Genomic DNA, 115,343 nt, shown 5'->3' with positions numbered 1-115,343 from the left:
GCTACTGGCCTAATTAATGATTTATTTGGGCTTTGCTTTTTAACTTTATGATCATTAATAGTAAAAGCTTTGCGTGCCTGTGGCTCATTGTTAATGTTAACTAATATATACTCAACGTTGAGTGTCTAACTTGGTCATTTATTGATTAGCTCAATAAGTGAGGTGTTAAACATAAAATCCTATCTTTTTGTACAAGAAATACCTGGAACAAAGCGATTAGCAATCAAAGATGTGTCAGACACGTTTCTCACTGCCATTGCAAACCATGTAACCCTCATTTTGGGCATTCGGTTTATACCATTTCATGCGCTCAGGTTTATCATTTCCACCGGCAATAACGCTAAGATAGTCGCTTTTAAAACATTGGACATTCTTTAATGCCCAGCTCTCGCTCAGTAACAGAAGCAACACCTCACCCCAAACTCAAATCGAATGTTTATACATGTTATTTCCCGTTATTTTGTGCGATAACGAAAATAACTGGGACAAATGTAATTCAGATAAGGGAGGGCGATCTGTCGCCTTGCTGACAGTAGAGCATTATGCATAGCTTTGCATGAATGATTTTTGCAATAAAATAGGTCGTTTTACTGCTACTACAATAAGTTTGATTAATGCTAACTGATTGAAATTAAGTAATAAGTTAAATAGCAGTTTTGTTTTTTATAAAAAGAGGGCCTTTATACACTCAATTTAAACGAAATAAATACGAATTCGCATTTTTATGACATAGCGCACTATTAAACAATTTATTGGCCTGCAGAAAGCAACATATGATGTCGTGATGGTTTGTTATTTGTTTGGCATGGCGAATCATTTTATTGACCCGCATTGTTTAGCCAGACACTTTTGCTCTCTATTGCCTATTAGTATTTAGCTCTCAAAGTCATGGCGGGTGAGCCGTCAAATGGTATATATATATTCGTTTTATATTTGGAAGAGCAGCGTGCGAATTGATTCCTAGTCAAATTTGGTGTTAATTGCGGTGATAGAACTTATATTGACTTATTGGCTTTCAATCATAAAATTCTTAACCATATAATATAGAATTGATGGTCTTTGTGATACTTGCTTTGCGCAGTCGGTTACCATCAATAGTATTGTAGCGGCCAATTTTACTTGACCATTACACATCGTTAGCAAACAAATCGATGTATGATGAATCTAATGATGCTTGAAGTCGTGTTAAGGGTTGAATTTTAGGAGAAAAACCACGTTTAACATCTCAATCAATAGCCTTCTGAATTTTATTATCTTAAATTTCAACAATTTATTTGTTGAATAACGTCCTATAACTAATTAGTATTCAAATAATATCAATAAATTAACACTCACATGTAATATTAAAGAGATTACTTTTCTAATACATATCATCTCCGTTTCAAGGATAGAAATGGCATAAATCCTTGGAGCTATATTAATGAGAAATAATCAACCAATAACGCAAAAAGAATATGATTATCCCCAAGATTGGATTTTATTATCTATCACAGATACCAATAGCCATATTAAATATGCTAACCGTTCTTTTTGTACCGTGGCGGGGTTTAGCCAACAAGATTTAATTGGTCAACCACACAATATGGTACGTCACCCAGATATGCCTGCTGCGGCATTTAAAGACCTTTGGCAGCATATTCAGCAAGGAGATCCTTGGAAAGGTTTAGTGAAAAATCGTTGTGCCAATGGTGACTTTTATTGGGTTGATGCTTTTGTGACTCCCATTTCCTATAAGGGAAAGATTGTCGAATACCAATCGATTAGAACGAAACCAACTCGAGCCCAAATTGAACGGGCTGAAAAAATTTATACCCAATTAAAGCAAGACAAAACGCACTCAATAATACCGAAAAAAATCACCTTACCTATTAAAGTCTACTTAAGCTTTACGGCTGCCATGTTACCTATGGCTTATATTGCAAGCCAAGGCGATATGGTGAGTTTAGGGTTATTTGGTCTTTCCTATTGTGGTGGCTTATTCGTGCTAAAAACTGCATTTAAACGGTTTAATCAACTTGTTAAAAAGGCATCGGCCATTTATGACAATCCCATATCCTCAGCGGTTTACACTGGACATAATGATGATGTAGCTAAAATTGATTTAGCATTGCAAATGCAAGCATCCGAACTCAGGGCTGTGTTAGGTCGTACACTTGATTCTAGTGAGCAGGTCTCGGCTAGTGCAAGAGAGTCTGCGGATAAAGGCAATGAAATTAAACAAAACAGTCAATCACAACTGTCTGAAATCGAACAAGTTGCTACTGCCATGCAAGAGATGACAGCGACATTAACTGATATGGCTTCAAATTGCGCTGATGCTGCTCAATCGTCAAATAGTGCACTCTCTCAAACCACATTAGGTGACGATGTGGTTAAGCAAATGGTTTCTTCCATTCAAAAAATGTCAAATCAGCTCGGTACGATTTCTAATGTGATCACCGAGTTGGAGCAACACGGAAAAAATATTGGTTCTGTATTGGATGTTATTGAAGCCATTGCTGAACAAACTAATTTACTAGCATTAAATGCTGCAATTGAAGCCGCAAGAGCTGGAGAGCAAGGTCGTGGATTTGCTGTTGTGGCTGATGAAGTTCGATCATTAGCTCAGCGAACTCATACTTCAACGAAAGAAATACATGATATGATCAGTCGTTTGCAACAAGGTACAGGTACCGCCGTTTCAAGCATGGAACAAGGGCTTAATGATGCTAGCATTTGTGTTGAACAAGCGGAAAAAGCAGGTGTTGCCCTGAATGAAATTCGTCAAGCGGTAGAGCAAATCACAGACATGACTCATCATATTGCTAGTGCTGTAGAACAACAATCTCAGGTATCTAATGAAGTTAATAGAAGTGTCGAAGCAGTATCTAGATTAGTGAACAGTAGCAATGAGCTGGGTCAAGATATGGTTCACCTGGGCGGTGATGTTGTTAATAAAGTGGATTCGCAAATGGTATTAGTTGAGCAGTTTTTATCAAGAAATCTTAAAACCACTCACGATAATTAAGCAAATTGACTTATACATTTTAGTGGCCTCAAGCCAATGATTTTCTATGTATAAAACCTTTGGTATCGTGTCTCATAATGCAAACACTATTCGTCATTTACACAACATGACCACCGGGCTCAAATATTGACTGGGTTGCAGCATTGCCATGACATCAAACGGTAATGTACATCTTGTATTTGTTGTTATTGACATACGAATGTTGATTAATCAGTTAGCGCTAAGCGCCTTGACGTAATTAATATGCTCCTAGGTGCCAGCCATTGTTAACATTCTGTTTTGGGATACTAATGGCTTTTAGTTTTACTATCGTCACTTGAAAAAGGGATTTTCATCTGACGGTGCCAATAATCATGACGCTATTATATTCGTAAGCTACAATGGAATGGTAATTATTTAGAAAGTTGGCATGAATGCTTACTTTTCAACACTATGCTTGTCTGAGTACAAAGAACAGGAAGTCATTTTAACGCTGGAGATTTATCGGACTACGGAAGTTCGTTTAACGCCCACCTTTCTTTGAAAAATGTTCGCGATCTCATCCTACGATAGTTATCGAGACTCACCTTAGATAATCTTAAGGCGCATAGTTTGATTGATTAATTTAGACGTGATAACGAATATAGATCGCGCATTTTTACTTGAATGATTGTTTTTAGCTGTCAATATAAAGATGTTAATAGCAACTTAGCCTCATTAAGTTCCAATGCAAAGTGAAAATTAGCCGAAAAGGAATGAGTTTAAACCATAACCCTCACCGGAAACGAGTGCTAAAAGTGACTCTCTGCTATCTTGATGATGGCTAAAGCATTGATAAAAAGGTCACAGAAAGAGATATCCGAGTATTCATGACCGTCGTTGATTGATGATGTGGTATTTTTATTTTGAAGTTGTTGAAAAATAATGGTTTATTGGCCTTTTGCTATTGTGATTCATTGTGTACGAACAAAATATGGCCAGTATTATTTGGAAGCAATTAGATGAAAATGAAAAAGAAAGCTAATGTCATTTTATTAGTCGATGATGAACCGGCAAATATCAAATTGCTCAATAATGCTGTGTCTGCTTTAGGTAAAACATACTTTGCCAGTAACGGAAAAGAAGCCATCAAGATGGCTCACCAGGTTAAGCCTGATCTGATCTTACTTGATATACAAATGCCTGGCATAAGTGGTTATGAGGTATGTAATGCAATAATGAATGTTAGCGCATTGAAAGATACCGCAATCATTTTCGTCACCGCTCATGGTGATACTGAACATGAATTGAAAGCACTTCAATACGGTGCTGTCGATTTTTTACAAAAACCGCTTAATCCTCTGATTGTTGAAGCGAGAGCTAAAACTCACCTCGAATTGAAGAATAAGCAACATCAGCTCAATTTAACCCGTGGCACATTGGACAGTATTATTCATCATCTTCCCGTATTTGTGGCTTATTGGGATGAGGATTTAAACAATATATTTAGCAATGATATTAAAGGGAAATGGTTTGGGTTAACTGCAGAAGCGATGCTTCATCAGCGATTTAGTGATGTGATTAAACAAAATGAGACCTTAGATGGAACGGCCATCAGTGTGCTATTGACGGCTGCTGAACAAGTGAAGTTAGGCAAAAACATGGAGTTTGATCTAACCTTTAATGCATCTTGCAGTGATGCTGTTTTCGTTTCGGTATCTATGGTCCCCACCTTGTTGGAAGGCAAGTTTACTGGGTTTGTGATGCTACTCAATGACATTACCCCGATGAAAGTATTGCAACATGATTTACACCAAGATAAAGAGTTACTTAAAGTCACGCTTAATTCAATTGGTGATGCTGTGGTCACTACAGATGTCAATGGCATTGTAAATTTTATGAACCCGATAGCGTCAACATTAACGGGATGGAGTATTGAGGATGCGGTTGATAAACCGATTGAAGAGATTATGCCATTAACTGATTCAAGTGGGCACTTTCCAATGGTTAATCCAATACATATTGCCATTAAAGAACGCCGCATAGTGGGAATGGCTTTCAATACCTTATTGCATACTCGGCAGTGTAAAAAACTTGAAGTGGAAGATTCTGCAGCGCCTATTTTAGACGAGCAAGGCCAAACACAAGGGGCGATTATTGTTTTCCATGATGTCAGTGAAACAAGAGCAATGGCCCTGAAAATGTCACACTTAGCTAATCATGACTCTCTGACTAATTTACCGAACCGAATGTTACTGCAAGACCGTGCTGAACGTGCTATCAACACTGCAAAACGAAACAACGAAAAAGTTGCTATGTTCATGATAGATATAGATAACTTTAAGATTGTAAACGATTCAGTAGGCCATAAGTCGGGTGATATTTTACTCAAGAAAATTGCTAATCGTTTACTTGATAACTCAAGAAATATTGATACTGTCAGTCGTCAGGGAGGGGATGAGTTCATCATTCTACAGCCAGAAATTACTAAACTAGATCAAGTTGCGAGCTATGCTCAACGTATTTTGGCGCTTTTTGCGGAGCCCTTTTATGTCAATGAAAAACGCTTTGATTTGACTTGCAGTATTGGCTTAGCCGTTTATCCTGATGATTCGATGAGCATTGAGATGTTACATAAACATTCAGATTTAGCCATGTATCGTGCTAAGGAGCTTGGGCGTGGACGATGGCATTTTTATGCCAATGAAATTGGATCAAGTGTTTTAGCAAGGCACAAACTTGAACAATATTTACGTCATGCCTTACAAGAGCAGCTTTTTGAGGTTTATTATCAAGCTAAAATAGATATCAGAGATAATCAGCTTGTCGGTATGGAAGCATTGTTAAGACTGAGGTCAGCCGATGGGATGTTTATTTCGCCTGCTGAATTTATTCCACTAGCTGAAGAGTGTGGGCAAATTGTGCCCATAGGCAATTTTGTCATGCGAAAGGCATGCGAAGATGCAATTAGCTGGCAAAAAATGGGCCTTAAACGCCGCGTGAGCATTAATATTTCTCCTATGCAATTTGCGCAAGATGATTTCTATGACACGGTATATAAACTCGTTAAAGAGTTATCAATCGATACGGGGTTGATTGAGTTTGAGATCACCGAAGGGGTACTTGCGAAAGATATTGAGCGTACGCGAAATGTGCTTGAGTCATTACAAGAGCTTGGAATAAAAATCTCAATTGATGACTTTGGCACAGGCTACTCTAGTTTGCTTTATCTAAAGCGTTTTCCAATCGATATTCTTAAAATTGATAAAAGCTTTATTGATGACATGCTCGATGATGAAAGTGATGAGGCTATTGTCGATACAATAATTGGTTTGGCAAACTCGTTAAGAATGCAGTTAGTTGCAGAGGGTGTTGAAACCATCGAACAGGTCAAAGCCTTGTCTGCCAAAGGGTGTTTTGTTATGCAGGGCTACTATTATTGTAAGCCTATGCCGTATCTACAAATGTGTCATTATTTACAAGAGAATACTTAGGTAACTTTTTATATTTATTAGGTTAATTCAGTCATTGTCAGTATCAACCACTATAGGGAACACTTGTCTTTGAATGTAAAAAAATCTTTAGCGGCTATTATGTCACCTCAGTTTCGAATTTTCTTGGTCATTTGGCTCATCGGGTGCGTATTAACGGGTGGCAGTTATTTTATTACTGATAATTATTTTAAAAATATACTAACTGAGCGAACAGAAATACATATTGAGCAAGCGGTTGAGTTGGTTAAAACACGCTTTAAAAAATATGAGTATGGTTTACTCAATACTCGAAGCTCAATCCTTACTGCTGAAAACGGTGATATTAACCGACAACACTTTGAACGTTATATTGCATCGATGGATTTGGCGAAATACTTTACCGGTGCAAGAGGGTTTGGCTTTATCAGGCGGGTCTCGGTAGAACAAGAAGATGATTTTGTGATTGCTGCTCGTAATGACGGTGCTCCAGATTTTAAAGTGCATACACTCATGCCGCACAATAAAGACCGTTTTATTGTTCAATATATTTATCCACAACTCAGTAATGATGAATCAATCGGTTTAGATATTGCCTCAGAAAGTAACCGAAGAGCTGCTGCAATATCCGCCTCAATTAGCGGTGAGGCCACACTCAGTGCACCTATCACACTCGTTCAAGAAGAAGGTAAAGAGCGACGAGGTTTTTTAATCCTCTTACCTATTTACAATACCCCTTTAGTGGATAATATGGTTGAAAAAAGCTTGCAGTCGACTATTGGCTGGGCTTTTGCTCCACTCGTCGTCGATGATGTTTTATTTGATCTTGCCCCAGCGTTCTCTGAAATTGACCTCACTATCTCTGATAAAGCCGAAAATAATCATTTTTTTGAATCACTTCGTGGCCAAAATAAATTTGATCACGATTCAGAGTCCGTGATTAATCGTGAAATTGAATTTATGGGCAGGAGCTGGGTTATCTCAGCCAAAGCGGTTAAAAATGTTGAAGAAGGGCTCTATTCTTATTCGCCAATTTGGTTCCTATTTCTGTTTTTGTTGATGACGAGTTTGTCTTATTTTATTTCGGTTATATTGGCTGCGAAGTATATTGCTAAACGTCCAGAGGTGGTTCAAAACAATAACGTCTCTCCTAGAGAATTTTTTTCACGTCGCGGTTTTATCAATTCTTTAAAAGGCTACTTGTTCATTATGATAAGTATTCTGGCCTTTAGTGGTTATTTGTATGTTGAACAGGAGTTTAATTCCGTCTCAACGGTGTTAATCGATCATGCAGGGTATAGCAAGGAGTTGATCGATAATCATGAAAAAAGTTACAAAGAAGGACTGACCTTTATCAAGTCTACCCCCATGATCAAGGCTGTCACAAAGGTAGGGCAGACTTCATCCTTACCATTTGAACTGAGTGAGTGGAAAGCAGTAGTGGCAGATATCTTTAGAGCCTACATGCAATCTCAGGAAGAAATGTACCAGATACGACTTATTAGTGCACAGGGGCAAGGTAAAGAACTCGTTCGTGTGGAAAGAAAAGATGGAGAAATTTTTATTACTCCTAGCGATGATTTACAAAATAAAGGCAATAGGGACTATTTTGTTAATACGGTGAAGTTAAAAAATGGAGAAATATATACATCAAATATAGAGCCAAACATTGAAAATGGTGAAATCGAACTTCCTATTAGGTTAACTCGACGTTATTCAACTCCTCTTTTTTATCCCGATGGAACGATTTTTGGCATTATCGTTATTAATGTCGAAGCTGAACCTTTACTTCAAGAAATAAACAATTTATCGAAAGGTGTTGAAGTTATTTATATTCTTGATGAAGAACAGAGGTTTATACTATCAAATTATAGCGATATGGTTAATGATTCTTTTTTTGAGCAAGGCAATCATTGGGAAGATGTTTTTCATCGAACCGCAAATATTTTTAGCGCATTAAACAATAGTCTTAGCACTTGGGAAAGTCACAATGATGCATTATTAAGTGCTGAAACGCTTATCTCCCCTAATCAAGGTGATGTCACTGGCCAGTTAATGATTAGAGCCACATTTTCGACGACAGAAATTTATAAAAGTGCATTGATATTATTGTTGAAACAGATGCTGATTTTTCTCGCATTTTCAATTTTAGCTTTAATGTTGTTTTATTATTCGTGGGCAAATAATACTCGTATGATTATTGCTTCCCAGGTCAAAAAAGAGCTCGACGCTCAAAAACAAAAAGATAATATGTTTGAAAGCCTCACAGAGTTATCGCCTGAAGCTATGGTCATAATAGACACTGCAGGAGTGATTGTTTTAATTAACTCCCAAGCTGAAAAACTATTTGGTTATAGTCGTGAACAGCTAGTCGGTGAGAAAATAAATATGTTGGTGCCTGTATCGGTTGCAGGAAAGCATGATAGCTATGTAAATGGCTATGTTAATAAACCGCGTACGCGACCAATGGGAATGGCGAATGATCTCTTTAGTCGTCATGCCGACGGTTCTGAATTTCCGGTGGAAGTGAGTTTAAGTCCAATTCAGTTGGATGATAAGCTACTTATCGCTTCTTCTATCCGCAATATTTCGGAGCGGAAAAAAATTGAAAAAACATTAACCCATGCCATTGAAAAAGCCAAGAGTGCCAGTCAGGCTAAAACCGCATTTTTAGCAAACATGAGTCATGAAATTCGCACACCTTTAAATGCCGTTATTGGATTAACGCACCTTCTCAAGGGAAATGACTTAACTCCAGAGCAGTTAACTTTGGTGAGTAATATTCAACTTGCGGGGCGTTCGCTACTTGGCATTGTCAATGACATTTTAGACTTGAGTAAAATTGAAGCGAATGAGATGAAGGTTGTACTCGAACCTTGTAATCTGCAACATTTACTTGATGACATATACAATGTTTTTTCTAACCAAGCTCATCAAAAGAACATTACGCTTAGCTTACACATAGACTCAGATTTAACCCCTGTGGTGCTTACCGATAAAAAATTATTGCAACAGATCATCACTAATTTATTGAGTAACGCGATTAAATTTACCCGTGAAGGCAGTGTGACCCTAAACGTTACGCGTGAGACGTCTGACAATATATTACCCAATCAAGAGTTGGTGCGTTTTACTATTGAAGATACTGGTATCGGAATTTCTCCTAAGCAACAAAATAAAATATTCCACCCCTTTAATCAGGCTGACGATGGTATTAATCGTCGTTTTGATGGAACAGGGCTTGGCTTGTCGATTGTGAGTAACTTAAGTGAATTATTAGGTGGTGAAGTTGGTGTTTCTAGTGAGCAGGGCGTAGGTAGCCGATTCTGGTTTGAGGTGCCTTTTACCGAAACCAATCAGGATGATGGTTTTACGACGGATTCAATCATTGAAGCGCTCAATATATGGGTGCTTGGTGATACTGAGCAAGATAACTGCACCATGAAAAAGATTGGCACTTCATTGGGGTGGCGGGTATTTTGTGGCTCGACCGTGGAACAGTTTAAGCAGGAGTTTCAGCAACGGTTATACAACTCAAAAACATTGCCAGATGTTGTTGTGATTGACTGGGAACAATATCACCTAGATTGCTTACCGCTGGTGGACGAAATATTTAAGCTTCCTAGTTGGCCACAAGTCCCTGTTATTGCTGTGTGTGCTGCTGAACAACAGAAGCATGTTGAACAACTTGATAGTGAACGAATTAAAGGGATATTGCTTCATCCTGTGCAACCTGCAGAGTTATTTAGTTTGGTCAATAAAGTCCTCATTGAGCATACGGGCGACACAAGTCGCGTACTAGCGTCAACTAAAATGGAAGCGGTTAAAGCGAAGTGGTTACCTGGAGTCAGAATATTAGTCGTTGATGATAATCAAATGAACCTCGACGTGGTTGAGAAAATATTAGCAAATAATGGTGCCGCCGTGACAACGGCGAACAGTGGTACTAAAGCCATTGATGCGTTAAAAGATGCCAACAATGATTTTGATGTGGTGTTGATGGATGTGCAAATGCCCGAAATGGATGGCTTGGAAACGACCAGCGTTATACGCCAACAATTAAATATTAAGCAACTTCCCATCATTGCCTTAACGGCGGGGACGTTAACAGATGAAAAAAATCGAGCACTTAATATCGGAATGAATGCATTTCTGAGTAAACCTATCGAACCCGGAGAGTTGATTTTATGTCTACGTATGCAGATAGAGCATTACCGGGAAAAGCCTGTAATGATTGAACATATTGACTCTGCTGAGGCCTGCAAAAGTGTAGCTAACTGGCCCGAGATAGCGGGTATTACAAATAGCGTCGACTTATTTCAAGGCAACTTGGAATTATTCGAGTTTGCTCTAAGACGTTTGTTTGAAGAATATCGTGATTTTGAGGCGTTACGTCTTGAATCGTTCCCGTTTAATCATCGTGAAAAACGACTTACTTTAGCGGCTGAACTGCATAAGTTACGAGGCAGTACGGGCATGGTTGGAGCAAAGGCATTGTACAATTTGACGTCCCAAGCTGAAATCAGTTTGCGCAAAGGTGAACATGATGAACAACCAGATTTATTAATCAAAATTATTAAAGGTTTGAAAGAATTACGAGTCAATAGCCAGCACTTTCTAGAGCAGCAAGCGCAAATTAAATCGCAAAAAAATCTCACCGTCGATCCACTGGTTGATAAGATGGCTCAATCGGAGGTTGAAATGCTCATTGTGGCTTTAGAAACTAATGCTCTCTCAGCGAATGAAACCGTCGAAAATAACGCTGCAGGCATAATGTCATTGATTGGCAAAGAGGCATTTCTAACTTTTTATGATCAAGTACAAATGCTAAATTATGTGAAAGCGCTCGAAATATTAAAAAGCAATATGGTGTCAGGCAATGAGGGGTAAAAGGCTTTTCTAACGTCATCAATACCGTTTAGACAAGCTTGAAAGTGAGCTTGGTTAATATGCTGATTTAAAATAGTTAAGTATCGTTGCCTACCTAAGCTGTTGTCTGTATAAAGAATTGTACTAAGTTGACCAGGTCACGTTATTGCGATAACTAATTTGAATATCATAAAGCAGCTGATAATATGATAAAGCCTGAGCATGACATCATAGACTGGCCTAAATGAAAGCTTTTAATGGTGACTCGAGAACTTTGGGGCTCGGTTTGAATGTGATGTGTGACAAAAGGTCATTATTTGGTAAACCATAGGGATGTGGTAAGGAATGAATGGAATCATGATGACGCTTAATTGCGCTGAAAAAGATCTACTTGATCGTACTTTTCAATGGAAATGGAACATTGATGAAAAGCTATTTTACAGTGAAAACCTGTTAAAAATCATTTTTGGATCCGAAAACCCTGGGACGGTAAGGTTTAGGTTACTTATTGATTTATTAGATAAGAAACAAGCAGAGTATTTCAAGAAAAATATCGAGACCAGTATATCCTCTCAAGATATTGTCACATGCCATGTGGTGTTTTCTATCGCCAACGTTAAGTACCTTGTTGAAGTCACCATTTTTTCGAGTAATTTAAAGCTTGTTTCTGGCAGTATGTTTTTTAAGCGTGTATTACCATCAAAACAAGAAGAAGCCTCGATTTTAAAAACGTTGTTTTACAAGTCTTCACGATTGTTGCTTGTGTGTGATGTGCACAATCAAATATTGCTGATTAATCAAATGCTCGTCGAGTACCTTGGTTATGAGGAGTACGAAGTTGTTGGCCAAAACATTAGCGCTTTTATTCATGATAAAAACAATGTGTTTCAGGAGTATTTGTTTAATTGTGAAACGAATGGTACTTGGGATGGAGAACTATTTTTTTATCATAAAGATGGTTCTTATGTGGCCTTTAAAGCCAATATACTGCATTACTCCGAGCCTAATAAAAGTTCGCAATTAACTATATTTCAGTTAAATAAGCTTGATTTTATATTTTCAGATATCGTTGAGTTTTCACAACAAAAGTCGAATTGGGATTGGAATAATAAAGTCGATTTTTTTGATACATTAAACGGCATGCGAGCGCTGCGAAGCAATCAAGAAAGTTTGGTGGTTTTTGTGATTGACACTTATTTTCATTCATCAAAAAACTCAATTTCCCCTCGTTGGTTGTTTGACCAATCTATCCCTAAGCTTAAAGGCTTTAGGCATATCGTTAAATTAGGCGTCTTAAACGATGAACAAATCTGTGGTGCGTTTATTTCCTCAAAGTTGATAAAGACGATTCATCGTGATTTAGCTGAAATATTTGGCTTATTACTGGAAGAGAATCAGTTACAGTTAGAACATAAAATTCAATGTAACATTGGCGTGTCAATTGATGGTGTAGATGCAAAAAGTAATGAACAGGTTTTATTGAATGCGCTACAAGCGTTGACGACCTCTTCAGTGGGGTTTAGCTATGTTAATGAGCATAAGGTCAAGTACTTTAATCCCAAAATCAATATCATCAATAACCGTAAATTGAAGCTAGAATCCGCTTTACAAAGTTGCCTCGAGCATGATCAGATCTATGTCGTTTACCAACCTATTATTAACCTAAAAACATTAAAAATAGATAAGGTTGAAGCATTGGCTCGCTTCAATATAAACACTTCGGTGCATCATAATATTCAAGAACTTATTGAGTTGGCTGAAGAAAATGATTGGATTAATATCATTGACAAAAAAGTGCTGCTCACTGCTATAAACGAGTTACCTACGTTAGCTTCGATGTTAGGAAATGAACATTTAGGCTTATCAATTAATCGCTCAATGATTAATCGCTCTAAAAACCGTTTTACGTTAGATGACACTGTTAAATTGATTCATTCGACAGGCATTGATCCTAGTCGGATCACTATTGAGTTAACTGAGTCAGCAGTGTGTAACGATAACCTAAGTATTCTTGATGATATTAAACATATTACTGACAATGATATCGTGCTGGCTATCGATGATTTTGGTTCTGGTTATACCTCGTTTACAGACCTATCTGTATTGCCTCTCAATTTAATTAAAATTAATAAGCTCATCACTGATGACATAGTAAAAGACAAACAAAAGCGCCTAATGGTGAAAATGTTTACCCAATTTATTCACTCAATGGGTGGTGAAATTGTGATTGAAGGGGTTGAAGGCCCGGACGTACTTAAGATTTTAGTTGAGATGGGGGTGAATTATGTACAAGGCTATATTTTTAGTAAGCCGCTTTCGTTAATGGAACACACTCATACTGTGAACGATATTAACGACATCATAGACCAACTTCAGCTTAAGCTTCTTGTGAGTGACATGAAAAAAATACCGACGGTGATTGATTTTTTAATGCCTAAACCACCACATGTTGAACCAGATGATAGGATCGAGATGTTTATTGATATGGTTGACAGCAGCGATATGGTTATGGTGTTGAGTAACAGTAAATGTGTTGGGTATATTTCACAGCATGAGATCAATGCTGCAATTAGCCCATATGTGAACACAAATGCTGAGACAAAACACGATAGATTAACGATGACGAAACGGGCTCACCAAATTTTTATCCCTGTCGAATATACTTGTTATACTGACTATTCGGTTGAATCATTATTAAAGCATTTTTGCTTATACCCTAAATCAGTCATGGTGGTTACCGGTAAAACAGGGATATTTTTAGGGGCAATTACCATTGAGCAAGTGAAAGGGCATTTATTCAAGATGATCCAGCAATGATTTGAGGATTTACGCTGACTATTAATAAAGTCAATATTCACTGTGATGAAAGACACTTAAACGCTGCTTAGGGGGAACGTAGTCTAACCTGTGAGTCTGCTGTTTTCGTGCAAAGGGGACTAGCGTTAGGCATAAATCCAGTTTGCGTTGGTACGTCCACGGTGATGCGCCAAAGTTAATTTTTACGGCGGGTTAACGTCGCGAGACCTGTTAAATCTGATAATCGTATCGTCAGCCACATCAAACTTGTAATATGACTTTTATCCGGTTTAGCACGAATGACTACTGAGCGATATTGCCTTTAGGCAACGTCATTGCACTCTGATGCAACCCTATCGCCTAATGCGTTTAACAGTTCGACTTCACCTTTAAATACCGCGACGATGATTTTATCTTCTTTATATTCCATCGGAATGATCACACGGCCGTTAACGCCCACTTCGAGATCGTATAACACTTCGGCTAGAGGCTTAATGGCAAGTTCTGCAGGGTAGTAAAGTACTGTGATTGTTTGTGTCGTCATATTGGTATCCATACAGTGTCTGAGGTTTCAGATGTCCCTTTTTTAGGATTAATCGTGTCTAAGCTGAGTGTTGTTATCATGCTAAAACGCTGCCGCAAATTGAAGCCTTAACAGTACAGTATACGCAACCGTTAATGGAGCCGGATCATAGTCGTTTAAGTTCACTCAGTAAAGCCTAATAAACCCTTGTAGAGCGTTTGTATGAGTATCGTTATGACGATTTTAGTGTCTGTAAAATACTACAATCTTGTATTTGCTGACTTTGACAACAGGATGCCAGTGCGGCGAGTGATTGCTCTAGTAATGCCAGTTCTCGCTGGGTTTGTTGTATACGTGCCAGTTGCTCGGCGATGATATTATCGACTAAGGCACACGATGACTTTGGATCTTGTTGTGTATCTACTAGGCGCTTTATGTCGTCGAGTCCGATGTTTAATTCTCTGCAGCGCCTTATAAACACCAATGTCTCGATGTCTTTTTCTTGGTAGTGACGATAACCATTGCTGGCGCGAATGGGGGCCGATAACAAACCAATTTGTTCATAATATCGGATGGTTTTTACCGAAACCTGAGCAATCGATGCTAATTCACTTATTTTCAACTTGACCTTCCAGTGACTGTAACCTTTACGCTACAGGATACCATTTTTAGATCCTCTGTTGTTATAAGGACGTTATATGTTTCGTTATTCTGCTACGGCATCGTTAATGCTGTCGCTTGGGCTTATGGGGCTGAGTCACGCAAGTGATGAGGTGCATTCGGTTAACCTAGAGCAACACGCCTCGGGATCTCATGATGAACATCATGCCGATGCTGATCATCATGAGGAGGGACATGAAGATGAGCATGAACACGAAGAAGCAATGGAAACCATTGTGATACAGGCAACGCGGTCTGGGCGGATTGTCGATGAGCAACCGATCCGTGTTGAGGTGGTTAATCGCGAAGAAATTGAAGAGAAAGCGGCAATGAGACCGGGCAATATTTCGATGCTGGTGGCTGAAACGGGCGGGGTGCGATTACAAACCACATCACCCGCGCTGGGCAGTGCCAATATTCGTTTACAAGGTTTGTACGGCCGCTATACCCAATTACTGGCTGATGGCTTACCGCTATATGGTAACCAGGCTGCATCGATAGGGTTATTACAAGTGCCGCCAACAGATTTAAAACGTGTTGAAATTATTAAAGGTTCTGCCTCATCGCTTTATGGTGGTTCTGCGCTTGGCGGCGTGATTAACCTTGTGTCTCGCACGCCAGGTGATGAGTTAAATGGTGAAGTATTGGTCAATGGTACCACTCGCAATGGTCAGGATGTGACCACCTATGTGGAGTCGCCGCTGAGCGAGAATGTAAAAGGCTCAATGACTGCTGGAGCCCATTATCAAGATGAGCAAGATGTTGACGACGATGGCTGGATAGATCTGGCGGGGTATGAGCGTTATACCGTGCGTCCTCGTGTATTTTGGGAAGGTGACGCGGGACAAACATTGTATGTTACCAGTGGCTATATGACCGAAAATCGCACAGGCGGGACACTTGGTGATAATACGGTAGCCGATGGCACAAGGTTTGAGCAATCACAAGACTCAGAAAGGCTTGATGGCGGCTTGGTGTTTACCATGCCGTTATTAGACAGCTTAACCATGACCGCACGCGGCTCGGCGATGGTGCAAGATCATGAGCATGTTTATGGTACTGATATTGAAGAAGATACCCACGAGAGTTATTTATTTGAAAACAGTATTGCAGGTTACACCGATAACAGTGATTGGGTGGTTGGTTTAGCGTATCAATCTGAAGTCTTTCGCTCAGATACTTTCCCTGAGTTTGATTACTCTTACGATGTCCCTGGCGCATTTGCCCAGCTTGATTATGAGTTAACCGATCAAATCACTACGTCTTACAGTGCGCGTATTGACGATCACAGCGAATACGGTACGCAATTTAGCCCAAGAGTGTCAGTGCTTTATCGCCCAAATGAATTAACCATAAGAGGCTCTTATGGCGAAGGTTACTTTGCCCCCACACCGTTTGTTGAAGAGATTGAGGCTGCGGGGTTGTCAAGGCTCGCGCCAATTGAGGGGTTAAAAGAAGAACAGGCTAAAACGGCGTCACTTGATTTTACCTATGCATTTGACGATGCCGAAACCAGTTTGACGTTATTTGGCTCTAATGTGGATAACGTCACCACGCTAGAGGCATTTTCTACCAACAACAACGGCAGCCTCGATGCGGTGAGATTGGTGAATGCACCGGGTGAAAGCCAAATTCGCGGTTCTGAAGTGTTGCTGCGTTATTATTTAGGCGACGTTAAACTCACGGCAAGTTACTTGTATTTAGATGCCAGTGAAGAGGACCCTGAAGGCGCAGGGCGACGAGCTATTGCACTCACTCCACGTCATTCTGCAGGTTTTGTGGCAATGTGGGAGCAGCATGGTAATTTTAGAGCCGGTTTTGAGGCCTACTACACTGGCACGCAGCGCGTAAATGATAATCCTTATATTGATGAAACCAACCCCTATTGGCATTTAGGCTTAATGGGTGAGATTACCGTGGGCAGAGTCAGTTGGTTTATTAATTTAGAAAACCTACTCGATATAAAGCAAACGGATGAGCACCCAATGCTACTGCCTAGCCGCGCGCCTAGCGGCCAATGGACCACTGACATTTGGTCGCGTAACGATGGCTTTATTGCTAACGCAGGCATCAGAATTAAATTTGGCCATTAACTTGTCATCTCACCGCTGAAATGTCATTGATTGTTGTTGGGTGTTGTTATGCTTTACCAATCTCAATCTCAGCCATAGGTAACAATGCTTGATAGGCTGAGGCTAACGCTTGTTTAGCCTCAGCATCGCCATGAACAATACGAATATGTGTTGGTTTGTGGTGCATGCGTTTGACAAAATTGATGAGGTTGTGTTGATCGGCGTGGGCAGAGTAGCCGCTAATAGTGTGGATAACCGCCTTAATATCAATGCGCTGCTCATCAATATACACATAGCCGCCTTGTGGGCCATATTGTTGTATGTCTCGGCCTGTGGTGCCTTGAGCTTGATAGCCGACAAATAATACGTCTGTGGTGGCTTTGGGTAAAAAGCGGCTAAGATAATTACTAATACGGCCGCCTGTGCACATGCCCGATGCGGCAATGATGATGGCGGGTTTATTGACCGAGTCTAGATAGTTGATAACCGCTAGGTGATCCTGATGGCTGTCGATAGTGGTGAGCTGTTCAAAATCTAACGGATGACGGCCTTGTTTCAGTTTTTGCTTGGCCTCTTTGTCCCACAACGCCTTAAATGCCCGGTATTGTTGAGTAAAGTTTGCCGCCATAGGTGAGTCGACAATAATGTCGATATGTTGCCACATGGGGTTGTGCTTGTTGCGATAAATAATGTGCTCAAACTCGTATAACAACTCTTGTGTACGGCCAATGCTGAAAGCTGGGATGAGCACAACGCCATTATCCTTAACCGCTTTTTCAATAATCTCTTTGAGTTGTTTACTGCGATCTTTACGGCCTTGATGGTTTTTATCACCGTAGGTTGACTCAATCACTAGAGTATCGGCTCGGTAAGGGCTTTTGGGGCTTGCCAGTAATGGGGCGTAGGTTGCGCCTAAGTCACCTGAAAAAACCACTCTGTGTTTATAATTTGGCCCTTTAAGGTCAAGCTCAACATAGGCCGAGCCTAAAATATGCCCCGCGGGTTTAAATTTAAGCTTAACTTGATTAACCGGCTGAGCCCTATTGGTGCTCAGATTGACAGGCAGTGCAATCCATTGGTGATAGTCTATTGCCACAATGAGTTTACTGAGCTGGTTTAAGCAGGCCTGAATAAGTTTTTGATCGCGGGTGACACCGACTTTTAATGCATCTTCAATCACTAATGGCAATAACGCTGCGGTTGCCGTAGTGGTATAAATGGGCTGGTTAAAGCCTGCGGCTAATAAATAAGGGATCCGCCCAACATGATCGATATGACAATGGGTGACGATTAACCCTTTAATATTGTCGATTGGGAAGTCTATTTGCAGTTGAGATGCCGAGTTTTTACCAGCGGTTTCCGCTCCTTGAAATAACCCGCAATCAATAAGGTAACTGCTTGGAAGTTGCGGGTTGATATCGAGCTGATGACACGAGCCCGTTACCCCATTCACTGCGCCATGGTGAATAATCTGCATAGTAATCCTTTAATGTAATAGGTATTAAATAATTTAGGGCCTGTTGATCTTTCAAGGTTGTTTTTGCAGCAAATTGTTGGTCTTTTATACAAGGCAGAGACTTTGAAGTGTAGTTATTCTACATAAAAAGTCGATAACGCAGTAAAAATGACCAACAAACGCTGCCCACAGGGTTCGGCTAAAAACGTTTTACTCTTTGTTGAACGGATATTGCTTAGGTGGCTAGGCTTCAATCCATTCGCCTCGATTAAAACGTTTTTAACTCGAACAAAATTCAACCAGCAAAGATCAACAGACCCTAGCAGTGGAGATGGTATAAATACAGCAAGTGACAATTATTGATACACAAAAAATATGCATTTTGTGCAGACTTTTGTCACACTGCGCTGAGTATCAAGAATAATGAAAGTTGCAATAATAAGGACGTGTAATGAAAGCTTTTTCTCTGGTGTTTACCAGTTTAGCCATGGCAGTTTCAGGCATGGCATTTGGCGTCGACATTGACGCAAAATACATTCAACGTATTGGTCCGGTAACACAAGTTTCTGCTACGGCGTTATCTAAAAGTGCTCAAGCCGATGCCTTGCGTACCAATGTGGTGGCGAAGCTCAGCCAAGTACAGCAGGGCGATAAGGTTAAGCTATTTAACCAAACGCTTTCGTGGCAAGCTGCGACTGCCAAAGCAGAAGGTGAGGGGTGGTTAGCCTATCGTTTGCCGGTTTCTACACAGCGCTTTACGCAAGGTACATTAACCGTTAAAGGCCTTGAAAACCCGCAGGTATATCTTAACGGTCAGTTAGTGAAATCATCGGACAAGGTCGAGCTTGAATTCGCCAACGGTGATTATCAACTCATGTTGCTTGCAGATGGTGTGCAAAAAGACGAGCCTTTTAGTCTTGATTGGCAAGGCAAAAGCGATGTGGATGAGCTTGATTTTGCTGCACAAAAATCACAACGCGTATCAGCCGAGCAGCTTTTTGACTCAAAAGTGATTAGCAACTTAACCTTGTCGCCTAATGGTAAATATTTACTGCAATCAACCATTGAATACCAAGCGGCCCAGGGCGATAAGCCTATTCAGGTGACAGAGCTGCGCAAATTGCCAGACAACAGCGTGATTTATCGCTGGCAAGATAGCCGCCCGAGCAGTGCGGTGTGGTCTGATGATTCAAAACACCTCGCGTTTGTGGCTAACAAACAAATTCAGTTATTCAATGTCGCTGATTTAAGCATCGATATTGCCGCCACTGAGCTTGAAAATGTGTCGGGCTTACAGTGGTTTGGTGACAGCTTATTGTTTAGTTGGGAAAAGCCGTTTAAAGCCGATGACAAAGCAACTTCAAAGCGTTTTCAAGCATTAGAAGATCGCTGGAGCTATTGGCGTAACAACAGTCAGCTTTATCAATTAGATGTGGGTTCGGGTTTTATTCGTCAACTAACTGACAACAGCATCACCAGTTCACTGTTAGACAGCTACGCCAATAAAGGCACCTTGTTGCTAACTCGTTCACCTGTCGATTACAAACAACCCGCTCATGGCATCACCCAGCTAATCGAACTTAATGTCGCGGATTTAAGCGAAACTCTGATTGGTGAATATCGCAGCTTCAGTGGCGCATTATACGCCGATGATGGCATGTACATCACCGCTGGTCCGCGTTTTATGGATGGCATGGGTATGCAAAACCCCAATATTGAGGTCAATGATTATGACGGCCAGTTATATTGGCGAGATGCTAAGGGCAATGTGAGCGCATTAAGCAAAAGCTTTGACCCAGCCATCGGCAGTATGACCAAGCTTGAAAATGATGATCTACTGCTAACGGTTACCGAAGGCGATCGCTCACCATTATATTTATTTGATAAAAGCCAAAAGCGTTTTAGTAAGGTCGATACCGGGGTTGATATGGTAGATGGCTTTAGTGTGGCCACCAAGCTATCAACCCCACTGCTGGTGGTTGCAGGCACCTCGGCCACAGCGCCACAAAAAGCGTATAGCATGTCGCTTAATTCAAGCCGTAAGCAGGTGTTATTCGACAGCCAACAGCAAAGTTATGCCAATACGCGTTTAGGTAACATTGAAGATTTTGATTTTACTAACCAGCATGGGCATAACATTGACGGCCGCGTGTACCTGCCAACCGATTATGATGCCAACAAAAAGTACCCTGCACTGGTTTACTATTACGGCGGTACCTCTCCGGTTGGACGTCACTTTACTGGCCGCTGGCCATTTAACTTGTGGGCCGCTCAGGGGTATGTGGTGTATGTGTTACAGCCTAATGGCGCAACTGGTTATGGTCAGGCCTTCAGTGGTCGCCATGTGAATGCCTGGGGCAAGTACAGCGCAGATGACATCATTGAAGGCACTAAGGCTTTCTTAAATGCCTACCCATCAGTTGATTCCAAACGTGTGGGTAATATGGGCGCGTCTTATGGCGGCTTTATGACCATGTACTTGGCCACACAAACCGATATTTTTGCCGCGTCAATGTCGCATGCGGGGATCAGTAATTTGTCTTCGTATTGGGGGCATGGCTGGTGGGGGTATGGCTATTCAGGTGTTGCGAGCCGTGGAAGTTTCCCGTGGAATAACCAAGCGCTTTATGTTGAGCAAAGCCCGCTTTATCAAGCTGATAAAATCACCACACCGTTATTACTGATTCACGGTAATGCCGACACCAACGTGCCTGTGGGCGAAAGCCATTACATGTACACAGCGCTTAAGTTATTGGGTAAAGAAGTTGAGCTGGTGGAGTTTAACGACCAGGATCATCATATCAACACCCGCCAAGCTCGCTTTGACTGGTGGAACACCACCATGGCCTGGTTTGATATGAAATTAAAAGACGAGCCCCAATGGTGGAACAGCCTTTATCCGGATACGGCAAAGCCATAATCGGGTATATCTACCGACTAAAAATCAGCCCCAACATTTGGGGCTTTTTCATGGGGGAATAGGCACTTGAGCTATAAAAAGACCGTCAAGCTATTCAATGTTGTTAAGGATAAACTCGGTTGCGGCCTAAGGTTTTAGCTTGGTAGAGGCATTTGTCGGCGGTATTGATGAGCTCGTCGATACTTTGGTCTTCACTGAGCTGCGAAATACCGATACTAATGGTAACGTTAATTTGTTGTGATAAGAAATTAACCGTATGCTGCTCAACGTTGCTGCGGATTTTTTCTGCAATAATGCTGGCATGTTCTGCGGATGTTTGCGGAAGAATAATCAAAAACTCTTCGCCACCCCAGCGAGCAACACAATCTTGCTCTCTTACATGTTGGGTAAATAGAGCTGATAACTCTACCAATACCATATCACCACCATTGTGGCCAAATTTGTCATTCACTGCTTTAAAATGATCTAAATCGCACAACAATACCGATAGAGGTTCATTGTTGCGGATGACTCTGGCTTTTTCTTGTTCTAGCACTGCTGCAGCATTACGTCGATTAGCCAGTTTTGTAAGCGGATCGCGCATGGCGAGTTCTTGGAATTGGGCGCTGATCTCTAGGGCATTTCGATAAGATTGCATTCTCGAAAACTCATACAATGCAGATAAAAATGATAAGGTTACAAACGATAAGATAAGTCGCAGTGTATAACTATTGCTGTATTGGGCATGCTCAATGATGTGTTGCGGTAATAAAATGATGATGCAGATCACCGTTAAAAAAATTAACAGGTTAATTAATCCATTACGCAGCCCCAACACATAAACTGACACGGGCGCGACAATAAAAATCCACAAAGGACCCGTTTGCTCGACACCACCACTAAATATGAGATAAAACATCAATAAATAAAGTGAATAAATGACCAGCATCGAGCCTATTTTGATCTCTAATTTATTGGCTGAAAAAAACGCGATTAAATAAATTGCGCTGGCAATAAACAATACGATAGAGAGTGTGTTGTTTGGGCCAAATAGGCTGAGTAATCCCATCAAAAAAGTAATAGACATACCAACTAACGAAAACAAGGCGATAACCCGAGCTTGCTGCTGCCCGCTATTGCTGTTTTTGTGTTGTTTGATGAGTGCGCGCAAAGGTTAATCCTTTAAGTATTATTGAACTCAAAGTCGAAATAGAAATGAATTAAGTCATTACTAAAATAGTAAAAATCTATTTATCGTATGCTCAGGTTGCCATAAAACGACGATTTAGCCAACGTAATTTGCCTGTAATTGGTATGGCTAACAAATAAAGTGGATAACTAAGATGTTCGATTGAGCAATTGTTCAGGCTGTCGTTGACCTGAAAGCCATGTTGATAATGTGATAATGAGCACTTAGTACATTATTAATGTTCATTTAACCAGGGCAGAAGGGCGTTAATTGTTTGAGTGATGGTATTGGCAGAATCCGCCTGGTAACCGTAGGTGCGAATACCAAAAATAACTGTCATCAGCTGCGCTGCATAAGCTCTAGCCTGTTCAATGTTATAAACGCGACTAAGGTAATCGGCATAAATTTTTTCTATGCTGGCTAATTGTGCTGATGCAAATTGGTATAAGGTATTACCTTGTGAAGCCAATTCAAGTTGAGTTTTAATTAAAAAGCAGCCGCAGTAATCACAGGCTTTAGATTGCTCCACTAAATCTGTTAGTATTTGCTTAATCGCCATATTCACACTGGTCGCGTTAGCCATTTTTTGGTGAATCGAATCAATTGAAAACGCGGCATAGCGGCCTAATGCCTCTTGAAACAGCTTCTCTTTATTTTCGAACTCATGATAAATACTGCCTGGTTTTAATCCTGTGGCCTTAGTGATCTGCTGGATACTCGATGCTGCATAACCTTGTTGCCAAAATAAACGAATAACGTTATCTAATACGTCTTCTCGTTGATAATTCTTCTTTGCCATTTTGCTACCTCGATCATGCCACATATGCTATAGCTAAATGGTATCATTATTGGAATGACTGTTCAAAATTTGCCTGTGCATCACGTTAACATGATGAGTATAAATGCATGTTAAATAAAGTTGTTTAGGGTTAACCGTAAAATGAAAGTCATTATCATCTAGCATGCTCAGTAACGCGGATGGTTGACAAGGCTATGTGAGTTAGGGTTTGGAGTAAATCGCTAACTATCGAATGCCTTAACATCGCGATAGGAGTGCTTAATTGAACCTCAAACTTAATGTTTTTGACTATTAACTCGTTGCGACAACGTAATATTAACTTAAGTAGTGTATTAAAAAAACTATGTTTTTCAATGTCTAGCTTGTAAAAAACTGGGTTATCGTCCACAGTTAACTTCTGTAATTTTAACCTAATGATAAACATGACCAAAATTGCTAGTTATAAAAATGCGCTTAAATTGGGTGTTGGAGTGTTCGCTTTTGGCTTAGTCATTAGTGCTGGTGTTGCCTTAGGGGTAAAAAATAAAAATGAGCATTATATAAACAAAACCCTGAATGATGTCAGTGAGCAAGTCTCATCTAATATTACTAATCGTCTGCAACTCTATCAATATGGCTTACGCAGTGCTCGTGGCATTATCTTCACTGATGGTGTTGATGGGATGTCGCGTGCAAAATTCATCAAATACAGTCAAACTCGTGATTTAGATAACGAGTTTCCAGGTGCTAGGGGGTTTGGTTTTATTCGGCGCGTTCCAGTATCGGACGAGCTCGCGTTTTTGGCGCAAGCAAAGGCGGATGATTGGCCAAGTTTTAATATTAGGCAACTAAATGCACATGGTGATGAACGTTATGTTATTCAATATATTGAGCCTGTAGAGCGCAATTATTCGGCTGTAGGTTTAGATATTGCCTCAGAACAAAATCGTAAAAATGCTGCTAAAGATGCATATTTAACCGGAGAGGTTAGGCTTACAGGGCCAATAACCTTAGTGCAAGCAACTGGAAGCCCTTTGCAAGCATTTTTAGTGTTAATGCCAATTTATAGCACAGGATATACGCCTCCAACTGTTCAATTAAGAGAGGCCAATGCATTTGGTTGGAGTTATGCTCCCTTAGTGGCTAATGAGGTTTTTGATGGGCTACCCTTGTCGCGCGATTCGACAAAGTTAACGATTGAAGATATTACCCAATTTGGGAATCATGTTGCATTTTACGAAACCCACATTGATGATGCGAGTCCATTATCAAATTATAGCGTTATTGTTGAACGTGAGGTATTTGGTCGCAAGTGGCAAATAACACTCGCCGCTTATCCTAATTTTGTTAGCGATTTGCAATTAACTTCACCTCATATGATGTTTTCCTACGGGTTGATTGTCAGCTTATTATTAGGGGCTTTTATTGGGTATTATTCGTATTCCGCAGGAAAAAGAAAAATCATATTAGCGGACAATGAACGTCGCGCGAATATTGTAGAGCATTCACTTGATGCAATTATTACGTACGATTGTGATGGGGTCATTACCGGATGGAATCAAGGTGCTGAAACCATATTTGGTTACACTCATGCAGAAGTTCTTGGGTTTAAAAAGCAAAAATTTATCACTCCCGATGATCGTTTAGACACTGAACAAGCGTTATTTGAAAAAGTGTTAAATGGTGAGTCGTTGCTTAATTATATTGGGTCTCACAAGTGTAAAGGTGATGCGTTGCTATCAACCACCATGACCTCTCTTGCCATTTATAATGAATACGGCGTGATTGTTGGCGTTAGTCAAACTATTCGTGATATTACCGCGCAGCAAAATGCCGAAAAGCAAATTTTAAGCTTAAATGCCAATCTAGAGCGTAAAGTCAGTGAGCGAACCCAAGCACTGGCAAAAGCCTTGTCTGAAAACAAAACTCTGCTTGAAAATATTAACCAGCAATTACTGTATTCTGAAACCGACAAAGATGGGGTGATTTTATCGGTAAATGACAACTTCTGTATTGCTTCTGGTTATTCTCGTGAACATATGATTGGCCAAAAGCATTCTATTATTAAATCTCAAGAACATGATGATGCTTTTTGGCGGCAAATGTGGCTAACCATCACGGCAGGGAAAACCTGGCACAATGAAGTGTGTAATCTTGATAAGCAAGGTCAGCCTATTTGGTTCGATACGGTTATTGCACCCATCATGAGCTCCGAAGGTGAATTAGAGCGTTGTATTGCCCTTAGGATCGACATTACCGAGCGTAAACAAGCCCAAATTGAAAATAATAAATTAACGTCATTGTTAACAAACGTACTTGATGCAGCATCTGAAATAGCCATCATCTCAACAGATACTAATGGCATTATCACTATTTTCAATCGTGGTGCCGAGTTATTGCTTGGCTACAGTGCGACAGAAATTGTCGGTAAAGTCAGTCCCGCTATTTTACATTTACCAGCAGAGATCCGTGCAAGAGGTAAAGAATTAAGCGAAGAGTTTGGCGAAGACATCAGTGCATTTGATGTGTTTGTTTATAAACCAAGAAACTTTGGGCCAGAAACGCGTAATTGGACTTATATTCGTAAAGATTTCTCTCAGTGCCAGGTGTCTATTTCAGTTTCGGCCATGCGTAATGATGATGGCGAACTCGTCGGTTATTTGGGCGTGGCTGTCAATATCGACACCATGATTAAACAACAAGATGAGTTAGTTTCCGCCAGTAATCAACTGGTTAAAGCTGCTGAAGTGGCTGAGCTGGGTATCTGGAATTACGACGTAATAAATGATGAGTTGCAATGGAATGACCGTATGTTTTCCATGTACGATTATCCTATGTCGCTTAAAGATGAAGGTTTAAATTATCAGCATTGGCGTGAACGAGTGCACCCTGATGATATCAAAATGGCAGAGTTAGCTTTGCAGCAAGCCATTGATACTCGCACAACCTATGAGCCTACATTTAGAATTGTAACAAGTACCAATAAAATTCGTTATATCCAAGCGGGTGCCCAGGTTAGTTATGATAAAGCCGGCCATGCAGTTCGTGTTGTGGGGATAAACCGTGATGTCACTGAGCAACGAGAGCTAGAACAGACCCTACGCTTTGCGAAAAGGGCTGCAGATGCGGCCAGTGCGGCTAAATCTGAGTTTTTAGCCAACATGAGCCATGAGATCCGCACCCCCATGAATGCGGTGCTAGGTATGTTGCAGCTGGTACAGCATTCAGAGCTCACGAGACAGCAACATGATTATGTGAGCAAAGCAGAAATGGCCGCGAAGTCATTGTTGGGGTTACTCAATGATATTTTAGACTTTTCCAAAATCGATGCGGGCAAGCTTGAGCTTGATTTACATCCTTTTCAGTTAGAAACCTTAATGCGCGAATTAGCCGTGATGCTCGCGACGAATGTGCAAAATAAAAATATCGAAGTTATTTTTGACCTTGATCCAGCCATTCCTTACCTCATCGAAGGGGATGAACAGCGTTTGCGACAGGTGTTGCTCAACCTTGCGGGTAATGCGATTAAATTTACCTCTGATGGCCACGTTATAGTGAGTGTGCTTTGCCATGAAATTAAGCAAAATCAAGTCAGCTTAACTGTATCGATATCTGACACAGGAATTGGAATCAGTGAGGAGCAAAGTCGTAAAATTTTTCAAGGGTTTATGCAAGCAGAGTCTTCAACCTCGAGGCGATTTGGCGGCACAGGATTAGGGTTAGCCATCACGAAAAGATTAGTGGATTTAATGGGCTCTGAGTTGCAATTATCCAGCCAAGTGGGCCAAGGTAGCCGTTTTTGGTTTGAGTTGACTCTCAACATTATAGAAATGAACAACACCCTGTTTACTATCGACTTACAGGGGAAAAATATTTTGATTGTTGATGACAGTAAAATGAGTCGCAGAATTATTTCTAAAACATTAACTGCCCATGGTGCTTATGTAAATGAAGCTGGAAACAGCAAACAAGCTATTAATTTGATAGAGCAAAGCATCAATGCGACTCATCAATACGATGTGATTATTATGGATTGGCGTATGCCAGGAATGAATGGCTTAGATACAACGCAGCATATTCAACAAATGTTTGAAGAGGACAATGCCCCCGCAATCATTATGCTTACCGCTTATGGTTCGGAAGTGTTGAAACAATCTAAACAGTATCGTCAGCAACCGTTTGTGAGCATGTTATCTAAACCTGTTACGGCTAATTTAATGCTTGAGGCGGTACAACAAGCCATAAATGGGGTGCATACACCGCTTGGCCCTCACACTATTGAACATTTAGCATTAGAGTCTGTTAGGGTGCTGGTTGTTGAGGATAACCAATTAAATCGCCAAGTGATTGATGAGTTATTGCGCTTGCAAGGTGCGCTGGTGACACTCGCAAAAGGTGGTGTTGAAGGGGTTGAATGGATCACACAGTCTGATAAGTCATTTGATATTGTGATTATGGATATGCAAATGCCTGACATGGACGGTTTAGAAGCGACGCGCCTTATCCGTGCTGATGGACGTTTTGATGATTTACCGATTTTAGCCATGACGGCTAATGCTTCTTTAGCCGATAAAGCGTTATGTTTAGAAGCCGGTATGAACGAACACATCGGTAAACCTATTGACATGACATTATTACTACCTTGCATGTTGACGCTGTTAGGCCGAGATCCAATAACATCAGAGCCAATTGAGCAGACGTTATTGTTAGACTCTCAAACCCATAAAGACGATGTACTCGAAAACCCTGAATCAATATTGCGTCGATTCGGTGGCGAACGAGCCTTTTTTATTGATGTGAAACATCATTTTGCAATAGAAATGTCTGAACAATTAGCTTTGCTTACTCACGCTTTTGAACAAGGTGATAACAACGCCATGAGCATTATTGCTCATACCATAAAAGGTACCGCAAGCAATATTGGTGCAAAGAGACTTGCTGCTTTTGCAGAACAATTAGAGCGTTCGGTCAAAAATGCTGATAGTGTTGATGCTAGTGATTATTTGAGTCAAATGCAGGGACACATAAACGATAGCTTGCATATGTTAGATACTTTGTTTCCTGATGAGGCCATTTCCACAAACGAGGTGGATAAATCTCAATATTTGCCGATAGAGAGTATAGAAGCCGATAAAAAGGTCAAACTGATGACATTATTAGTGGAACAAAACCTTGAGGCAATTGACTATCTCGAAAGCATGTTGACCAATGTGGCTGCAGATAAGCAATGGTTAAGGCTAAGCCGCCAAGTAAGCCAATTGGAGTTTTTAGACGCTATTGATACTTTAAGGTCGATTATGAAGGAGTAATACGTGTTCATTAATGAGTATGTTTTGGGGGCTTCCCCTGAGAAATGTAAGATTTTGCTTGTTGATGATCAGGTCGTCAACATCAAGATACTGCATCAATTATTACAAGATGATTATGATATTTACATGGCTCGCGATGGTCATCAAGCCATCGATATGTGCAACAAAGTGAAACCCGATCTTGTGTTATTAGATATTGAAATGCCTGTTTTAAATGGTTTTGATGTGTGCGAGCATTTAAAAAATGATCCTAATACTCAAGATATCGCGGTGATTTTTATTTCGGGTCACTTTGACGAAGATAAAGAGGTTAAAGGTTTTAAACTTGGCGCAGTCGATTTTATTCACAAACCGATAAACCCTGTCATTACCAAAGCTCGAGTTAAAAATCAGATTAAGTTGAAATCGCAGTCTGATTTATTGCGCTCTATTGCGTTACTAGATGGGTTAACGGGTGTGGCTAATCGACGTAATTTTGAACAAGTATTGCCTGTGTCGTGGTTACAATGCTGCCGTGAGCAGCAACCGTTAACCATGATTTTATTAGATATTGATTTTTTTAAGTTATATAACGATACCTATGGGCATACCGAAGGTGACGTTTGCTTACGGCTGGTCGCACAAAAAATCCAAGACACGGTAAACCGTCCTTATGATTTAGTTGCCCGTTATGGTGGAGAAGAGTTTGTGTGTATTTTACCTAATACCGACTTGGTTGGTGGGACTTATGTCGCTCAACAAATTGTCGACAGTATTGTGTCACTCAAAATCGCCCATGAAAGCTCAAAAGTGTCGAGCTATGTTACCATCAGTGCGGGTGTCGCCACTGTCGTGCCGACTCGTAATGTGTCGGCTAATATGCTTATTGAGGCGGCAGACAAACAACTTTATTTAGCAAAAAAGCGTGGCAGAAACAGAGTGCTCGGTGCACAGGTTTCAACTGCTGAGTTAATCACTGTATAGTGGCTAGCAGGAGTAAAATATTGCTCTGTTGATTAAAATTTATGACGATAACCTAGTGTATAGGCAATATCTGCACTGTTATCCATGTTTTCAAAGTTTTCAACCAGAGTGAATTCAATCGCACTGCTATTTAAGTAGTAACGGTAGCCGAGTAAAGCTTCATGAGACGCATCTGAGAAGTTTTCATCCCAGCTTACCAATCCTTCATATCGGTGTATCTCAGCTAACCAACCATGGCGTCCGCTGCGATATTCATAACCGATCCCAAACGTGGTGAAACGAGAGTCATAATTATTGGTTGATATCGACTCGGTGTCTTCAATAAAGCTGACTCCAAAGCTTGAATTAACATGATGTTGACCATTTTTGTAGCTATAGTTTATTTGGATGCTTTGCGCAAACGAATCTTCAGCAAATGGACCACTGTCGACAGCTTTGAAATAGAGGCTAGCGCCTACAGATAATCCATGATGCTCACTTTGTAATAATTGGTAACCTAAGTATGCCGTTAAGGCGTTTTCGAGGGTTTCACCGCTTAAATCATCAATGTGAATATCATATTCATCTGAGTGGATTTGGTTTTGATGTTTGGCTTGATCTTGACGACCATTTTGATCAAACCCAAAAGTGTCATGGAACCACATTGTGAGCGAATCTAAATGGTTATCTGCACTAAATGCCCATCGGTAATTTACATCTAACATTAGCGCATCAGACATCTGCCATTTTATGCCACCCGAGACAGTATTTTGATAGTAATCAGCCAGCAAGACATCTGACTCAGACCACATGCTTCCGATGTTGGCTGTGATATACCATTCTTTTTGGCCATTGGGTAATGAGAATCCGGAGCGGAGTAATGGGCTGTGGTTGATTGATTGCATTGGCGATTGAGCATAAACCCTTAATGGGCCGTAATCGTCAAAGTCTACCATCTGTGCTTGAACTGCAGGAAACACTGCTAATCCTGAAAGTATAATTAACAAATTGGCTTTTATTGACATCATCTCTCTCATTTATTGCGTGAAATTTTGTTCAGCGTTAACACTGTCATTAACTCGGTGAACTTGTGTTACTTTGGGGAAAATCATCAGCATCGAATTGACTATTATCATTGTGCGCAATATAAACTTAAACAATCAAAAGTGAACTAAATATTCCGATAAATTATATCAAGCATTAACTTGATCATATAGTCGCTGATGCCTATTTGCTTTACGGATCTCATTATAGAGTATGTCAATATCACTTATTCTGTTAAGGATGGGTATTAAATGACGTAAATTATTGATTGTGTGCTAAAAACAAGTTATAAGTTTTGTCATCTGCATTGTGTTTTTTTTCATCTTATTATTGATACTGTGACAGTTTGAAATGGACGAAACACTTATAAATGGAATTTATAATGGATTGTATTAGACGGTTTTTTTGCCATGTTCATGCCATTAGCTTGAATGCAAATGGACTCTCGTTTGGCTTTAAACCTAAACATCTTGTGATAAATAGGTGGTTAACTCGGTCAATTACTCTGAATGGTCGGCTTGTTTTTACTCAAGCTAGCAATGTCTGTATTTACTGCAGATCAACGGAGGATTGATGGATTTTATTTTGTTGTTAGGTTTGCTGGTAATCATCATTCCTCTGCAAATGCTACTCGATGTTATCATCGAAAATAACACTGATTTTGAATATAAAATCGGTGATTATGTATTAGCATTTACCCCATTATTGACGTTTTTTTATCCAGAACATTATCTCTACAGCTTTATTTCATTGGCCTTTATTGTGCTATATGGTATTTCATTGCGATTTTATGCTTCATTCAATGACTGGCTTGAATTTGACCAAGACCGTTTGGCTGGATTATGTTTAAGTGGTCTAGGGTTGGGGGGACTGTTTATTATCGCAAAATTTAGCTACCAATTTTTGCTGTAGCCAAATAGGTAAACGATTTGCGTGTGTTAAGCATCCTGTTATGCCTGTGCAACAATTTTTTGATGAAGATTACTCCACTGTTCTGGAAATTTACCGTCTAGCATATAAACAAATGCGATTAATTCAGCAATGAGTAAATACAGTTCTTTTGGGATTTCTTCGCCAAGGTCGAGAAGCTGTAAAAACTCGCTTAAATGTGGATCTTGATGAATGTGAATTCCAGCACTTTTAGCGATGGCAATGATTTCATCTGCGACTAAATCTTTACCTGTTGCGGTAATCTTTGGTGCACTAATGCCGTCGAAACTGAGTGCTACCGCTTGTTGTGTTTTTTTCGATTCATCATTCATTGTTTAAGCCCTCGTTTTAACGAGATAATGATCGCCAGGTAATAATGTGGCTGGAATATGAGTGAGCTGAGAACTAAACGTTCCCGGCGTTAGGCCAATTTGGCTAATTTTTGTTGCCAATGCACCATTAAACTTTTCAACTCTTTCTAATAAAGATTGGCTGTTACCTTTAAATTGAATATCTAACTTATCTGCTTTCTTGTGAGCACAGATCAGTAATGAACCCTGTGCTAGGTTAAATTTTAACTGTAATTTCCAACCGCCTTTTTCTTGGTCTTGCTCGCTGTCTTGTTCAAATTTGCCTTCAAATTGTTCATCACGCTGATTAATTGAATAAGGTAACGCAAAATACCAGGTCATCGCTTGATTATCTGTGCTCGCTTGTTGGTACATCGCAATACTGTTGGCTAATTGAGCCATTGAGTCAGCACCGCCGAGTTTATCAAGCGCACCGAGTAGGCCGGAGTTCCCAGTCAATTTAGCTAAGGTTCGTTGCTGTAATTGAGCTAAGTGATCTTGTAATTTGGTACTGAGCCCTGAGCTGTTTGATTGGGCTTTTACGCCAAGTAATAGTTGAAATAATGTTGTGATAGCTCCACCAGAATATAGCGGAGAGCTTACTGTACTTGTAGGCAGGTTCGACTGGGCTAGGTTTAAACTTGCAAGGCTGTAAAGTTCATTACTCAGTAATTTGGGGTCGCTTAAAACACTTAATGGGTGTGGACTCATTTGCGGTAAATGCTTTAGTAGTTCACTGGCCAAGTTATTAGGTAGTTGTAAGTTATGCTGTTGTTTTACTGGCATTGCCCCTGCTTTAGATAGCGCTTTATTGAGCACTTCTATTGGTTGTGGGTCTTTGTGTATTGTTTGCTTTGCTTGGGCTGCGTCATTATTGATTACGGTATTTGTCGCTGTTGAATTACTCTGAGTGACTGGAGCCACAGATGTCGTTTGAGCGCTCTGAACCGTGTGAGTATTCAAAACCGCAGACGCAGTCGTTGAGGGTATAGAAGCACTTGCATTACTTGTCGTTAACTGTTGTCCAGGTATTTTCTGAGTATGGTTACCAACATCAATTGATACTTGTTGTTTAATAGTTTGTTGTACCTCAGGTTTTATCGCTGACATTTGTTGTGATGCTGGCTGTTCATTACCACTATTCGTTTTTATTCCGCTGTTTGATGGTGTTGTAACGGCGGTCGATAAATTAGTTGGTATGTCTTTTGTTGTGCTTGCACCAGTATTGCCGCCAGCCATGCTTAGCCCAATGTCAGGGCGACCGCTCAATGTGGTTGTAATACTACCCATGCTGTTGGTCGCCGAATTCGCGTTGTTGTGATTGCCTTGTTGAACCGCATTAACGACATCGCTCGTGCTCGCCCGGCCCACCGCTGGCTGACTTCGATGTATGCTGCTTTGATTAATGTCACTTTGATTAAGAGTGGCTTTTTGGGGAGGAAGACTCGGTAATGGAGTTGCTTCAAGCTTTTTTAAAAACTGGCTGAGGATTTGTGCTGGCTCGTTTTTGGTTAAAACAACATTATTTGCTTCTAAATTGGGTATGACAGCAGCTTGCTTTACAAGGTCTACGTTAACTTTCGCTACAACAGGGGTGAGTGCGAGCTGTAACTGCTGCTGATTAACCACAACTTTAGCAAGGTATTGGCCCTCACTAAGGGCAACCGTATGCGGCAATTTAATGCTTGGGCCATGGGTAAAGGTTAACACCCCTTGGGAAACTTGCGCTGTCGGTAGTGTGTAACCCTGTGGTCGAGAGGCTAAAGAGGTTAGTTGTTCAGTTGACACACCATTTTTTTGGGCGAGTTCGGTTAAGGGGGCCGGTAAAGCTAAGTTAATGGTTTGTGCTAATAAAACCAATTGAGTTGAAATAACGCTCACTGTTGATGGGGGCGCAGTCACCCCGGGAGTTAACTGATGAGGTACGCTGGTAGGCAGAACCGTATTCTCCCCTTGAATTAATGCAAGGTTGGCTGCTTTTGTCACCGCTTTTACTTGCTCACTCGTCATTACGACTTGATTGGTTTGTTGTAATAATTTATGTAATTCAGCGGTCTTGGTAAGTTGATACTGTTGATTTTCAATGGTGATATCAAGCTGAGTTGACACCGTAGATTGTGGTTGTTGTAATTTTACCGGTAATAACACCGCGGCAAGATCTGTCGTTGCTTTTGAGGTTGTGGTGCTTGTTGTGGAGTCTTGTTTATGTAAGATCTCAGGCGACATTTGTTGGCTTGCATTCGCCGATTTTTGCGTTGCAGAGTTGGGTTTGGTTGTTGCTATGTTTGTAGGTGGCACCGCCATATAAATCCTATTAAGCGAACGTTTTGTACAATAATCAAACCGATTAACCTAGCACTGAATTTATTTTCATTTACAAATTTTTGATTGATATTGTCAACAGTCTAAGTATCCTTAGCGCTCTTGTTGCCTTTTATTGGGGCAGTTGAATTCATGTTATATGAATCTTTGCTGGTAACAAGACAAACCTAACTCGCTATTGAGATAACAAACAACAAGGCTGAGCCTTGCTTTAGCTGGTTAAATTATATCGACTTGAACAGAAATTGCTTTAGTAAAAAGACAAAATTAGCAGTTTATTGAGCAGTCCCTTTTGTCATTTTTAAGAGAGTGTTATGAAGTATAAATGGATATTACTTCAGGCGTTTGTTGTGTTAGGTATGCCAGTGTATGCCCAAGATGATGCGCCTCAAGTTACCCAAGAGTCATCGCCCGCAATTGAAATCACTTATAACGATCCCCGTGATCCGTTTGAGGGATTTAACCGCACTATGTGGGATTTCAACTATTTGTATGTTGATCAATATATTTTGAGACCGGTTGCCCACGGCTATAAAGATTATGTGCCGCGCCCAATTAAAACGGGTATTAATAATTTTGTCTATAATCTAGAAGAGCCTAGCGCACTAGTTAATAATACCTTGCAAGGTAAATGGATGTGGGCCGCAAATGCGGGTGGACGTTTTACCGTCAATACCACGATTGGATTGCTAGGTGTTATTGATGTGGCCGATATGATGGGAATGCACCGTAAGCAAGACGCCTTTAATGAAGTATTAGGGTATTACGGTGTTCCGAATGGGCCGTATTTTATGGCACCGTTTTATGGCCCTTTTGTGACAAGAGAAATCGCATCAGATTGGGTAGATAGTCTATACTTTCCTTTATCCGAGTTAACTTTTTGGCAATCAGTATTGAAATGGGGCCTTAAAGGCTTGCACTCTCGTGCTGAAGCAATTGACCAAGAAAGGTTATTAGACAATGCTCTTGATCCATACGCATTTGTAAAAGACGCTTATTTACAGCATATGGACTACAAAGTGTATGATGGCGATGTGCCTGTAAATCAAGAAACCGATGAGTTACTTGATGAATACCTAGATGAGCTAGATTAGCTGGGGCAATATAACCCCGGCAGACACTTCAGCGGGGTTGTAGTATGGCGTTAACTGATGTCGAAATCCTCTTTGTTGAAGATGACCCGATATTTCGTCATGTTGTTGCAGACTTTTTGCAAGGGCAGGGTGCTAAAGTGTACCTCGCTCATGATGGCAAAGAAGGCATCGCACTCTTTTCTGACACAACGTTTGATATTGTTATTGCTGACCTAGGCTTACCTGGGCTCGGTGGTTTGCCCATGCTAAGGCAAATGCAGGATATTAATCCCGCTGTGCCTTCGATAGTTATCTCTGCTAATGATGTTATGGCCGACGTTGTTGAAGCATTAAGGATTGGTGCTAGTGATTATTTAACTAAGCCTGTTGCTGATTTGTTTATTATTGAACAAGCCATCATTCAGGCGATGTTAACCGCTGCGACCCCAATGAATGTCAGCGGCCAAACACATTTGCACGAAATGAATGAACTGTCTTACCTAGAGTTAACCGATAACCTACAACTCCTTGAACAAAATGCTCAAGCCGCTAAGAGTGTACAGCAACAGCTTTTTCCAGCATCTCACATCCTTTATCCCAAGGCTGTTATTGATTACAGCCTATTTAAAAACAATGACGTAAGCGCCTATTTTATCGATTCAACCATGGTAGGTGATAGTCATTTAGTCATGTACATGGCGCATTTTGACCCTGAAGATAACAGCGCGGCATTTGGCTGTGTATTGCTTAAAAGTTTCATCAATCAAAAGCTTAAGTTATTTCGTAACGGTTTGAGCACTACGCTAATTGAACCTGATAAAATGCTCGGTTATTTAAATAAGCGTATGGTGAGGTCGGGTTTACATATTCTCACTGATATCATCTATGTTTGCGTTGACCTGCAACAGTATACAGTGTCTGTTGCCCAGGCTGGCAATGGCTTACGATGCTACTTGCGGCATGATAATCATTTAATGCCGTTAGTGTTACCTAGTGCCTTGCCATTGGGTGATGTTAATTGGCATCAATCTGGTGTGCAAAGGCGAACATTGTTGATCGATGAAAAGCTGTGTATTGGTACGTATCATCAACAACATAAGCAACAGTTACTCGATAACCGTTTTACAGGGTTGGTTTACCAAACCGATATTAATGCGGGTGGGTTTATGCAGTTGTCTTGTCATTGATTGGGAATGCTTTTTAACATCATAAAAAAATCCCCTCCAAGTTAACTTGGAGGGGATTTTTATTGTGATGATATGTTGCTAAGGCATCACTTTACTGTCGATTTTATTAACGCTTAATCGCTTCATGTTCAGCAGTAACAGCAATTTCTTCTTCTAGCACTTGCTCTTCAGTGTCAAGTTTACTTTCAGCACCGTGCATCCAGTCAACTAATTTATCTGACATTAAGTATAGAATAATGGCTGAAATTACTGCGGTAATGGCAATGCCAGCAAAGATAGCCATTGCGTTAGCTAATTGTTCTTCTACCGCGCCGCCATGGCCAATTAACGAACCCACTAAGCCACCAATTTTGTTTGCTGCAGCAATGAATAAGAACCAAGCCCCCATCATTAACGAAGCAATGCGAAGTGGAGCAAGCTTAGTCACCATTGATAAACCAATAGGTGATAAACATAACTCACCCATGGTGTGGAAGAAGTAAGCTCCTACTAACCACCACATGCTAGACTTAACCGAAGCGTCGCCGCCCATTTCGAGCACTGCACCAATCATGAACAAGAAGCCTACGGCTAAAAAGAATAAACCGAGAGCAAATTTGACTGGTGAGTTAGGTTCATTTTTACCGAGTTTGATCCAAATTGAAGCAATCACTGGGGCGAAAAGCACAATAAACATCGCGTTTAAAGATTGGAACCAAGTTGTTGGAACTTCCCATGAGCCAATCATACGATCTGTAAAGTCGTTCGTGAACAAGTTCATTAAACCACCGGCTTGTTCAAAACCAGCCCAGAAGATAATGGTGAACAGGCCCATAACCATAATCACTTTAATGCGGTCACGTTCAACTTTGGTTAATGGTTCTTTGCGTACTTCACCTTTAGCTTCGTTCTTGCTTTGTTCAAGTTTAGCCGCTGGTACAGTACCAATATCGCCAAGCAGTTTTTGTGCAAAGAAGAACTGAATAATTAATGAAGCAATCATACCAATACCTGCACAAATAAAGCCGGCTTGGAAGTTTCCATCATAAGCAGCAACGACAGAACCTACAACAATACCAGATAAAAATGCGCCGACGTTAATACCCATATAAAAGATGGTAAATGCACCGTCACGACGATGGTCACCTTCTTCGTATAGATCGCCTACCATAGTAGAGATGTTTGGTTTAAATAGGCCGTTACCTAAAATCAAGGTTCCTAAACCTAAGTAAAACATCTCAATTTCCATTCCTGGAACCCATGCGTGCGGCGTTCCTAACAAAAATTGTCCAGCGGCCATTAAAAAACCGCCAATGTAGATGGCTTTACGTTGACCTAAATGAGCATCCGCTAACCAACCACCAATGAGTGGAGTTAAATAGACTAGGCCGGTAAATGTTCCATATAGAGAAATCGCATCTGCTTGGGTCCAACCAAGTCCGTGACCGCCTTCTGTTTGTACTTTATCGACTAGATAAAGCACAAGGATTGCGCGCATAGCGTAGTAACTAAAACGTTCCCATAATTCCGTTGTAAACAGTAAGAACAGCCCTTTTGGGTGTCCAAACATCGTTCCTTGTGGTTTTGCTTCACTCATTAAGTCTTCCACCTTAAGCTTGTGATTGCCTGTGCGAAAATGTCGACACAGAAATAGTTTGTTTGCATGAATCGTCTAGCAGTGTCATTTACATTACCTCTCTACAAAGAGAATAATTAAAGAAAAACACCGGTTAGCGACTTTATTGGTTAATTTTTATAAGAAATAATGTCATTTTGATGCGAAAAGCTGACCAAACACCAAAAAGCTAACCTTATATACCCTTTTAGGGGCGTTAAAGTCAATGTTAATGGGGGGAACAGAGAGGTTGAGCGTGTTAGGAATTGTTTCAGCGTAAAAAATAAAAACACTTGTTTGTTAATGGTTTGTGTAAAATTAAAGCAATTAATTAACGCGAGTGGGTTCGGTTTTTACGATTGTAGCCGATAATCTTTTTATACTTTTATGGGGTTTACAGAAACTTGTTTTGCAAGGTATTGATTATTAAGTATTGTCTTTTAATTTTAGATAGAAACCGTTAATATACGCCTTATTAACACATCTCGATGCTATGTCGAAGGGGGCTTTAATGATTATTGTTCGAACTTTGACATTGATCTTGTTTGGCTGTTTTATCACCAGTGCATTAGCTTGGGTTGATGGTGATTTTGATGGTGTGCCTGATAAAAAAGATGCCTGTAAAGATACACCTGCCAATACCGTCGTTATGGCTAACGGCTGTATTGATACTGACATCATCATCGTTGATGAAGATGCAGAAGATGATGATGAGTTTGACGAAACAGAACTTGGCGCCACTATCACTAATAATGCCGCATTAATTGCTGAGCAGTGCCGTCAACAACCCGATGTGAATGTCGCGGTAGATTGTTTCGGTTCAATTCTTCAGCCTGTCTACTTTGATTTCGATAAATCCAATGTATTACTGACTCAACGCCCAACTTTAGTTAGGGTGCAGCAGTATATCGAACTGCATCCTCAAGTGAGTATTCGGTTAGAAGGACATACGGATAATATTGGCAGTGATACGGTTAACATGGCGTTGTCGCTAAAAAGAGCGGAAACCATTAAACAATTATTGATTAATGATTATCAATTTCTTCCAACATCCATTGAGGTTGTTGGTATGAGTAACAAAAAGCCGGCAGCGGATAACGCCACAATAGAAGGGCGTCAGCGTAACCGGAGAGTTGAGTTTATCATTTCGGCAGAGTAATTCTGCTTATTTAAGGGAGAGAAAAATGGAACACCTAGAAGGTTTAGACGGACTGATAGAGCAAGCACCTGAGTTCTTTATGACATATGGTCTAAAAGCGTTAGCCGCAATTGTTATCTTTATTATTGGTAAATATCTTGCTGGCGTTGCAAAACGTGTGACGATTAAAGTGTTAAATAGCCGTAAAGTTGATGCAACGGTAGTGTCTTTTGTTGCTAACTTATCGTGGGCGTTGGTGTTTATATTTACCATTATTGCTACTTTGGGGCAGGTTGGTGTACAAACCGCGTCACTTGTTGCCGTTATCGGTGCTGCAGGTTTAGCTGTTGGTTTAGCGTTACAAGGTTCTTTATCGAACTTTGCCTCAGGCGTGTTGATGGTGTTATTCCGTCCATGTCGTGTTGGCGACTTTATTGAAGCAGCAGGTACAGCAGGTGTGGTTGATGAAATTACTATTTTCTCTACACGTTTACGTACAGGTGACAACAAAGTCATTATCGCGCCAAACTCAGCCATCATGAACGGTACCATCACTAACTATTCAGCATTAGAAAAGCGTCGTATCGATTTGACCATCGGTGTGTCTTACACTGCTGATATTGCGACAACCAAAAAAGTGATTGCTGATGTGCTAGATAGCAACGAATCTGTATTAAAAGATCCTGGTTACACTATTGGTTTAGCTGAGCTGGCCGATTCATCAATTAACTTTGTAGTTCGCCCTTGGGTGAGTACTGGTGATTACTGGCCAACACGTTTTGCATTGCTTGAACAAATCAAAAATGCACTCGATGCCGCTGAAATCGAAATTCCATTCCCACAAATGGATTTACATGTAAAAGAAGTTCCAGCAAAATAATTTGCGGGCGCTATGTTTACTAACAAAAAAACCAGCAATTGCTGGTTTTTTTATCAGGAGCTTTTATGAAACACATTTCTAGCTTAGCGATAACGACAATGTTATCTGCTTTTTTGATGGGACCTTTTGCCTTTGCAGGTGACAAAACCATGATTACGATGGGCGGAACCCCCGTGGCTCTTGAGGGCAAAATACCGAATATAAATAGCCCCGCGCCATTGTTTAAAGTTGTTGATGAAAAGTTTAACCCAGTGAGTTTAAGCGACTTTAAAGGTCAGACTGTCCTGATTAGCGCAGTTCCGAGTTTAGATACTGGTGTTTGTGCATTACAAACGAAGCGTTTTAATAAAGCGTTTGCCAATTTTGGTGCTGATGTCGTGATGTTAACCGTAAGTGAAGATTTACCTTTTGCTCAAAAACGTTTTTGCCAAACTGAAAATGTAGACAAAATTAAAGTATTGTCTGACTCTGTGTGGCGTGACTTTGGTGAAAAATACGGTTTGTTAATTAAAGACCGTGGTCTACTTGCTCGTTCTATTTTTATCATTGATGCGCAGGGGATTTTAAAATATCACGAGCTGGTTGCTGAAGTGAGTGAACACCCAGATTATGATGCCGCATTAACTGCACTTACTGAGATTTCGGCGGTTAAATAGTACATTATCAAGCCAACCACACCTTTGTTCAAAAAGAGTAACTCATGATTGATTTTCGAAGTGATACCGTCACTAAACCGACTCAAGCGATGCGCGCGGCAATGGCTCAAGCTGAAGTGGGTGATGATGTATACGGTGATGACCCCACGGTTAACAGCTTGCAAGAGATGGCGGCAGACATGTTTGGCTTTGATGACGCATTATTTGTCAGCTCTGGTACTCAAGCTAATTTACTCGCCTTAATGGCCCACTGTGAACGAGGTGACGAGTATCTATGTGGTCAGCAAGCCCATAATTATAAATTTGAAGGTGGTGGTGCAGCCGTGTTAGGCAGCATTCAACCTCAGCCGCTGAATAATCAAGTTGATGGCAGTATTTTACTCAGTGATATAGAAGCTGCGATTAAACCTGATGATGTGCACTTTGCTCGCACTCGGTTATTGAGTTTAGAGAACACCATCGGCGGTAAAGTGCTTCCCCAAGACTATTTGGCTACCGCACAGAGTTTGGCTTTTAATCGAGGGCTGAAAATACACCTCGATGGCGCTAGAGTGGCTAATGCTGCGGTTGCTCAAGGCATTAATATTAGTGATATTACCCAGTATTTTGACTCGGTATCTATTTGCCTGTCAAAAGGGCTGTGTGCGCCGATAGGTTCGATTTTACTGGGCGATGAGCGGTTAATTGCTAAGGCGACTCGTTGGCGTAAAATGCTGGGGGGAGGAATGCGCCAAGCTGGTATTATCGCGGCAGCGGCAAAATTAGCGCTGACAGATCAAGTAGAACGTTTAGCAGAAGATCATTATAACGCTAAGCTTTTAGCGCAAATGTTAGTCGAAATTCCAGAACTCACGGTTGATATGAGTTTAGTGCAAACCAACATGGTGTTTGCAACCTTGAGTGAACAGATTAACCCACACATACTGGCGCATACGCTTGCTGATAAAGGCATCTTGTTGAGCCCAAGTCATCAATTACGCTTAGTGACTCACAATGATATTAGCACCGCAGATATCAGTACTTTTGTGAATGTTTTGAAGCAAGCTATCCGCTAGCTAGTTAGAGTGAATAGCGTTTAAGCAATACACAGCCAGTAATATGGCTGTGTATTTTTTTGGTGCGAAGCTGCATTTAATTTGAGCAATTAATGTGGTTTATTCTTTTGTGAATTTTTATTCTATTGATTTTTAACAATTAAAATATTTGGCGTGATCATTGCTACTCATTATGAGGTATATGCCTGGAGGGCATAAATTAATGGATTAACACGCGAGGTCCTTATGAAATATTTTACACGTCATATCGTTATGCCAATTCACCTTAATAGTAGTCAAACTCTATGTTGTGGGCAGCTGTTGAGCTGGGTAAATGAAGAAGCGACTATCTTTGCTAGTTGCCAGATGCGCAGTCAGTTTCATATTGCTAAAGTGATTTCAGAGATAAACTTTATGGCACCCGCCCATGTTGGCGATATTGTTGAGTTTGGTTTTGAATTAGTCAGCTTAGGGCAGAGTTCAGTGACAGTGCGTTGCAAAATACGCAATAAAGTGAATCACGCGCCAATCGCATTTATTGATAAAATGGTCTTTGTGAATATCAATGAAAATGGTTTACCCATTCCGCATGGTATGCGAGCTAATGCAGCTTAAGCGGCAAAAAAAGGAGCAAATAAACGGAATATTTGCTCCTTAAGAGTTGTCCTAGTGATATGACAATATAACTAGGTTAAAACACAGTTTTATTCAACTTTAGCGATACGGTGTTGGTAGTCTTCAATTAAATGCTTCATGATTTCATTGGGTGATGCATCTTGGCAACATTGGTCGAGTAATATCTTAAACGTGACTAAAGCATGGCCATCATGTTTTAAGCGACTGCTTTGCATTGCAAAATAAGCTTCTTCATTGTCAGCTTTTCTGACCACAAATTGTTCGAGTTCAAAAGATTTAGTGCCAGAAATATTATGCCATTTGGTGATGCGATCTAACGCGATTTCACATGATTGATTTACTTCGATATGGTTGAGCCATGTTGCGGGTTGTTCATTTTCTTTATAGTGCGGGCATCGAACGGTGTAATTATATACATGAGTGATTGCTGTCATTATTTACCTACCTATTCGCTATCTAAGTGATTTCATCATAGTCTTTATTTTTTGTTTTGGTCAACGCTTATTTCGAGAAGTTAGATCTATGCATCACTTTTTACTGAATTATAAATAAGTTGTTGTCACCATTGGATATTTACTTTAAAAGCCGATCTTGTAGAGCGGATAAAAATAACGCTCGCAGCAGGCTGCGAGCGTTAAAAAGTGAAGCTAAATTTAACCTTTATAATGCGTTAGTAAAAATCTGACAGATTTCGTCATGAGTTGCTTGTTTAGGGTTAGTAAAACCACAAGCATCTTTTAATGCGTTATCTGCAAGCGTTGGAATATCTTCTGCTTTTACGCCCAGTTCAGTTAAGTTTGCCGGAATATTTACCGCTGCCGATAAGGTTCTTATTGCCTCGATTGCCGCATGTGCCCCTTGTTCTGCGGACATCGCGCCCACATTAACCCCCATGGCTTTAGCTACATCACTTAAACGCTCTGGTACCACTTGTGCATTGTAAGTTTGTACATGAGGTAACAGTAATGCGTTACAGACACCATGTGGTAAATCATAAAAACCGCCCAATTGATGCGCCATAGCATGCACATAGCCGAGGCTGGCATTGTTAAAGGCCATTCCGGCTAAAAATTGAGCATACGCCATATTTTCTCTAGCGCTAATGTCATCACCTTTATTAACTGCATTGACTAAGTTGGCTTTAATTAGTTCTATTGCTTTGATAGCACAGGCATCGGTAATTGGGGTTGCCGCAATAGAAACATAAGCCTCAATAGCATGAGTTAATGCGTCCATTCCGGTCGCGGCTGTAAGTGATGCTGGCTTTTCTAGCATCAACTCTGGATCGTTCACTGATAAAATAGGTGTGGTGTTTTTATCAACAATCGCCATTTTGATGTGTCTGGCTTCGTCGGTAATAATACAAAAGCGCGTCATTTCGCTTGCTGTGCCTGCCGTTGTATTAATGGCAACCAGAGGCATTTGCGGTTTGGTTGATACATCGACACCTTCGTAGTCTTTAATTTGACCGCCATTGGTTGCAACTAATGCAATTCCTTTCGCGCAATCATGCGGTGAGCCGCCACCTAATGAAATAATAAAGTCACATTGGTTACTGATAAGTAACTCTAGGCCCGCGGCAACATTGCCGGTTGTTGGGTTGGGTTGAACGCCATCAAAAATGACGACTTTAATACCTTGGGTATTGAGTTTGTCTTGTACTCTTGCCACTAGGCCAATACTGACTAATGGTTTGTCGGTCACGATTAACGCTTTAGTAAATCCAAGTGCTTTAATGTCGTTTATTGCTTCATCGACACTGCCTTGACCAAGAATATTGACACTTGGAATAAAGAATTTAGTCGCCATAAGTTGTACCCCTTTATATTAATTTTAAATCTTATTTGTAGTAAAAATACCAACATGGTCCGATGTGTTTTGTGATTTAACGCAGAATATTGATTGGTAGCGCATTAAATCTATGTTCTTTTACTACTTTGATCATGGTTTTAGTCGAACTGTGATCTCGTGGTTTATGTGTTTGCGAATAACATTAACGCTTAAGTGTTATATTGTTACTAACATGGTGGTCTGCTCAAATGGATGGGGTAAATTTTTGGCTTAATCGTTTTTTTTGATAACGATGTATTTTTCATACATCAGATACTGTTTGAATGATAATGCACACACATAAGGCATAAGACGATAGACATTAAATGTCTATATTTAAAGCGTCCGTAAGCGCTATACCAAACATTAAAGGTGTAAGCATTGAATTGTGAGGGGTTTTGTCGTTAACCCATTGGTCAATATTCATTATTTTTGATTTATTTATCTGTTATCATACGGTATAAGTAACTCTAGAATTATGGCTATGATTTGATTCTGCTACACTAAATAAAGACTGCTAGGATGCAATTAAGCTTGATAAGGATACGTAAGGGAATTGTGTAGATGATCAATCTGAATATCTTTTTGTCATTTTGTGAAAATGCCGCGCTATTATTAGCGTTGGTATATTTGTATTCGCTTTTCCCATCACATCAACGTCAATCTCACCTCGCATTATGGCAACTCAGTATGGGGGCCTTAATCGGTATTATCGGCGTTATCATCATGATGACCCCATTAGTGTTTGAGCAAGGTTTATTATTTGATACTCGCTCAGTTTTATTGTGTTTATCGGGTTTGTTTTTTGGTTTTGTGCCCACGTTAATCGCCGCCGCTTGCATGGCCTTTTACCGTTATAATTTAGCCGGTACTGGGATGTATGTTGGTATTGTGATGATATGTTTTAGCGGGTTATTTGGCTTAATCTGGCGTCATTTTGCTAAACACTCACTGGACACTATAAGTTATTTGCACTTTTATTTAGCTGGGTTAGCACTCCACTTTCTGTTGTTATTATCTCTTTTTTTACTGCCTATTGAACTTGGTATCGACGCTATAAAGGTTGTTGCCATTCCCATTTTGATTATTTTTCCAATTTTGACAATGGTGATTGGTCGCCTGTTTAGCACGGTCGTGTTTCGTGAACGCGATATGCAAGTGAGGTTACAAGAGGACTTTTTGTTCAATAGTCAATTTGATATTGGCAACATAGGTATTTCAATTACTTCAAAAGCCAAATATTGGCTCAAAGTAAACCCTTATTTGTGTGAAATGTTTGGTTATAGTGAAAGCGAGTTAAAAGCACTGACTTGGGCAGAGTTAACTTATCCTGATGACTTAAATAAAGATCTGTTGCTTTATGACAAAATGGTCAAAGGTGAATTAGACGAATATGAAATTGACAAGCGATTTGTCGCGAAAGACGGGTCGATTGTTTATACCCATGTCACGGTTGTGTGCCGACGTAATACTGAAAATAATGGATTTTTAGTGATTGCGGGTTTTTTAGATATTACGCAGCATAAATTAGCAGAAAGTGCGTTATTACAAAGTAAAGAACAACTGGATTTGGTACTTGACAGTAGTGAGCTAGGGGTATGGGATTGGGATGTTGCTTTACACACGATGAACACTAATCGTTATAGTGCCGACATTTTGTGTTGTTCTACGAAGGCATTGAATGATCATCCTAAAATGTGGCTCGACGCAATTCAACCGCATGATAAATTTAAGTTTTTACGCTCTATTTGCGATATTCGTTTAGGGCATACGGTTAATCAACGCATTGAATATCAATTGACTAATTTACAGGGCGAAACGCGTTGGATATTACAAACTGGCAAAGTGGTTGCTGTCAATGATAAAGGTCAGCCATTGCGAGTGTGTGGCACGGTCAGTGATATCACTGACATTAAACAATTCGAAGAGTCATTAAGTGTTGCAGCATCTGTGTATCAAAACTCCAGTGAGGCGATGAGTGTATTCACTTCTCAAGGCATTATTATTGACTCTAATCCTGCGTTTTCAATGATTACAGGTTTTAACCGAGATGAAATCCAAGGGCAACATTTACGTATTTTTCAATCTGAATTACAACCTCGCAAATTTTACGATCAGCTTGATAAACAACTCAATCAATTAGGTCGTTGGCAAGGTGAAGTATGGATGAGGCGCAAAAATGGCGAAAACTACCTCATCTTATTAACCATTAATGCCATCAGTAAAACGAAAGCGCATAAAGCCAGGTTTGTAGCATTGTTTTCTGACATCACCGAGAAAAAACAAACAGAAGAGTTAATATGGCGCCAAGCTAATTATGATGCATTAACGGGATTACCAAATCGTAGGATGTTAATGGAGTTTTTGAGTAAAGAAGTGCTGCATAGTGATAGGCAACATAACCATTTTGCATTGATGTTTTTAGATTTGGATTATTTTAAAGAAATTAATGACACGCTTGGCCATGATATGGGCGATGTATTGTTGTTAGAAACCGCTGAACGTTTAAAAGATTGTATACGTGAATCAGATGTTGTGGCACGTTTAGGTGGCGACGAATTTACGATAGTGTTAACCAATTTAGATGATAACCATGGTGTAGAGCGTGTCGCAGGGCAAATCCTTAAGCGGTTAGCTGAACCTTATACATTAGGTGAACAAACGGCTTATATTAGTGGCAGTATTGGGATCACTTTATTCCCTGATGATGCTACAACGACTGAAGCCCTCCTTAAAAATGCTGATCAAGCCATGTATTCAGCTAAAACCCATGGGCGAAATCGATTTAACTATTTTACGCCTGAAATGCAAAATGATGCTCAAAAGCGCATGATACTGGTACAAGAGTTAAAAAATGCCATTATCCAGCAACAATTCGAATTGTATTATCAACCCATTGTGAATTTGACCACAGATAAAGTGGTAAAAGCTGAAGCCCTTATACGTTGGAAGCATCCTACAATGGGGTTTGTGCCGCCGGCTGATTTTATTCCCATTGCAGAAGAAACCGGAATGATTATTGAGATCGGTAATTGGGTATTTAACCAAGCAATCAAACAATCTGCTCGATGGTCAGAAATATTTAATGCCGATATTCAAATCAGTATTAATAAATCGCCGGTACAGTTTAAAGATGAAACCACAGATGTGCAGGATTGGTTATTACAAATGGATGAACTGCATGTAAATGCGCATCATATTTGTATTGAAATTACCGAAGGCTTGCTACTCGACAAAGAGCAAAATGTTGAGTCGAAACTATTGGCCTATCGTGATGCTGGGCTTGAGGTGTCTTTAGATGATTTTGGTACCGGTTACTCATCGCTTTCTTATTTACGCAAATTTAATATCGATTACCTCAAGATTGATAAATCTTTTGTGAATAACCTAATGCCAGACAGTAACGATTTAAGCCTATGTGAAGCGATGATCGTAATGGCGCATAAATTGGGCATGAAAGTGATTGCTGAGGGCATTGAAACTGAAGAGCAGCGAGCGTTGCTTGAGCTTGCGGGTTGCGACTATGGCCAAGGTTACTGGTTTTCGCATGCTTTATGTCATGAAGAGTTTGAACAAAAATACTTGCAACAACGCGCAGAGCCCATTCAGATAAATCAATTTACTGCCAGGTAGAATGTGTCCAGTCGTTTTTGATTAAGGCGTCGCTATGGCGTAATGGTTTTTCCTTTCAAATAGCGAGAATGCAAAGCAAAAGCGACAGGGGCATTCCTTTCAGGCGAGTTTTAAAAGGGCTTACACATGCGCTGCATGACTTTGAAAGAGAAACTATTCACTCAGCCATCTGCCTTGTTTAATCTCTTTTAAACTCTCGCTGGAGTTATCACTTATTAATGCGTAATGGTATTAAATACGAGTAAATTCTTGTTGAAATTGAGCATCTTCAGGTTGATTGAGTATATACCCAATCAACTTGAAGATACGTGTTTCAGAGCTTCACCGAGTTTTCAATACTAGGCGCGTTAATGCAGTAATAGCACTTTATAAATTAGCGCAACAATGCTCTTGATTTAAAAATCAGGGGAACACGGTGAAACTCCCAAAGGGCAAGTTTTACACGCGTTTATGCAGCGTTATTGATTTTGGAAAGGGAATAACCATTACCCGCAATCAATGCCTTGCCTAAACGCGTGTAAATTCTCGCTGAAATCGAGCATCTTCAGGTAGTTTGGGTATACAATAGTGGACTATTTCATTGTCTATTGAGTTTGTTATGTCATTTACTTCGCTAGGATTATCGCCATTGTTATTTGATGCGATCAATCAATCAGGTTATCACACTGCCACCCCAGTTCAACAAGCGGTGATCCCACTAGCGCTCAATGGACAAGATGTGTTGGCCAGTGCCGAAACGGGTACCGGTAAAACGGCGGCATTTGCTTTGCCGTTGTTACACCATTTATTGCAAGAATCGCCTGAAGTGTTGACTCCAGCAGCAAGATTGCGGGTGCTAATCATGACCCCCACCCGAGAGCTGGCTATTCAAATAGAACAAAACCTCGTGAAATACGGCCAGTTTACCGAGCTTTCAAGTTTGGCAGTCTATGGCGGCGCAAGTATTAATCCTCAGCGTAAAGCATTAGAGCAGGGTGTTGATGTGTTAGTTGCCACGCCTGGTCGTTTGTTTGACATTATTGGCCAACATGAATTGGATTTATCTTCAGTGACCCACTTGGTCATTGACGAAGCTGATCGCATGCTCGATTTAGGTTTTGTTAAAGACATTGAAAAAGTGAAGCGTTTAATCGCTAAACAACATCATACAATGATGTTTTCTGCGACCTTCTCTGACGATGTGAAAAGCTTGGCTGCTAAAATGCTTAATCAGCCTGAATATGTTCATGTTGAAACTCAAACCACAGCGGCTAATGTTAGCCAGCAAGTGTATAAAGTTGATGTGCGCCGTAAAGCTGAATTATTGTCAGAATTGATTGGTAAACACAATTGGCAACAAGTCATGGTGTTTACTAGCCGCAAAGAAACGGCAGAGCATTTATACCGTGAGTTGTCATTAGACGGTATTAAGTCAGCGGTTTTCCATGGTGATAAAAGCCAAGGCGCTCGCAACCGTGCGTTAGAAGAGTTTAAAGCAGGTCAGTTACGGGTGTTGATTGCGACTGATTTGGCGGCAAGAGGCTTAGACATTCAAGCCTTACCGCGGGTGATTAATTTTGAGCTGCCTGAAGAGTGTGAAGATTACGTACACCGCGTTGGTCGTACAGGCCGTGCAGGATTGACTGGTGAGGCGATATCGTTAGTTAGCCGGCAGGAGCTTGAGTTGCTGGCTGAAATTGAGCAACTTATCGGGCAAACATTAGTGACGGTTACGCCACAAGGTTATGAAGAAGGTGCACCATTACCAGCTCGGTATCGCGACATAAGCCCTGAAAAACCTAAAAAAGCGTTTAAACATAAACGTGGTAAACCATCACAAGGTGATGCTAAGCCTACTCGCAAAGGTAAATACGCGAAAACCAAAAAATGATCACTAAACCGATAAAAACGAATATTATTACTGGCTTTTTGGGCGTGGGCAAAACAACACTCATTAAGCAACTGTTGGCCAATAAACCTGAACATGAGAAGTGGGCGGTATTGGTCAATGAATTTGGCGAAATTGGTATTGATGGCGGCTTGTTGCATACGCAAGCAACACCAGGGATAACCATTAAAGAAGTGCCCGGCGGGTGTTTATGCTGTGCTGCAGGTGTGCCTACACAAGTGACCATTACGCAACTTATCCAACAGGCAAAACCAGATAGGTTATTGATTGAACCTACAGGGTTGGGCCACCCTGCTGAGATCATTAAGCTTTTGCAAGCGGTATATTTTCAACACGTTATTAAGGTGCAAACGAGCTTATGCCTTGTCGATGCCCGCAAAGTCCGTGACGAGCGTTATCATAACCATGACATTTTTATTCAGCAGATACAGGTGGCTGATATCGTGATGGCCAATAAAGCTCAACATTATGCTGAGCAAGATCAACAGGCCTTGACTGATTTTATGGCGCAACTCAACCGTGTCGATACACCGGTTATTTACAATGACAGCCAACGTATCCAGCCTGAGCAATTGCAGTATATTTATACGCAACTGGATAAATCAACCACTCAATGTAACACACAAGTTTCACCCCCCCTCAAGCCTAAAAGCATGTTGAATCCTAGTGCAGAGCAATGGTTTTTACCCAGTGCTCCATCAACGTATAGCAACGATGAACTTCAACAACAGCTTGCACTGCAAGGGTATGCTTTTAAAACTAATCAAGGTGAGGGCTGTGTCAGTTATGGGTGGATTATTGATAGCTTGCGTTGCTTTAGTTTTGAATCGTTTATGCAGTGGCTTGAGTCGGTAAAAGGGCTAAATGTACTGAGACTAAAAGCGATTGTGATTACGCATGATGGCATATTAATTGTCAATATGGTTGATGGTCATGTCAATCTAGATGAGCATGATGATGCACTCGATTCGCGTATTGAAATCATTAGTGACAGTGAGCTTGACGTTAATAGTTTACAGCAGCAGCTTTTAGAGTGTATTGAGGTGATTTAGCCGTAACACTTAACGTTGAAGAACATATTCACATTCTGCAATAAAAATGGGCATTGATGTTATATCAATGCCCATTGTGTTTCTTGCCTTATGCAGCCAAGAATCGTCTTGCAAACCTTAGCGAGTACACTCTTCTAATAGGTAAGCTAAGTGACGATACGAAATACCACTATGTTGGGTTAAGCCCACTTCACACATTCTGTTTGCGTAGTAACCTTCTTTGGTTTCTGCTGGAATGAGTTTTTTGATATTACGTAATGCACTGGCGTTAATTTCGGGCTTGTACAAGCCTTTTTCACCTGCATAACCACAACAAGTAATCCCAGCTGGCAATACCACATGGTTGGCACATGCATCAGCAATGGCTTGTTGTTTTGGCTCTAGCTTCATCTTACGGGCACTACAGCCTTGGTGTAAGGTAACGTTAGATTTTTTGGTAATCGTCATGTTAGGCAATAAGTTATCGTGCATAAACTCGACTAAGTCGGTAATGGCCACTTTAGGGTTACCCGTTAATGTACGGTAAGTACAAGACAAGGCATCCACCACAACAGGCACTTTACCATTGTCAGACAGCTTACTTAGCGCATCAATGAGCTCATCACGCTTCGCGTCGGCATTTTTAAAGTCGCCTTTTGATTCCCACATTTGGCCACAGCATAAATGGCGAGTATTGTCTGGAATAATGACGTTATAGCCAGCACGCTCTAACAAGGTAATAACCACTTCTGGCAGAGTGCGGTTGTCAGGATCTTTTGGTGTAGGACCAAAGGTTCTGCCGCCACACGCTGGGAAGTACAGCACTGTTTGTTGGTTAGGTTTATGCGCCGATGGCTTGGCCACTTTACCGCCTTTAGGGAAGTCAGGGTTCCAATAAGGCACTTCTTTGGTGATCATTCGGCCAGCATTCATGAGTGAGTTTGTTATCGTGTCTCCGGTCACTTTATGCAGGATGCCTAAAATATCAAAACCGGTACTGATGACTTGGTTAACCGCGCCAAAATGCTTGGCCTGGAAGTCGAGTACCTTTTGTTCTGTTGTGGTGATGTATGGAGTACGTAACTTACGTACTAACTGACCCATGCTGTTGTCAACAGGGCAGGCGATTGTACATAACTGACACGCAGCACAGGTATCAACAACATCGTATTTCGCACTGGCACGCATTTCAGCCGCGGCTTGCTTATCGCCAGACTGTTCTAAACGTTCAATTTCACGTAATACAGCAATACGCTGACGTGGCGAGAAGTTAAGTGCTGATGTTGGGCAGGTCTTTTCACAGAAACCACATTCAATACACTTGTCGACAAAGTCATCGACAATTGGACATGGTTTGATATTTTTAACGTGCACTTGTGCATCATCATTTAATATCACCCCTGGGTTTAATAAACCGCTAGGGTCAAAAATCTGCTTAATTTGCTTCATTAGGGTATAAGCATCGCTACCCCATTCCATTTCAACAAATGGTGCTACCGCGCGGCCTGTACCATGCTCAGCTTTCATTGAGCCGTCATACTTGTCGATGACCATTTCTGCCACATCTTGCATAAAGGCATGGAAACGGTCGATATCGCCTTGCGATGCAAATGTCGGTGTAATGATAAAGTGGAAGTTACCCGCAAGAGCATGACCGTAAATAACCCCTTCAGGGTAGCCATGCTTATGGAATAATGCCGTTAAATCAGCCGCTGCATTTGCTAAATGTTCAAGTTCAAATGCCACGTCTTCAATAATTACTGAGGTGCCTTTAGGGCGCGCGCCACCAATAATAGGGAACAAGCCTGAGCGCATGGCCCAGTATTGACCAAATACTGCTGGATCTTTACTGAACTCAATTGGGCGCTCAGTTTTAATGTGGGCAATTTTTTCGATAACGTCACTAGTATAGCTATCCAGTGTTTGTGAATCATTGGCGCGAGATTCAATCAACAGGATGGCTGCACCTTCAGGTAGCTCACTTAACCATTCTGGCATCCCCGTTTTACCGGTTACTGACTTAATTGACGCCCAATCGAGTAATTCTGCCGCTGCAACACTGTCACCCTTAATTAATGGGATAGCACTGGCTGCATCTTCCATGTTGAAAAATACTGCCATGGCAGACGCTTTAAATTGCGCTTCTTCAACGGTGTGGTAAGTGATTTCATTAACAAAGGCTAAAGTACCTTCAGAACCCACAATTAAGTGGTTAATAATGTCGAATGGGTCAGTAAAGTCGACCAAAGAGTTGATGCTGTAACCCGTAGTATTTTTAATCGAGAACTTTTTGCGAATTCGTGCCGCTAACGTTGGGTTATTTTGGGTTAATTCTGCTAAGTCAGTGAGTGCTGCTAATAACATGGAGTGAGACTGACTGAATGCCGCTTTTGAATGAGGGCAACCTGTGTCTAATTCAGTGCCATCGGCTAGCATTAATTTGGCTGACTTGATAGTTTGATAACTGTTTTGCGCTGTACCACAGCACATGCCAGATGCGTTGTTGGCAACCATGCCGCCAATTTGTGCAGAGGCGAGGGTGGCAGGGTCTGGGCCAATCTTTTTGTTAAATGGCTTTAATGCCGCGTTAGCGTCAGAGCCAATAACTGCAGCACCTAAGGTGATAGATGATTTATCTTCGCTAATGGCGATGGTTCTAAAACCATCATGGCCCAATATTAATAAAATACCTTCGCCAATAGCTTGACCTGATAAACTTGTACCCGCTGCACGGAATGTCACTGGCACGTTATGTGCTCTAGCAACATTAAGGGTAATTTTGACTTGTTCTACGGTATCAGCGTGGACAACAATTTCTGGTACGATACGGAAGTAACTCGCATCCGTAGACCAGGCAAAGCGACGTACAGGATCATTTGAGACAGCATCGCTTCCCAATTGAGACGTTAAAATATCCATTACTACTTGATAGTTAATAGTCATAACATGCTCTCTTAACACTCTATAATTTAGCAGGCTATGTTTGCCTGCTATCGTTAATCTCAATGGTTGAAGCTGCAATAAACATCATGTTGATTATCGCAACTTCAAATGTATTGAGCTGTCATTCTCTATCGCAATGGGTTCGGATTAAAATCCACCCCAAATCACTGCGATAGTGCCTGCTACCATGGCATAACCAAGGGCAATAGGCATTGTTTTACGAATAATTTCAGACTCACGTCCAGCCATACCTACAACGGTTGCAGCAGCCACAACGTTCATTACACACATCATGTTACCGGCGTTAGCACCAATACCTTGAAGTGCTAATACTAAGGCATGGTTCATGCCGATATTGTCGGCTACAGAATACTGTAAGCCAGAGAACATCATGTTTGAGAAGGTGGCCGAACCAGACAAGAATGCACCGAAAATCCCCACAACTGGTGATACCCATGCCCAAACAGCCCCCATGCTGCTAGCCAATAGGTCTGCAAGTGCAACAGGCATAGACGCAAGGCCTGCACCATTTTCGCCCGAGTTTAAGAAGATTTTAACCATTGGCACTGACGCACCTAATGAGATAATGGTTGGCAGCATAGACTTACAAGATACAGTGAAAGACTGCTTCATTGCTTTTGGTTTCATTTTGAATAACACAAAACCAAATAAACAGACTGCTACAAAGAAGATACCGGGTGCATAAAAGGTAGCAAATCCGGCTTTTAACTCAGTACCAAGTAATCCTGTCCAGCTAACGTTGAAGCTCGTTAACCAGCTCTTAAAAGGACCAACAACACGAGACAACACTAATAGCGCTGCCATGATGATATATGGAGACCAAGCTGCAATTTGAGAAAATTTAACTGGGGTTTGGTCAACCGCTAACTCTTCTTCAGTTTTGTTGTCATTTTCGCTAAAGTCACACCAAGGTTGAGTCGGCAATAACCAACCTTTTTTAGCAACAGGAATCACTAACGCCATACCCACAAGTGCACCAATAACTGATGGGAACTCTGGACCGGCAAAGAAGTTGATTAACCACGCAGGAACCGTAAATGCAAAGCCTGCAAAAATGGCAAATTTCCAAATTTGTAGACCTTCTTTAATTGATTTGTTACGACCAAAGAATCCCGTTAATACACATACCATGACGAGTGGAATGAGGGTACCGGTAATCAAGTCGATGGTGATCATGTGCTTAGCAATAAACTGGGCATAACCGACAAAGGTGCCGCCATGTTCAGCAAATTGGCCCGCTGCCATGTTAACGCCACCTTCAGTTAAGCCTTGTTCCATACCAAATAAAACGGGTAAACCAATCGCACCAAATGATACTGCAGTTGAGTCACCGATTAAGGCTACGACTGCAGCTGCAATAGGTGGCACACCCAGTAACACTAACAACGGCGCCCCAATTGCCGCTGGTGTACCAAAGCCTGCTGAGCCTTCGATAAACGAGCCAAATAACCAACAAATGATCACAACTTGAACTCGCGCATCGGCGCTAATGTTGGTAAAACCTGCGCGAATGGTGTCCATCGCCCCAGAATATTTAAGCGTATTTAGCAAAAACACCGCGCCAAAAATAATGGTAAGCGGTGTTAATGCAGAGAGAAGTCCTTCTACAACGGAAGCTGCGAGCAGCGTCGTGTCCATTTGCCAAATAAAGATTGCTGCCAGACCTGTCGCAATCATTGATATTGGCATAGCTTTTGATGCCGGTAAGCGCATGAGTACTAAAAATACCATTACGCTTATAATGGGCGTTAAGCTTGCTAGTAACTGTAAAAATGTCATGTATACCTCTGTATCACTATATAGTGGGTATTAAATTGTTATTATTTGTTAGCTTTTCGCTAACTAGGGCGTAATAGACGTTATTTAAGTGTTAAAAGTGTTGATCGAGATCATCGAATACACCGGAAACACGGCTCGCGAGTAGAAGTGAGATCTACCTCTAATAGCTGCATTTTTAATGTCTGTTTTAGATCACGTTTTTTATGTTGTGAAATAAACGTAAAAATAAAGCCAATCGATTTAACGAGTGGCTTAAGATAACGTTATTTAGCGCTTGTTAATGTGAAGGGTTTCACGAGAAAGGTGTCTGAGGTGTGAGCTCTATCAAAGGTTAGAAAAGTTTACTGCCCCAACCTAATTTATTTCTAAGAACATGGAAGTAGTTATGCCCTTTAGGATGAATTAACCGCAAGCGTTCATTAGAACGGCGTATAAAAATTTCATCACCCGGTAATACAGCTAAATGCACATGACCATCGCAGCTGACTTCGAGATTTTCCCCATTGTTTGGCGACACGACTAATTTTATCGTACTGCAGGCATCGACCACTATGGGTCGGCATGACAGGGTGTGCGGAAACATGGGGACTAAAATCAGAGCTTGTAAATTAGGGGTTAAAATTGATCCTCCTGCCGATAATGAATACGCAGTAGATCCTGTAGGTGTTGAGACAATCATGCCATCAGCACGTTGGCTATACATAAATTGCTCATCGATATACACCTCAAATTGGATCATGTGAGCAATTTTGCCGGGATGCAACACCGCCTCATTGACTGCAGTATTACTGGAGGTGATTTTACCATGGCGATGAACTTCAGCTTCGAGTAAAAAACGATGTTCAGTTTCAAACTCACCGTCTAAGACCTTAGATAATGCATCTTCAAAGTTGTCTGGGGGCAGGTCAGTTAAAAAACCAAGATTACCGCGGTTTACGCCAATAACGGCTACATCAAAACGGGCCAGTACACGGGCAGCACCTAGCATATTACCGTCGCCACCTACGACGATGGCAAGGTCGCAATGCTCGCCCATTTCGAGCAAGTCCATAGAGCAAATATCGGCACCTAATTCAGCCGATACGCGTTCCTCTACAATCACATTAAAACCCTGGACACTGAGCCAGTGATGCAAACGCCTAAGCGTTTGGTTGGTCCCTTGGTGATGCGGTTTGCCGATAAGCCCGATTGTGTTGAACAATTTAGTCATATTCGTGTTTGTTCTGCCTTTAGGCCTTGAAACATAAGAATTGATCCCCATAATATACTCAAACTTATTAAAAGTGTGATAATTGCTGTCAATTAATCAGCAATTGGCCACTTTATTTTTGTATTAATATATCCAATATTGCATTTTTTAGCTGGAGTGAAAATGAGCAACGAATCGAACAACGCACCGCAAGATCAAGTGGAAGAAGTGGTAACACCTGAAGTCGTGGCTGATGAAGCGAGTTTGATGGATGAATTGACCCAAGCCAATTTTCGCATTGAAGAACTAGAGCAGCAATTAGCCGAAACTCAAGCCGCACTTGAAGAGCGTAAAGATGTTGAAATGCGCGCTGCCGCAGAAACACAAAATATCCGTACTCGTGCAGCAAAAGATGTTGAACAAGCGCGTAAATTTGCTTTAGAAAAATTCGCCAATGAATTATTGCCAGTGATTGACAATATGGAGCGCGCGTTGCAAGGAACAGATCCTGAAAACGAAGTGACTAAAGCCATTTATGAAGGTGTTGAGTTAACCATGAAAGGTTTCTTAACCTCAGTTGAGAAGTTTGGGGTGACTCAAGTTAACCCTCAGGGTGAGGCATTTAACCCTGATCATCACCAAGCTATTGGTATGCAACCGAGTGCTGATTTCCCTGCTAACACGGTAATGATGGTGATGCAAAAAGGCTACTTGCTTAACGACCGTTTGTTACGTCCTGCCATGGTAATGGTGTCTCAAGGTGGTAATAGCGTAGACGTAGAAGCGTAAACGCGACGGAATAACAGATATAAAAAAAGGACTGAATTTTCAGTCCTTTTTTATACTCTATGGATAAGCGTAAACATTTAAGCAATAAACGCTCGCACCTGCGCTAAAATGCCTGCAGCGTCCAGTTGCAGCTCAGCGGTGATTTCATCCGGTGAGCCATGCTTAATAAACTCATCAGGTAAACCTATCAATAATACTGGCTTTACAATACGCATCTTTTGTAAGGTTTCGAGTACGCCAGAGCCAGCACCACCTAATACGGCGTTTTCTTCAACAGAGACGATAACATCGTGATCGTTTGCGAGTTCTACCAATAAATCGACATCCAAAGGCTTCACAAAACGCATGTCTGCCACTGTAGCGTCAAGTTGTTCTGCTGCTTCAAGCGTTGCCGCTAACGTGGTACCAAAGTTAACCATGGCTATCTTTTTACCTTGACGCTTTATTAATCCCTTACCTATCGGTAGGGCTGTCATCTGTTCGACTTGTTCGGCACCGGTTGCGCTACCTCTTGGGTAACGTACTGCTGTAGGGCCGTCTTGATAACAATATCCGGTATACAACATTTGGCGACATTCATTTTCATCTGATGGCGCCATGATCACCATATTGGGGATACAGCGCATAAAGCTTAAATCAAAGGCACCTTGGTGAGTTGGGCCGTCTGCACCGACAATGCCACCACGGTCAATGGCAAACAATACGGGTAAACGTTGCAAGGCAACATCATGAATTAATTGATCGTAACCGCGTTGTAAAAAGGTTGAATAAATCGCAACGACCGGTTTCAGTCCTTCACAAGCAAATCCTGCGCCTAATGTTACGGCATGTTGCTCAGCAATGGCTGCATCAAAATACTGTGTTGGGAAACGTTGCGAAAACTCAACCATACCAGAGCCTTCACGCATGGCTGGTGTTATCGCCATCAATTTGTCATCTTGGGCTGCGACATCGCATAACCATTTCCCAAAGACTTGCGAAAAAGTCGGTAAGCCTGGTTTGGTTGCCGGCTTTTTAAATTGGCTCGGATCAAATTTAGGCACCGCATGCCAGCCAATGGGGTCTTTTTCTGCGGGCTCATAACCACGACCTTTTTTGGTCATGATATGCAGCATCTGTGGGCCCTTTAAATTACGCATGTTACGCAAGGTTTCAACTAATGAATCCACGTCGTGGCCATCAATTGGACCAATGTAATTAAAACCTAATTCTTCAAATAATGTGGCCGGAACAACCATGCCTTTTAGGTGTTCTTCGGTGCGCTTGGCCATTTCTTTAATGACCGGCATGCCTTTGAGTACTTTTTTGCTGTTTTCACGGATAGTGGTGTAAAAACGCCCTGACATCAATTGGGCTAAATGGTTGTTTAACGCCCCGACGTTTTCAGAAATCGACATTTCATTGTCGTTCAATACAACCAGCATGTCTTTGTGTAAATCACCTGCGTGGTTCATGGCTTCAAACACCATACCACCGGTCATGGCGCCATCACCGATCACCGCGACCACTTTCCGTCCTTCGGCTTCTTTTTCCGCGGCAACAGCCATGGCTAAAGCAGCGCTGACAGACGTGCCAGAGTGACCCACACTAAAGGTGTCGTATTGGCTTTCTTCTCGCCATGGAAAAGGATGTAAACCATTTTTTTGCCTAATGGTGTGCATACGTTCACGACGATCCGTTAAGATTTTATGCGGATATGCCTGATGGCCAACATCCCAAACTAAACGATCAAAGGGAGTGTTATAGACATAATGAAGGGCCACAGTCAATTCAACTGTGCCTAAGCCAGACGCAAAATGTCCGCTGGAAATACCAACAGACTGAAGTAAGAATTGTCTAAGTTCATCAGACACTTGTGGAAGAAGACCTTGCGGTAACTTCCGTAATTCTTCTGGCGTATTAGCTTGTGCTAGTACTGGGAATTTAGAAATATCGAAACTCATAGCGAGATATTCTGACTCTTTATTATAATCTTCGCTCAATAATATAACGGGCGAAGTCTGCAATTAACTGGCTATTGTATGGCAATTTAGTCAGCGCTGATAGTGCATCTTGTATTAGTTGTTCCGCACAGGCCTTTGCACCATCAAGACCTAACAGTTTCGGGAAGGTGCTTTTATTGGATTGCTCATCACTGCCTTGAGGTTTCCCAAGCTCTTCCGTGCTTGCGGTTATATCTAAAATATCGTCCTGAACTTGAAACGCTAACCCTAAGGCTTGAGCGTATTGCATCATCAGCTGATATTGTTCTGCGGGTGCATTAGCTGCTATTAACGCCATTTCTACGGCGCAGCTAATCAATGCCCCGGTTTTTTTATTGTGTAATTCAGTTAAGCGTTGTAGATCAATACTGTGATTCGTGGCGCTAAGATCAATCGCCTGACCGCCACACATACCTTGGTACCCAGCGGCTTTTGCTAATACTCTCACCATGGCGAGTTGTTGAGTTGGGGTTAAATCATCACTGATTGATGTCATGATTTCAAACGCTAACGTTTGCAGTGCATCGCCCGCTAAAATTGCGGTGGCTTCATCAAATGCGATGTGCACCGTAGGTTGGCCGCGACGCAATGCATCATTGTCCATGGCGGGTAAATCGTCATGAATTAATGAATAAGCATGAATGCATTCAATTGCTGCTGCGGCTTTGTCTAGGGCATTAATATTAACACTGAACATGTTACCTACAGCGTAAACTAAAAAAGGGCGAATGCGTTTGCCGCCCAATAATGCGCCGTGCAACATTGCCGCTTTTAAATTAGGGGCTGCACCATCGAGCTGATTTAAATGCTGTTCAAGAATGGCATCAACTCGTTTTTGGTAAGTTTTGATTGCTTCAGCTAACACGTATTAAGACCTATGCTTCAATTTAACGAATTGAGATTATTCAGCTTCAACGGTAAATGGTGCGAGTTCGGCATCATTTTCATTTAATAAAATAGACACTTTTTGCTGAGCTTGTTCCAGCTTAGTTTGGCTTTGACGAACCAAATTGATACCACGCTCAAATTGTTTTAGCGCGTCATCGAGTGACACTTCACCCTGCTCTAAATGAGCGACAATGGTTTCGAGCTCAGATAACGATTGCTCAAAACTGAGATTTTCTGGTTTTTTAGCCACGATTAATTTTCCTTTGTTTGCGCGAGTGACAAGGTATATCAGCCCAGCGTATCGGTCAAATACAGTCGTCTGTTATTTGCTCAACAGCACGCTTTGTTATTGAAATTTTTTTAGAAACAATAAATTCAAGCTAAACTTGAGCCGACTTTGTCCGATACAGAGTTAAGATTTTAAATTGTTGGCGAAAATGATTTCTTGAAACAAGTATTGCTGATTATCATAATGACTTGAGAAACTTTTGCAGCAATGCAAAACAATTAACATTATGATTGTATTATACGATTGATATAGCATATCAAATTTACCGTGCTAAGCCGTTTTAACAGAGCACAAAAAGCAGAGTCATCACTGCGATTGAGGAGAGGTTGTGGATTTAGCTACCCTGATAGGTATTATTGGTGCGTTTGCATTTATTATTGGTGCTATGGTGACCAGTGGCGGTATCGGTTTATTTATCGACGTACCTTCTGTATTGATTGTAATCATGGGTTCTTTATTTGTTGTCATGATGAAATTCAACCTAAAACAATTTTTAGGTTCGATTAAAATCGGCATGAAAGCCTTTATGTTTAAAATTGATAAACCTGAAGATTTAATTGAGCAATCTGTCACCATGGCTGACGCTGCCCGTAAAGGTGGTTTTTTGGCGTTAGAAGAAGCGGTAATCACCAATACCTTCATGCAAAAAGCGGTCGATATGTTAGTTGATGGTCATGATGGCGACGTAGTCCGTAATGCCCTTGAGAAAGATATCTCGTTAACAGAAGAACGCCACAAAATGGGGATCAGCATCTTTAAAGCCATGGGTGATGTTGCGCCTGCTATGGGGATGATTGGTACACTTGTGGGCTTAGTGGCCATGCTGTCAAACATGGATGATCCTAAGTCGATTGGTCCCTCTATGGCTGTTGCCTTGTTAACCACACTTTATGGCGCGATCATTGCGAACATGATCGCAATCCCAATGGCCGATAAACTGTCACTGCGCATGGGCGAAGAGCTGCTTAATCGTAACTTAATTATGGATGCGGTTCTGGCAATACAAGACGGTCAAAACCCGCGAGTCATTGAAGGTTTCTTGAAAAATTATCTTGCTGAAAAACAACGTGTAATTGACACAACGGACGGAGAATAACTCATGGCTAAGGCCAAGTGTGATTGTCCACCTGCTGGCGCGCCAATGTGGCTAGCAACCTTTGCTGACTTAATGTCATTACTGATGTGCTTCTTCGTATTGTTGTTAGCATTCTCAGAAATGGATGTCATGAAGTTTAAGCAAATTGCGGGCTCGATGAAATATGCGTTTGGTGTACAAAACAAAGTTGAAGTGAAAGATATTCCGAAAGGAACCTCTGTCATTGCGCTTGAGTTTCGTCCGGGCAGACCAGATCCCACCCCAATTGAAATCATTAACCAACAAACCAATGAAATGACTCAGCCAACCATTGAGTATCAAGCCGGTGAAGAAGACAGTGCGGGTGGTACCCAAAAACAATCTGGTGATAAACGTGGTGGCAATGCCGCTGCAACTGCTCAGCAAGAAGCGGAGGCTGTAAAAAAAGCCGCAGCATCTGCACAAGAAAACATTAATGAACAAGTTAAAAAGATGGCTGAAAAGCTCAATGAAGAAATAGTTGATGGCGCCATCGAAATTGAATCTCTTGGGCAACAAATTATTATTCGGATCCGTGAAAAAGGCTCGTTTGCGTCGGGTTCAGGTTTCTTACAACCTAAGTTTAAGCCTATTGTGCGTTCTATTGGCGCATTATTGAAAGATGTACCCGGTATCGTGACCGTGTCAGGTCATACAGATGGCGCGCACATTAGCAATGAACTTTACAGTTCAAACTGGGAGCTCTCAAGTCAGCGTGCTGTTGCGGTTGCTGATGAGTTACGCCGAGTCCCAGGGTTTGATGAAACCCGCATGAAAGTAGTGGGAGAGGCTTCTAACAGACCATTAGTGCCTAATGACACCAATGAAAACCGCACACGTAATCGTCGTGTTGAGATTTCAATTGAGCAAGGCAAAGCGAAAGAGTCAAACGAGATAACCGTGGCAGAGTAAATGATTAATCGCCTAGTGGCTTGCTTACTTTTATATGTCATACGCAAAGCGCAACCGTCACAGGTTGCGCTTTTTTGTTACAAAAATGTGTCGTAAAATTTGCGACATGCACAAAATGAATGATTAAAAAGTGAATGTGTTTGGTTAATAGGCATCATTTGGTATAATCCGCGAATTATTGCTTACCTTTTGGGGCTGATTTATCCATAAATCTATAGTCACTAAATCTGTAAGCTGTTTTTCAATTTTATAATCAACGTGTTACAACTCTTTGAACTAGCCATGCTATGTACTTAGTAAGTACCTGCAAAGTGCTGTGCTATTGAATTTGTTATGCCTGCGGACGCCCCATGAAGTTTATTGTAAAGCTGTACCCTGAAATTATGATGAAGAGCAAGTCGGTAAGACTGCGATTTACCAAAATGCTCGAAACCAATATTCGTAATGTACTGAAAAAAGTCGATGAAGATGCCAAAGTACAGCGTTTATACGATCGAATTTTAGTGAAAGTGCCAGACAATAAACCTGAGCTCGTTGATGCGTTTGCCGCGCGTTTAAGTTGCATTCCTGGTATTGCTCATGTGGTACAGGTGAGTGAATACGCTTTCGATTCGGTCGATCATATTTATCAACAAGTTTTACCTAAATACCGCGAGGAACTTGCCGGTAAAACGTTTTGTGTCCGTGTAAAGCGTTCGGGTAAGCATGATTTTAACTCGATTGATGTTGAACGCTATGTGGGCGGTGGCTTAAATCAGCACACTGATGCAGTAGGGGTAAAGCTTAAAAATCCAGACGTAACAGTGAATCTTGAAATCGATCAAGACAAATTATACATGGTCGAGCGTCGTATTGAGGGCTTAGGCGGTTTCCCAATGGCGACTCAAGAAGACGTATTATCACTGATTTCTGGTGGTTTTGATTCTGGTGTGTCGAGCTTCCAGTTTATTAAAAAGGGTGCGCGTACCCATTATTGTTTCTTTAACCTTGGTGGTGCTCAGCACGAGATTGGGGTTAAACAAGTGGCTTTCCATTTATGGCAAAAGTACGGCGAATCTCACAAAGTACGCTTTGTTTCTGTTCCGTTTGAGCCTGTGGTTCAAGAGATCCTTGAGCGGATTGATAACGGACAAATGGGCGTCATTCTTAAACGTATGATGATGCGTGCAGCCACGCGTATAGCTGATAAGTTCGGAATTCAAGCTTTGGTTACGGGAGAGAGCTTAGGCCAAGTGTCTAGCCAAACTTTAACCAATTTAAACGTGATTGATCGCTGTACTGACTTACTGATTTTGCGTCCACTTATTGCTATGGACAAGCAAGATATTATCAATCAAAGTCGTGTGATCGGCACTGAAGATTTTGCCAAATCAATTCCAGAGTATTGTGGCGTTATTTCACAAAAGCCAACCGTGAAAGCGGTGTTGTCTAAAGTTGAAAAAGAAGAACTTAAATTCTCTGAAGACTTAATTGATCGTGTTGTTGACGCTGCAGTTGTGATGGATATTCGTGATATTGAAGCTGAAATGAATAAACAGGTGACAGAAACAGAAACCGTTAAGGATGTCGCGTCAGGCGAGATTGTTATTGATGTTCGTGCACCAGAAGAAGAAGAGCGTGCGCCATTAGAAATGGATAACGTGATGGTGAAAACCATACCATTCTTTAAACTTGCGACTCAGTTTGCCGATTTAGACAACAGCAAAACCTATTTGCTTTACTGTGACCGTGGTGTCATGAGTAAGCTGCAAGCGTTGTACTTAATTGAGCAAGGCTACACTAACGTTAAAGTGTATCGTCCGTAAGCGTGAGGCTAACCTTCCATTAATGTTGTGGGTTAGCCTATGATTTATAGCCACAAAAAAACCGCATTTAATGCGGTTTTTTTTGTGCCTGTTTACTGAATTGCGATTAGTTTGCTTGAGTTGCTTCAGAAGTTTTTTGTGCTTCTTCATTGTCTGCAACTAAAATGCTGTTAACATCATCATTGATATCAACTTTCATTGCTTCAATGCTTTGTGATAACTCTGCATGTAAGTCGGCCATATCAATCGCGTTTACTTCGGTGGCGTGCGCCGAAGAGAAACCGATGAGCGTTGTTAAGGTAATAGCAAAAACAGTTTTTAAGTTGAACATAAGGTGGAGCCTCCAGGCTAATCATTCATATTTGCCGGACTATCCCGATTCCCTCGTAGAGATTGTCCAACTGTATTTTCAATGCTGCTAATTTAACCAAACACAGTGTTCTTTACAAACGACAAAAAATAACGATAATCATTAGAAAAACTAATCAATAAACGAGAGACTGATCACTATGTCTAGACGATTGCCCCCGTTAAATGCAGTGAAAGCATTTGAGGCTGCAGCACGACACCTGAGCTTTACCCGCGCCGCAGAAGAGTTGTTTGTGACTCAAGCGGCGGTAAGTCATCAGATTAAAGCGTTAGAAGATTTTTTAGGGCTAAAATTGTTTCGACGTAAGAATCGATCATTATTGTTAACAGAAGAAGGTCAAAGCTACTTTCTCGACATTAAAGATATTTTTATTGAGCTGGGTGAGGCCACTAATCGCTTACTTGCTCGCAGTGCCGTGGGGTCATTAACGGTAAGTATGTCACCGAGTTTTGCGATTCAATGGTTAGTGCCGAGATTAGCTAAATTCAGCGAAAAAAATCCTGACATTGACGTTAGAATTAAAGCTGTCGACAGTGACACTAACTCATTAACCGACGATGTTGATGTGGCCATTTATTATGGTCAAGGTAACTGGCCTGGTTTGCGTGCTGATAAATTACGTAACGAAGTGCTGATCCCCGTATGCTCACCATTATTGCTAAATGGCCCAAAACCATTAAGCCAACCCAGTGATTTAAAGTTTCATACTTTACTGCATGATTCGAGTCGTCAAGATTGGCAAGCGTGGTTTAGGCAATGTGGTGTGACTGATATTAATGTTAATCAGGGACCTATCTTTAGCCACTCATCACTGGTGCTGCAAGCCGCGGCACACGGCCAGGGGGTTGCATTAGGTTACAGTGTGTTGGCAAGGCCAGACATTAAAGCGGGTCGCTTGATTTGCCCGTTCTCTGAAGTGCTCGTAAGTAAAGATGCTTATTACTTGGTGTGCCAACAAAATCATTCTGAAATAGGTAAGATTTCGGCGTTTAGAGAATGGATGGTCGATATGTTTGCTGAGGAGTCTCGCAGTGAACTGCTTACCGGATAATCACATCGAACCCGCACAAGACTTTATCTTACAAGGTCCACAAAGCGACACCTTGATTATTTTTGCGCATGGCGCAGGCGCCAATATGCATCATGAGTTCATGGTCAATATGAGTGAGTTACTGGTTAATGCGGGTTTTCAAGTATATCGTTTTAACTTTTTATATATGCAAGCCAACATGCAAGATGGTAAGCGTCGTCCTCCTGACCGAGCGCCTAAATTACTCAATCATTTTGAGCAGGTATTACTCGATGTGGCAGAAAAAATAACGCAAGGACTGATAAATCCTAAACGAATAGTGTTAATGGGTAAGTCGATGGGTGGGCGAATGTCGGCGATATTAACCAGCTCTGAGCACGCATTTTTATCCGCTCAAGCTAAAGAGGTTGCGACGAACATTTGTGCTGTAGTGTGCCTCGGTTATCCCTTTATTCCGTTAAAAGGTGGCGAGCCGCGTTTATCACCGATACAAACTAATCCATTACCATTACTAATCGTTCAAGGTGAGCGCGATAAGTTTGGTGGCCGTGAACAAGTGCCTTCTTGGTCATTATCCGACAACACAACGATCAGTTGGATCGGTGATGGAGACCATAGTTTACAGCCACGCAAGTCTTCGGGTTATACATTAGAAGGTAATTTACAGCAGGCCTGCGATAGTATTTGCCAATTTTTAGAGTCAAAGGTTATTTAGGCATTCAATAAGGTGAGTGAAATGAACAAAGGATTATTATTACTGGCAACTTTGAGTGGCTTTTTAGCTGTGTCGCTCGGTGCATTTGGGGCCCATGGGCTTAAATCGATTGCCCCAGCAGAACTTGTGAGTATCTTTAAGCTTGGAGTCGACTATCAGTTTTACCACACCTTTGCGCTTATTGCGTTAGCCTTTTCTGGCCATTGGATTACCTCAAAACTACTTAGCTGGGCGGCTTACAGTTTTATTGCTGGGATTGTGTTGTTTTCAGGTTCGCTTTATTTGTATGCTTTTACTGGTGCGAAATGGATTGGACCTATTACGCCTTTAGGTGGTTTGTGTTTTTTGATGGGTTGGCTGTTATTTGCTGTCGCAATTTGGCAATCAAAAGTCGTCAAATAATACCGCGGCTAAATTCTCCTTCCTTGTGATTTTTTGGGTATAATAGTGGGATTATTGTCTCGCGATTAACGCGATCATCCTTACGCAAAGGCTCCAAATGAAAAACCTATTTCTATTTTGTCGTTCAGGCTACGAAAAAGACTGCGCGGCAGAAATTCAACAACGTGCTGCAGAGCTTAATGTTGGTGGTTTTGTTAAAACCAACGTAAATGATGCTTATGTTATTTATCAATGTTTTGAAGAGGATGGTGCGGATACTTTAGCTAAAGAGTTGGCGTTAAGTTCGCTCATTTTTACCCGTCAAATGTTTGCCGCAAGCGAGTTATTAGTTGATTTGCCAGAACAAGATCGTGTGAGCCCAATCGTTACTGCGCTATCAGAGTTGTCTAAGTGTGGTGAATTACGGGTCGAAACACCTGATACTAATGAAGCCAAAGAGCTATCAGCATTTTGCCGTAAATTTACTGTCCCGCTGCGTCAAGGTTTGAAAAAGAGCGGGGCGTTGCTTGGCGCTGAAAACGACCGTCGTCCTATTATTCATGTGTGCTTTATTGGCCCAGGTAAAGCTTATGCTGGTTATTCACTGAGTAACAATAGTTCTCCGCACTTTATGGGGATCCCTCGTTTAAAAATGGCCGCTGATGCCCCGAGTCGCTCAAGCCTAAAGCTTGATGAAGCTTTTGGGGTGTTTTTAACCAAAGATGAGCAAGAAACCCGTTGCCGCAGTGGCTTAAACGCTGTTGATTTAGGTGCCTGCCCAGGCGGTTGGACATATCAACTTGTGCGCCGCGGTATGATGGTAGCTGCAATTGATAACGGCCCAATGGATCCCAAATTAATGGAAACAGGTCAGGTTAAACATTACCGCGCCGACGGTTTTCGTTTTGAGCCACCGCGTAAAAATATTTATTGGTTAGTGTGTGACATGGTTGAAAAGCCAGCGCGTGTTGCTGAGCTAATGGAAGCTTGGGCGATTAATGGTTGGTTTAAAGAAGCCATCTTTAACCTTAAATTACCGATGAAGAGCCGCTACAAAGAAGTGAGCACCATTTTAGAAACTATGGCCACCATTTTAACTGAGAACGAAATCGACTTTAAAATGCAGTGTAAGCACCTGTATCACGACCGTGATGAAGTCACTGTGCATTTGTGGTTATTTCCAGAAAAGGGTGTCAGTTACGCTTAATTATCTCAAAATCAATTAATAAAAAGCCCGCTGATGTGGCCATCAGCGGGCTTTTTAGTCGCCTTAAATATTAACCTAAACGGTCAAGTACCGCCTGGGTAAAGTCGGTTGTACCGTGAGTGCCGCCTAAATCGCGGGTGGTACGGTCGCCTTCTTCAATGACGGCTGAAACCGCACTGCGGATCATCTCAGCTTTGTCTGACATGCCTAAATATTCAAGCATTTGAATTGAAGCCAAAATAACTGACGTTGGGTTTGCAAGGTTTTTGCCTGCGATGTCTGGCGCACTGCCATGCACGGCTTCAAAAATAGCGGCATCACGACCAATATTTGCACCCGGCGCCATGCCTAAACCGCCGACTAAACCTGCGCAAAGATCTGACAAAATATCACCAAATAAGTTGGTGGTCACAATCACATCGAAGTTTTCTGGATTCATGACTAATTTCATGCACGTCGCATCAACAATCATTTCTTCTGTAGTGATGTCTGGATAACGTTGGCTGACTTCACGTGCCACTTTCAAAAATAAACCTGAAGTCGATTTCATGATGTTGGCTTTGTGAACAATTGTGATTTTTTTACGGTTTTCTTTACGCGCTAACTCATAGGCAAACGTGGTAATTTGCTCTGCACCTTGGCGAGTAATAATACTGGTCGCTTCGGCTGTTTGCCCATCATCAGACACTTTTTGGCCTAAACCTGAATACATCCCTTCGGTGTTTTCGCGAACGGTAATAATATCGATATTTTCGTAACGCGCCTGAGTGCCTTTAAATGAATTGACTGGACGAACATTGGCATACAAGCTGAACTTTTTGCGCAGACTCACGTTAATTGAGGTAAAGCCTTCACCGACAGGTGTCGTAAGTGGGCCTTTTAATGTGATGCGGTTTTTTTCGATTAGGTCTAAAGTGCGTTGTGGTAATAACTCGCCGTGCTTTTCTAACGCCGTTAACCCTGCATCAGCAAATTCGTATTCAAAGTCACATCCTGCTTTGTCGAGGATTTTTAAGGCTGAATCGATGATGCTAGGTCCAATCCCATCACCAGGGATTACGGTAATTGTACGTTTTGGCATGAATAGTCCTTTCCACGGTTGTGGTTACTGCAAGTGTTGAACCGCAAGCAAAGCTACGGTCAGACGACGATAAAATCCGTCGTTTTTCTGCGGCGTATTTTACCGACTTTTAATGTTTATTTACAGAAAATAGTGAGTGTTATCACATTATTTCCGTTATTTTTAAGTCAATCCTAATCTGTTTGTTTTACTATGAACTTTCAATCAGTTCGATTTGGATTTTGCAAAGAACGACAGTGGCAATAGATGACCAGCGTCAGATATTAACCACGAATAGCTTATTCGCTAAGACGTTTTTATATAGACGACTTTGGTCGAATGATCATCGATTTAATGATGCTGCTTGCCAGCCATTGATAAAACAGACAATCCATCATGATAATAATTAGAGGAAACTGTGAAGGTATTTAACTTAATTCCGCTGGCATTGTGCCTGAGTGTGAGTGCTTACGGGGTCGCGGCGCCTAATGCACTAACCATTGACGATATTATGCATTTTAACACCCTGCAACAACCCGTTATTTCAGATAATGGCAAGGTGATAGCTGTAGAAGCAAAGCCTGACCGGGGCGATAGTCGTGCACTAGTGCGTTATAGTGATAACAGTAAACAATATCAAATTGACAGAGGTAGCAATGTTAAGGTCAATGCAGACGGACGCTTTGTATTAGCCACCCTACAAGCACCTTTGTTTGAGCGTGAAACAGAAAAAAGCGACGATTTGCCTCAGTCGGTTGTGTTATTAGCCACTGAAAGCGGTATCCAACAACAGTTTGATCATGTTGATACTGCCGTATTTAGTGACGATGGCGGCTATTTGTTGGTTAAGCATAAGCCTGAAGATAAAAAAGCTGAGCCGGATGAGTCTTCAAAAGACAGTGAAGACCAAAAACAAGACGATAAAGAGGTCGATAAAGCCGATCTTGGCACTCAAGTCACCCTAGTTAAGCTTGAAACTAATCAGCAGTTAACATTAGATAATGTGAGTCAATTTGCTTTTGATAAAGCCGGTGGTTTGTTAGCGCTATTACAAAATGATCCGCAAGAAGCATTACACCAATTAATCCTAGTCAAACTTGACACATTAACCAGTGAAACAGTATTTAGCAGTGAGGACGAGCAGCTTGAAGCGCTTGCCATTAGTGATGATGGCCACTTTGTGGCTCTGACTAAAGGCGATGCATCAGTTGAACGTTATGGCCGTGATCATAGTCTTTTGTTGCTAGATATTAACACCAGTAAGCAGCAATTGTTTAATAGCAGCAACGCTTGGCGTTACAACCAACATTCGAGTTTACAGTTTTCTAAAGACAATCGACGTTTATTTGTTGGCCGTGTTCCTAGCGTGGCCCAGCAGCCTGAGTTAGCCCAGTATAAACAAGCTGAAGATGTATTTAACCCTGAAATCATAACGGCGAATAAGCAATTACGTGTCTGGCATGGTGACGATCCTAAGATTAAACCACAAGAAGTAAAAGAATACGCCAAAGAGTTAAAGCGTACTTACCTTGCGGTGTTACATCTTGATTCAAATAAAATGCTGCAATTAGCCGACCAAGCAGTGCCTGATGTTACATATGGTGAACAGGCTGATTATTTGCTGGCAAGCTCAGATGTGCCTTATCAAAAAATGATCACTTGGGCAGGGTTTTACCGTGATGTATATTTGGTTAATTTGAACACAGGCAAAAGGCAGTCAATATTGGTTCAACAACCCAGTGATGCCATGCCTACCTTATCGCCAAATGCAAAGTTCCTCGCTTATTATCAGCAGGGCAGTGTGTATTTACGTGATATTTCATCTGGTCGCACAGTTAACCTAACGCAGAACATCAATACTCCATTTGCCGATGAAGACCATGATTACCCTAGCGCCGCGCCAGGGTATGGTTTTGGTCCTTGGCTTGCTGATGACTCTGGTATTACGTTTTACGATAAATATGACATGTGGCAATTTAATACTGCATCACATAAAGGCTTTATGCTCACTAATGGTGAAGGGCGTAAACACAAAGTCCAATTTAGAGTGGTGGGGCTAGCCAAACAACACCGTTTGCCTGCGACTATTCATCAAGGTCAAAAAATCATATTACAAGGTTATAGCCATACCACTAAAGCTGACGCCTTTTACGCTGCAACAGTGGGGCAATCTACTGTGAAGCGTTTAACCGATAGTGACAGTAAATTAACCTTATTAGCCCGTGCTAACGAAGCGGATACAGTGGTGTTTTCAAAACAACGCTATGATTTATATCCCGACTTGTACAGTGCTGACGTGAATAGCGTGCAAACGGCCACTCAATTAACTTCGCTTGATGCTCAACGTAACGGCTTTGCTTGGGGTAAAGCTGAGCTTGTGCATTGGCATGATGGCGATGGTGTCAAAATGGATGGCGTGCTCATTAAGCCGAGCAATTACCAAGAAGGTAAAGCGTATCCAACGCTGGTGTACTTTTATCGCTTTATGAGTGACAGATTACACGCTTTTCCTGATATGAAACTCAACCATCGTCCTAATTTTGCTTGGTATGCAGACAATGGTTATGCCATATTTTTACCTGATATTCGCTTTGAGGTAGGTTACCCAGGAATTTCATCAGTAAAAGCATTAACGGCGGGGGTGCAAAAACTCATTGAAATGGGGGTGACCGATCCCAATGCTGTGGGTATTCAAGGCCATTCGTGGGGCGGTTATCAAAGTGCTTATGCCGTCACGCAAACCAACATTTTTAAAGCGATCGTAACTGGGGCGCCGGTATCCAATATGACTAGCGCTTATAGTGGTATTCGTCATGGTTCTGGTTTGGCTCGCCAATTCCAATACGAAACCGGTCAAAGCCGAATTGGTGGCAGTTTATTTGCTGCACCACAAAAATACATTGAAAACTCACCTGTTTTTTATGCTGATCGTATTCAAACACCAATGATGATTATGTTTGGTGATAAGGACGATGCGGTGCCTTGGGAGCAGGGCGTGGAATTGTATTTAGCGATGCGCAGGGCGGGCAAAGATGTGGTGTTTTTGCAATATCAAGATGAGCCCCATCACTTAAAAAAGTACCCTAACAAGCTCGACTACAGCATTAAGATGAAACAATATTTTGATCATTATTTAAAAGGCGAAGCAGCGCCACAATGGTTAACACAAGGTGAAGCTTATCAAGAGTACAAAAAAGCCGATTAAGCCGTTTAGGGGTTAATGGATAAGCTGTCTAGGTAAGATATTAACAGGCCACAGTATGATGATTACTGTGGCCTTTTTTATACAAGCCACGGTAGCTTTGGCGTTTAGTGATGCCCTGTTGCTTTGGCTTTACGTTCTCGCTATTTGAAAGGGAACAGGTATTACTTTATCAACACTTTAATCAAAACCGCGGCCAGTATGCTGACACCTAATTAATGCGGATGGGTATTAACCCTAAATTGCTTTAAATTTACATTGAGCGGAATATCGGTTTGCAGTTGCGCAAGCTTATAGCTTATCCGTGCCATCTCTTTACCTTCAGCAAGTTTTTGTGCTTGTTTTGCACCTAGGTTATCAAGTGAGCGATATAAGTTGGCAAGGGTTCTGAATTTATTCAGTAAATCAGCTGCTGATTTTGGACCAATGCCTGCAATGCCAGGGATTTTATTACCTGCGTCTCCCGCTAATGCAATAAAGTCCAGTAGTTGATATTGCTCAACCCCAAGCTTCTTTTCATATTGTTTAATATCAAAGGTTTGCTGGTTAAAGTGGTCCCATAATGTGAGGTGTTGACTCGGTAATTGGCTAAAACCTTTGTCAGTAGAGACGATGATGACTTCACCATTATTGTTGATGACTTTAGTGGCAATAGTCGCAATCACATCATCTGCTTCTGAGGGAGCATCAAACGAATGAATGTTGTGTTCAGCTAAAGTGGCTTTAATTTGTGTTAACCCTTCGCTTAACGCGGTGGGCATTGGCTTACGGCCTTTTTTATAATCGGAATAAAGGGTTTTGCGCCAGGACGTCTCATTGCCATCCCACACCACGATCACGTGTGTGGGTTGATGCTGCTTAAGCAATTTTTGCGATGCAGCTAGCGAACGTTGCTGTACGCTTGTTATGTCGTTTTCATCAGGTAACGCCGCATGAATGCGGCGAACAAGGTTTAGTCCATCAATAATCAGCAGTTTATTCATTAGTTTTTTATTATGTTATAGCAGGGTTCATAGGCACTGCCGGGTAATTTCATTCGTTGTTGTTTTACAAATGCTGTTAATAAGTTGTCCATTATGCGCATTAATTCTATATCACCTTGGATATTAAAGCGTCCATGTTGTTGAATAAGCTTTATGGTGTCACTTTTTACGTTACCGGCAACAATGCCCGAAAATGCTTTGCGTAAGTTGGCCGCAAGTTCGGCTTTATTGTCTTGAAAGTATAGATTCAAATTTGCCATAACTTCATGGGTTGGATCAAAGGGTAATTGAAATTCAGGCTCAATTTTTAGTGACCATTGGTATTGGTAAGCATCGCCTTTATTTTTCCTAAAGGTTTTTACTTCACTCATTCCTTGTTTCATTATTTGACCGACTTTAACGGGGTCATCAATAATGATTTGATATTTACATTGGGCCTCTTTACCTAAAGTTGCACCAATGAAGGCATCGATTTCGGTGAAATACTCTGTGCTTTCAGAAGGGCCAGTCAGCACTAATGGGTATGGCGTATCACGATTGTCTTGGTGTAGCAAAATACCTAAAAAGTAGAGTAACTCTTCAGCAGTACCGGCGCCACCAGGAAATATCACAATACCGTGACCAAGGCGCACAAAGGCTTCAAGGCGCTTTTCTATATCAGGTAATATCACTAATTCATTAACAATTTGATTAGGCGGCTCAGCCGCAATGATACTCGGCTCTGTTAAACCGATGTATCGGGCGTTGTGTACTCGTTGTTTGGCATGGCCAATTGTCGCCCCTTTCATGGGGCCTTCCATTGCGCCAGGGCCACAGCCTGTACAAATATCGAGGCCACGTAACCCCAATTGGTAACCTACATCACGGGTATATTGATACTCTACTGGATTGATGCTGTGTCCACCCCAGCACACCACAACATTGGGGTCTTTCATTGGTGAAATTGCCTGTGCGTTGCGTAAAATGTCAAATACGACATTGGTTATATGGTTTGCATTGGTGAAATCGATGTGTTTTAAATTTTCGTATTTATTGCTGATGTAAATAATGTCACGTAGCACGGCAAATAAGTGCTCTTGAATACCCACAATGATCTCACCATCGACAAAGGCTTGCATTGGTGGGTTGATTAATTCAATTTGAATCCCGCGTTCGCGCTGTAAGATATTGATGTTAAATGATTCATAGCGGGTAAACAGCTCTTCTGAACTGTCGCTAATTAAGCCAGATGCAAGTACTGCGAGGGAACAATTGCGGTATAACTGGTAGAGGTCACTTTTGGCCCCTTGTCTTAAACGTTCGACTTCTAATTGGGAAAGTTGATCTAAGCTACCACGTGGACTAATTTTTACGATCATACGCAACTCCTTTGGACCCGAGTATTTGATACCGAGTCCAAAGCAGTTGAGTCTGGATTGGCTTAGATATCAATAACGACTCGGTCTCTGCCGTTATTTTTTGCTTGGTATAAGGCTGCGTCGGCTCTTTCGAATGCTTCTTCGAGCGTCTCATTTTCCATGACTTGAGCAGCACCTATAGATAATGTAACTGTAATTCTCTGATTTTTAAACTTAAATGGAATGTTTTTGATTTTTTCTCTAACTCGGTTAAGCATCAATGAAATGTGTTCATCGGTGATGCTTGGTAAAAGTAAAACAAACTCTTCACCGCCATATCGAGCCACAAACTCACTGTCGCGCAATGAATTCTTTAATGCCATTGCAATAACTTGCAAAGTTTTATCTCCGGTACTGTGGCCAAAGTTGTCATTGATAGTTTTAAAGTGATCAATATCGGTTACCGCAATCCACAATGGCGACTTAAAACGCAAATGGTTACGGTATTCTTGCTCCATTCTGTCTTCTAACGCAGTGCGATTTGCGAGTTGTGTTAGCGGGTCAAGAAGGTTTAGCTTTTGGTGTTCAAACAGTTTTTCTTTGTAGCTATTTGCTTCGTTGCTCATTGCGTTGAGTTCTTTACGCATTGACTCGATTGATTTACGCAAAATAGCTTGTTCACGTTGCTCTAGCGCTTCTTTACGCGATAAGGCGTCACGTAAAGACGATAGCTGAATGGTCAGCTGTGTCTTAAGTTCTGTGATGTTATCAACGTCGATAACGAGCTCATCGGCATTGTTGACGCGTAAGTTAATTTCTTTATTTAATTGGCCTTTAAGCTGCTCACTGCGCTGGCTATTATTATAGGTGCTGTTTACCACGTCGCGTACAATGGTTAATGCATCGTTTAGGGCAAATAGAAAATCTTGTGAAGCCGTTTTCTCACGCGCTATGTTATCTAGCAATAGGCTGAGGATGGTCTGATAAGACTCAAGTAATGTATTGACAGTGATGTCTGAAAGCAATACTTCTTTAAGGACTAAGATTTGATCGCGTTGATCTTTTCTAAACTCGACTTCAGCTATTTTTGCGGCCAATTCCTTAGCAAGTTGTATGTGTTGTGGCAATATGTCGTAGCTGTCTGTGTCGGCAAACTCTTGCTTTAAAATCTCTTCGTAAAATGAAACAAGCTTTTCTACTTTGGGAATGTACTCCCATACGGTATGAAATGGTTTGTTGAGTTCTTGTTTAAAATAGGTGATTTCTTTTTTGAGTTTGTCAGGTACGGCGTTGACCCTCTGAATCTGACGGATCACTCGAGATAACCCAAGACGGCTGTCTTCTAAGCGTGACATGGTATGGCTGTACTGTGATTTTAACAGGCGTTCAATATCGACTAATTCAGGTAACGCTTCATCAACTTGATCAAAACTTTGCATATGATGACGCAATTTAGCCAGCTTATTGTCGAGTTCCAAATTTTGCCCTTTACAGGCAAGACTTAGGTGACTGATAAACTGGATCAGCGTTTTTAGTTTGTCATTACGATCTGTGTTGATGTCTTCAAGCGCAATTTTGGCTGCATGAAGTTTTTGTTTCATCAACGATATTTGTGAAATCGTAGTCTCAGACTCTTTCATTATTGCGTTGCCTACTCATGATTCGCTTGCGATTGGCAAGCAATTGCCACAATCCTAGTGCTAAAGCAGGATCTCTATTGAACGTATATTATAGCGATAATATCTCAATAATGTTGTGCAACAAATCTAATTGTTGCTAAATAATAATAATTTACTGATAAGTGCTACTTTATTGAACTGTTAACATTTAGGCCAATTAATATCTAAACTGTTGCGATTGCTTTCTGCTCGAATAATCCCCCTATTTAACGCTTGGGTTAGATTTAAATAAAGTGGTGGCATAAAAATAGCTGCTGGAGCGAAATTGAGTGGTCTTAATGACACATAAGCAGGTTTTTCAGTCATTTCCATTGCCGCCGCTAATGCATATTGTAATGTTTCAAAATGCAGCTCAGCACTAATATTAACATCCGGATTACTTAATAAAGGCAGGTTAATATGGCCAATGCTGACTTGATGTATATTTTGTAACTGTGCGAAGTTAGGGATGCTGCTTTTTACGTCTTTAAATTGTTGAAGACATGTTAATAATGCCTCATATATAAAGTCAGCATCACGTTGTTGATTAAAATAACAGGCAAACACACCTGACCGTATCACAAAAATATCAGTGCCTAAGTGTTGGTTTAACTGTTTCATAAATGAATGCATTAATGTCACTGATTCAGTTAACCCTAGTTGCATATCAATATTATTTAATTCGTTAATATTGACCAGAGCCAACGTTTTTGGCTCAGATTGTTTCATTGTTGCTAGGGTTTGGATAAACGCCCGATAGCCTGGTGATTGCGATAAGGGCTCAAGATTATTAATGATTTGCGAGGCTTGGTATTGTTTGGTTTTGTATTGTAGTTTTCGATATAAAAAGACCACGGTGATTAAAGCTATACTCATTAAAATCAGTACAGACAAAATTATCATTTGGTTGCGTTTGTTTTTAGTCGCTTGCTGCTCTAACTTGTTGTTAAGTAATGTTAACTCGAACTTTAATTTTTGCTCTGTTAATTCAGAACGACTGTTGTTGGCTTGCTTTTTGTCTTCAACCGACTGATTTAACGCGATAATGGCCTCAACACTATCGATTGCCGCATTGAGGTCATTATTACTTCGATAAGCTTTTGATAAATAACCTAATGCTTCAATTTGAACATCAATAAGCTTTTTTTGTTTAGCTAACTCAAGGGCTTTTTTCGCATGATCGATGGTTTCTGGCCATAATTGCTGTTCGGCACTCACTTGAGCAAACAGTAATTCGTTATGAACTAAGTAATGATTAGTTTTGTGGGCCCTAAAAATATCATTGGCCTGTTTCAAGGCATTCATTGCTGCAGGGTAGTTTTTGAGTTTTGAATAGACTTCACCCACATTATGAAAGTTGAGCGCGACGGAAATATTGTTACCTAAACGCTCATTCACTTGTTGTGAGTTTAAATAGTAATCAATCGCCTTACTCCACTTTTCTTGAGCTGCATAAATCATCGCGATCACATTTAACGTTTCAGCTAAGTAACTTTCATTTCCTAACTTTTGCAATATTTCAGTGGCATCATGGGCATATTTTAATGCGTCGTCCCACTGTTCTAAATCGCGATATGTTCTTGCTAAATTAAGTAATGTTTGTGATTTTAACGAAAGATAGTTTAGGCCATTGGCTAAACGAAATGCTTCAGTGAAATGTAATAATGATTTGCTCATGTCACCGCTACGATTATAGTATTTACCTAATGCGGCTTCTGATTCTGCGATAAAATAATCGTTGTGAAGTTGATAAGCAATTTCACGGTATTGATTTAAATGCGATAACGCAGGAGCGGGTTGCAATAACATGATATGCAAACTGGCTAGGTGCTCATGCAGGGTGTATTTAAATAAGGTCGCTTCAAGGCTCAAATCTGAGTTGATTTTATTAAAAGCCTCCATGTATTCAACCACAACTGATTGATACTGCTTATCTCTTTTGGCTTTAAATCTTGCTTTGAGCATAATAACCATTGCTTGCTCAAAGACTGTAGAGTCAATGGTATCAAGTTGTTTTATCAATAATTCAGCATCTTCATATTTGCTAGAAGATTGTAAATTGGTTTCTAAAGTCAAGCGAGCTAACACTTCTAAATTACGGTGTAATTCCTCAGGTTTATAACCTAATTCATCTGCGACCTTGGCAAATTCTTGTGGCGTTGAAAACGATAATGGAAACTCTGTTACCTTGGCGAGTTTGGCATATAGCTTAGTTGGGTTTTCTTTGAATTCGATTTCTTGTTGTTCAAGATCTTTAGCTATCACGACGTGGCAAAAAATGAAGGGCAATAACAAAAATAAAATAGCGAGTCGTAGCATAGCCGCAAAAATCCTTAATATTGTTCATAAAAGTAACCCAATTGGTATAGGTAAATGCGTGTGAACTCAATAGATGTTTAACCACGTATTGGCACTTTTTGTAATCAATCGTAAATGGCCACTTTGTAAATTAGCATAGATTGTTATAATTGTTCGGAATTTAAAATAAAAACAAATAGAATCATACCAGAAGGAACTTAGAGTGAAACCCACTTCTCTAGCTATTTTAACCTCATGCACGCTTTTTTCGATGTGTTTTTCTATCCCTTCATTTGCTGACGTTGATTACCATATTGATATTAATCAACCTGTGCACCATTTAGCGCAAGTTAGTGTGTCTTTTCCTAAAACAATGTCTTCGCAATTAACCGTCAACTTACCTGTGTGGCGAACGGGTCGTTATCAGGTTTTACCGATTGCTGATGGCGTGAGATTATTTAGCGCAGAAGATGATAACGGAAAGGCTTTACCATGGACGCGCACCGCCAGTGGCGAATGGACGATTGATTTAACTACACCCACAGCGGTGAATATTACTTATCAGTTGCACGCCAATGAACTTGCTGACCGCTTACGTCATATTGATGACAGCCATGCCTATTTAGATGCCAGTGGCGTATTGATGTATAGCCCTGAGTTTCGTCAACAGCCTGTCAATGTTGGGTTGAGTGTACCTAAAGGTTGGCAAAGCTTTTCGGGTATGGATAAAGGCCCAACCCCCCATTCATTTAAAGCCGCTAACTATGATGTATTGGTGGACTCACCCATTGAAACAGGCATTAATCAACATTTCAATTTTGAGGCTAATGGCCGTGAGTATGATGTGGTTTTTTGGGGTGAAGGTAATTATGACACCCAGCAAATCGTCACTGACTTAACTAAAGTTAGTGGTCAAGCATCGATGATTTGGGATGATTATCCGTTTGAACGTTACGTGTATATGGTGCATGCCACTAACGGTGCTCGAGGGGCTACCGAGCATTTAAATTCTACCGTTATTCAGCTACCGCGATTTAATTTTCGTGAGCGAGAAGATTATTTACGCTTTATCAGTACCGCATCACATGAGTTTATTCATACTTGGAATGTCAAAGCCTATCGGCCAGAAGGTTTAGTGCCTTATGATTATCAGAATGAAAACATGAGTGAATTATTGTGGATTGCAGAGGGGTCAACCAGTTATTTTCAAAACCAACTGCTGCTTCGCGCTGGTGTCATCAGTGCTAAAGAGTTTTTTGATGATTTAAGCCTGCGGATTGTACTCAATGAGAATAACCCAGGCCGTGATACCCAATCCGTTGCTGAGGCGAGTTTAGGCCAGTGGAGCAGTACTTGGGGAGATTATGCGTTAAACCACAGCGTGAATATATATTCGGAAGGGTATTTAGCCTCAATGGCATTGGATTTTAGTGTCATACAGGACAGTGATTTAGTGCATTCATACCGTGATGTACATAAAGCCTTGTATCAAAACTTTAAAATTCCGATGGGATATAACGTTCAAGATGTACAAAGTATTCTAACCACCCTTACAGGTAAAGATTACCAACCTTGGTGGCAAGAGTTTGTTAATCAACCCTTTAGTTTGGACTTTGAACTACTGTTATCCCAAGCCGGTTTGACCACCACGTATGGTGATAAGCCTAAAACCAAAGTGGATGCTGGAATGAGCTTATCAGGATTGCATAACGACTTAATACTGGCCACAGTGGCAAAAAATGGCCCAGCTTGGCAAGCTGGATTAACTGCGGGAGATGAGCTTGTTGCTGTCAATGGGTTGAAAGTCACTGCAGAGGGCTTTGAGAAACGTTTTGATGATTTTAGCCCTGGGGATAAGGTTAATGTAACCGTATTTAGCAATGACAGATTAAAGGACGTTAATCTTTTATTGGCTGAGCAACCAGAGGGCACATTGTCGATTACTGCTGTTGAGCAACCGAGTGCAGCACAAAAAGCCTTTTTTAAAGCTTGGCTTGGTGTTGATTGGCCGTTCGATGCTGAAGGTAAGTGGCTTAAAAACGACGAAGCCTAGTTAACCTGAACTCTGGATAACAACCGCCTTTCAAACTGTCTTTTGTCTTTCTAAGAACTTGCAATAGGCTAGTTATTGGCGTGTTAATTCACCTAGTGATTAAAACAAATGACAAGCTTGAAGTAGAACATGGTTACATATTGATTTTATCATTATCAATGAATCTCTTATCCAAAAGCTCAGATTTGTTAGTTTAATTGTTATACCAAAAAGCCCTGACTACAGGGCTTTTTTTATTCATCTAGAGCAGATTGATTAAGCGGGTGGGGCGGTTTCAATAAATAATGGTTCGCGCTCAATGGCTGCTAAAAACAATTTCATTTTGGGGTAACTGTCGATATTGATACGTTGCCGAAATACAGCCCAACTCAAATAACACGCTAATCGCAATTGAACATCATCATAAGGGCCATGAAGTGGTAATTTGAGTTGTTCTAATTCCTTTAACGTCGATTCTATTCGCTGAGTTTGTCTGAGGGTATATTCATAACGTTCGATGTCGACTCCATCACGGGCTAAGAAAAACAAGTTGATTGTGCTGTCCAGAGCCGTGTTAATCAGGCAATACTGGTCGAGTTCGACTGCGCCTTCAATAAATGGTTTGTCTGATTTATTGCGAATATAATGCAATATGGCACTAGAATCATGTAATGTCATTTCACCATCTTGTAAAAGTGGTACCCGTTTGGTTGGCGATAATGTTGCGCTGGCAACTTGATCTGTTTCGATAAATTCATAGTCGAGTGTTGATTCAAGTAATGCAATGCGACAATGGCGCACAAATGGCGAAGTATAACTACCGTATAGTTTCATATAATGTCCTTATACACCTTGTTCGAGTGGACCAAATGCTTGGTTAAGTGCATTAATAAACGCAACTAGTTCGCTGCCCATTAAGGCAAAGTCGGCATCTAATCGTGCGATAGGGTCTTCTGTACCCACCTCATCATTACCTGCTCTAAATTCTTCAGAAAACTTAATCCGTTTGACGCTGGCATCAGATTGCATCACAAATGCAATAGATTGAGCAAAATGTAAGGCTAATTTATGCACTTGTTTGCCGGTAGCAATGTGGGCAAGCACTTCATCTTCTTGGAGCACTTGTTGCTTAAAGCGCACGATACCACCTTCATCTGATTCAGACTTTAGTTCTGCTTCATCTTGCATTTCAAACGGGGCTGGCGCTTCGCCTGCTTGCAGCCACTGGGTTAAGGTCGATTCAATTGGCGTTGCATAACTTAATGGGATCACCGGTAAGCTGCCGATGGCTTTACGTAATAAGGCTAATAACTCTTCCGCTTTGGTCGCACTTGAGCTGTCGACTAAGATCATTTCCAGTTCGGGCATAATTAATGCCCGAGTTTGGCTGCGACGCGAGAAAGCACGAGGAAGGAGGGTGGTGGTAATTTCGTCTTTAATGTTGTCTTTTTCTTTTTTAGTGACTTTGCGGCTTTCTTGATCTTCTATTTCGGCCACTTTTTCATCTAGCGCTTCTTTAATGACTTGGCTTGGTAGAATCTTTTCTTCTTTGGTCACACAAATCAAATGGCGATTTTCAGCGCTATGAACTAATGCTTGGCCTTTTTTACCGAGGGCATTTGAAAAGCCAAACTTACTGATGTCTTGGCTTGAACAAGGGGAGAACGTGAAGTCAGCTAAGGCCGTTTCTAATGTTTCGGTGTCGGTGGTGAACGGCTTATTGAAACGGTATAGAGTGAGATTTTTAAACCACATAGAAGGCTCTCATTAATTATCAGGAAAATTCAGTTAACGCAGTTTACGGGATAGATGCAAAGCGGTAAACCTACAAAAAGCACCTATGCGTATCTTGATAAAAACCATCCACCTCAGAATTCATCAAACTGTCACATTTGAGTTGTGTCGCGTCAAACCGTTATCGCAGCTGTATTTCAAGCGATGTTAATCACTTGTATCAAGCAAATATCAGCAAATCATTAACTAGTGAAATATTTCTGAAACATTCTCAGGGCAGAATGCCGTTCGTTCCGATAACACACTCCGTAATAACCATGACGATTAATGCGTCAAAAGGATGAAATGATGAATGCTTTTTGTAAAACTCTTTTAGCCTCTGCAATGGCAGCAACGCTTGTTTCAACGGCTTACGCAGCAGACCCCCTTCAAGTTTACGGCAAATTAAATGTTACCGCGCAGTCTAATGATGTTTCTGATGAAACTGAAACGACTATTCAAAGTAATGCATCACGTTTTGGTGTCACTGGTGAGTTCGAATTAAGTACGTCTTTAGAGGCCTTCTATACTATTGAGTATGAGGTTAATACTGGCGATGAGGACAAAGAAAACTTCTTAGCTCGTAATCAGTTTGTCGGATTAAAAGGTGATTTCGGTGCAGTTTCTGTTGGTCGCAATGACACTATGCTGAAGGTCTCACAGGGTAAAGTTGACCAATTTAATGACCTGTCTGGCGATTTGAAAACCATGTTTAAAGGTGATAACCGCATGGCACAAACCGCAACTTACTACACACCAGAGTTCGGTGATTTTCAAGCGGGTGTAACCTATGTTGCCTCTGGCGATTCAGATCAAGTGGTTGGAGATAACAGCTCTGGTGAAGACGGTGTGAGTATGGCTGTTATGTATGGCGATGCTGGACTTAAAACCTCTTCGGTTTATGCAGCAATTGCCTATGATTCAAAAGTAAAAGGTTATGATACTGCCCGTGCGACTGTTCAAGGTAAAGTTGCAGGATTAGTGCTTGGTGCTATGTATCAACAACAAGAAGCACTGGAAAGCGGTGTAAAAGATGATGGGTTCCTATTAAGCACGGCTTATGGCATTAATGATGTCACGTTAAAAGCCCAGTATTTAGACATGGAAAACAAAGGCGACTCATGGTCTGTGGGTGCAGATTACAAATTAGGTAAGCCAACGAAGTTATTTGCTTTCTACACCGAAAATACGTTTGATTCAAATGATCAAGATGATGCTTATGTGGGTATCGGTATTGAACATAAATTTTAAGGTTATCGGCTTTATGTTAAGTCACTAAATTCACTTACTTTAAAAAGGGCTTCGGCCCTTTTTTTGTTACACTGCGTTAACAGCAATTAAGCTTTTATGACAAAAACTGTTTTTTAGTACCAATATTAGCGTTGAGGTCATGAAAGTGTCATAAAAGTGTCTAATAATACCCATGTGGCAAATTAATGTAGAAACTCAACATGACAGCTAGGATTTTAATAGTAGAAGATGAATCAGCAATTCGAGAGATGCTGACATTTGTGATGGATCAACATGGTTTTACGACAGCTGCTGCTGAAGATTTCGATTCAGCTATTGAGTTGCTTCAAGAACCGTACCCAGATTTAATCTTACTTGATTGGATGTTCCCTGGTGGCAGCGGTATCCAATTGGCAAAACGTTTAAAGCAAGACGAGTTTACTCGTCAAATCCCCATTATTATGCTTACCGCGCGTGGTGAAGAAGAAGATAAAGTCAAAGGCCTAGAGGTTGGCGCTGATGACTATATTACCAAACCTTTTTCGCCTAAAGAGTTAGTGGCAAGGATAAAAGCGGTGTTGCGCAGAAGCGCACCCACACGCTTAGAAGAAACCATCGATGTGCAAGGGCTACAACTTGATCCCGTTAGTCATAGAGTGACGGTGGGCGAGTCTGTACTTGATATGGGACCGACTGAGTTTAGATTGTTGCATTTTTTTATGACTCACCCTGAGCGTGTGTATAGTCGTGAACAGTTACTTGATAATGTTTGGGGCACAAACGTCTATGTGGAAGATCGCACTGTAGATGTACACATTAGGCGTTTGCGCAAAGCGGTAGAGCAAGGTGGTCACGATAAGTTAATTCAAACTGTTCGTGGTGCGGGTTACCGTTTTTCAACCAGAATGTAATGCGTTTGGGCAGCTGTGAAGTTCTGTTTGTATAAGCAGAGCTTGGCTCATTGTTTGTTGCCTAGCCACAATTGTTAAATTAGGCTATCTTGTGGTTCGTCGTTATTCCTAATAATCAGTAACGACACTAATGGTGTTGGCTGCGTTACTTTTCGCAATTAGGTTGTTTATGCTTAACTCGTATTCTGGATTCCGGTTATTTTTTCGTTTAGCGCTGTTACTGACTATATTTGTATGTATTGGTGCTTTGTTTGGCCATATCACCATCGTTACCTTATTGGGTACCATTGCTTTGTTAGCTTGGCATTATCGTCAAATTACCCGGTTAAACTTTTGGTTATGGAAAGACAAAAAGTTAACCCCACCTCAAGGTCAAGGGAGCTGGGAAGGCGTATTTAATGGCATTTATCGTTTGCAAGGTAAAAACCGGCGTCGTGTAGGGCAGTTGGCGACCTTGCTTGCTCGTTTTCGTCAAGGGGCTGAGGCATTGCCAGATGCTGCTGTCGTGCTCGATGCTGAACTTAACATTTTGTGGTGTAACAAACTGGCTCAGCTCATTTTAGGGTTTGTGTGGCCGCAAGATAGTGGGCAGCGTATTGATAATCTCATTCGCCACCCTGACTTTTCTGATTATCTTAAAAAAGCGGATTTTAAAGAACCGCTTGAGATGCCTTCTCCTGTTTCTGATAAACGCTTACTCGAAATTCGCTTGATGATTTATGGTGATAGGCAGTTATTATTGATTGCTCGTGATATTACTCGCATTCATCAATTAGAGGGAATGCGCAAAGACTTTGTGGCCAACGTATCGCATGAACTTAAAACGCCTTTAACCGTATTACAAGGTTATTTAGAGATTATGCAAAGCATGGAGGAAGACGATTCTCCAAATCAAAAGCCGTTGTCGTTAATGCAACAGCAAACCTTAAGAATGCAATCGATGGTAGAACAGCTATTAGCTTTGTCTCGGATTGAAGATGCTGTTGATATTGATTTATCGAAAACCGTCAACATGAAGTTGATGATGGACATCTTAAAAGAAGAAGCTAAAGCACTTGCTGGTGATGAATATACCTTAGAGTTTAATTGCGAAGCGGGTTTAAACGTTCATGGTAGTGAAATTCAGTTGCGAAGTGCGTGTTCAAATTTAATCTCCAATGCACTGCGTTACACTGCACCTGGTGGGATTATTACTGTGACTTGGCGTAGCGTTGCGACCGGAGGGTTATTTTCAGTCAAAGATACTGGCGTTGGTATTGCACCTCAACATATCAACCGATTAACCGAACGTTTTTATCGAGTTGATGATGCTCGCTCAAGTAAAACCGGCGGTACAGGATTAGGTTTAGCGATTGCCAAGCATGCGCTTAGTCATCATCACAGCGAGCTTAATGTGACCAGTGAGTATGGAAAAGGCAGTACATTTAGCTTCATCATTCCGCTCCACTTGCTTGATCGGAAATAGCATTATCTAAAAAAGCAGCCTAGCTGCTTTTTTTATTTCGATGTTATATCAATTCTGCTTTTTTGGATTCTAGATTGGCCTACTTTTAATTGTCATAATTGGATGCTTATTGTCATAAAACGCGACATTTTTTTACAATTTTGGGCAGAAATAGTGCCTAGCGGTTAATATTTAAAACCTAAAAGCGTGTGCTTTTCGAAGCTAAGTTATTGATTAACAAACTTTGGGTTGTATTATTTACTCATAAGACAGTTTTACTACGCGTGTCATATAACTGTCATGTCTACGTCATAGACTTGTCATCAATGAGGTCGATACTGACTACGTTTTAAAAACTTAGTACGCATAATACTGGAGCAATACAATGAAACTGAAAAAACTTGTCGGCGCAATTACCCTGACAGCCGCTGGTGTATTCTCAGCAGCATCTATGGCTGCGATTGACCCAACTTTACCTGTATATGAAAAAACAAGTGGTGTTTCTGGTAACTTGTCTTCTGTAGGTTCTGATACTTTGGCAAACATGATGACGTTATGGGCTGAAGAATTTAAGCATATCTACCCTAACGTGAACATCCAAATTCAAGCCGCGGGTTCTTCTACTGCTCCTCCAGCTCTCACTGAAGGGACTTCTCAGTTTGGTCCAATGAGCCGCAAAATGAAGCCTAATGAAGTGGAAGCCTTTGAAAAGCATTATGGTTACAAGCCAACTGCGGTTCGTGTTGCAATTGATGCTTTAGCTGTTTTTGTTCATAAAGATAACCCAATTACGGGGTTAAGCATTGCCCAAGTTGATGGTATTTTTTCTTCTACACATAAGTGTGGTGGCGAAGATGTGTCACGTTGGGGCGATGTAGGCTTAGAAGGTAATTGGAGCGCAAAAGACGTTCAATTATATGGTCGTAACTCTGTATCTGGTACTTATGGTTACTTTAAAGAAGAAGCACTCTGTAAAGGTGACTTCCGCGCTAATGTAAACGAGCAACCTGGTTCAGCTTCTGTTGTACAGTCTGTTTCACAATCTCTAAACGCGATTGGTTACTCAGGTATTGGTTATAAAACTGCAGGTGTTAAAGCGGTGCCAATTTCTAAGAAAGGTGATAAGTTCGTTGAAGCAAATGCTGTAAATGCGGCTAACGGTACTTACCCATTATCACGTTACCTATATGTTTACGTGAACAAGCATCCAAACAAAGACCTTGCACCGATGGACCGTGAATTCTTACGTTACATCCTATCTCAGCAAGGTCAGCAAGTTGTATTGAAAGATGGCTATGTTTCACTACCCACAGCGGTTGTGAACAAAGATTTAAACAAATTAGGCATTAAGCTTTAACCCCTAAAATTGTTTTAAGTGTTGTAAATTATTTTTCACATTCAAAAAGCCTCTTATGAGGCTTTTTTTGTATCTGTATTTTGACAAATACCCAAAAAAGGGTAAAAAAAAGCAACCTAACTGTGAGGTTGCTGCTATTGCTAAGGGCAATACTGTTGATAGATTATCTTTACTATCCAATAGGAGAATGATGATGAACAAAAAAACGCTACTAGTGACAAAAAATAAGTAATGCAAATTAGGTTCATATATTCAGACTAAGGGATTTGGGAAAAGTTCAACATGATTTAAAAAAATATCAGTTATTTTTAAATAAATATTTTTTAACATGATACTTTGGCATGACGAACATCATTTTTATCACTTAATGGTGTTAAAAAACGATATTATTCAACTTTTTAAGAGGTATATGTGGCAATTACGTGGGATGTAAATCAAGATTATCATTCGAGTGCTAACACTGACTCATTATGTGTGCATCATTTGGATATTCACTTACAGGTTGATTTTGACTCTCAGCAGTTAACCGGAATAGTGAACTTGTCTTTCACTCGTAAGCAGGTGCAATCGATATTGATACTGGATTGTCGTGACTTATTTATTGATAGCATTACCGATCTTGAAGGTCATTTGCTGACATACCAGTGTAGCACTGTTAACGCTATTGTTGGGCAGCAATGTCTTATTGATGTGGGGTTAACAATGACTGAGGTTGTGGTTCATTATCGGACATCCTCTTCGGCGCAGGGGTTGCAGTGGTTAACTCCTGAACAAACCTTAGGTAAAAAATTGCCATATTTATTCAGTCAATCTCAACCCATTAATGCCCGCAGTTGGCTGCCGCTGCAAGATACTCCAAAAGCTCGTATTACGTTTAATGCCACAGTTCATGTTCCAAAGGGGTTTCGAGCGGTAATGAGTGCTAATAACAATCCGAAAATGCCCGATGATGGGGTATTTACGTTTTGCATGAACAAACCGATACCGACACATTTGCTTGCGATTGCTGTGGGAGATCTGGCGTTTAAGGCGACAGGTCCAAGAAGTGGTATTTATACTGAGCCCGCTTTACTTGATGCTGCAGTGCGTGAGTTTGAAGATACTGAAGCAATGATCCAAGTGGCTGAATCTCTACTTGGGCCTTATGCATGGGGGCGATATGACATGATTGTGTTGCCCCCCAGCTTTCCCTTTGGCGGCATGGAGAACCCCATGTTAGCGTTTATGACTCCAACCTTAATCGCCGGGGATAAAAGTTTAGTATCGACGGTGGCGCATGAGCTTGCACATTCCTGGACAGGGAACCTTGTCAGTAATGCAACATGGCGTGATTTATGGCTTAATGAAGGGTTTACCACGTATTTTACCAACCGTATTGTTGAAGCTATTTATGGCAAAGAGCAAGCTGAATTAGAGTGGGTGATTGAATTTGGCCGACTTGCAGAAGAAATGCAATCAATGCCTCTTGCAGAGCAAACGCTCCCTGCGAATGTGCAAGATCGCGATCCAAACTTAGCATTTAATCGATTTACTTACGACAAAGCCTCTATGTTTGTCCATGAACTTGAAAGTCGGTTAGGTCGAGTAGCCTTTGATGTTTTTTTACGCAACTATGTTGAACACTTTGCGTTTAGCGCAATTACGACCGAGATATTTGTGGAATATGCACAACAAACATTGTTAGTGGAACATGGCGATAAGCTCAGTTTCAATGAGCTTAGCGAGTGGATTTATGGACAAGGATTACCTGATTGGTTTGCGGCTCCGACCTCTACAAGTTTCGATAAAGTGGATGCTGCCGTAGCGGCATTTGTTGAAGGCGCTCCCGCACATACCCTAGCGGTTATGCAATGGCGTGTGCATCATTGGCAATACTTTTTAACAAAGCTGCCTTTGGTTGTCAGTCAATCAATGCTTCTAGACTTAGATGAGACATTCCACTTCACGGGGCATCAAAACGCTGAAATTGCATGTGATTGGTACCGGGTGGCTATCCGTAATCATTTTGAGCCTGTTTTACCTGAGTTATCAATGTATTTATGCAGTATCGGGCGAGGGAAATTTGTTAGGCCATTGTTTATTGAGTTACAACTTGCAGGATATCAGCAAGAGCTTCGTGCGATTTATCAACAAGCTCGACCTGGTTATCACCCATCATTACAAGTGCAATTAGATGCTTTGTTGGAAGTAGATAATACGTTAATAAAATAAAAAAATGGCAGCCTATTGGCTGCCAAAATAACTCTTTACGGGTTGTCATCAACAGTGCGCTAGCGTGTTAATACTTCCCAATGGGGATGATGAACAATAAACATTAAAAAACAGCTGTAACTCAATCCTAACCTTAGCTGAGGTGAGTCAATCATTCGGTTGCATAAAGTTAAACTACGGGGGAGAAGCTTACCTTTACCAACAAGAACTCACATCAACTGAATTTAATCCGTTACACATTAAGCGTTACATATAATCAGACTGGGCTTTATTAAAAAAGTTCACCGTTGCGATTAAATTTTTTAAAATGATTGAAATAGTTTCGATTTGGCAAGAATGTCATCAATGAATGACTTTGATGTAAATGACTATACCAGCAGTTATTTTCATTGTACTGGGTCTAGTGACGCAGCCTAAAATAGATCACATTCTAATAAGGATTGGTATTACGCATATCATAATGATATTACAAGTTTGCCATTAGTACCTGCAGACCTTCAGTGTAGATGATTCAATATTTGTTAAAAAAAGAGCAAAAAAAAGGGCAACCTAATAGGTTGCCTAAGTCGTTCTTTACGGGATGTGCTTTACAGTGCGCTAGCGTGTTAACACTCCCCAATAGGGATGATGATGAACAATGAATCTAAAACTGTGTAACAAGACAAAAAGATGGAGATGATATCTTTGTGTCTACTGGTGATTGACGATGGAGGAAAACGTTAAAACCACCTGTATCTTTCCTGCTACATAAATTAAGACTCAGGCTTTTTTCAAAAGTTCACTGTAATTGATAATTTTTTTAAAAAAAATTAATCGCATGGTTCTACGAGCTTTAAGGCATAAAAAAAGGCAATCAATTGATTGCCTATCGATCGACTTAGCGATCAAGGGGACCGCGCTAGAAGTCCCAGGGAGATGATGAACAATAAAAGTGATTTCACTGTTATATATTTTGAGTGCGATTACGCCAAAAAGTTCAATGTTTAGGACTTTTTTGTACATTTAATTGAAATTAATTTTTTATTCCTAATTAAATTAATAGCTTATTTTTCATGCTTTCAAGGTATAGCATGCGTTCAATAGCGAGTACTAAGTGTAAAGGTTAGCTAAGCAACTTTTCTATGGTAGAATTCAACTCTTCAGGTTTGGTTGTTGGTGCATATCGCTCAATAACATGGCCTTGCTTATCAACTAAAAATTTAGTGAAGTTCCATTTAATCGATTCACTGCCTAATAGCCCTTTAGCTGACTTTTTGAGATGTTGGTATAGAGGATGACTATTGGCACCATTCACTTCAATTTTACTAAACAATGGGAAGGTTACACCGAAATTGAGTTCACAAAATTGGCTGATTTCTGCGTCATCGCCCTGTTCTTGCTTACCAAACTGATTACACGGGAAGCCTAAAATGACTAAACCACGATTTTTGTATTGCTGATAAAGAGCCTCAAGAGCTTGGTATTGAGGGGTAAACCCACACTTGCTAGCCGTGTTTACAATCAATAAAACCTTATCTTTAAAAGTTTCCATGGCAACGTCATTGCCTTTAATGTCTTTTACTGTGATGGAATAAATTGCATTGCTCATCAGAGAACTCCTTAGTGTAAAATATTAACTATAATATATATCTTAATAGCTGGCAATTTAGTTGTGCGCAACTTAATTTATCTATTTGCTTATCAATAACAATTTCAATATAGTTTGCGCATATTTGGCTATAGAGAATTAGGGGCGTGCTTATGAATGATTTAAAGAACGAACTTAACTCTGATGAAATCGACTCAAACTCATCTCCACAGGCTGACGTGAGTCAAGTGGTGCTTCAACTTACTGAAGTTGAGGGAGAAGAGCAGGCCGAAGTGTTTAGCGAAATTCTTATCGATGCTGAACCCGGCACCATTGCATTATTACTCGAATCGTTACCGCTTGATGAACGTTATGAACGTTGGCAACAAGTTGACGTAGAAGAACGTGTCGATGTCCTTAACTTAATGCGTGCAGATCCTCGTTTAGGCATTTTAAAGAAAATGCCCGATGAGGAACTTGATCTACTCTTCTCGCAATTAAGTCCAGAAGATCTCATTGAGTGGAGTGACTCGTTACCGGATAATATCACCGATCGTGCTTTGGCACAGATGGGTGAGCGTCAACGTAAACACTTTGAGTTATACGATCAATATACTGAAAATGAAATTGGTCGTTATGCAGATCACCAAATGTTGGCATTAAATCCAACGTCTACGGTGGCACAAGGGCAGCGATTTTTTAGACGTATCGATTTAGACTGTAATGACCACTTATTTTTGGTGGACAACAATGATAAATATTTAGGTACGGTTCGTCGTTACGATGTCTTTAGAACGGCCGACACGAGCACTAGTTTGCAATCCTTAAAGTGGGATGACAGTCGTGTTATCTCTGCTGACTCGTCATTAATTGAAGCCGCAGAAGCTATTGAGCATAGTCGTGAGCTTGAATTACCTGTGGTCGATGAAGAGGGCACTTTGATTGGTCGTATGACACTTCGTACCGCGACAGCCTTAGTGCGTGAACATTATGAAGCACAGTTAATGGCAACCGCGGGTATGGATGAACATGATGATTTGTTCGCACCGATAGTTGTGGGAGCCAAGCGCCGTGCAGTATGGCTAGGGATTAACTTACTGACTGCTTTTTTAGCCTCTGCTACCATTGGCATGTTTGAAAACGTATTATCTCAGGTGGTGGCATTAGCGGTATTAATGCCGATAGTGGCCTCAATGGGTGGTATTGCAGGGAGCCAATCATTAACGCTGATGATCCGCGGTATGGCGATGGGCCAAATCACCGCTGGTAACGTCATGTCGTTAATGAAAAACGAACTCGGTATTGGTGCCCTTAATGGTACGTTATGGGCCATTGTTATCGGTATTATTGCCGGTTGGTGGTTCGATGATAACGTGATGGGTATTGTGATTGCCTGCGCAATTTTGATTAACATGGCTGTTGCTGCTATTGCAGGGGTAATGGTGCCGATGATTTTGCAGCGTTTTAATCAGGATGCCGCATTATCGGGTTCTGTTATTTTAACCACGGTTACAGATGTTGTTGGTTTTTTCACTTTTTTAGGCTTAGCTTCAATACTTTATCTGTAAAAAGTGTCTTAGGCTTTACACTCAATTAACAATAACATGTGTTTTGATATGAAAATGGTCTTGATTTATTCAAGGCCATTTTTTTGGCAACAAAAAAGCAAGTTGCAGGCAACTTGCTTTTTAAACTTGATGAGAAATCCTGTTAAATTATTTCCACTTAGCAGGTGCAAACTCCACTTCAGCATTATCGTCAAAGTAACGGCGTTTAGTATCACGACGACGTTGTTTTACTTTTTTCGATTTTGGTTTTCCCTTGATGTTATCGCCCCATGGCGCATCATCTTCATCAAATTCAAATGAGTGTGACATTTTCAACATTCCAGATAACTGTACCGCTGTTGGTACAGGCTCTTTTTACCTAAAGTTAATAATAAGCTAAAGCGAAATATTTCATACTTGACGGTAAAAATTATTGCACGTTGTGATGACATTGATATGACAGCTTAATTTGCATCATGTTCATTTAACTTTAGTTCGTATTGAAATTGTTTAAGGTACAAAGCCAGTTGTTGTTGCTATGGTTTAGTGGAGGTAATCGATTGAGATAACTGTGTATCTAACACACTGAATATAGGCCTCTTTACTGGCGATGGATATTATTCTGATAAGACTATGGGGATTAAAGCAGATCCTATATTGTGTTATTGCGTAGGTGAATCGATCTTGCCTTGGCTTTGCGATGTGATTTTATCAACTCGGTATCGCTCAGCATCTGGCCCGGTAATTCGGTTAAATTGAACATCGAGTAGATATAAGTGTTCGGGGTACACTTGATAAATATGGCCCCGGTCTAAAATAATGATATTCCCAGTGTTATCCCACTTAAAAGTACCGGTACCGCTGTATGGGTGTGGATCGCTGCCTAATCTCACAGTATGGATCACATAGTGATTGGGTGGTAGTAGCTCTATTGTGGTGTCCATACCATCACAACTAGGACAAGGAAAGACACCATGATATACCCCTTGCCACTGCAACGTATCTCTGCTGCTGGCCATATCTTCAACTGATGGGGCCTGTTGGCCACATCCGAGTAAAAACAAAATCACTATAAACGATACATTTTTCATCTAAATTCCCTTTAGATATAAAATTGTCGTGACGATTAAGGGGCCGATTCCAATACAGTTTATTGATTTACAATGTCATGATAAATTGCACTTTGTTATACCCATTGCCTAGGTGGGGCTGACAGTGTTTTTAAACTCTATCTTAGGGAAAGACCTAAACTTAACTTAAGTTATATCACACATATTAAATCAGGGTAGTTATACTTTAGTTTGGATATTGAAAAATTGTTTTATTTCTTCAATTTGATCCATTGCATCTTGATAGCCTAAGTCGATTAATGTCGTGGTGTAGCTTTTTTCAAACAATAAATAAGACACGATACTTGAATCCGATTGTCTATTAATACCAAAAAACTTCAACAGGGTTTTGATTGCAAATGGCATGTCGTCGTAAAACCGTGCGGCAATACGGCTTAAATCTTGGCTAGGCTTAATCACTAATGTGTCTATGTGACGTAAATTTAATGAGTCTCTGTCTTCTGGGGTTATCTTAGATAATGTGTTATTGACTCTTTGTAAGCGTTCTAAATCGCTATTAAGTGTATCTGAGAAGATGGTATCTAATAAATGACCTGCAATTGTGGCTGTTTTAGGATGATATTCAAATTCAATAGGAAAATGCTTATGTGGGCTATCCAAATTAATCACGAATATTTTGCTAGCACCTAAATGTATTGGACTCGATAGTGGGGACAATTGATGAACAGAGCCGTCACCGTAATAAGCTTGGTTTAATTTAATCGATGGAAATACCATAGGAATAGCAGAGCTGGCGAGTAAGTGTTCTGTGTTAAGGTGACTACGTGAGCCGATTCTTCTTGCTCTTTGCCAATCTTCAATTTGCTGGTTACCTTGGAAAAAACTGTATGAGCGTGAGTTGTTGTAGCACGAGGCGTCAACGCTAATCGCTTTTAGTGCATTGTTGCTGATGTTGCGGTCAATCCGTTCAAAATCAATAAGATTATTAAGCAAATTTCTGAGTGGTTGGTTATCGAGTAGGCTACCGGCATCAGTGTTGACTTTGTCATCTTGTAAGCCCTTAATCGCCATTCTGCCTAAATGTCTAAGCACTTGAGGTATATTGGTGTTATAAACTTGTTTGGTTTCAAAGTGGCGCCACACCCAATCAAGCTTTCTGACGGCTAAATGAAAACAAGAAGCATGGGTTGCTAAAGAGGTCGCATTAATTGCCCCTGCAGAAGTGCCACAGATGATATCGAAAGGAATATGATGGTTACGTGGGTAAAATTGAACTAACGCTTTAAGCACGCCAATTTGATATGCCGCTCTAGCGCCACCCCCTCCTAAAACTAATGCTGTAGACACTGGTAATCTATATCCTTTATCTGTAGACAAGAAACCATACTAGTATGAATTCTTTTTTTATTACGCACCAGTGAGTATCGTGATTAACCGTTATAAATTATGATAATCTCATCTCCATGCCAATAAAAAAACGCACTTTATAGTGCGTTTTTTAGGGCGTTGGTTGACTCGATGAAGGTGGTTAACCTTTGGCTGCAGTTGTTAAAAACTCAACAATCTGGTCGAATGGAATATCTTGTTTTTCACCGGTACGGCGGTTTTTATATTCAAAAACCCCCGCATCGATATTACGATCACCAATGACCACAACATGCGGTAAACCAATTAATTCCATATCAGCAAACATCACACCAGGGCGTTCTTTACGATCATCCATTAGCACTTCAACACCCGCTTCAGTCAGATCTTGGTAAAGCTTCTCGGCAATATCAGCAACGCGATGTGACTTATGCATGTTCATCGGTAAAATACCGACAGTGAACGGTGCGATCGCTTCTGGCCAAATAATGCCACGGTCATCATTGTTTTGTTCAATAGCGGCAGCCACAATACGGCTTACACCAACACCATAACAGCCCATCAATAACACCTGAGCTTTTCCATTTTCATCTAACACTGTGGCATTCATGGCTTCAGAGTAGTTGGTGCCAAGTTGGAAGATATGGCCCACTTCAATACCACGTGCCATAGCATAAGTGCCTTGGCCGTCGGGTGTTGGTTCACCTTCTACTACATTACGGATATCTGCAGCAGTGGCTAATGGCAAGTCACGCTCCCAGTTAATGCCGAAATAGTGTTTGTCTTCAGTGTTAGCACCTGCAGCAAAGTCACTCATTACTGCAACGCTATGATCGATAATAATCGGCATCGTTAAGCCTACAGGGCCTAATGAGCCAGGGCCTGCACCTACGGCATCACGAATTTCAGCTTCTGAAGCAAACTCTAATGGTGAGGCAATAAGGGCAACTTTTTCGGCTTTGATTTCGTTGAGTTCATGATCGCCACGCACAATCACTGCCACTAAAGGGGCATCTTCTGTTGCGCCCTTAACGATTAATGTTTTAACCGTTTGAGTTATGGCTATATCAAATTGTTCCACTAATTCAGCAATGGTTTTTGCGTTAGGTGTATCCACTAACGTCATCTCTTGCGTTGCTGGTGCACGGGTTTGAGTTGGGATTGGCGCTTCAGCTTTTTCAATGTTAGCCGCGTAATCGCTACCGGTTGAGTATGCAATTAAGTCTTCGCCGCTGTTTGCAAGTACATGGAACTCATGTGACAAGCTGCCACCAATAGAGCCTGTATCAGCTAATACAGGACGGAACTCTAAGCCCATACGAGTCAAGATGTTACTGTATGCGGTGTGCATCGCATGGTACGTGCTGTCCATGGTTTCTTGGTCTAAATGAAAAGAATAGGCATCTTTCATTAAGAATTCACGGGCACGCATCACACCAAAACGTGGACGAACTTCGTCACGGAATTTGGTTTGAACTTGATAAAGCGTCAGCGGTAATTGCTTGTATGAGCTAAGTTCTTTACGCACTAAGTCAGTGATCACTTCTTCGTGGGTTGGCCCCAATACGAAATCACGATTATGGCGGTCTTGAAAACGCAGTAATTCAGGGCCAAACTTTTCCCAACGACCGGTTTCAACCCATAGGTCAGCAGGTTGAACCAACGGCATAAGAATTTCAATGGCACCGGTTTTGTTCATTTCTTCACGAACAATAGCTTCTACTTTACGTAAAACACGTAAACCAGAGGGCAACCAGCTGTAAAGACCTGATGCGTTACGACGGATCATACCCGCACGAAGCATTAATTGATGACTCACCACCTCTGCATTTGCAGGGGTTTCTTTTTGTGTTGAAAGCAGGTACTTACTAACTCGCATTACCAATGTCCAAATATAGTAGCTATGAATGAGCGTCATTTTAGCACCTGCATCAATGATGTCACCTGCTAATTCGGTTCAAAATAAGGCTTTAGAGACTTTAATTGCACAGCGGAGCTTATTTATCTCTTCTATCACCGATGACGCGAGCTGGATTACCCGCCACAATGGCGTATTCAGCAACATCTTTGGTGACAATACACCCCATGCCTATCACGGCATGGTTGCCGATGGTCACACCGTCAACAATTCCTGCTTGTGCACCAATCCAAACATCTTCGCCAATGATGATGCCCTTTGAAGTGGCCGCTTGTTGGTAGATAGGCTGGGTGGGTGACATGCCATGATTAAACGCATAGATAGTGACATTATTGGCGATACGAGTTTGATGACCAATATGAATGCCGTGGCGTCCGCCATCTAAGCTACAACCGTGATTAATCGCTACTTCATTGCCGAGTGTGATAGGACCATGCATAAACACATCGGCGCTGATCATGCATTGATTACCCATTTTTATATCTCGGCCGGGCTCGGCAAACAATTGCGCCTGTGGCGCAATAAAGCACTGCTCACCGATCTGAATGGTCTCAAGAAGACGAAGTTGTTGTTGAATTTCGTCTTGCCAAGGTTTAGCCCATTGTCGGTGTTTAGGCTTAAGAGAGAAATACAGCCAAGGCATCCAAGATAAACGCTTTTTGTGCTGAGTTTGGTAATCGATTTCAGCCATCAAGCTAGTCCTTGAGCCGTTCAACTGTTGTTGGTTTTAGATCTAACACTTCAATGGCGTTATCAGTCATGTGCCAAAAGATGTCTAAATCGTATAATGCAACTTGGTATAGCTTAGGGTCGTCTTTGGCTTTTTTATAAGCTGGGCGTGGGTCTTGAGATAATACACCATTGATAAGCTCTGCTAACCCTTGATAGTGTTCTTGAAGTTGATACTGGGCAATTTTTTCTTCGGCTTGTGCTGTGTATTTAACGGGGATCAGTATTGGCGCATCTTGGGCGATACCGCCTTTAGCATCGGCAATGGCATCTGAGAAAGGAATATAGGGTTTGATATCAATGATGGGAGTGCCATCTAGTAAATCCATACCTGAGATTTTTAAACAGACTTTGCCGTGACGCTGTACTACACCATGTAGTTTGACGACAGATTGGCCAATACCGTTAGGCCTAAATGTAGAGCGAGTAGCAAATACGCCTAGTTTTTCATTACCACCTAGGCGAGGCGGGCGCACGGTGGTTTTCCAACCTTGAGATAAGTTTTCATGAAAACAAAATAGCAGCCATAAATGCGAGTATTGTTCGATACCTCTTACCGCATCGATATGATTAAATGCGGGCTCAAATTCAATGTAACCGGGCGCATTAACTAACCCCGGTTGGCGAGGGATACCAAATTTTTGCTTGTATGGGGTTCTGCAAATGGCGACCGCGTTGATATGGTTGCTAAAAGACACGTGAGGATGTGATTTTTCGTAATGAGTTTGAGCGGCATCTTGAGTCATGAAATACCTGAAATAAGCTAACCCTAGTAAAACAAAATTCAATAATAACAGATGGGCCAGACGTTTGGCTCATCTGTATGGCAATCTGCTTACTGGTTATTTCTTTTCTGCGGTTTTAATCGCCTGACCAACACAAAGTGCACGGCTGTAGCAACCGTTGTCAGGTTCGTTAATCATAAAGCAGCTTTTAACCACAAAACCATTAGCACCTAAGTCTGCCGCTGCTCGTCTAGCATTACTGCGTGCATCAGACATCTGAGGTGGTGCATCTTTTTCTGTTTCTTGGCACGCTTCGCCTTCAACTAAACCTAATACTTCAATATTACCTTTTGGTTGTACGTCACCATCGTATAACACCACATCGCTAACTTTAAAGTATTCATTAATGGCTTTGCCGTCTAAATTACTTTTGAATACATAATCACTTGCACAAGCGCTCAATAGTAGTGCAATAGTTGAAACAACCCATGCTTGTTTTACTGAAAAAGTCATAGCCGTAGCCTTTATATAATAAGTATTAATCTGCCACCCAAGTTTACCTTGTATGATGACGATGATAAAGCGTTCAAATAACATAAAAAAAGGGCTTACCTAAGTAAGCCCTTTGTTATTAATATTTGATTATATTGTTGCCAATATTGTTATTCCATACCTGGAATTAAAAATTGGTCCATGCTTTTACCACTATCTACTTGGTTTTTGAAAACCGTTGGCATGCGGCCTTGGCCAGTCCATTGGATTAATTCACCGTCAACAGTGATTTGATATTTTGGCGGGCGTGGCGCGCGTTTTGTCTTTGTGGCTTTAGGTGAAGATGTCACGTCACCTAAATCTTCAATAGATAAACCACTATTTTCAATTTGAGCTAGAATTTCAGCAATACGAGCATTGCGTTCTGCATTTGCTTCAAGTTCTAACTTTTCTTCTTCTTCGCGGTCTGCAATAATTTTTTCTAGCTTAGCTGCGGTGTCTCGTAAATCATCAAGAGATAATTCCTTAACTGCAGCTTTAAAGCGACGACCGTGGGTTAAAATATCTAAAAAGTCACTCATGTTGTTTCGTTTCCTAATGATTAGCTTTCAAAAAGTGAAAGTTGATAAGGGTTAAATTGTCCAACTTACAAGGTAAATTTCAGTATTGCATATGGTTTATTTAGGTCGTTATTATATATCTTTCTAAGATTTAATCTTAGTTGAATATCAATATAGCTTTAATTAATACTGAATATAACCGTAATAATAGAAACTATTGCGCAATGGATCAAATTAAATTAACGATATAATAGATTATTTTAAATTATTGAGCGTATATTTCGTTATCTGCTTTATGACGTGTTTAGTTTGATTGCCACTACAAAATTAAAAAAAATCTAAACAAGCGTTTGAATGTGATTGACGTTAACGTTAACAGGCCGTAAAGTGAACCCATCTTGCATTGGCCATAGCCAGTGTGTTGTCCACATACATTGAAGGTGTAGGAAGGAAAACCTATGAAAGTATTGGTACCTGTTAAACGCGTAGTCGATGCTAATGTGAAAGTCAGGGTAAAAGCTGACAACACAAATGTTGATACGACCAACCTTAAAATGGCGTTAAACCCATTTTGCGAAATTGCAGTAGAAGAAGCCGTTCGTTTAAAAGAAGCTGGCATCGCGACTGAAGTTGTTGTGGTGAGTGTGGGTGCTAAAGCGGTGCAAGAGCAATTAAGAACTGCGATGGCATTGGGAGCCGACCGCGCAATACATATCGAAACCGACGAGGAGTTAGTTCCGTTATCAATTGCTAAGCTATTAAAAGCAGTGCAAGAAAAAGAACAAGCACAACTGATTTTGTTTGGTAAGCAATCCATTGACGGCGATAATAATCAAACAGGCCAAATGCTTGCGGCATTAACCGATTTGCCACAAGCCACTTTTGCTTCAGAAGTGAAGTTAGCTGGCGACAAGGTCACGGTAACGCGTGAAATCGATGGCGGTTTACAAACGTTAACCATGCCTTTACCGGCTATCGTCACCGTTGATTTGCGTTTAAATGAGCCGCGTTATGCATCGCTACCAAATATTATGAAAGCGAAACGCAAACCACTCGAAACCTTCGCGGTAGCCGATTTAGGTGTGAGCTTAAAAGCGCATCAAACCGTGTTAAAAGTGACGCCTCCAGTGGATCGTAAAGCGGGCATTTTAGTGTCTTCAGTTGAAGAATTGGTTGAGAAGTTAAAAAACGAAGCGAAGGTGATCTAATATGGCCATTTTAGTATTAGCAGAACACGATAACGTCAGTTTAAAAACTGATACGGCAAAAGTGGTGAGTGCAGCCTCGGCCATTGGTGGTGATGTACATGTGCTGATTGCCGGCCATGATTGTGCTGCCGCTGTAACTGCCGCACAAAGCCTTGCGGGTGTGAGTAAAGTGTTGGTTGCAGATAACGCAGAATTTAGCGCGCAATTGGCTGAAAATGTATCAAAGTTAGTTGTTGAACTTGCCGCTGATTATGATCATGTATTGGCGGCTGCAACTAGTGTCGGAAAAGATACATTACCTCGCGTTGCCGCATTATTAGATGTATCACAAATTTCTGAAGTGATTGAAGTGGTGAGTAGCGACACTTTCGTACGTCCAATTTATGCGGGTAACGCATTGGCAACAGTGCAAAGTTTAGATGCTAAAAAAGTCATGACTGTGCGCTCTAGTGCATTTGATGCAGCAGCCTCAACGGGCAATGCAGAAGTCGTCAACCTTACTCAAGCTATTGCAGCACGCACAGAGTTTGTGTCACAAGCGTTAACAGAATCGGCTCGTCCAGAGCTTGGTAATGCGGGTATTATCGTATCTGGTGGCCGTGGTATGGGTAGCGGTGAGAACTTTGCTATTTTAGAACAGCTCGCAGATAAATTAGGCGCTGCAGTGGGTGCATCACGTGCAGCTGTTGATGCTGGTTTTGTGCCTAATGATTTACAAGTGGGGCAAACGGGTAAAATCGTTGCACCAGATTTATACATCGCAGTGGGTATTTCTGGTGCCATCCAGCACCTTGCGGGTATGAAAGACTCTAAGGTGATTGTTGCCATTAACAAAGATCCTGAAGCGCCGATATTCCAAGTGGCTGACTATGGCTTAGTGGCTGATTTATTTGAGGCGGTTCCTGCATTAAATGGCCTAGTTTAAGGGCAGGTGTCTTGAAGGCAAAAAACCTTTGAGATAATTTGCTCACTAACTTGAAGGTTTCTACTTTAGTTAAGTAGAAACCTTTTTTATTGGCTATCACTTGTGGGGAATGGCGCCTTTGCTGTTTTGACCTCTACGCTAGTGTCTATTTGATTTAAAAACGTTAAACTAATGATACATAATTGTGGTTAACGTAGTGCTTTTGTTATTAGGGCGGCATTTTTACGTTTTTTTACTGGCACTATATGGCCCATTTGTGATTTTATATTGGCGCTTTTTGTACTGCGGTTTTTACAACGAGCAAAAGTAGAGGTGCATTGCATAAGAGTAAGGTTGAATTGGGTGATGCCGATAATTCAACATTAAAGGATGCAATGCCGAAATAAATGAGCTTATCAACCTCATTTGTTGGGGCAGTTCTCGAAAGGGACTGCACTGTCATAGTGTTTTTATCGATATGATAAAAAATGATATTCATATTAAATGGGTATAACTGTGGAGTGCTACTAGTAACGTTAATGCATACACTTTCTGTGTATGTTTAGCCTTATTTCTAGTTTTTCTCCATTCGTATCCAACGAAGAAATAATTAAATTATGATAATAAGTTATGCCGATTCGGCACTGTCTGTTTTGCCACCTGTTGTGGCGATTACACTGGCCATATTAACCCGTAAAGTCCTGCTTTCTTTAGGGGTAGGCATTATTTTGGGTGCGTTATTATTGACCGATTTTTCATTGCTTAGTAGCGGTGAATATATTGCGACAACTGTGAGCCAATTAGTGTGGAAAGATGCAGCACTAAATAGTTGGAACGTCTACATTTTAGGCTTCTTAATTGTATTAGGCATGATCACAGCATTAATTACCGTGAGTGGTTCAGCACGTGCTTTTGCTGATTGGGCCAAACAACGTATTCGCAATAAGCGTGATGCTAAATTAATGACCATGTTTTTAGGTTGTGTGGTGTTTATTGACGATTACTTTAATAGCTTGGTGGTGGGGTCTATTTCTCGTCCTATTACTGACCGTTACCATGTTTCTCGTGCAAAGCTTGCCTATATACTTGACTCTACCGCAGCACCAATATGCGTTATTTCTCCGGTATCGAGCTGGGGCGCTTACATTATTGCGTTAATTGGCGGTATTTTAACGGCGCACGGTTTTGCTGATACAGGTCATTTGAGCGTGTTTATACAAATGATCCCCATGAACTTTTACGCACTCATTTCGTTACTGTTACTTTTATGCGTGGCAACATTTAGCTTAGATGTTGGTCCTTTACGTCAGCATGAATTAAATGCGCTGCGTGGCGATTTATTTGACGAATCTAAAGGCCAACCGCCAGGGGCAACCACTGACTTGCCAGAAGCTGATACCGGTAAAGTGGTTGGATTATTTTTACCAATCGCGATATTAGTGTTTGCTACTGTGTATTTTATGGTGTCTAGCGGCGCTGAAGCATTAGCATCAAGTGAGTTACCTTTTAGTGTATTAGGCGCATTTGAGAATACCGATGTCAGTTCGTCACTCTTTTGGGGCTCGCTTGTGGGATTCATTGCTACTGTCGCACTTGCTGTTAAGCAGAAAGTGGAATGGTCGATGTTATTGCAAGGCATGAAGGTAGGGGCTCTTTCGATGTTACCTGCGGTTTATATCTTATTGTTTGCTTGGACCATTGCAGGTGTGATTGGAGAGCTTGAAACCGGTAAGTATATGGCGAGCTTAGCCACCGATAATATTCCCTTTGCGCTATTACCAGCAGGGCTATTTTTATTAGCAGGCGTAACGGCATTTTCGACCGGCACCAGCTGGGGTACGTTTGGGATTATGCTACCTATTGCCGCCGATATGGCAATGGGCAGTGACAGCAGCATGATGCTACCTATGTTAGCCGCGGTGTTGTCTGGCGCCGTTTTTGGCGATCATTGCTCGCCGATATCGGACACCACTATTTTGTCATCAACCGGTGCCAGTTGCCATCATATTGACCATGTTGTGACGCAATTACCTTATGCGCTAATCGCTGCGATGATAAGTCTAGTGGGCTATACCGTTTTAGGGTATACCGCATCGCTAGTAGCCGGACTGTTGAGTTGTGCCGTGTTGTTTGTGTTGAGTATTGTGATACTGCACTTTTGGGCTAAAAAGTAATCTCAAGCTTAAGGTCTGTTGATCTTTATTGGTTGAATTGTGTTCGAGTAAAGCGTTTTTAACCGAACCCTTTGGGCAGCGTTTGTTGGCCATTTTAACTTGCGTTATCGACTTTTTATGTAGAATAATTATACCCCAAAGTCTCTACCGCGCAGTTGTAAATGTGAGTAATAGCCAACAATACGCTGCAAAAACAACCTTGAAAGATCAACCTGCCCTCGATGCAAACTTGAAAACGTTACGTGTTAAAAAATGCCGTGTTCATAACGAATACGGCATTTTTGTTTGTTGTTAGCATATTAAACCAGTTACTATAAGCGGCATAAAATGACCAACGATTAGGACACTGAATTTTGGCGCAACTGTACTTTTATTATTCGGCAATGAATGCCGGTAAATCGACTTCATTGCTGCAGTCTTCTTATAACTACCGCGAGCGTGGTATGCATACCTTAGTGATGACAGCATCGATAGACAATCGTTATGGTGTCGGCAAAGTGTCATCACGTATAGGGATTGAAACGGATGCGCAGGTCTTTGGTAGTGATGATAATTTAATTGAACTCATTTCGACTTCTCATTATGAGCAAAAAATTCATTGTGTACTGGTAGATGAAAGTCAGTTTTTGAGTAAAGAGCAAGTGCGTCAGTTAACACATGTGGTCGATAATATGGACATTCCCGTGTTGTGCTATGGGCTGCGCAATGATTTCCAGGGTGAACTGTTTCCGGGTAGCCAATATTTATTGGCCTGGGCTGACAAATTAGTTGAGCTTAAGACCATTTGTCATTGTGGTCGTAAAGCCAATATGGTGGTAAGACTGGACCACGAAGGCAAACCAATGCGCGAAGGTGAGCAGGTTGCTATTGGTGGTAATGAAAGCTACGAGTCAGTGTGTCGTAAGCATTTTAGAGAGTTTTTGTGGGATTAATACCCAATGCTATAACCTAGTTAATCAACTTAAAAAAAGCCGCGTCATGAAATGAACGCGGCTTTTTTACATTTAACGATTAAAAATCAGCATCAGCGAAACCAATAATATCGGCACTGCTTGCCTCAATTTGTTTGCGTAAGCTTCGAGTTTGGCTACCCCAATAGCTCATAAAGAACTGTGCGGTTTTAAGTTTAGCTTGGTAAAAGCTTGTCTCTTCAGCACCAGCTTCTAATGCGGCTAATGACGTTGCTGCAACGCGGGTCCACATCCAAGCGAGGGCGGTAATACCAAATAACTGCATGTAGGCCATTGACGCAGCACCAATGAGATCGGGATTCTTGCTGGCTGCTTGCACAATAAACCCGGTGGCTTTTTCAAGATCGCCCGCCGCATCCATTAACCCAGCAAGATAAGGCTTCATCGCATCATTTGTTGCATGTTGCTGTACGAGTGCTTTGACCATGTCAGACCAAATGGTTAATGCAGCGCCTTTATCTGCCAATAATTTACGGCCTACTAAATCAAGCGCCTGCACACCGTTGGTGCCTTCGTAAATCATGGCAATACGAATATCACGCACAAACTGCTCCATGCCCCATTCGTTAATATAACCATGGCCACCGTATACTTGCTGTGCATCGACACAGGCTTTGAAACCTTGATCAGTAACAAACCCTTTAACGATTGGCGTAAACAGTGCGGCTAACGCCGAGGCTTGTTTGGCTTTAACTGGGTCGCTATGACGCTCAGCTTCATCAAGCCATAATGCTTGTTGCCCCATTAACGCGCGGGTACCCTCGTTAAATGATTTTTGTGACAGCAGCATTCGACGTACATCGCCATGTACTAATAATGAGTCAGCCGCTTGCTCTGGCTGTTTGACACCGCTTAATGCACGGCCTTGAATACGCTCTTTGGCATAAACTAATGCATTTTGATAGGCTATGTCTGATACACCTAAACCTTGAATTCCGACACCTAAACGGGCTTGGTTCATCATCGTAAACATGGCTTTTAAACCTTGATGTGGCGCGCCAACGAGTTCACCGATTGCGCCGTCAAAATGCATTACACAGGTCGAGTTACCGTGAATCCCCATTTTATGCTCAAGCCCTGTTGCGTTTAGTGTGTTGGCCTCACCTAAGCTGCCATCGGCATTGACTAAAAATTTAGGTACCGCAAATAACGAAATCCCTTTAACACCTTCTGGCGCATCAGGTAAACGCGCTAAGACTAAATGAATGATGTTTTCTGCTAAGTCATGGTCACCAGATGAGATAAAGATTTTTTCACCACTAATAGCGTACACATTATCAGCGACAGCCACAGCTTTGGTGCGAAGTAATGCTAAATCGGTTCCGGCATGAGACTCGGTTAAGTTCATGGTGCCTGTCCATTCACCGCTGACTAATTTCGCAAGGTACTTTTGTTTTAGTGCATCACTCCCATGTACATGAATTGCTGAATAAGCACCATGCGTTAACCCCGGGTACATTGCAAATGCCATGTTGGTTGCTGTTTTCATTTCGGTAGCAAAAGTGCCGATAACCTCAGGTAAACCTTGGCCGCCGTACTCTGGGTCGCAGGTTAATGTGGCCCAACCATCTTCAACATATTGTTTGTATGCTTGCTTAAAACCACTTGGCGTAATGACTTTTCCATCGACCAATTTACATCCCTCTAAATCACCGCTGGCATTGAGTGGCAGCATAATGTCGGTGGTGAAGTCTGCAACGCCTTGCAAAATCGCGTCAGTGAGAGCTGCATCTATTTCATCAAAACCGCGTAAATCAGTTTGTTGATAGATGTTGAGCAATTCAGACAAAATGAATTGGTAATCACGTAAAGGAGCTTGGTAAATAGGCATAAGTCATTCCTTGGTTAGTTATTGCTTTACGGTTTGAGTGACCAACGTAACCGTCACTGGTCCGATGTTTGTTTTGTTAGTCACCTAACATACCCAATTTCGAGTAAAAACTCAGTATTATTTTTACGTTAACGTAAACTTTTTTGTTGTTGGTTAATGTCTCTATTGATTAACTGTGAATATTCATACTGATATTCATTTGTAACAGATCAAAAATGTATCAATACACAACGGTGGGCATCGGATTTTTAATATCATTAATAAATATTAGAGAAGTTGATGGTGTAAATGAGGTCGTTATATTTTACTAATGCCGCTATTGTAAAACGTGGCGTCAAATATCAAGGTAGCGATTTACAACGATTAGGCATTTTTTAATCAAGACATTGATGCAATTTCTGCACAGCATTACTTAGTATTGGGATGACAAGGTTAGATAAAAGCAATGAAGTGGCTGTCTTAGGAGATCAAAGGTATGCCCGCTACCAAACTACAATTCATGTTGTGTAACCGCTCATCAACCAAAACGGCTATATTGTGTGGGTGACTCATACCGCCACTTAGTAGAAGTAGACAAAGCACTGTAATCTGCAACTACTGGGCAGTTTATTTGGTTTGTTGACGTAATGTCAGTTTTAACATGAGCGGCCCAATAAGCGTCGTTAAGGCGATTACCATCACTAAAATCGCAAATTCTTTGGCGTGAATAACCCCAAGTTGACGGCCCATCTCTGCAAATACTAACCCCACTTCTCCACGTGGGACCATTGCCGAGCCGACAATACACCTTTCTTGCCAATTTGAACTGGCTACCACGCCGGCAACAAACTTGGCCGCGACCGCAATTAAGGTTAATCCTAGCAATAACAGCATTCCCATTAGGCTCAAATCGAGCTGTTCAAGATCAAGACTAATCCCCACATACACAAAAAAGATGGGACTAAATAATTGCACTAATGGTTTGGCTGACTCTTCGAGTTTATGAGTAAAGGCAAATGGGTTTTTGAGATAGCGATTAAAAGGGGAGGTGAATTGTCTTGATAAGCCCATTCCGACAGCAAATCCGCCTAAAATGGCGGGTGTGCCAAACCCGTGGGCTAACCAAGCAAACAAACAAATGAGCGCCATGACGACCATGACCTCATAGCCAGGAATGCTGGCTTTAAGGTGTAACCAACGGCTTAAATAAATAAGGGTTCTCACTAACGGTGGGCTAAGAATAATAAATACGGCAATCATGGCAAGTAACATTAAGGTTGAGCCTATAGCAAGCTCGCCCGATGAGGAAAAATTAAACAGTATGCTTAATAAAATGACGCCAACAATATCGTCGATAACGGCAGCACCAAGGATGATGTGACCTGCAATGCTTTGCGTTTGATTGTTTAAGCTTAATACCCGCATTGAAATGCCAATGCTGGTGGCTGTAAGGGCGCAGCCAAAAAAAAGTGCAGTAAAGGGAGGAATAGACAGCCAATACATGCTGGCAATACCGCAAGCAAATAACGGGACCCCGATGCCGAGTAACGCGACACTCATTGCTTTGTGACCAGAATGAGCCAAACGTTTTATTGAGGTTTCACAGCCAATATCAAATAGCAGCAATATTACGCCTAATTCGGCAATGAGGGCTAAGGTGCTGTGCGGTGTAACCCAATTGAGCAGCGATGGGCCAATAATTATCCCCGCGGTGACTTCGCCAACCACGCTTGGAAATCCTAATCGCGCACTTAACTCACCTAATAAACGACCGCTCACCAGAATGAGAAACAGTGCCATTACAAAGCTGTCTATTGCCATCTCATTTTCCTTAAGTTGGGCAATATGTATTTGATTATTTTGATCTAACAAACTTGACGTTGATCAATTTTTATACCGATATTTATGCACAAACTTACGCTATTGGCTAAGCTAAAGATAGTTACTGGCTCACGTTTTTAGACAATGTATTTCGGGAATATAAAAGCCGTTATTGATGGTTTTTAAGTGAGATGATAATGCAATAAGTATCTGTAAATGTGTTTAGGGTATCAATGAATCATTAACACGTCCCATAAAGGAGGTTTAAATGAACAAAATGTTTGTTATTGCTCAAATGGAAAGCGCGCACACAGATGCTGTTGCTCATGGGTTAGCGTTAGCGAAGCAATTAAATAAGCAGGCCGAAGTGTTTGCTTATACTTATGCTTATTTAAGTGGTACCGACCGAGACAATCCTAGGTTGGCGGGCGTGGCACAAAAAGCCTTGATGACTCAACGTGAAATACAATTACAAGCTCATTTAGATAGCCTCGATGTTGAAGATGTGCCATTACATGTGATTTGGAGTAAATACCTTTTTGAACATGCTTGCAGTCATGCTCAGCGTCATGGTTTTGATTTAATGGTTAAAGCTGTGCACCATGCAGAGCATTATTTACCGACCGACTGGCAGCTTATTCGCCATACAACAGTGCCCTTGTTGTTGCTTACTAACAATCCGCTTAATAACGGCAACACGACGTTAATTTCAATTGACTTGGGTACCAGTAACCCTGCAAAACAGCGCCTTAATAATGCCGTTATTGCCCATGGTAAGCAGTTTGCTAAAGCAACAGGCACAAAGCTGCATGTCGCTTACGTACTCAGAATTCCGCAAATCGTGCGCGATATGGATATACTTGATATCAATGCCATGGTGAAAAAGGCGTATGCTGAACATAAACAAAAAATTGCCGAGATAGGTGTCGAGGCCGATTGTATGCACATTATTACTGGTGAGCCTGAATTGTGTTTATTTGAATTAGCCTGCCGCTTAAAAAGTCAATACTTTGTGGTCGGTGCAAGGCAGCGTCAAGGCTTGTTAGGGCGAATTATTGGTAATACAGCAGAAGCCATTTTAAGCCGGATGCGCAGTAATGTATTGGTTATTCCAACAGAAGACTAACGATAACATAAAGCCCGGTAAAAACCGGGCTTTATTGATTTTGATAAGCAAATCTTAAAACGTCATTTCGGGTACATTATCTGGTACCACAAGCTTACCGGCTGTTTTTGTGACGATCTCTTCAACTGATACGCCAGGTGCGCGCTCTAAAAGATGGAATGCGCCATCTTTAATTTCCATAAAGGCTAAATCGGTCATGACACGTTTAATGCAGCCATAACCGGTTAATGGCAGTTCACATTGTGATAATAATTTTGAATTACCGTGTTTGTCTGCATGCATCATGGTGACAATAATATTGTCAGCCCCAGCGACTAAATCCATTGCGCCGCCCATACCCTTAATCAGTTTACCTGGGATCATCCACGAGGCGATAGAGCCGTTAACATCGACTTCAAATGCGCCTAGTACGGTAAGATCGACGTGGCCGCCACGGATCATCGCAAAGCTTTCTGCTGATGAAAAGAATGACGCGCCAGCAACCGCGGTAACCGTTTGTTTGCCTGCGTTGATAAGATCGGCATCAATGTTTTCTTCACTCGGAAACTCGCCCATGCCGAGTAAACCATTTTCAGATTGCAGCATCACTTGCATGCCTTGTGGAATATAGTTGGCCACAAGGGTTGGAATGCCGATACCAAGGTTGACATAAAAACCGTCTTGTAATTCTTTTGCTACGCGCTGGGCGAGTTGTTCTCTGGTCAGTGCCATGGTGTTGTCTCCCTTATTTCGCCGCTTTGACGGTGCGTTGCTCAATGCGTTTCTCAAAGCTGGCTTTGATAACGCGATCAACATAAATACCCGGTGTATGAATATGGTTTGGGTCGAGCTCACCTGGCTCAACAATCTCTTCAGCTTCAACCACGGTAATTTTACCTGCGGTGGCCATCATTGGATTGAAGTTAGCGGCGGTTTTTCTAAATACCAAATTAACCAATACATTTACGACATCCCAAGACAGTTCAAGGTTTGGGATCCTTCGACCTATTTTTGTCGACTCTAATAACACCACAACCTCGCGCGACATTTCGGCCATCACTTTACTCAGGCCAGTTAGCTCATTAAATGTGGTGGTTCCACGGTCCAAATCTAGGCCGTCAGCACCAATAAATAATTGGTCGAAGTTATATGAACGCAATACTTGTTCTGCCACTTGGCCTTGAAAAGACTCTGAATGTGGATCCCATGTACCACCGGTCATCAATAATGTGGGTTCATTTTCAAGTTCGTGTATGGCATTGGCTAATTGCAACGAATTAGTCATCACCACGAGGCCACGCTTATTGTTAAGCTGTTGCACAATGCCTGATGTGGTGCTGCCACTGTCAATAATGATTCGGTTATGATCACGAATAAGCTCCGCCGCTTTTGCAGCAATAGCCTGCTTATTTAGTGACAATGTTTCGTTGGCTAGTTGTGTCATTTCCTGCGGTAGTTGTATTGCACCACCATAGCGTCGTAATAGTAAGCCATGGGTTTCAAGCATGGCTAAATCTTTGCGGATCGTGACTTCTGATGTAGCGAACAAACTAGCCAATTCATCAACACTGACTTCACCTTGTTCATTAACCAATTTAATGATCGAATGGCGGCGTTGTTGGGTATTACGCTTGGTCATTTTATTAAAAAGCCTTTCGAAATGTTTCGTTTCGAAAGTTATTTTAGCAACAAATGAAACTTTATCTAGTTTTTAATCGCAAAAGTTGAAATATATGTACAAAAAAACCTCTGTGATAAACAGAGGTTTTAAAGGTTAATGCTCATCTAAGTAGACAAACTTACTTTTTAATTGGACGTTGCCAGTCTGAAATATGGCGCTGTTTGACTCGAGTGATAACGAGTTCATTAGCTGCGACATCTTTAGTGATAGTAGATCCAGCACCTAAGGTTGCATTTTTGCCAATAGTTACTGGCGCAACTAATTGCGTGTCACTGCCAACAAACACACCGTCTTCAATGGTGGTAATAAACTTGTTAGCACCGTCGTAGTTACAGGTAATGGTTCCAGCGCCAATATTGACCCCTGACCCAATAACAGCATCGCCGAGATAAGCTAAATGGCCGGCTTTAGAGCCCACACCTAATACTGATTTTTTGATTTCAACAAAATTACCAATATGAGCGTCTTGTTTTAATTCAGCCCCTGGACGTAAACGGGCAAAAGGTCCTGCACTTGCTGCTTGGCCAAGCTTTGCGCCTTCTACAATAGTGTATGGCTTAATTTCTGCGTTATCGGCTACTTCGCAGTTAATCAGAATAGCACCTGCGCCAATCGTAACATTATTTCCTAATACCACTTTACCTTGGAATATAACATTAACGTCAATCATCACATCCATACCCACGCTCACTTCACCGCGAATATCAATACGAGCAGGATCACGTAAATTAGCACCTTCTAACATGAGTTTTTCAGCGGCGCGCGCTTGGTATGCTCGCTCTAACTGGGCTAATTGTACACGGTTATTGGCGCCTTCAACTTCAACGGTTGACTGGGGTTGTGATGTCGTTATCGCGACACCATCAGCATGTGCCATGGCAATAATGTCGGTTAAATAGTATTCGCCTTGAGCATTGTTGTTTGATAACCGATTTAACCATGCTTTTAATTGCTTACCGGGAACCGCCATAATACCGGTGTTAACCTCGGTAATTTTTAACTGCTCCGCATTAGCATCTTTTTGCTCTACAATCCCCACTACTTTACCAAACTCTCTTACGATACGGCCGTAACCGGTTGGGTTAGCAAGATTAACCGTTAAAATGGCAAGGCCATCTTTTTCACGTGCGGCGAGCAAGTTTTCGAGTGTAGATTGTTGAATAAGCGGTACATCACCGTAAAGGATCAATACGATATCGTCGTCGTTAATGTTAGGATTGGCCTGTGCTACAGCATGGCCAGTGCCTAGCTGATCAGCTTGCAATACCCAATTTAATGTTTGTTCACCTAATGCCGCCTGTAGTTTTTCAGCGCCATAACCATACACTAATTGAATAGCGTCTGAACCTAATGAGCTTGCAGTATCAATAACATGTTGAACCATGCTTTTATGGGCGATGGGATGCAATACTTTAGGCAAATCTGAGCGCATGCGAGTTCCTTTACCTGCGGCTAAGATCACTACATTTAACGACATGGTTGATTCCTTTAAAGTACACTTTATTCAAATTGGCGCTATTTTAGCTTAATCACGTTACAAATGAAAAAAATCGCGATTGTTATACCAATCCGCATTAGAATTTGCTCTTTTAGCGAAAGTTATCAGTGAGGTAGTCGAGGCAGTCTTTTGAGGGCATAGTGCACTACGTTAAGAAAGGCTAACAAAGAATACCACGCTGATAAATTCGCCCTTCGGGGCTGTGTCACAAACCCCATTACGGCTTCAAATGACTTTGATGTAAATGACTATACCTGCAGTCATTTTCATTGTACTGGGGCCTAGTGACGCAGCCTAAAATAGATCACATTCTAATAAGGATTGGTATTAGTTAATGATAAATAAAAAAGGCGACTCATAATGAGTCGCCTTTTATTGCGTCAAATAATCAGATTATCTGGTGATATTTTTCTTGATGGTTTCAACTACTTTCAATTGAGCCAAAGACTTGGCCAATTCAATAGCAGCAGCTTCGTAATTGAAGTCAGCGCCAGCATTAGCAATAGCATGCTCTGCACGTTCCTTCGCTTCTAAAGCGGCTTTTTCATCAATATCATCGGCACGTAATGCTACATCAGCAAGTACTGAGATTGCAGTAGGTTGTACTTCCAGTAAACCACCAGAAAGGTACAACACTTCTTCGCTACCATCTTGCTTGATAAAGCGCGCCATACCAGGCTTGATTTTTGTTAGTAGAGCAACATGGTTAGGCATAATACCTAACTCACCTTCAGCGCCGTTCACTTCAAAAAAGCTCACTTCACCGTGGTAGATGCTGTCTTCTGCACTAACAATATCAAGTTGGACTGTTTTGGCTGCCATCAAGTTCTCCTTAAAGAACTAAGCTTTACGGCCTAGTTATTTCTTTTTGTTCGCTTTTTCGATAGCTTCATCGATTGAGCCAACCATGTAGAACGCTTGCTCTGGAATGTGATCGAATTCACCGTCCAAGATACCCTTAAAGCCACGGATAGTGTCTTTTAGAGAAACGTACTTACCTGGAGAACCAGTAAACACTTCTGCTACGAAGAAAGGCTGAGATAAGAAACGCTCAATCTTACGTGCTCTGAATACCATGGTTTTGTCATCATCTGACAATTCATCCATACCCAAAATAGCAATAATGTCTTTCAGCTCTTTATAACGCTGTAATACAGTTTGTACACCGTTTGCAACATCATAATGCTCTTGACCAACAACCTGTGGATCTAACTGACGTGAAGTCGAATCCAACGGGTCAACGGCTGGGTAAATACCCAATGAAGCAATTTGACGAGACAATACAACAGTCGCATCTAAGTGAGCGAAGGTTGTTGCTGGTGACGGATCGGTTAAATCGTCCGCAGGTACATATACTGCTTGTACAGAGGTAATCGAACCAGTCTTAGTTGAAGTGATACGTTCTTGAAGAACACCCATCTCTTCAGCTAGTGTTGGCTGATAACCTACCGCAGAAGGCATACGACCTAATAGTGCAGATACTTCAGTACCAGCAAGGGTATAACGGTAAATGTTGTCAACGAACAACAATACGTCACGACCTTCGTCACGGAATTTTTCAGCGATACTCAGGCCAGTTAACGCTACGCGTAAACGGTTTCCTGGAGGCTCGTTCATCTGACCATAAACCATGGCTACTTTGTCTAATACGCCTGAATCTTCCATCTCGTAGTAGAAGTCGTTACCCTCACGAGTACGCTCACCAACACCAGCGAAAACAGAAAGACCTGAGTGAGCTTTAGCGATGTTGTTAATCAGTTCCATCATGTTAACTGTTTTACCAACACCAGCACCACCAAACAGACCTACTTTACCACCTTTAGCGAATGGACAAACAAGGTCGATAACCTTGATACCCGTCTCTAAAAGCTCAGTCGCATTTGATTGATCTTCATATGAAGGAGCTGCACGGTGAATTTCATAACGCTCTTCTTCACCAATTGGACCCGCTTCATCAATCGGCTCACCTAATACGTTCATGATACGGCCAAGGGTCTTAACCCCTACCGGAACAGAAATCGGTGAACCTGAGTTTGCTACCTCTAGACCACGACGCAGACCATCAGAAGAACCCATAGCGATGGTACGTACTACACCACCACCTAGCTGCTGCTGAACTTCCAGCACCAAACCA

Annotated in this window: 81 protein-coding genes and 1 riboswitch; of the genes, 40 read left to right on the top strand and 41 right to left on the bottom strand. The window is 41.2% G+C overall.

Going from position 1 to position 115,343, the window contains the following annotated elements:
* Nucleotides 1-1,420: 1,420 nt before the first annotated feature.
* The 4 genes from PQR79_RS10830 (at nucleotide 1,421) to PQR79_RS10815 (ending at nucleotide 14,121) form a co-directional block, all read left to right on the top strand.
* Nucleotides 1,421-3,007 (top strand): methyl-accepting chemotaxis protein, encoded by a 1,587-nt coding sequence (locus PQR79_RS10830; RefSeq protein WP_238102842.1) that lies wholly within the window; start codon nucleotides 1,421-1,423, stop codon nucleotides 3,005-3,007.
* Between the two features lie 980 nt (nucleotides 3,008-3,987).
* Nucleotides 3,988-6,459 (top strand): EAL domain-containing protein, encoded by a 2,472-nt coding sequence (locus PQR79_RS10825; protein WP_238102845.1) that lies wholly within the window; start codon nucleotides 3,988-3,990, stop codon nucleotides 6,457-6,459.
* 63 nt (nucleotides 6,460-6,522) lie between these two features.
* Complete coding sequence (locus PQR79_RS10820) at nucleotides 6,523-11,325, top strand: CHASE domain-containing protein (RefSeq protein WP_274408487.1); 4,803 nt, start codon at nucleotides 6,523-6,525, stop codon at nucleotides 11,323-11,325.
* Nucleotides 11,326-11,661: 336 nt separating this feature from the next.
* A complete protein-coding gene (locus PQR79_RS10815) occupies nucleotides 11,662-14,121 on the top strand; it encodes a sensor domain-containing phosphodiesterase (protein WP_238102852.1) in 2,460 nt (819 codons plus the stop codon).
* Nucleotides 14,122-14,422: 301 nt separating this feature from the next.
* On the opposite strand, the gene PQR79_RS10810 is transcribed toward PQR79_RS10815, so the two are convergent.
* Together PQR79_RS10810 and PQR79_RS10805 are read right to left on the bottom strand one after the other, a co-directional pair.
* Entirely contained in the window at nucleotides 14,423-14,644 is a 222-nt protein-coding gene (locus PQR79_RS10810; protein ID WP_238102853.1) for a DUF2375 family protein, read from the bottom strand.
* A 211-nt stretch (nucleotides 14,645-14,855) separates the two neighbouring features.
* Nucleotides 14,856-15,245, bottom strand: a complete 390-nt coding sequence (locus PQR79_RS10805) for a Cd(II)/Pb(II)-responsive transcriptional regulator (protein WP_238102854.1) — start codon at nucleotides 15,243-15,245, stop codon at nucleotides 14,856-14,858.
* A 76-nt stretch (nucleotides 15,246-15,321) separates the two neighbouring features.
* Between PQR79_RS10805 and PQR79_RS10800 the strand changes: the two genes are divergently transcribed.
* Nucleotides 15,322-17,376, top strand: a complete 2,055-nt coding sequence (locus tag PQR79_RS10800; RefSeq protein ID WP_238102855.1) for a TonB-dependent receptor plug domain-containing protein — start codon at nucleotides 15,322-15,324, stop codon at nucleotides 17,374-17,376.
* A 46-nt stretch (nucleotides 17,377-17,422) separates the two neighbouring features.
* On the opposite strand, the gene PQR79_RS10795 is transcribed toward PQR79_RS10800, so the two are convergent.
* Nucleotides 17,423-18,832, bottom strand: a complete 1,410-nt coding sequence (locus PQR79_RS10795; protein ID WP_238102856.1) for an MBL fold metallo-hydrolase RNA specificity domain-containing protein — start codon at nucleotides 18,830-18,832, stop codon at nucleotides 17,423-17,425.
* A gap of 430 nt (nucleotides 18,833-19,262) precedes the next feature.
* Between PQR79_RS10795 and PQR79_RS10785 the strand changes: the two genes are divergently transcribed.
* The gene (locus PQR79_RS10785) at nucleotides 19,263-21,731 is read left to right on the top strand and encodes an alpha/beta hydrolase family protein (protein ID WP_238102857.1); all 2,469 of its coding nucleotides are present in this window, start codon (nucleotides 19,263-19,265) and stop codon (nucleotides 21,729-21,731) included.
* Nucleotides 21,732-21,834: 103 nt separating this feature from the next.
* On the opposite strand, the gene PQR79_RS10780 is transcribed toward PQR79_RS10785, so the two are convergent.
* A complete protein-coding gene (locus PQR79_RS10780; protein WP_238102858.1) occupies nucleotides 21,835-22,881 on the bottom strand; it encodes a GGDEF domain-containing protein in 1,047 nt (348 codons plus the stop codon).
* A gap of 253 nt (nucleotides 22,882-23,134) precedes the next feature.
* A complete protein-coding gene (locus PQR79_RS10775; protein ID WP_238102859.1) occupies nucleotides 23,135-23,698 on the bottom strand; it encodes a TetR/AcrR family transcriptional regulator in 564 nt (187 codons plus the stop codon).
* A gap of 422 nt (nucleotides 23,699-24,120) precedes the next feature.
* On the opposite strand from PQR79_RS10775, the gene PQR79_RS10770 reads away from it, so the two are divergent.
* Together PQR79_RS10770 and PQR79_RS10765 are read left to right on the top strand one after the other, a co-directional pair.
* On the top strand, nucleotides 24,121-28,986 hold the full coding sequence (locus PQR79_RS10770) for a PAS domain S-box protein (RefSeq protein WP_238102860.1): 4,866 nt from the start codon (nucleotides 24,121-24,123) through the stop codon (nucleotides 28,984-28,986).
* 3 nt (nucleotides 28,987-28,989) lie between these two features.
* A complete protein-coding gene (locus tag PQR79_RS10765; RefSeq protein ID WP_238102861.1) occupies nucleotides 28,990-29,949 on the top strand; it encodes a GGDEF domain-containing response regulator in 960 nt (319 codons plus the stop codon).
* 32 nt (nucleotides 29,950-29,981) lie between these two features.
* On the opposite strand, the gene PQR79_RS10760 is transcribed toward PQR79_RS10765, so the two are convergent.
* A complete protein-coding gene (locus PQR79_RS10760; RefSeq protein ID WP_274408485.1) occupies nucleotides 29,982-30,908 on the bottom strand; it encodes a DUF3187 family protein in 927 nt (308 codons plus the stop codon).
* Nucleotides 30,909-31,545: 637 nt separating this feature from the next.
* Between PQR79_RS10760 and PQR79_RS10755 the strand changes: the two genes are divergently transcribed.
* Complete coding sequence (locus tag PQR79_RS10755; protein WP_238102865.1) at nucleotides 31,546-31,884, top strand: hypothetical protein; 339 nt, start codon at nucleotides 31,546-31,548, stop codon at nucleotides 31,882-31,884.
* Nucleotides 31,885-31,922: 38 nt separating this feature from the next.
* Here the strand turns inward: PQR79_RS10755 and PQR79_RS10750 are convergent, their stop codons facing one another.
* Together PQR79_RS10750 and PQR79_RS10745 are read right to left on the bottom strand one after the other, a co-directional pair.
* A complete protein-coding gene (locus PQR79_RS10750; protein ID WP_238102867.1) occupies nucleotides 31,923-32,234 on the bottom strand; it encodes an EscU/YscU/HrcU family type III secretion system export apparatus switch protein in 312 nt (103 codons plus the stop codon).
* 3 nt (nucleotides 32,235-32,237) lie between these two features.
* Nucleotides 32,238-34,556, bottom strand: coding sequence for a hypothetical protein (locus tag PQR79_RS10745; protein WP_238102868.1), 2,319 nt, complete (start codon nucleotides 34,554-34,556; stop codon nucleotides 32,238-32,240).
* Between the two features lie 332 nt (nucleotides 34,557-34,888).
* Here PQR79_RS10745 and PQR79_RS10740 point away from each other — a divergent pair, with 332 nt between their 5' ends.
* The gene (locus PQR79_RS10740) at nucleotides 34,889-35,668 is read left to right on the top strand and encodes an MlaA family lipoprotein (RefSeq protein WP_238102869.1); all 780 of its coding nucleotides are present in this window, start codon (nucleotides 34,889-34,891) and stop codon (nucleotides 35,666-35,668) included.
* Between the two features lie 44 nt (nucleotides 35,669-35,712).
* Nucleotides 35,713-36,834, top strand: a complete 1,122-nt coding sequence (locus tag PQR79_RS10735; protein WP_238102870.1) for a response regulator — start codon at nucleotides 35,713-35,715, stop codon at nucleotides 36,832-36,834.
* 106 nt (nucleotides 36,835-36,940) lie between these two features.
* On the opposite strand, the gene PQR79_RS10730 is transcribed toward PQR79_RS10735, so the two are convergent.
* On the bottom strand, nucleotides 36,941-38,410 hold the full coding sequence (locus PQR79_RS10730; protein WP_238102871.1) for a peptide MFS transporter: 1,470 nt from the start codon (nucleotides 38,408-38,410) through the stop codon (nucleotides 36,941-36,943).
* Between the two features lie 529 nt (nucleotides 38,411-38,939).
* On the opposite strand from PQR79_RS10730, the gene PQR79_RS10725 reads away from it, so the two are divergent.
* The 5 genes from PQR79_RS10725 (at nucleotide 38,940) to PQR79_RS10705 (ending at nucleotide 42,751) form a co-directional block, all read left to right on the top strand.
* Nucleotides 38,940-39,587, top strand: a complete 648-nt coding sequence (locus PQR79_RS10725) for an OmpA family protein (RefSeq protein WP_238102872.1) — start codon at nucleotides 38,940-38,942, stop codon at nucleotides 39,585-39,587.
* Nucleotides 39,588-39,612: 25 nt separating this feature from the next.
* Entirely contained in the window at nucleotides 39,613-40,446 is an 834-nt protein-coding gene (locus PQR79_RS10720; RefSeq protein WP_238102873.1) for a mechanosensitive ion channel family protein, read from the top strand.
* Between the two features lie 65 nt (nucleotides 40,447-40,511).
* On the top strand, nucleotides 40,512-41,102 hold the full coding sequence (gene tpx, locus PQR79_RS10715; protein WP_238102874.1) for a thiol peroxidase: 591 nt from the start codon (nucleotides 40,512-40,514) through the stop codon (nucleotides 41,100-41,102).
* Between the two features lie 44 nt (nucleotides 41,103-41,146).
* Nucleotides 41,147-42,157, top strand: coding sequence for a low-specificity L-threonine aldolase (ltaE, locus tag PQR79_RS10710; RefSeq protein WP_238102875.1), 1,011 nt, complete (start codon nucleotides 41,147-41,149; stop codon nucleotides 42,155-42,157).
* Nucleotides 42,158-42,382: 225 nt separating this feature from the next.
* A complete protein-coding gene (locus PQR79_RS10705) occupies nucleotides 42,383-42,751 on the top strand; it encodes an acyl-CoA thioesterase (protein WP_188918998.1) in 369 nt (122 codons plus the stop codon).
* A gap of 89 nt (nucleotides 42,752-42,840) precedes the next feature.
* Here the strand turns inward: PQR79_RS10705 and PQR79_RS10700 are convergent, their stop codons facing one another.
* A complete protein-coding gene (locus tag PQR79_RS10700) occupies nucleotides 42,841-43,206 on the bottom strand; it encodes a cytoplasmic protein (protein WP_238102877.1) in 366 nt (121 codons plus the stop codon).
* 226 nt (nucleotides 43,207-43,432) lie between these two features.
* On the bottom strand, nucleotides 43,433-44,581 hold the full coding sequence (gene yiaY, locus PQR79_RS10695; protein ID WP_238102879.1) for an L-threonine dehydrogenase: 1,149 nt from the start codon (nucleotides 44,579-44,581) through the stop codon (nucleotides 43,433-43,435).
* Nucleotides 44,582-45,169: 588 nt separating this feature from the next.
* On the opposite strand from yiaY, the gene PQR79_RS10690 reads away from it, so the two are divergent.
* The 3 genes from PQR79_RS10690 (at nucleotide 45,170) to PQR79_RS10680 (ending at nucleotide 51,175) form a co-directional block, all read left to right on the top strand.
* Entirely contained in the window at nucleotides 45,170-48,235 is a 3,066-nt protein-coding gene (locus tag PQR79_RS10690) for an EAL domain-containing protein (RefSeq protein ID WP_424532195.1), read from the top strand.
* Nucleotides 48,236-48,833: 598 nt separating this feature from the next.
* Complete coding sequence (locus PQR79_RS10685; RefSeq protein ID WP_238102881.1) at nucleotides 48,834-50,105, top strand: DEAD/DEAH box helicase; 1,272 nt, start codon at nucleotides 48,834-48,836, stop codon at nucleotides 50,103-50,105.
* Entirely contained in the window at nucleotides 50,102-51,175 is a 1,074-nt protein-coding gene (locus PQR79_RS10680; RefSeq protein WP_238102882.1) for a CobW family GTP-binding protein, read from the top strand. The genes PQR79_RS10685 and PQR79_RS10680 overlap by 4 nt, the downstream gene beginning before the upstream one ends.
* A 117-nt stretch (nucleotides 51,176-51,292) precedes the next feature.
* Here the strand turns inward: PQR79_RS10680 and PQR79_RS10675 are convergent, their stop codons facing one another.
* The 3 genes from PQR79_RS10675 to nadK all read right to left on the bottom strand — a co-directional run bounded on the left by PQR79_RS10675 (nucleotide 51,293) and on the right by nadK (nucleotide 57,107).
* Entirely contained in the window at nucleotides 51,293-54,097 is a 2,805-nt protein-coding gene (locus PQR79_RS10675) for an FAD-binding and (Fe-S)-binding domain-containing protein (RefSeq protein ID WP_238102883.1), read from the bottom strand.
* A 147-nt stretch (nucleotides 54,098-54,244) separates the two neighbouring features.
* Nucleotides 54,245-55,897: an L-lactate permease gene (locus PQR79_RS10670; protein ID WP_238102884.1), complete on the bottom strand. Its 1,653-nt coding sequence runs from the start codon at nucleotides 55,895-55,897 to the stop codon at nucleotides 54,245-54,247.
* Between the two features lie 331 nt (nucleotides 55,898-56,228).
* Nucleotides 56,229-57,107 carry an NAD(+) kinase gene (gene nadK / locus PQR79_RS10665; protein ID WP_238102885.1) on the bottom strand — a complete coding sequence of 293 codons (879 nt, stop codon included), beginning with the start codon at nucleotides 57,105-57,107 and terminating at the stop codon, nucleotides 56,229-56,231.
* A gap of 162 nt (nucleotides 57,108-57,269) precedes the next feature.
* Here nadK and grpE point away from each other — a divergent pair, with 162 nt between their 5' ends.
* Nucleotides 57,270-57,875 (top strand): nucleotide exchange factor GrpE, encoded by a 606-nt coding sequence (gene grpE, locus PQR79_RS10660; protein WP_238102886.1) that lies wholly within the window; start codon nucleotides 57,270-57,272, stop codon nucleotides 57,873-57,875.
* A gap of 77 nt (nucleotides 57,876-57,952) precedes the next feature.
* On the opposite strand, the gene dxs is transcribed toward grpE, so the two are convergent.
* The 3 genes from dxs to xseB are packed head-to-tail and all read right to left on the bottom strand — an operon-like array spanning nucleotide 57,953 to nucleotide 60,995.
* Nucleotides 57,953-59,818 carry a 1-deoxy-D-xylulose-5-phosphate synthase gene (gene dxs, locus PQR79_RS10655; RefSeq protein ID WP_238102887.1) on the bottom strand — a complete coding sequence of 622 codons (1,866 nt, stop codon included), beginning with the start codon at nucleotides 59,816-59,818 and terminating at the stop codon, nucleotides 57,953-57,955.
* Nucleotides 59,819-59,840: 22 nt separating this feature from the next.
* Nucleotides 59,841-60,722: a (2E,6E)-farnesyl diphosphate synthase gene (ispA, locus tag PQR79_RS10650; RefSeq protein ID WP_238102888.1), complete on the bottom strand. Its 882-nt coding sequence runs from the start codon at nucleotides 60,720-60,722 to the stop codon at nucleotides 59,841-59,843.
* A gap of 36 nt (nucleotides 60,723-60,758) precedes the next feature.
* Nucleotides 60,759-60,995 carry an exodeoxyribonuclease VII small subunit gene (gene xseB, locus PQR79_RS10645; RefSeq protein WP_188925222.1) on the bottom strand — a complete coding sequence of 79 codons (237 nt, stop codon included), beginning with the start codon at nucleotides 60,993-60,995 and terminating at the stop codon, nucleotides 60,759-60,761.
* A 367-nt stretch (nucleotides 60,996-61,362) separates the two neighbouring features.
* Here xseB and pomA point away from each other — a divergent pair, with 367 nt between their 5' ends.
* The 3 genes from pomA to thiI all read left to right on the top strand — a co-directional run bounded on the left by pomA (nucleotide 61,363) and on the right by thiI (nucleotide 64,865).
* Nucleotides 61,363-62,130 (top strand): flagellar motor protein PomA, encoded by a 768-nt coding sequence (pomA, locus tag PQR79_RS10640; protein WP_238102890.1) that lies wholly within the window; start codon nucleotides 61,363-61,365, stop codon nucleotides 62,128-62,130.
* 3 nt (nucleotides 62,131-62,133) lie between these two features.
* Nucleotides 62,134-63,060 (top strand): flagellar motor protein MotB, encoded by a 927-nt coding sequence (locus PQR79_RS10635; protein WP_238102892.1) that lies wholly within the window; start codon nucleotides 62,134-62,136, stop codon nucleotides 63,058-63,060.
* 350 nt (nucleotides 63,061-63,410) lie between these two features.
* Nucleotides 63,411-64,865 carry a tRNA uracil 4-sulfurtransferase ThiI gene (thiI, locus tag PQR79_RS10630; protein WP_238102893.1) on the top strand — a complete coding sequence of 485 codons (1,455 nt, stop codon included), beginning with the start codon at nucleotides 63,411-63,413 and terminating at the stop codon, nucleotides 64,863-64,865.
* Nucleotides 64,866-64,971: 106 nt separating this feature from the next.
* Here the strand turns inward: thiI and PQR79_RS10625 are convergent, their stop codons facing one another.
* Nucleotides 64,972-65,196 (bottom strand): hypothetical protein, encoded by a 225-nt coding sequence (locus PQR79_RS10625; RefSeq protein ID WP_238102894.1) that lies wholly within the window; start codon nucleotides 65,194-65,196, stop codon nucleotides 64,972-64,974.
* Between the two features lie 178 nt (nucleotides 65,197-65,374).
* Here PQR79_RS10625 and PQR79_RS10620 point away from each other — a divergent pair, with 178 nt between their 5' ends.
* The 4 genes from PQR79_RS10620 to rlmM all read left to right on the top strand — a co-directional run bounded on the left by PQR79_RS10620 (nucleotide 65,375) and on the right by rlmM (nucleotide 68,568).
* The gene (locus tag PQR79_RS10620; protein WP_238102895.1) at nucleotides 65,375-66,286 is read left to right on the top strand and encodes a transcriptional regulator GcvA; all 912 of its coding nucleotides are present in this window, start codon (nucleotides 65,375-65,377) and stop codon (nucleotides 66,284-66,286) included.
* Nucleotides 66,267-66,980 (top strand): alpha/beta fold hydrolase, encoded by a 714-nt coding sequence (locus tag PQR79_RS10615; protein WP_238102896.1) that lies wholly within the window; start codon nucleotides 66,267-66,269, stop codon nucleotides 66,978-66,980. The genes PQR79_RS10620 and PQR79_RS10615 overlap by 20 nt, the downstream gene beginning before the upstream one ends.
* Nucleotides 66,981-67,001: 21 nt before the next feature.
* Complete coding sequence (locus PQR79_RS10610) at nucleotides 67,002-67,382, top strand: DUF423 domain-containing protein (protein WP_238102897.1); 381 nt, start codon at nucleotides 67,002-67,004, stop codon at nucleotides 67,380-67,382.
* A gap of 97 nt (nucleotides 67,383-67,479) precedes the next feature.
* Complete coding sequence (gene rlmM / locus PQR79_RS10605; protein ID WP_238102898.1) at nucleotides 67,480-68,568, top strand: 23S rRNA (cytidine(2498)-2'-O)-methyltransferase RlmM; 1,089 nt, start codon at nucleotides 67,480-67,482, stop codon at nucleotides 68,566-68,568.
* A gap of 70 nt (nucleotides 68,569-68,638) precedes the next feature.
* Here the strand turns inward: rlmM and PQR79_RS10600 are convergent, their stop codons facing one another.
* On the bottom strand, nucleotides 68,639-69,649 hold the full coding sequence (locus PQR79_RS10600; protein WP_238102899.1) for an isocitrate dehydrogenase: 1,011 nt from the start codon (nucleotides 69,647-69,649) through the stop codon (nucleotides 68,639-68,641).
* Between the two features lie 397 nt (nucleotides 69,650-70,046).
* On the opposite strand from PQR79_RS10600, the gene PQR79_RS10595 reads away from it, so the two are divergent.
* Nucleotides 70,047-72,833, top strand: coding sequence for a S9 family peptidase (locus tag PQR79_RS10595; protein ID WP_238102900.1), 2,787 nt, complete (start codon nucleotides 70,047-70,049; stop codon nucleotides 72,831-72,833).
* Nucleotides 72,834-73,045: 212 nt separating this feature from the next.
* Here PQR79_RS10595 and xni read toward each other — a convergent pair whose 3' ends face one another.
* The 4 genes from xni to PQR79_RS10575 form a co-directional block, all read right to left on the bottom strand.
* Entirely contained in the window at nucleotides 73,046-73,813 is a 768-nt protein-coding gene (gene xni / locus PQR79_RS10590) for a flap endonuclease Xni (protein ID WP_238102901.1), read from the bottom strand.
* On the bottom strand, nucleotides 73,813-75,171 hold the full coding sequence (gene ppnN, locus PQR79_RS10585; RefSeq protein WP_238102902.1) for a nucleotide 5'-monophosphate nucleosidase PpnN: 1,359 nt from the start codon (nucleotides 75,169-75,171) through the stop codon (nucleotides 73,813-73,815). Before ppnN ends, xni begins: the two co-directional genes overlap by 1 nt.
* A gap of 62 nt (nucleotides 75,172-75,233) precedes the next feature.
* The gene (locus tag PQR79_RS10580; RefSeq protein WP_238102903.1) at nucleotides 75,234-76,790 is read right to left on the bottom strand and encodes a sensor domain-containing diguanylate cyclase; all 1,557 of its coding nucleotides are present in this window, start codon (nucleotides 76,788-76,790) and stop codon (nucleotides 75,234-75,236) included.
* Nucleotides 76,791-76,970: 180 nt separating this feature from the next.
* Nucleotides 76,971-79,127 carry a tetratricopeptide repeat protein gene (locus tag PQR79_RS10575; protein WP_238102904.1) on the bottom strand — a complete coding sequence of 719 codons (2,157 nt, stop codon included), beginning with the start codon at nucleotides 79,125-79,127 and terminating at the stop codon, nucleotides 76,971-76,973.
* A 202-nt stretch (nucleotides 79,128-79,329) separates the two neighbouring features.
* On the opposite strand from PQR79_RS10575, the gene PQR79_RS10570 reads away from it, so the two are divergent.
* A complete protein-coding gene (locus tag PQR79_RS10570) occupies nucleotides 79,330-81,159 on the top strand; it encodes a M61 family metallopeptidase (RefSeq protein WP_438270816.1) in 1,830 nt (609 codons plus the stop codon).
* 255 nt (nucleotides 81,160-81,414) lie between these two features.
* Here PQR79_RS10570 and PQR79_RS10565 read toward each other — a convergent pair whose 3' ends face one another.
* Nucleotides 81,415-81,972, bottom strand: a complete 558-nt coding sequence (locus tag PQR79_RS10565) for a glutathione S-transferase family protein (RefSeq protein ID WP_238102905.1) — start codon at nucleotides 81,970-81,972, stop codon at nucleotides 81,415-81,417.
* Nucleotides 81,973-81,981: 9 nt separating this feature from the next.
* On the bottom strand, nucleotides 81,982-82,893 hold the full coding sequence (gene rdgC, locus PQR79_RS10560; protein ID WP_238102907.1) for a recombination-associated protein RdgC: 912 nt from the start codon (nucleotides 82,891-82,893) through the stop codon (nucleotides 81,982-81,984).
* Between the two features lie 324 nt (nucleotides 82,894-83,217).
* On the opposite strand from rdgC, the gene PQR79_RS10555 reads away from it, so the two are divergent.
* From PQR79_RS10555 to PQR79_RS10535, 5 genes are all read left to right on the top strand, one after another.
* Complete coding sequence (locus PQR79_RS10555) at nucleotides 83,218-84,162, top strand: porin (protein ID WP_238102976.1); 945 nt, start codon at nucleotides 83,218-83,220, stop codon at nucleotides 84,160-84,162.
* A gap of 200 nt (nucleotides 84,163-84,362) precedes the next feature.
* Nucleotides 84,363-85,052 (top strand): phosphate regulon transcriptional regulator PhoB, encoded by a 690-nt coding sequence (gene phoB, locus PQR79_RS10550; protein WP_238102909.1) that lies wholly within the window; start codon nucleotides 84,363-84,365, stop codon nucleotides 85,050-85,052.
* 169 nt (nucleotides 85,053-85,221) lie between these two features.
* Nucleotides 85,222-86,517 carry a phosphate regulon sensor histidine kinase PhoR gene (gene phoR / locus PQR79_RS10545; RefSeq protein ID WP_238102977.1) on the top strand — a complete coding sequence of 432 codons (1,296 nt, stop codon included), beginning with the start codon at nucleotides 85,222-85,224 and terminating at the stop codon, nucleotides 86,515-86,517.
* 364 nt (nucleotides 86,518-86,881) lie between these two features.
* Entirely contained in the window at nucleotides 86,882-87,853 is a 972-nt protein-coding gene (locus PQR79_RS10540; protein ID WP_238102910.1) for a PstS family phosphate ABC transporter substrate-binding protein, read from the top strand.
* Nucleotides 87,854-88,264: 411 nt separating this feature from the next.
* A complete protein-coding gene (locus PQR79_RS10535; RefSeq protein ID WP_238102911.1) occupies nucleotides 88,265-90,064 on the top strand; it encodes a M1 family metallopeptidase in 1,800 nt (599 codons plus the stop codon).
* 1,102 nt (nucleotides 90,065-91,166) lie between these two features.
* Here the strand turns inward: PQR79_RS10535 and PQR79_RS10530 are convergent.
* The gene (locus tag PQR79_RS10530) at nucleotides 91,167-91,652 is read right to left on the bottom strand and encodes a glutathione peroxidase (protein ID WP_238102912.1); all 486 of its coding nucleotides are present in this window, start codon (nucleotides 91,650-91,652) and stop codon (nucleotides 91,167-91,169) included.
* A gap of 152 nt (nucleotides 91,653-91,804) precedes the next feature.
* Between PQR79_RS10530 and PQR79_RS10525 the strand changes: the two genes are divergently transcribed.
* Entirely contained in the window at nucleotides 91,805-93,199 is a 1,395-nt protein-coding gene (locus PQR79_RS10525; RefSeq protein WP_238102913.1) for a magnesium transporter, read from the top strand.
* Between the two features lie 147 nt (nucleotides 93,200-93,346).
* Here the strand turns inward: PQR79_RS10525 and PQR79_RS10520 are convergent, their stop codons facing one another.
* The 8 genes from PQR79_RS10520 to PQR79_RS10485 form a co-directional block, all read right to left on the bottom strand.
* Nucleotides 93,347-93,508 carry a small highly charged protein gene (locus tag PQR79_RS10520; RefSeq protein WP_238102915.1) on the bottom strand — a complete coding sequence of 54 codons (162 nt, stop codon included), beginning with the start codon at nucleotides 93,506-93,508 and terminating at the stop codon, nucleotides 93,347-93,349.
* A gap of 332 nt (nucleotides 93,509-93,840) precedes the next feature.
* On the bottom strand, nucleotides 93,841-94,269 hold the full coding sequence (locus tag PQR79_RS10515; RefSeq protein WP_238102917.1) for a copper resistance protein NlpE: 429 nt from the start codon (nucleotides 94,267-94,269) through the stop codon (nucleotides 93,841-93,843).
* A 198-nt stretch (nucleotides 94,270-94,467) separates the two neighbouring features.
* Entirely contained in the window at nucleotides 94,468-95,595 is a 1,128-nt protein-coding gene (locus tag PQR79_RS10510; protein WP_238102919.1) for a patatin-like phospholipase family protein, read from the bottom strand.
* A 181-nt stretch (nucleotides 95,596-95,776) separates the two neighbouring features.
* Nucleotides 95,777-97,492, bottom strand: coding sequence for a proline--tRNA ligase (locus tag PQR79_RS10505; RefSeq protein ID WP_238102978.1), 1,716 nt, complete (start codon nucleotides 97,490-97,492; stop codon nucleotides 95,777-95,779).
* Between the two features lie 118 nt (nucleotides 97,493-97,610).
* A complete protein-coding gene (locus PQR79_RS10500) occupies nucleotides 97,611-98,222 on the bottom strand; it encodes an acyltransferase (RefSeq protein ID WP_238102921.1) in 612 nt (203 codons plus the stop codon).
* A gap of 4 nt (nucleotides 98,223-98,226) precedes the next feature.
* Nucleotides 98,227-98,958, bottom strand: a complete 732-nt coding sequence (gene tsaA, locus PQR79_RS10495) for a tRNA (N6-threonylcarbamoyladenosine(37)-N6)-methyltransferase TrmO (RefSeq protein WP_238102979.1) — start codon at nucleotides 98,956-98,958, stop codon at nucleotides 98,227-98,229.
* A 144-nt stretch (nucleotides 98,959-99,102) separates the two neighbouring features.
* Nucleotides 99,103-99,498 (bottom strand): Rcs stress response system protein RcsF, encoded by a 396-nt coding sequence (gene rcsF / locus PQR79_RS10490; RefSeq protein ID WP_238102980.1) that lies wholly within the window; start codon nucleotides 99,496-99,498, stop codon nucleotides 99,103-99,105.
* A 149-nt stretch (nucleotides 99,499-99,647) separates the two neighbouring features.
* Nucleotides 99,648-100,058 (bottom strand): H-NS histone family protein, encoded by a 411-nt coding sequence (locus tag PQR79_RS10485; RefSeq protein ID WP_238102923.1) that lies wholly within the window; start codon nucleotides 100,056-100,058, stop codon nucleotides 99,648-99,650.
* A 437-nt stretch (nucleotides 100,059-100,495) separates the two neighbouring features.
* On the opposite strand from PQR79_RS10485, the gene PQR79_RS10480 reads away from it, so the two are divergent.
* The 4 genes from PQR79_RS10480 (at nucleotide 100,496) to PQR79_RS10465 (ending at nucleotide 105,255) form a co-directional block, all read left to right on the top strand.
* Entirely contained in the window at nucleotides 100,496-101,245 is a 750-nt protein-coding gene (locus tag PQR79_RS10480; protein WP_238102924.1) for an electron transfer flavoprotein subunit beta/FixA family protein, read from the top strand.
* Between the two features lies 1 nt (nucleotide 101,246).
* Complete coding sequence (locus PQR79_RS10475) at nucleotides 101,247-102,170, top strand: electron transfer flavoprotein subunit alpha/FixB family protein (protein WP_238102925.1); 924 nt, start codon at nucleotides 101,247-101,249, stop codon at nucleotides 102,168-102,170.
* 299 nt (nucleotides 102,171-102,469) lie between these two features.
* A riboswitch (Lysine riboswitch) is annotated at nucleotides 102,470-102,684 on the top strand.
* Nucleotides 102,685-102,766: 82 nt separating this feature from the next.
* Nucleotides 102,767-104,323: a Na+/H+ antiporter NhaC family protein gene (locus PQR79_RS10470; RefSeq protein WP_303648441.1), complete on the top strand. Its 1,557-nt coding sequence runs from the start codon at nucleotides 102,767-102,769 to the stop codon at nucleotides 104,321-104,323.
* Nucleotides 104,324-104,676: 353 nt separating this feature from the next.
* A complete protein-coding gene (locus PQR79_RS10465) occupies nucleotides 104,677-105,255 on the top strand; it encodes a thymidine kinase (RefSeq protein ID WP_238102926.1) in 579 nt (192 codons plus the stop codon).
* Nucleotides 105,256-105,334: 79 nt separating this feature from the next.
* On the opposite strand, the gene PQR79_RS10460 is transcribed toward PQR79_RS10465, so the two are convergent.
* Both PQR79_RS10460 and PQR79_RS10455 read right to left on the bottom strand, forming a co-directional pair.
* On the bottom strand, nucleotides 105,335-107,125 hold the full coding sequence (locus PQR79_RS10460) for an acyl-CoA dehydrogenase C-terminal domain-containing protein (RefSeq protein ID WP_238102927.1): 1,791 nt from the start codon (nucleotides 107,123-107,125) through the stop codon (nucleotides 105,335-105,337).
* A gap of 606 nt (nucleotides 107,126-107,731) precedes the next feature.
* Nucleotides 107,732-108,925 (bottom strand): cation:proton antiporter, encoded by a 1,194-nt coding sequence (locus PQR79_RS10455; RefSeq protein WP_238102928.1) that lies wholly within the window; start codon nucleotides 108,923-108,925, stop codon nucleotides 107,732-107,734.
* A 268-nt stretch (nucleotides 108,926-109,193) separates the two neighbouring features.
* On the opposite strand from PQR79_RS10455, the gene PQR79_RS10450 reads away from it, so the two are divergent.
* Nucleotides 109,194-110,051, top strand: coding sequence for a universal stress protein (locus PQR79_RS10450; protein WP_238102929.1), 858 nt, complete (start codon nucleotides 109,194-109,196; stop codon nucleotides 110,049-110,051).
* 54 nt (nucleotides 110,052-110,105) lie between these two features.
* Here PQR79_RS10450 and PQR79_RS10445 read toward each other — a convergent pair whose 3' ends face one another.
* From PQR79_RS10445 to atpD, 5 genes are all read right to left on the bottom strand, one after another.
* A complete protein-coding gene (locus PQR79_RS10445) occupies nucleotides 110,106-110,762 on the bottom strand; it encodes a 3-oxoacid CoA-transferase subunit B (protein ID WP_238102930.1) in 657 nt (218 codons plus the stop codon).
* Nucleotides 110,763-110,775: 13 nt separating this feature from the next.
* Nucleotides 110,776-111,669 (bottom strand): DeoR family transcriptional regulator, encoded by an 894-nt coding sequence (locus tag PQR79_RS10440; RefSeq protein ID WP_274408480.1) that lies wholly within the window; start codon nucleotides 111,667-111,669, stop codon nucleotides 110,776-110,778.
* Nucleotides 111,670-111,829: 160 nt separating this feature from the next.
* Nucleotides 111,830-113,188 carry a bifunctional UDP-N-acetylglucosamine diphosphorylase/glucosamine-1-phosphate N-acetyltransferase GlmU gene (gene glmU, locus PQR79_RS10435; RefSeq protein WP_238107382.1) on the bottom strand — a complete coding sequence of 453 codons (1,359 nt, stop codon included), beginning with the start codon at nucleotides 113,186-113,188 and terminating at the stop codon, nucleotides 111,830-111,832.
* Nucleotides 113,189-113,602: 414 nt separating this feature from the next.
* Nucleotides 113,603-114,031, bottom strand: a complete 429-nt coding sequence (locus tag PQR79_RS10430; RefSeq protein ID WP_238107383.1) for a F0F1 ATP synthase subunit epsilon — start codon at nucleotides 114,029-114,031, stop codon at nucleotides 113,603-113,605.
* Nucleotides 114,032-114,067: 36 nt separating this feature from the next.
* The coding region (gene atpD / locus PQR79_RS10425; RefSeq protein WP_274408479.1) for a F0F1 ATP synthase subunit beta at nucleotides 114,068-115,343 on the bottom strand (1,276 nt) is incomplete at its 5' end.

Source organism: Shewanella metallivivens, from assembly GCF_028750675.1.
GTDB classification, from domain to species: Bacteria; Pseudomonadota; Gammaproteobacteria; order Enterobacterales; family Shewanellaceae; genus Shewanella; species Shewanella metallivivens.
This window is presented reverse-complemented; position numbering and strand designations above follow the sequence as displayed.

Excerpts from the sequence above, each read along its gene's own strand:
- PQR79_RS10775 (WP_238102859.1), bottom strand. The coding sequence starts at position 23,698 with ATGGCAAAGAAGAATTATCAACGAGAAGACGTATTAGATAACGTTATT.
- PQR79_RS10705 (WP_188918998.1), top strand. The coding sequence starts at position 42,383 with ATGAAATATTTTACACGTCATATCGTTATGCCAATTCACCTTAATAGT.
- PQR79_RS10520 (WP_238102915.1), bottom strand. The coding sequence starts at position 93,508 with ATGTCACACTCATTTGAATTTGATGAAGATGATGCGCCATGGGGCGAT.
- PQR79_RS10635 (WP_238102892.1), top strand. The coding sequence starts at position 62,134 with ATGGCTAAGGCCAAGTGTGATTGTCCACCTGCTGGCGCGCCAATGTGG.
- PQR79_RS10670 (WP_238102884.1), bottom strand. The coding sequence starts at position 55,897 with ATGACATTTTTACAGTTACTAGCAAGCTTAACGCCCATTATAAGCGTA.
- PQR79_RS10515 (WP_238102917.1), bottom strand. The coding sequence starts at position 94,269 with ATGAAAAATGTATCGTTTATAGTGATTTTGTTTTTACTCGGATGTGGC.
- PQR79_RS10455 (WP_238102928.1), bottom strand. The coding sequence starts at position 108,925 with ATGGCAATAGACAGCTTTGTAATGGCACTGTTTCTCATTCTGGTGAGC.
- PQR79_RS10730 (WP_238102871.1), bottom strand. The coding sequence starts at position 38,410 with ATGAGTGAAGCAAAACCACAAGGAACGATGTTTGGACACCCAAAAGGG.
- ppnN (WP_238102902.1), bottom strand. The coding sequence starts at position 75,171 with ATGATCGTAAAAATTAGTCCACGTGGTAGCTTAGATCAACTTTCCCAA.
- PQR79_RS10725 (WP_238102872.1), top strand. The coding sequence starts at position 38,940 with ATGATTATTGTTCGAACTTTGACATTGATCTTGTTTGGCTGTTTTATC.
- PQR79_RS10720 (WP_238102873.1), top strand. The coding sequence starts at position 39,613 with ATGGAACACCTAGAAGGTTTAGACGGACTGATAGAGCAAGCACCTGAG.
- PQR79_RS10675 (WP_238102883.1), bottom strand. The coding sequence starts at position 54,097 with ATGACTATTAACTATCAAGTAGTAATGGATATTTTAACGTCTCAATTG.
- PQR79_RS10575 (WP_238102904.1), bottom strand. The coding sequence starts at position 79,127 with ATGCTACGACTCGCTATTTTATTTTTGTTATTGCCCTTCATTTTTTGC.
- PQR79_RS10625 (WP_238102894.1), bottom strand. The coding sequence starts at position 65,196 with ATGTTCAACTTAAAAACTGTTTTTGCTATTACCTTAACAACGCTCATC.
- PQR79_RS10830 (WP_238102842.1), top strand. The coding sequence starts at position 1,421 with ATGAGAAATAATCAACCAATAACGCAAAAAGAATATGATTATCCCCAA.
- PQR79_RS10680 (WP_238102882.1), top strand. The coding sequence starts at position 50,102 with ATGATCACTAAACCGATAAAAACGAATATTATTACTGGCTTTTTGGGC.
- phoR (WP_238102977.1), top strand. The coding sequence starts at position 85,222 with ATGCTTAACTCGTATTCTGGATTCCGGTTATTTTTTCGTTTAGCGCTG.
- PQR79_RS10600 (WP_238102899.1), bottom strand. The coding sequence starts at position 69,649 with ATGCCAAAACGTACAATTACCGTAATCCCTGGTGATGGGATTGGACCT.
- phoB (WP_238102909.1), top strand. The coding sequence starts at position 84,363 with ATGACAGCTAGGATTTTAATAGTAGAAGATGAATCAGCAATTCGAGAG.
- PQR79_RS10480 (WP_238102924.1), top strand. The coding sequence starts at position 100,496 with ATGAAAGTATTGGTACCTGTTAAACGCGTAGTCGATGCTAATGTGAAA.
- PQR79_RS10735 (WP_238102870.1), top strand. The coding sequence starts at position 35,713 with ATGGCGTTAACTGATGTCGAAATCCTCTTTGTTGAAGATGACCCGATA.
- PQR79_RS10700 (WP_238102877.1), bottom strand. The coding sequence starts at position 43,206 with ATGACAGCAATCACTCATGTATATAATTACACCGTTCGATGCCCGCAC.
- PQR79_RS10815 (WP_238102852.1), top strand. The coding sequence starts at position 11,662 with ATGATGACGCTTAATTGCGCTGAAAAAGATCTACTTGATCGTACTTTT.
- tpx (WP_238102874.1), top strand. The coding sequence starts at position 40,512 with ATGAAACACATTTCTAGCTTAGCGATAACGACAATGTTATCTGCTTTT.
- PQR79_RS10565 (WP_238102905.1), bottom strand. The coding sequence starts at position 81,972 with ATGAAACTATACGGTAGTTATACTTCGCCATTTGTGCGCCATTGTCGC.
- PQR79_RS10460 (WP_238102927.1), bottom strand. The coding sequence starts at position 107,125 with ATGCCTATTTACCAAGCTCCTTTACGTGATTACCAATTCATTTTGTCT.
- PQR79_RS10445 (WP_238102930.1), bottom strand. The coding sequence starts at position 110,762 with ATGGCACTGACCAGAGAACAACTCGCCCAGCGCGTAGCAAAAGAATTA.
- PQR79_RS10770 (WP_238102860.1), top strand. The coding sequence starts at position 24,121 with ATGACCAAAATTGCTAGTTATAAAAATGCGCTTAAATTGGGTGTTGGA.
- PQR79_RS10505 (WP_238102978.1), bottom strand. The coding sequence starts at position 97,492 with ATGCGAGTTAGTAAGTACCTGCTTTCAACACAAAAAGAAACCCCTGCA.
- glmU (WP_238107382.1), bottom strand. The coding sequence starts at position 113,188 with ATGTCGTTAAATGTAGTGATCTTAGCCGCAGGTAAAGGAACTCGCATG.
- PQR79_RS10540 (WP_238102910.1), top strand. The coding sequence starts at position 86,882 with ATGAAACTGAAAAAACTTGTCGGCGCAATTACCCTGACAGCCGCTGGT.
- PQR79_RS10580 (WP_238102903.1), bottom strand. The coding sequence starts at position 76,790 with ATGAAAGAGTCTGAGACTACGATTTCACAAATATCGTTGATGAAACAA.
- PQR79_RS10555 (WP_238102976.1), top strand. The coding sequence starts at position 83,218 with ATGATGAATGCTTTTTGTAAAACTCTTTTAGCCTCTGCAATGGCAGCA.
- PQR79_RS10430 (WP_238107383.1), bottom strand. The coding sequence starts at position 114,031 with ATGGCAGCCAAAACAGTCCAACTTGATATTGTTAGTGCAGAAGACAGC.
- PQR79_RS10450 (WP_238102929.1), top strand. The coding sequence starts at position 109,194 with ATGAACAAAATGTTTGTTATTGCTCAAATGGAAAGCGCGCACACAGAT.
- PQR79_RS10740 (WP_238102869.1), top strand. The coding sequence starts at position 34,889 with ATGAAGTATAAATGGATATTACTTCAGGCGTTTGTTGTGTTAGGTATG.
- PQR79_RS10685 (WP_238102881.1), top strand. The coding sequence starts at position 48,834 with ATGTCATTTACTTCGCTAGGATTATCGCCATTGTTATTTGATGCGATC.
- PQR79_RS10755 (WP_238102865.1), top strand. The coding sequence starts at position 31,546 with ATGGATTTTATTTTGTTGTTAGGTTTGCTGGTAATCATCATTCCTCTG.
- rdgC (WP_238102907.1), bottom strand. The coding sequence starts at position 82,893 with ATGTGGTTTAAAAATCTCACTCTATACCGTTTCAATAAGCCGTTCACC.
- xni (WP_238102901.1), bottom strand. The coding sequence starts at position 73,813 with ATGAATAAACTGCTGATTATTGATGGACTAAACCTTGTTCGCCGCATT.
- PQR79_RS10810 (WP_238102853.1), bottom strand. The coding sequence starts at position 14,644 with ATGACGACACAAACAATCACAGTACTTTACTACCCTGCAGAACTTGCC.
- PQR79_RS10620 (WP_238102895.1), top strand. The coding sequence starts at position 65,375 with ATGTCTAGACGATTGCCCCCGTTAAATGCAGTGAAAGCATTTGAGGCT.
- PQR79_RS10825 (WP_238102845.1), top strand. The coding sequence starts at position 3,988 with ATGAAAATGAAAAAGAAAGCTAATGTCATTTTATTAGTCGATGATGAA.
- thiI (WP_238102893.1), top strand. The coding sequence starts at position 63,411 with ATGAAGTTTATTGTAAAGCTGTACCCTGAAATTATGATGAAGAGCAAG.
- PQR79_RS10530 (WP_238102912.1), bottom strand. The coding sequence starts at position 91,652 with ATGAGCAATGCAATTTATTCCATCACAGTAAAAGACATTAAAGGCAAT.
- PQR79_RS10750 (WP_238102867.1), bottom strand. The coding sequence starts at position 32,234 with ATGAATGATGAATCGAAAAAAACACAACAAGCGGTAGCACTCAGTTTC.
- PQR79_RS10485 (WP_238102923.1), bottom strand. The coding sequence starts at position 100,058 with ATGAGTGACTTTTTAGATATTTTAACCCACGGTCGTCGCTTTAAAGCT.
- yiaY (WP_238102879.1), bottom strand. The coding sequence starts at position 44,581 with ATGGCGACTAAATTCTTTATTCCAAGTGTCAATATTCTTGGTCAAGGC.
- PQR79_RS10785 (WP_238102857.1), top strand. The coding sequence starts at position 19,263 with ATGAAAGCTTTTTCTCTGGTGTTTACCAGTTTAGCCATGGCAGTTTCA.
- dxs (WP_238102887.1), bottom strand. The coding sequence starts at position 59,818 with ATGAGTTTCGATATTTCTAAATTCCCAGTACTAGCACAAGCTAATACG.
- PQR79_RS10795 (WP_238102856.1), bottom strand. The coding sequence starts at position 18,832 with ATGCAGATTATTCACCATGGCGCAGTGAATGGGGTAACGGGCTCGTGT.
- PQR79_RS10525 (WP_238102913.1), top strand. The coding sequence starts at position 91,805 with ATGAATGATTTAAAGAACGAACTTAACTCTGATGAAATCGACTCAAAC.
- grpE (WP_238102886.1), top strand. The coding sequence starts at position 57,270 with ATGAGCAACGAATCGAACAACGCACCGCAAGATCAAGTGGAAGAAGTG.
- PQR79_RS10610 (WP_238102897.1), top strand. The coding sequence starts at position 67,002 with ATGAACAAAGGATTATTATTACTGGCAACTTTGAGTGGCTTTTTAGCT.
- rcsF (WP_238102980.1), bottom strand. The coding sequence starts at position 99,498 with ATGACTTTTTCAGTAAAACAAGCATGGGTTGTTTCAACTATTGCACTA.
- rlmM (WP_238102898.1), top strand. The coding sequence starts at position 67,480 with ATGAAAAACCTATTTCTATTTTGTCGTTCAGGCTACGAAAAAGACTGC.
- PQR79_RS10500 (WP_238102921.1), bottom strand. The coding sequence starts at position 98,222 with ATGGCTGAAATCGATTACCAAACTCAGCACAAAAAGCGTTTATCTTGG.
- PQR79_RS10475 (WP_238102925.1), top strand. The coding sequence starts at position 101,247 with ATGGCCATTTTAGTATTAGCAGAACACGATAACGTCAGTTTAAAAACT.
- PQR79_RS10800 (WP_238102855.1), top strand. The coding sequence starts at position 15,322 with ATGTTTCGTTATTCTGCTACGGCATCGTTAATGCTGTCGCTTGGGCTT.
- nadK (WP_238102885.1), bottom strand. The coding sequence starts at position 57,107 with ATGACTAAATTGTTCAACACAATCGGGCTTATCGGCAAACCGCATCAC.
- PQR79_RS10440 (WP_274408480.1), bottom strand. The coding sequence starts at position 111,669 with ATGACCAAGCGTAATACCCAACAACGCCGCCATTCGATCATTAAATTG.
- PQR79_RS10745 (WP_238102868.1), bottom strand. The coding sequence starts at position 34,556 with ATGGCGGTGCCACCTACAAACATAGCAACAACCAAACCCAACTCTGCA.
- PQR79_RS10470 (WP_303648441.1), top strand. The coding sequence starts at position 102,767 with ATGATAATAAGTTATGCCGATTCGGCACTGTCTGTTTTGCCACCTGTT.
- ltaE (WP_238102875.1), top strand. The coding sequence starts at position 41,147 with ATGATTGATTTTCGAAGTGATACCGTCACTAAACCGACTCAAGCGATG.